Origin of the sequence: Pseudomonas sp. SJZ074 (genome assembly GCF_007828215.1) — a bacterium.
GTDB lineage: Bacteria > Pseudomonadota > Gammaproteobacteria > Pseudomonadales > Pseudomonadaceae > Aquipseudomonas.
Window position 1 is genome coordinate 1 of sequence record NZ_VIUE01000014.1, and the last position, 111,570, is coordinate 111,570.

A 111,570-nucleotide genomic window follows, 5' to 3' on the forward strand; every position below is an offset into this window, starting at 1 on the left:
CCCGTTGAGTATCGTGAGAGCCTGGGCTTCGCGGCATAACCAGTCCAAGTTTTTGTCCGCATCCCCACTGGGTCAGTTTTCGGTCAGCGGCAACAGCACTTGCCCCCCCAACACAAAATGACCAGAATAAAGACCTATATAGGAGTCTGATCTATGCAAAATATTCTGGCCGATGTGGCCGTCAGCGTATCCGAGCTCAAGAAAAATCCCTCCTCCGTCTTAAACGGTGCCAACGGCTTGCCCGTGGCCGTACTGAACCACAACCGAGTTATGGGCTACATGGTCCCGGCCGCTGTCTACGAGGCGATGGTCGAGCGCCTGGACGAATTGGAACTCGTACATTTGGTCAAGGCACGGATCGACGCCAACGAAACACCTGTTCGCGTATCTCTCGACGATCTCATTGGCGAGGCCGAGGCAGATATCGCCAATGGCCGTTGAGTACGGAGTCGAGTGGGATCCGAAAGCCCTGAAAGAACTGCGAAAGCTCGACGGCACCATTCGCCTTCAGTTCTTGCGAAAGCTCCAGGAACGGCAGGCGGGGCCGCGAGTGCCAGGTGATGCACTTCACGGCATGAAAGATTGCTACAAGATCAAATTACGCGGCGCGGGTTACCGGCTTGTATACCGCGTTGAGGATAAAAGGATTGTTATCCTGGTGCTGGCAGTCGGCAAACGGGAACGAAGCAGCGTGTACGACTCGGCCAAGAATCGGTAGACCGATACAGGAAGCCCGACGCTGGGCCGGGCTTTGACGGGGGGATTAAGTTTCTCCCTGTGGCTTGAGAAGCTCGGGAGGACCTCATCGCTCAACACTAGTTACAACCGCGTTCTAATGACATCGTCGAGTACCTTGGCATTGATATTCAGGTAGACGGTCATCCTTTCCCATTCAGCGTACTGCAGAACTTATTTCTTTTCGGCATCATCATGTCCCGGCTGGAGAGCGCCCTATTTTTCATGGGACCCGCGCTTTGGACGCCTGGCTCTATGAGCAGCAGAATTTTCCGCTGGAATACATCCAGGCCTCGATGGGTCACGCAAACGAGAAGATGACGAAGCACTGCCAGGACGGACACGGCGACAAGACGATCGACTATGTTGAGGTGAGCGCCGAATTGGCGTTCTGAGGTGGGGGTTTTGCAAAAGTTTTGCAAATCGCAGAAAGCAAAAAGGGGTTACCGTTTCCGGTAACCCCTCTAGACCGCCCAGCAGAGCGGATTTTGTTTGGTAGGCGCGATTGGACTCGAACCAACGACCCCCACCATGTCAAGGTGGTGCTCTAACCAACTGAGCTACGTGCCTGCTGTGAGGCGGCATTCTACGGAATTCCGAAGGGGTGTCAACACCTTTTTTTCACCTAACCCTATGAATATGCAAAATATTTAATTTCCCCCAAGGGATGGAGATTTTGGGGGTGGCTGGCGGCCGATTTTTATCTCGGGTAGGATCTGCGCACTCGTAAAAAATATAAAACAGAGGTTGCAGAATGGCGAACACACCTTATCCAGCGTCCTATTACGCCGCGTCGGCCAACCCGGTGCCGCCCCGCCCGGCCCTGCAGGATGACATCGAGACTGATGTGTGCGTGATCGGCGCAGGCTATACCGGCCTGTCCTCTGCCCTGTTTTTGCTGGAGAACGGTTTCAAGGTCACGATTCTCGAGGCCGCCAAGGTGGGGTTTGGCGCTTCGGGCCGCAATGGCGGGCAGATCGTCAACAGCTATAGCCGCGACATTGATGTGATCGAGCGCAGTGTCGGCCCGCAGCAGGCACAGTTGCTGGGTAATATGGCGTTCGAGGGTGGGCGGATCATTCGCGAGCGGGTGGCGAAGTATCAGATTCAGTGCGACCTGAAGGACGGCGGTGTATTCGCGGCTCTTACAGCTAAACAGATGGGCCATCTGGAGTCGCAGAAGCGTTTATGGGAGCGCTTCGGCCATACCCAGCTGGAGCTGTTGGATCAGCGGCGTATCCGCGAGGTGGTGGCGTGCGATCAATATGTCGGCGGCATGCTGGACATGAGCGGCGGGCACATCCATCCGCTCAATTTGGCACTGGGTGAGGCGGCGGCCGTGGAGTCCCTGGGTGGGGTGATTTATGAACAGTCGCCGGCGGTGCGCATCGAGCGCGGTGCCAGCCCGGTGGTGCATACGCCGCAGGGCAAGGTCAGGGCCAAGTTCATTATCGTGGCCGGTAATGCCTATCTGGGCAACCTGGTGCCGGAGCTGGCGGCCAAGTCCATGCCTTGCGGCACGCAGGTGATCACGACCGAGCCGTTGGGTGACGATTTGGCTCATAGCCTCCTGCCCCAGGATTATTGTGTCGAGGATTGCAACTACCTGCTCGACTACTACCGGCTGACGGGCGACAAACGCCTGATCTTCGGCGGTGGCGTGGTGTATGGCGCGAGGGATCCGGCGAACATCGAAGCGATCATCCAGCCGAAGATGCTCAAGGCGTTCCCGCAACTCAAGAATGTGAAGATCGATTACGCCTGGACCGGAAACTTCCTGCTGACCTTGTCGCGTCTTCCGCAGGTCGGGCGCCTGGGGGACAACATCTACTATTCCCAGGGCTGCAGCGGCCATGGCGTGACTTATACGCATCTGGCGGGCAAGGTGCTGGCCGAGGCACTGCGCGGCCAGGCCGAGCGTTTCGATGCGTTTGCCGACCTGCCCCACTACCCTTTCCCTGGTGGCCAGTTATTGCGCACGCCCTTCGCTGCGTTGGGCGCATGGTATTACGGATTGCGGGACAAGCTTGGGGTGTGAAACCCGCACTCGGCGGCCCCACGTGATGGATGGGGCCGCTCAATCAAGGGGCTGATGTTCAAAAAGCCCCTGTAACCTCCCCTCAACCTGAGTGCGCGTTTCACCGCCAATCCAGACCTGGCCGGCGTCATCGCGACGCACATGGATGCGCCCTTTGCGACCGAGACGGGTGCCTTGAGCTGCAACATAGGCCTGCTCAACCAGGCCGGTCTCGAACAGCCACTGGGCCAGCGAGGCATTCAGGCTGCCCGTGACCGGGTCTTCAACGATGGCGCCCAGGTGGTTGCTGAAAAAGGCCCGGACCTCGAAAGCCGTATCACCACTGGAATGCGGCCCGATCACGCCAACGTCGATTCTGCGCGGCCAGTTCTGTGCTGCTTGCAGGGCCAGGACTTGCTCGGCCGAGGCCAGTCGGATGCCCAGCCATCCGGGACCATTATCGACCCAGGCCGCATCGACAACGTCGCACGGTTCTATCCGCAGCAGTTGTAATGCCTCGCTCAACTCTTCCCCTGACGGAGTTCCGGAGCGAATCAACGCAGGAGCGGCAAAGCGAAGCCGGCCTTGATCACGACGAATGACCACGAGCCCAGCGCCGCACTCCTGGACAATGTGCACCTCATTCATGGGTTTGCTGCCAGTCGAAAGCCAGGCATGGCAACTTCCCAATGTCGGGTGCCCGGCAAACGGCAACTCCCGCTCCAACGAAAAGATCCTGACCCGGTAATCCGCGTCCGGGTGCGTCGGCGATAACACGAAGGCCGTTTCCGACAGGTTGAACCAGCGGGCCAGCCGTTGCATGCCAGCAGTCTCCAGCGCGTCGGCCCCCATCACCACGGCCAGTGGGTTGCCGGAGAACGGCTCGGCGCCAAACACGTCGATGATTTGAATCACAGGTTCCAAGGCATCCTCCCTTCGTTTTCCTGGGCTTCAAAATGCAGAAATCAATGGGAGGACAGGAGAAGCTTCAATCCCGCGACCGCGAACAATGCAGAGAAAAGCCCTTGAATCCAACGCCGCAGCCGGGTGTAGCCGGCGATCATCCTGGCCGTCGAAAACACGATGGCGTAGCCGCCGAAGATGATGATGCCGAGCAAGGCACAACCGCCGATGATCGCAGGTAAGGTGCCGGCTGGTGCATCTTCACGGAGCCCGAGCGACATGATCGCCATCCAGGACATGATGGCCTTGGGGTTGCCGATGTGCATGAGCACGCCCTGGCGGTACAGAGGCAGATAACGCCGAGCCTCCCGCCCGGCAACCGCACCGGCGCTGTCGTGTGTCGATGCCATGGCAGCCTTGCCCGCGCGCATCGCCAGGTAGAGCAAATAGGCCCCGCCCACCGCCTTGATGATGAAAAGCGCCTGGGCATAAGCGGCCAACAATGCGCAGATGCCCGTCGCCGCCAGGAATGCCCATAAGAGTGAACCGGTCATGACGCCGGATGCCAGGACCAAGGCGTGGGAGCGCCCGTCGCGCATCGCCACGCCCATGATCGCCATATTGCTCGGGCCCGGGCTGGCGGCGGCAAGGATGTAGCTGCCAAAGGCGAGCATGACCGAATGATCGAGCATTGGAATGTCCTCAAGAGGCGTCCGGGACGCGCGGCGTTTCCGTCGTTCCGAACAACTGAACCGTTGTTCCGCAAGCACCATAATGCGCGTGACACTTCATGACTATTGAAATAGTGTCACGCGACACTATTCGTTCAACGGGTACCACAATGCACCTTCAATCGCCCTGGACACCTCGCCTTGCGGACATCGACGCGAGCGCATCTGAACGCCTGGTGTGCGCCCTGGCCGACGACATCGTTGAAGGCCGATTGCAAAGTGGCGACCGTCTCCCCGCCCATCGGCAGCTCGCCTGGCAACTGGGGATCGGGCTGGGTACGGTGACCAAAGCCTATGCTGCCCTGGAACGGCGGGGGCTGGTGCGCAGCGTCAAGGGTCGGGCAACGTTCGTGGCCATCCTGCAGGCACACGAGCAGCGGCTGATCGATCTTTCATCCAACGTGCCGCCCGCCATGTTGACGAGCCGCCTCCTGGCGCGGACCTTGACGGGGATCGCGCGCAAGATCGACGCCGACCATCTCAATCTGTACTCACCTCCCGCCGGTCATCTGGAACATCGTCGCCTGTTGGCCCGTTGGCTGGAAACCCTCGGCATCGTGGTCGAACCGTCCCATCTGGTGCTGACGGGCAATGCCCGCCAGGCCATTTCGCTGGCTTTCGATCTCGCCTGCGGCCCCCACGGAGTGATCCTGACCGAACGCCTCACCTATCCCGGCGCGATTGCCCTGGCCCGGCGCAAAGGCCATCAGATGCAGGGGGTCGAGATCGATGCGCAAGGCATGCTGCCGGAGGCTCTCGTGCACGCCCTCGACCGTCTCGCAACGACTGCCAGCAAAGTGGTCTATCTCACCCCTACGCTTCACAACCCCACCACGGCGACGATGAGTGCGGCGCGACGGCAGGCTATTGTCGAGGTCTGTCGACAAGCGGGTGCGTGGATCATCGAAGATGGTGTCTATGCGCTGGGATCTGCGCCATTACCTGCCCTTGCGACGCTGGCGCCCGAGAGGGTGTTGCACGTCAACGGTCTGTCCAAATCCCTCGGCCCCGGGTTGAGGATCGGCATGCTCACCCTGCCCGCCGAATTGCACGGTGCCGCGCAGGAAGCCTTGCAGGATATTCCCCTGGGCCCGTCGCCATTGTCCTGCGCCGTGGTAGAGGACTGGTTGTCCAACGGCGTGATCGCTTCAATCCAGCAGGACTTGCGTCACGAAGCGCGACGCAGGACAAGCCTCGCCACCGCATTGCTCGACGAGGCCGCACTCGTTTCGCATCCGGACGCTTATCACATCTGGCTACCGATGCCCCGCGACGCCGCTGATTCCTTCACCAAGGCGGCGGCACAGGCGGGCATCAGGGTGACGGCACCAGAATCGCTGATGGTGGATCGCGATGAGCCGATGACTGGCATTCGCCTGTGTCTTGGGGGGCCATCTTTCGAGGAGTTGACCCAGGGGCTGACCCGCCTGTCGAACTTGCTGAAGGCACCCGATTGAGCGAACACCTCCAACCGCCTCAAACGTCCAGTATCAACGTCTCACTCCCCTGCGCCGGCACTGCGCAACAGATCAACACCTCATCAGCCTCCAATCGTTGCGCCGGCGTGTTCAGGTAATGCACTTGGCCACTGCTCAGCCGGGTCTTGCAGGTGCCGCAGGAACCTCCGCGGCAACTGAACTCCGGATTCAGGCCCCGTGCTTCCGCCAGTTCGAGCAACGTCCCGGCACCGGGTTCCCAGCGCGCTTCCTTGCCCGAGGTGGCGAACAGGACTTTCACCGCTTCATCGGCCATGGGCACCTGTTCGGCCGCTGGCACGCTGACTTCAATGTCACGAACCAGCGTAGACGGGCCGAAGGTTTCCGCGTGGATGCGATCATCCGGAATGCGCAATGCGCGCAGCCCATCGTACAGCGCCTGGGTAAAGCTCCCCGGCCCGCACAGGTAGTAGTCGTAGTCATTCAGCGGGAGCAAGGTCTTGAGCAGTTCGACATCGATGCGGCCGGCCCTGTCGTAGCGGTCGGCCGAACCGTCGATGGGTGGCTGACTGATCACACGCAGGACCTTGATCTTGTCCCCCGCCCGGGCCACCAGCTCGTCGATCTCATCGCGAAAGGCCAGGTCGGCGACTGAACGGCTGCTTTGTATCAGCCACGTCGGCCGCATGCGATTGATGCGTTTCCCTTGATAGACCACTTCGCGCAGCATCGACAGCAACGGTGTAATGCCAACCCCCGCGGCCAGCAATACCAATGGACGCCGTTCGGAGGCCTGGACGGTGAAATCCCCTTGGGGCGCCCGGGCTTCGATCTGGTCCCCGACTTGAATCCGATCATGCAGATGCGAAGACACCGAGCCGTCGCGTTTGACACTGATGCGCAAGAATTCGTCCGACGGTGAACTGGACACACTGTAGGTGCGGATGGCCGGCGCCTGCAGCCCTTCCAACCGAACCCGCACAGGCAGGTGCTGCCCCGGTTCAAATCCGGGCAAGCCAGCGCCATCACTGGCCTGTAGATAGAACGAGCGAATACCGCGACTCTCATCCACGATGCGCTCCACCCGCATCGAGCGCCAGTGGCTGCGCAAGGCTTCGGCCTGCAAACGCTCCGCCGCCTGCTCCCAACTGCCCGTCATCATCGAGTTGGGTGAGGCTCCCTCGGCCCTGTCCGTCCAACGCAACGGGATTGCGGCCTGACGGTAGACAACACGCTGTGGCTTGAAGCGCCATAGCCGCTCGGCGCCCTGGAACGCGGCAATTTCGGGGCTGTCCAGCAGCACCTCGGCTGAACCGCTCATTTGCAACAGGTCACCGCTCTGGAAGTCGATGAATACCAGACCGGCCCGGGGGTTCAGCAGGATGTTGCCCAGGGTGTTGAAAAACAGGTTCCCGGAGAAGTCCGGAATGGTCAGCGTCCCGTCTGCTTCCATTCGCACAAAACCGGGCTTGCCGCCGCGATGCGAGGCATCGACCTGGTTCTGGCCGTCGCGCACGACGTAGGTCGCGACGTAGAACGAGTCGGCAGCGGTGACCATGCGACGCACCTGCGGGTCCGCGCAGGTCAACTCAAGCACGGCGCCCGCCGCCTCATCGACGAAGGCGTACTGGCGCAGATTGATGTAGCGCGGGCAATTGCCGTAGGCCTGGGTCACGGCGATTTCAATACCCTCATCCGACTGGCGCAGTACGTTGCCATTCATGCGGTTACGTCGACGGGTATGCAGCTCGATGCCGAGCATGCCGATGGCATCGCCCTGCTGCATGCCTTCCTGGGCCGGGTCGTCGGGCTGCGGCGGGAGGCTGATATGCAGGCGTTCCGGCGTGGGGGAATTCATGAAGCCCGGTTGTCCCGTGCGAATCGTCGCCCATACATCGCCTTGCCGATCGACAGTTCCCAGTACTACGAAGGGCAACTGGGCATAGAACTCACGATGTTGGTCCGGCATCCACGAGCGGGCCAGTTGTCGTTGGCCGACACCCACCATCATGTCGACCGCACCGACTGCGCGTTGCAAAGTCAATTCACCCTCATGCCAAGGGGAAGGTTGCGAAGTCGAGACTTTATCCATTCGAGGTCACCTCGCGCACGCGACGACAATTCGCGCCAGCGGCTACGGTCAGGGTTCTTTCACCCCCTGCGGAGGTGAGCGTGAGCGCTCATAATCCCTCCGATGCTCCTGCGACGGAATCCGCACAAATTACAATCCACTTTTTCAGAAACTGGAATGATCGCAGGCGTGCTCTGAATTGCAGAAACAAAAAACCCCGGTCTTTCGACCAGGGTCTTTGCTATCGATCAGAAGAGGCGTTTCGGCTTTCTTCCTGGCTTCAAGGCGTTCAGTGGGCCTCGAAGCAGATATGGCGCAGCGGACGGGACTCGAACCCGCGACCCCCGGCGTGACAGGCCGGTATTCTAACCGACTGAACTACCGCTGCGTATCGCTGTGGACTTGCGTCCATTTGACTCGTCTGATCAACCCCTTGGGCTTGATCTCGAACCAGGCGGACCTGACTCGGAAAATATGGCGCAGCGGACGGGACTCGAACCCGCGACCCCCGGCGTGACAGGCCGGTATTCTAACCGACTGAACTACCGCTGCGCGTCGGTGGAGGCTTTTGACAGCTTCCGTCCTGCTTTCGCAAGACTCTCATGGAACGTGGTGGGTGATGACGGGATCGAACCGCCGACATTCTGCTTGTAAGGCAGACGCTCTCCCGGCTGAGCTAATCACCCTTTGCTTCGCTGAGGCCGCGAAATTTACGCAGGTGCCGAAGCTAAGTCAATAGCAGGATTGGTTTTTTTTCAAAAACAGCGTCGAGCGGCAAGCTTCAAGTTGCAAGTCAAAAGCCTACCTCCCCGCTCTTACTTGCAGCTCGCAGCTTGCGGCTTGAAGCTGCTTTCATTCATAGATCATTTTCTTGGTCATGCCGCCGTCCACCACGAACTCCTGGCCCGTGACGAAACCGGCGTTGCGCGACAACAGCCACGCCACCATCGCCGCCACATCCTCTACTGTGCCCACCCTACCCGCCGGATGCTGGGCATGGTCGGCGTCGGTCAACGGCTCTGCTCGGCGCTGGGACGGGTCCCGTGCGTCGATCCAGCCAGGGCTGACGGCGTTGACCCGGATTTCCGGCCCGAGGCTGATCGCCAAGGCATGGGTCAGCGCCAGCAGCCCACCTTTGCTCGCGGCATAGGCTTCGGTATCGGGCTCCGACTGCGCGGCACGGGTCGAGGCCAGGTTGACGATGGCGCCGTTGTGGGCACGCAGGTAAGGCGCACAATGCTTGGCCAGCAGCATCGGCCCGCCGAGGTTCACCGCCAGGACCCGATTCCAGTGGGCCAGGTCAAGGCTTTCGAGGGTAATGTTGTGCGGGTCGGCAATGGCCGCGTTGCACACCAGCGCATCGAGCCGGCCGAACTGACCCAGCACCTCGGCAATTCCGGTGGCGACCTGGGCTTCGTCCGCTACGTCCATGGCGATGAACCAGGCGTTATCACCCAACGTCCTGGCCACCTTGGAGCCGCGCTCGCGATCCAGGTCGGTCAGGACCACTTGCCAGCCTTCACAGATCAGCCAGGCGGCGATGCCCAGGCCAATGCCCCGGGCAGCGCCCGTCACCAGTGCAACCCGGCCATGGGTGCCGCTGGGCGGCGTTGCCAGCTCGATCACAAGGCCGCCAAGCCACGCGCCAGGTCGGCTTGCAGGTCGGCCACGTCTTCCAGGCCCACCGCAACGCGGATCAGGCTGTCGCGGATCCCCGCCGCTTCACGTTCCTGCGGCGACAGACGGCCGTGGGAGGTGGTGCTCGGGTGGGTGATGGTGGTCTTGCTGTCGCCCAGGTTGGCGGTGATGGACACCAGCCGGGTAGCATCGATGAAGCGCCAGGCGCCCTCCTTGCCTCCCTTGACCTCGAAGCTCACCACGGCGCCGAAACCGCGCTGCTGGCGCAGGGCCAGGTCGTGCTGCGGGTGGCTCTTGAGTCCGGCGTAATGGACTTTCTCGATGCCGTCCTGCTGCTCCAGCCACTCGGCCAGAGCCTGGGCATTGGCACAGTGGGCTTTCATGCGCAGGCCCAGGGTTTCCAGGCCCTTGAGGAAAACCCAGGCGTTGAATGGGCTGAGGGTCGGTCCGGCGGTGCGTAGGAAGCCCACCACCTCTTTCATCTGCTCGCTACGACCGGCCACCACGCCGCCCATGCAACGGCCCTGGCCGTCGATGAACTTGGTGGCTGAATGCACCACCACGTCCGCGCCCAGTTTCAGTGGTTGTTGCAGCGCCGGGGTGCAGAAACAGTTGTCGACCACCAGCATGGCGCCCTTGGCGTGGGCAATTTCCGCCAACGCGGCAATGTCCACCAGTTCGGCCAAGGGGTTGGACGGCGATTCGACGAACAGCAATTTGGTGTTGGCCTTGATCGCCGCATCCCAACCGGACAGATCCGCCAGGGCCACGTAATCGACTTCCACGCCGAAGCGCTTGAAGTACTTTTCGAACAGGCTGATGGTCGAGCCGAAGACACTGCGCGATACCAGCACATGATCACCGGCGCTGCACAGGCTCATCACCACGGCCATGATCGCCGCCATGCCAGTGGCAGTAGCAACTGCCTGCTCAGCCCCTTCCAGCGCGGCGATACGCTCTTCGAAAGCGCGCACGGTGGGGTTGGTGTAGCGCGAGTAGACATTGCCCGGTACTTCACCGGCGAACCGCGCCGCCGCGTCGGCCGCGGTACGGAACACGTAGCTGGAGGTGAAGAACATCGGATCGCCGTGTTCGGCTTCCGGCGTGCGGTGCTGCCCGGCGCGAACCGCCAGGGTGTCGAACGCTACGCCTTCAAGGTCGCTGTCCAGCCGACCGGCATCCCAATCCTGACTCATGCTGTCACTCCTGCAATCGGTCAAACGCAAACCGGCCCCTCAGGGCCGGTTCGTCACTTTAGTTGTTGTACAGATCGATGATCGCGCTGACCGCCTGGGTCTTGGCCTTGGACGCATCGTTGCGGGCGCTTTCGATCTTGTTCAGGTAGGCCTCGTCGATATCGCCGGTGACGTACTTGCCGTCGAACACCGCACAGTCGAACTGTTCGATCTTGATCTTGCCGCCACCCACGGCCTCGATCAAGTCCGGCAGGTCCTGGTAGATCAGCCAGTCGGCACCGATCAGGTCGGCGACTTCCTGGGTGGTGCGGTTATGAGCGATCAACTCATGGGCACTCGGCATGTCGATGCCGTAGACATTCGGGTAGCGCACGGCCGGGGCCGCGGAGCAGAAGTACACGTTCTTGGCGCCGGCTTCGCGGGCCATCTGGATGATCTGCTTGCAGGTGGTGCCACGCACGATGGAGTCATCCACCAGCATCACGTTCTTGCCGCGGAATTCCAGCTCGATGGCGTTGAGTTTCTGGCGCACGGATTTTTTCCGTGCAGCCTGGCCCGGCATGATGAAGGTGCGGCCGATGTAGCGGTTCTTCACGAAGCCTTCGCGGAACTTGACGCCCAGGTGGTTCGCCAGTTCCAGGGCCGCGGTGCGGCTGGTGTCCGGAATCGGGATGACCACGTCGATGTCATGATCCGGACGCTCGCGCAGGATCTTCTCGGCCAGTTTCTCACCCATACGCAGGCGCGCCTTGTAGACCGAGATACCGTCGATGATCGAGTCGGGGCGCGCCAGGTAGACGTGTTCGAAGATGCACGGCGTGAGGCTCGGATTGGTCGCGCACTGGCGGGTGAACAACTTGCCGTCTTCAGTGATGTAGACCGCTTCGCCCGGGGCCAGGTCGCGAATCAGGGTGAAGCCCAGCACGTCCAGGGACACGCTTTCGGAGGCGATCATGTACTCGACGCCTTCGTCGGTGTGACGCTGGCCGAAGACGATAGGACGAATGCCGTGGGGGTCGCGGAAACCGACGATACCGTAGCCGGTGACCATCGCCACCACCGAGTAGCCACCAACACAGCGGTTATGCACGTCGGTCACGGCGGCGAACACATCCTCTTCGGTCGGCTGCAGCTTGCCACGCTGGGCCAGCTCGTGGGCGAACACGTTGAGCATCACTTCCGAGTCGGAACTGGTGTTGACGTGGCGCAGGTCGGATTCGTAGATTTCCTTGGCCAACTGCTCGACGTTGGTCAGGTTGCCGTTGTGCGCCAGGGTGATGCCATACGGCGAGTTGACGTAGAACGGCTGGGCTTCGGCCGAGGTCGAACTGCCCGCCGTCGGGTAGCGCACATGGCCGATGCCCATGTGGCCGACCAGGCGCTGCATGTGACGCTGGTGGAACACGTCACGTACCAGACCGTTGTCCTTGCGCAGGAATAACCGGCCGTCATGGCTGGTCACGATACCGGCAGCGTCCTGGCCGCGGTGCTGGAGCACGGTTAGCGCGTCATACAGCGCCTGATTGACGTTCGACTTACCGACGATACCGACGATGCCACACATGCGACGCAACCCCTACTTAATGGATCTGAACTGAACAACACTCACTGCGGCGTTTTGGCCGGCGGCAAGAGGTGTTCCTTGAACGGTATTTCAGCGGGTACGCTGATACCGCTGGCAAGCCACTGACTGCTCCAACCCAGGATCAGGTTTTTTGACCAGTCTGCGACCAATAGAAATTGTGGCACGAGCCGGGACTCCTGCCACCACGAATCCTGTTGTACCGGCCCCAGGCTCAGCAGCCCGACGGCCACGACCACCAGCAACGCGCCACGCGCGGCGCCAAAGGCCATGCCCAGGAACCGGTCCGTCCCGGAAAGCCCGGTGACGCGAATCAGTTCGCCGATCAGATAGTTGATCATTGCGCCGACCAGCAAGGTGGCGATAAACAAGATGGCACAGCCCGCGATCACGCGAGCCGACGGCGTTTCGATGTATCCGGCGAGGTACTGGGACAGCGAGCCACCAAACATCCAGGCAACGATTCCCGCGATGATCCAGGTCAGCAGCGAGAGGGCTTCCTTGACGAAGCCTCGGCTCAGACTGATCAATGCGGAAATGGCGATGATCGCTACGATCGCCCAGTCAACCCAGGTAAATGGCACGGTGCAGCCTACAGACGGATAAGGCGGCGCATTTTAGCAGAGCCCAGGGCAGTCGGTAAGCTGCGATTATCAGTGTAAGTAAAATCAGGCGCTTAGCCGCGCTCCGGCTGGAAACGCACCACAAAACCCTTGAGATTCTGCTGGCGGCCAAGCAGGTCGCGCAGGCGGTCGGCTTCGGCACGCTCGATCAACGGACCGACAAACACCCGGTTCTTGCCATCGGCGGAACGGATGTAGGCGTTGTAGCCCTGGCTGCGCAGGGATTTCTGCAGGCTTTCCGCACTTTCGCGACTGGTCAGGCTGGCCAGTTGCACGGACCAACTGACCGACAGGCCATTGGCGTCCACACGACTCTGGCTGGTGTCCGGCTTGGTCGGTGCCGCAGTGATCGGTTGCGTCGGCGCGGGCTTGACCGCCGGGGTCGCCGGCACAGGAGCTGGCGCTGGCGCGACAGCGGGCTTGGTCGAGACAGCCGGTGCCGCGGGGATCGGCGCAGAAGGCGTGGCCGGTTGCTCAGCCAGTTCTTCGTCGCTCGGGACCGGCTCCTGGGGCAGCGCCTGCGGCTCGGGCACCGTCACTGGCTCGACCTGCACAGGCGGAACCGATGGTGCCTGGGGCGCGGCAGGTGCATCGACCGTGACCTGGCGTTGCTCGTCCTGACGGGAAAACAGCATCGGCAGGAAAATCACCGCCAGGGCCACCAATACCAGGGCCCCCACCATGCGCTGCTTGTATGCCTTATCCAGCAATGCCATCTGCAGCTTCCTCCGTGGAGCGCCGGGCCAGCCATTGCAGGGCCTCGGCGACACAAAAAAATGATCCGAACAACAGGATTTCGTCATCGGCCGTTGCCACGGCGCACTGCCCTTCCAGCGCGGCAGCGACACTGCCGTAAGCATCCACCGAAGCGCCACGGCGTTGCAAGGCCGCCTGCAGTTCAACTGCAGGACGTGAGCGCGGCGAATTCAGGGGCGTTACCGCCCAGTGCTGGACACTAGCATCCAGCGCCTCGACCACACCATCCAGATCCTTGTCGGACAGCAGTCCGAACACCGCCAGGCGCCGCCCTGCCACCGGCCGCCGCGCCAGGCGCTCGGCCAGGTACTGAGCCGCATGGGGGTTGTGACCGACATCCAGCAACAGGTTCAGGCGCTTGCCCTGCCATTGGAACTGGCGCCGATCGAGACGACCGACGACGCGAGTCGCCTGCAATGCTTCGACGATTTGCCCGGCGTCCCACGGCAATCCCATCAGCAGGTAAGCCTGGAGCGCCAGCGCGGCGTTCTCCATTGGCAGATCCAGCTGCGGCAGGTCGTGCAACTCCACCGGACGCCCCTGCAGGTCGCTACCGCGCCATTGCCAATGCAGCTCGGTCATTGCCAGGTCGAAATCCCGTCCCCGCAGGAAAAACGGACAGGCCAGCTCCCGGACTTTGTCCAGCAGCGGTTGCGGAGGATTGAGGTCACCACAGAGCGCAGGCGCGCCCTGACGAAAGATACCGGCCTTCTCGAAAGCCACGGATTCGCGGGTATCGCCCAGGTAATCGGCATGGTCCACGCCGATGCTGGTGACCAATGCGATGTCCGCGTCCACCAGGTTGACCGTGTCCAGCCGTCCACCCAGGCCGACTTCCAGCACAACGGCATCGAGGCCGGCACGGGCGAACAACCAGAAGGCCGCCAGGGTGCCCATCTCGAAATACGTGAGGGAGATCTCGCCCCGCCCGGCGTCCACCGCGGCGATCGCCTCGCACAGCTCGGCATCGGCGGCTTCGATGCCGTTGACCTGCACCCGCTCGTTATAACGCAGCAGGTGTGGCGAACTGTAGACCCCGACGCTCAGCCCCTGGGCCCGCAGCAGCGAGGCCACGAAGGCACAGGTCGAGCCTTTGCCGTTGGTGCCGGTGACGGTGATGACCCGGGGCGCCGGCTTGCCCAGCCCCATGCGGGACATGACCGCTTGCGAGCGCTCCAGCCCCATATCGATGGCAGATGGATGCAATTGTTCGAGATAGGCCAGCCAATCGTCCAGGGTGCGTTCGGTCATAGCCCGGCAGGCACCGGCGGAACCACCATCGGCTCGATGGGTGCGGCGACGTACTGAGGCGTCGGCAGGCCCATCAGTTGCGCCAGCAGGTTACCCAGACGCGGACGCAGTTCCTGGCGATGGATGATCATGTCGATGGCACCGTGCTCCAGCAGGAACTCACTGCGCTGGAAGCCTTCCGGCAGTTTTTCGCGCACGGTCTGCTCGATGACGCGTGGACCGGCAAAGCCGATCAGGGCTTTCGGCTCGCCGACGATCACGTCGCCCAGCATTGCCAGGCTGGCGGAGACACCGCCGTAGACCGGATCGGTCAGCACCGAGATGAACGGCAGGCCTTCTTCGCGCAGACGCGCCAGGACAGCGGAGGTCTTGGCCATCTGCATCAGCGAGATCAGCGCTTCCTGCATCCGCGCACCGCCGGAAGCGGCGAAGCAGATCATCGGGCAACGGTTTTCCAGGGCATAGTTGGCGGCGCGCACGAAGCGCTCGCCGACGATGGCGCCCATGGAACCGCCCATGAAGGAGAACTCGAAGGCCGAGACCACCACCGGCATACCCAGCAGGGTGCCGCTCATGGACACCAGGGCGTCTTTTTCGCCGGTCTGCTTCTGGGCGGCGGTCAGGCGATCCTTGTACTTCTTGCCGTCGCGGAATTTCAGACGATCCACGGGCTCAAGGTCCGCACCCAGCTCAACACGGCCTTCGGCGTCCAGGAAAATATCGATACGGGCACGCGCGCCAATGCGCATGTGGTGATTGCACTTGGGGCAAACGTCCAGGGTCTTTTCCAGCTCGGGACGGTACAGCACCGCTTCGCAGGATGGACATTTGTGCCACAGACCTTCAGGCACCGAGCTTTTCTTCACCTCGGAACGCATGATCGAAGGGATCAGTTTGTCTACCAACCAGTTGCTCATGCTTTCTTTCTCCAGTACCGGCGGCCCGAACGCTCTGGTTCGCGGCCCCGCGTATGCCCTTGAGCTAAATTCATTGTGCGGCGAGGGCCGAAAAGCCACCACGGTCAGCGCCAGACATGACCTGCGTGCAGCCCAACCTTCCTCAACCATTCCAGCAACCGCTGCACCGCGGTTGCCACTACGCTATCGGCCCGCCCGGAGGCGGCGCCTGCCTGCTGTGTACAGTGCAGGTATGGACGGCGGCAGTCTGCCAGCCGTCACATTGGCGGCTGGCTGCTGCGCACAGCGGCCATGAACGCCCGGATCCTGGCCGGATCCTTGATGCCCTTGCCCTGCTCCACCCCGCCGCTCACGTCCACCGCGTAAGGACGGACCTGGCGAATCGCTTCGGCCACGTTGTCGGCCGTCAGGCCACCGGCGAGTATGATCGGCTTGCTCAGCCCGCGGGGCACCAGTGACCAGTCGAACGCTTCACCGGTCCCACCTGGAACGCCCTCCACATAAGTGTCCAGCAAAATGCCGCTGGCGCTGGCGAACGTCCCGCATGCAGCCGCGATATCATCCCCCGCCTTGACCCGCAGCGCCTTGATATAGGGACGGTGCCAGCCTTCGCAATCGGCTGGCTTCTCGTCGCCATGGAACTGCAACAGGCCCAGCGGCACTGCATCGAGTATCTCGCCCAGCTCGCAACGGCTGGCGTTGACGAACAGGCCGACCGGAGTCACGAACGGCGGCAAGGCCTGGATGATCGCCCTCGCCTGCTGCACGGTCACCGCCCGCGGGCTCTTGGCATAGAACACCAGCCCGATGGCATCGGCACCGGCCTCGACAGCCGCCAGCGCGTCCTCGACGCGGGTGATCCCGCAAATCTTGCTGCGAACGACCGACATGTTGTCAAAACCCCAGCTGAATCCGTGAAAGTTCCGGATGGTAGCAAATGCAGCGGGGGCCGTCAGCCGTCGAGTTCCGCGAAGCCGGTGAGGAAATGTGGCCCGATGTAACGCTCTGGCAGTTCGAACTCGTCGCGGTATTCAACCTGCACCAGGTACAAGCCAAACGGATGCGCCGTCACGCCTCCGGAGCGGCGGATGCGGCTGTCGAGCACTTCCTTGACCCACTCCACCGGTCGCTCACCGGCACCGATGGTCATCAGCACGCCGGCGATGTTGCGCACCATGTGGTGCAGGAATGCACTGGCGCGGACGTCGAGCACAATCATTTTGCCGTGACGGGTCACACGCAGGTGATGCAGCTCCTTGATCGGCGACTTGGCCTGGCACTGGCCGGCGCGAAAGGCGCTGAAATCATGAACCCCGACCAGGTACTGCGCAGCTTCGGCCATACGCTCGACATCCAGCGGACGGTGGTTCCAGGTGACCTCTTCGTTCAAGTGCGCCGGACGGATCTGGTCGTTGTAGATCACATAGCGATAACGCCGGGCGATGGCCTTGAAGCGTGCATGGAAATGCGCCGGCATCACTTTGGCCCAGCTGACGCTGACGTCATGGGGCAGATTGATGTTGGCCCCCATGACCCAGGCCTTCATCGAACGTTCGACCTGGGTGTCGAAATGCACTACCTGGCCGCAGGCATGCACACCGGCATCGGTGCGCCCGGCACAGTGCAGCGACACGGGTGAATCGGCGACTTTGGACAGCGCGTTTTCAAGGGTTTCCTGCACGGTCGCGACACCGGAGGCCTGGCGCTGCCAGCCGCGATAGCGCGAGCCTTTGTATTCAACGCCCAAGGCGATCCGGAAAAAGCCGTCAGCCGCCATTTCGGCGGCCGGGTTGTCTATGTTTGCCAAGGAATTACAGCCTGCTGAGGTACGCAAAGGCGGGCATTATAAGGCGGGTTGGAGGGGATGCCAGTGCAACCGTCGATCCGGTGCTGGCCTCATCGCGAGCAGGCTCGCTCCCACAGGGGATTTGCGACGCTCACAAGGCCCTGTGGGAGCGGGCTTGCACGCGAAACGGTGGCACAGCCAGCATTGATGCAGCCTGATACACCGCCTTCGCGAGCAAGCCCGCTCCCACAGGATTGCGTCTGAACCCAAGTTTTACACCAGACGCGCGAGCATCTCCTGCGCTTCGCTCTTCTGGGTGGCATCGCCTTCGCTGAGGACTTCACCGAGGATATCCCGGGCACCGTCGTGGTCGCCCATGTCGATGTAGGCCTGGGCCAGATCCAGCTTGGTCGCCACTTCATTGGTGCCGCTGAGGAAGTCGAAGTCCGGCTCGTCTTCGACACTGGCCAGGGCGTCTTCCGCCGTGAAGGATGGCTGACCCAGGCTGTCGGACAGGCGATCCAGCTCGGCGTTGACATCGTCCAGCTCGGATTCGAAGGGATCCTTCGGCGCGTCCATTTCGTCGGCCAGGGACAGATCGAAATCCGCCGGCAGCTCGAGATCGTCGGCTGGAGTGTCGAGCAAGGCCGAGGTGTCGGCTGCAGGCTCGTCCAGGCCCTTGAGATCGTCGCCCAGGTCCAGCAGGAAATCCTCGTCGTCCAGGGCCGGTGCCGGAGCATCGGCACCCAGGTCCAGGTCGAACTCCGACAGATCGTCCAGGCTTTCGTTGGCTTCGGTCTGCTGCTTGAGCACCGATTCGAAGCTCAGATCGTCGTCCATCGGGAACGCATCCAACTCCGGTACCGGCTCAGGTGCCGGCGCCGTCGGCGTGTTCTCCAGGTCATCCAGGCTCAGGTCGAAGGCGCTGTCCAGTTCCTCATTGGTGGCCGGCGTTTCTTCCAGCAACTCCTTGACGTACTGGGCGTCCAGCTCGGCAGCCACCGCCGCCGCGGCCAGGGTGGCGCTGGTGGCAACCACCATGGCCGGGAAGCGGCTCTTGAGCTGCTCGACCTGGGCGAAGTTTTCACCATTGGCCACCAATTGACGTTCCTGGGCGATAAATGCGTCGCGGTCGCCTTGCAGGCCGTAGACCTCCATCAACTTCAGGCGCAGGTCGCTGCGCTGTGGCTCGGCCTTGATGCCCTGTTCGAGCTGATCGGCGGCCTGGTTCAAGCGACCGCGATCGATGTGGGCCTGGGCCTGGCCCAGCACGTCGTCGAAGCGATCGGCGGCCGGGGCGACCAATGGCGCGGCAATAGGCGGCGAGACCATTACCGGCGCGACCACAGGGGCCGGCCGGGGAACGGGCTTGGGGGCCGGCGCAGGGGCTGGCTTAGGATCGAGCTTTACACTTGGCGCCGGTACTTCAATGCCCTCGAAGCTGCTCGGGGGCAGATCGAGCTCCGGGGAGAAGTCGGCCTCCTCCTCAAGGGCTCGGGCCATGCGCAGGTGTTTCTCGGCTTCTTGCTGGGCCTTGCGGCGGCGGGCGAGCAGCAACAGCAGCAACAGCAGGACCAACACACCTCCGCCAATCAAGCCGAGCAGGATCGGGTTGGTCAACAAGTCGTTGTACTTCTGCTCGTTGGATACCGCCGGGGCCTCGGCCGGAGCAGCCGCAGGTGCCGCCTCGGGGGTCGTCGCTTCAGGCGCCACTGGCGGCGCAGGCGCTGGGACCTGTGCCGATGGTGCGGGCGTCAACTGCGCCGACATTGCCGGCGGCGTCTCGCTGGCCGGTGGAACCGCGGCACCTTCGGCCTGCATCTTCGCCAGTTGATTATTCTTCAGCTCGATCAGGCGCTGCAGCTTGTCCAACTGACTCTGCAGGTCCGCCATGCGGCTTTTCAGTTCTTCGTTGTCGCGACGAGCCGAGTCGAGGCTTTCCTGGGTAACCGCGAGCTTGTTGCTCAGGGCCTGGGCATCGCCGGCAGCCCCTTTGCCCTTGCCTGCCTTCGCAGACTCCGCCGTCACCAGACTAAGGTTATCGCGGCCAGCGGTCTGTGCCGGTACGGCCTCACCCTGGCCGCGCTTGGTCGCGTCCAGTTGCTGGCGACCCGGTGCCGCAGTCGCACGGCCCTGGCGTCCCTGACGCCAGGCGGCGTTCTGCGCAGCCACTTCGGCGATGGCCTGGGGTTGCGGCAACGCGGTGCTCTGCACCGGGTCTGGCAGGCGCAGGACCTGGCCGGTTTTGAGCAGGTTGATATTGCCGTCGATGAAAGCGTGTGGGTTCAGCGCCTGGATCGCCAGCATGGTCTGCTGGACCGACCCGCCGTTGCGGGCCTTGGCGGCGATTTCCCAGAGGGTATCGCGCGGAGTGGTGGTGTACTGGGACGACTTGGTGGCGCCAGTGACCGGCGTCGACACCACCTGGGGCGGTTTCGGTCGGGCGGCCTCGGCAGCCTGGGGCGAGAACTTGGACGGGTCGACCAGTACGCTGTAGTCACGCAGCAGGCGACCGTTGGGCCACATCACTTGCACAAGGAACTTGACCAGCGGCTCGGACAGCGGCCGGCTGGAAGTCACCCGCAGAACGCTCTTGCCATTGGCATTGATCACCGGGGTGAAAGCCAGGTCATTGAGAAACGCCTGGCGGGGTACGCCGGCCTTGGCGAAATCCTCGGGCGAGGCCAGGCTCGGCACGACTTCGGCAGCGGTCAATTGCTGGACATCGAGCAGCTCGATCTCCGCGACCAGGGGCTGGTTCGGCGTCGACTTCAGGGTCAATTCCCCGAGCCCGAGCGCTTGCGCCATACCGGAGGACAGCGCCGAGGCGGCCGCTATTGCTAACACCAGTTTGCGAACTTGAACCATAGCCTCTTCCTTTGTTTGAACATTCCTCGGCCAGCGAGAAGGTATTGATGTCGCTGCCGCTAGGCATTTCACGCATCCCCGCAGGACGGGGCACACGATCGTTTCTACTCAGGCCCGGGAACGTCCCTAGCGGGAGCTTTTCGCCTTCAGCGTCCAGGCCAAGCATAGCGCCCGGCTAGAATCATTCGACAAATTGTTGCCAAGTATCTTTTACAGCAGGTCTTTTATCAACAACTCCGCCACCTGCACTGCGTTGAGTGCCGCGCCCTTGCGTACGTTATCCGTCGTCAGCCACATATTCAGTTCCGCCGGGTCATCGACACCACCGCGCACACGCCCCACATAAACCACGTCCTGGCCCACCGCATCGCCGACTGGCGTCGGGTAGTCGCCCGCCTCCACCAGCTCGATGCCGGCGGCCGCTTCCAGGGTTGCGTTGACTTTCTTCAGGTCGACAGCGTTCGCAGACTGCACGGTCACGCTAAAGCTATCGCCGAAAAACACCGGGGCTTGAATGCAAGTTACGGAAATCTTTAACAAAGGTTGATCCAGCACTTGGCGCAACTCACGCACCAGGCGCTTTTCCAGCTGCGTATGGCCCTGCTCATCCGGGGCGCCGACCTGGGCCAGCAGGTTGAATGCTATCTGCCGGTCGAAGAAGGTCGGCTCCAACGGACGGGCGTTGAGCAATTCGGTGGTCTGGCGCGCCAACTCGGTTACGGCGACACGGCCCTGGGCGGACACGGCGAGGCTGGCGGTCAGGCTGATGCGTTGCATATCCAGGCACTCACGCAACGGAGCCAGCGCCACAGCCAGTGCGATGGCCGATGCACTCGGGCTACTGACCTGGAACGGTTTGCCAAGGCCCGCCAGCGCCTGGGCGTTGGCTTCCGGCACGATCTGCGGGGCCTGTTCCGGCGGCAGGGCACCGGACAGATCGATGAGGGCGCAACCGGCGGCGGTGGCACGCGGCGCGAAACTCAGAGTGACCGCCGGGCCGGCAGCGAAGAACACCAGTTGCACTTTGCTGAAATCGAACGCGTCGACTTCTCGTACCCGCACGTTTTTGTTGCGGAACATCACCGAACTGCCCGCCGACTCACTACTGGCCAGCAGGTGCAGGTTGCCGACGGGAAAATCCCGCTCTTCGAGAATCTGGACGAGGGTTTCGCCGACCGTACCGGTGGCGCCGATCACGGCAATGTCAAAGGACTGGCTCATGGGGTCTACCTCGGGTAATGCGTGGGGAGCGGCACTTTACCGGGTGGTTGGCGGCCACGCAATTGACGGAGGATTTGTGGTGGATGGACTGGCGCCATCGCGAGCAGGCTATCTGCGGTAAGCACACAACCTGTGGGAGCGGGCTTGCTCGCGAAAGCGGCATGTCAGTTTGTATGGGCTTTGAATGTGCCTCCATCTTCGCGAGCAAGCCCGCTCCCACAAGGACGCGTATGTCTACGGTCATAAAAAAACCCGCACCTCTCACAAGGCACGGGTTCTTTCACAACAGCAATCGATCAACGCTCGAGCAAGATCCGCAGCATGCGACGCAGCGGTTCGGCCGCGCCCCACAGCAGTTGGTCGCCGACGGTGAAGGCACCGACGAACTGCGACCCCATGTTCAGCTTGCGCAGGCGTCCCACCGGCACGTTCAGGGTACCGGTGACCTTGGTCGGGCTCAGCTCCTGCATGCTGGTTTCGCGGTTGTTCGGCACCAGCTTGACCCAAGGGTTGTGCTGGCTGATCAGCCCTTCGATGTCGGCGATCGGCACGTCCTTGTTCAGCTTGATGGTCAGCGCCTGGCTGTGGCAGCGCATGGCGCCGATGCGCACGCAAATGCCATCCACCGGGATCGGGCTCTTGAAGCGACCGAGGATCTTGTTGGTTTCGGCCTGGGCCTTCCACTCTTCGCGGCTCTGGCCGTTCGGCAGCTCCTTGTCGATCCATGGGATCAGGCTGCCGGCCAGCGGCACACCGAAGTTTTCGGTCGGGTAGGCATCGCTGCGCATCGCCTCAGCAACCTTGCGATCGATGTCCAGGATGGCGCTGGCCGGGTTGGCCAGGTCATCGGCGACGGCCGCGTGGGTCGCGCCCATCTGCTTGATCAGCTCGCGCATGTTCTGCGCGCCGGCACCGGAAGCCGCCTGGTAGGTCATGGCGCTCATCCATTCCACCAGACCGGCTTCGAACAGGCCGCCCAGGCCCATCAGCATCAGGCTGACGGTGCAGTTGCCACCGATGTAGTTCTTGGTGCCGGCATCCAGTTGCTGGTCGATGACCTTGCGGTTGACCGGGTCGAGGATGATCACCGCGTCGTCCTGCATGCGCAGGCTGGAAGCGGCGTCGATCCAGTAGCCCTGCCAGCCGGCCTCGCGCAGCTTCGGGAAGACTTCGCTGGTGTAGTCGCCGCCCTGGCACGTCAGGATCACATCGAGGGTCTTGAGCTCTTCAATGCTGTAGGCATCCTTGAGTGCACCGGTATCCTTGCCCACGGACGGACCCTGGCCACCGACATTGGAAGTGGTGAAGAACACCGGCTCGATGAGATCGAAATCCTGCTCTTCCAGCATTCGCTGCATGAGCACGGAACCGACCATGCCCCGCCAACCGATCAGACCTACACGTTTCATCGCAACTGCACCTATACAAAAGTGGGCCACCGTCGAAGCGGTGGACCGGAGAGATTACAGATTCCGCAGCGCGGCGACTACCGCGTCGCCCATTTGCTGCGTACCGACTTTGGTACAACCGGCCGACCAGATGTCGCCGGTGCGCAAACCCTGGTCCAACACCACGCTGACGGCCTTTTCAATGGCGTCGGCGGCGTCGGTGAGGTTGAAGCTGTAGCGCAGCATCATCGACACCGACAGGATGGTCGCCAACGGGTTGGCAATGCCCTGCCCGGCGATGTCCGGTGCCGAACCGTGGCACGGCTCGTACATGCCTTTGTTGTTGGCATCCAGGGAGGCCGACGGCAGCATGCCGATGGAGCCGGTGAGCATCGACGCTTCGTCGGACAGGATGTCGCCGAACATGTTGTCAGTGACGATCACGTCGAACTGCTTCGGTGCGCGTACCAGTTGCATGGCGGCGTTGTCGACGTACATGTGACTCAATTCGACATCCGGGTAATCCTTGGCCACCTGCTCGACCACTTCACGCCACAGTTGGCTGGACGCCAGCACGTTGGCCTTGTCCACCGAACACAGCTTCTTGCCGCGCACGCGGGCCATGTCGAAGCCGACCCGGGCGATACGGCGGATTTCGCTCTCGCTGTACGGCAAGGTGTCGTAGGCCTGGCGTTCGCCATTATCCAGCTCGCGGGTACCGCGCGGGGTACCGAAATAGATACCCCCGGTCAGTTCACGGACGATGAGGATGTCCAGGCCCGAAACGATTTCCGGCTTCAGGCTCGACGCGTCGGCCAGTTGCGGATAGAGGATCGCCGGACGCAGGTTGCCGAACAGGCCCAATTGGGCGCGAATCTTCAGCAGGCCGCGCTCGGGGCGAATGTCGCGCTCGATCTTGTCCCATTTCGGGCCACCCACGGCTCCCAGCAGCACGGCATCGGCAGCACGGGCACGGTCCAGGGTCTCATCGGCCAGGGGCACGCCGTGCTTGTCGATGGCCGCGCCGCCGATCACGTCGTGGCTGAGTTCGAAGCCCAGGCCGTACTTGTCGTTCGCCAGCTCCAGGACCTTGACCGCTTCGGCCATGATTTCCGGACCAATGCCGTCGCCGGGGAGAATCAGAATCTGCTTGCTCATGCTTTCCTCGTTTGTTGTACCGGCGCGCCAGGTTTTCTACTGCCTGACAGGCCGGGAAAAAGGCTATCGCTCGGCCCACAGCACCAGTACATCCGTACTGAAAGAACCATCGGCCTCAATCTCGAAATATTCACGCACTTCATCGCCCATCGAGCGCTGCAGCGCGAGTATCGCCCCGCGCATCACCTCGGGCGTACGCATGCGCTCGACCCAGGAGCGGTATTCCAGGCGCAGGCGCTGGCGAGAGGTGCTGGTCACCTGCAACCCCGCCTCGCTGACCTGGCGCAGCCACTGCGCAGCCGAATAATCGCGCACATGACTGGTGTCGCGCAGCACCTCGACGCTTTGCAGGTAGGTGTCCAGCAACGGCATGCCCGGCGACAGTACATCAATGAATGCCGCCACGCCGCCCGGCTTGAGCACCCGACGCACTTCCCGCAACGCCACACCCAGGTCGCCCCAATGATGCGCCGAATAGCGGCTGAACACGAAGTCGAACTCGGCGTCGGCGAACGGCAGGCGCTCGGCGGCACCACAGACCGTGGTGATATTGCCCAGGCCACGCTCCGCTGCGGCTGCCGCCACGACATCGAGCATCTGCCGGGACAGGTCATAGGCCACCACGTCACCGGCCAGCGGCGCCACGTGAAAACTCACGTGGCCGGCGCCGCAACCCAGGTCCAGCACCCGGGCATCGCCACGACCGGTCAAGGCAGCCTGTAGCAGCGCGAACTCGGCGCCCTGGGCGTGCACGGCACTGCTCAGATAGGCCGAAGCCTGTTCACCGAATTGCTTTTGTACAACCTGACTGTGGGCGGTGCTGGTCATAGGATGTCCTTTTGGGGTATGGCCTTGTTGTGTCAGTACTGCCGCCTTCGCGAGCAAGCCCGCTCCCACATTGGATCAGCGGTGCTCACAAACCCTGTGGGAGCGGGCTTGCTCGCGAAGAGGCCGGCACTACTCACATCGATCTCAAGTCAATCAAGCATCGCGAAACAACCAGGGCTGGCTCGCCCGATGCTTCGCTTCGAACGCCGCAATCGCGTCGCCGTCCTGCAACGTCAGGCCGATGTCGTCCAGGCCGTTGAGCAGGCAATGTTTGCGAAACGCATCGATCTCGAAGCTCAGCACCTTACCGTCGGGACGGGTCACGGTCTGGGCTGCCAGGTCGATCTGCAGCTGATAACCCGGGTTGATCTCGACCTGCTGGAACAGCTCGTCCACTTCTGCGTCGCTGAGGATGATCGGCAGCAAACCGTTCTTGAAGCTGTTGTTGAAGAAGATGTCGGCGTAGCTCGGCGCGATGATGCTGCGAAAGCCGTATTCTTCAAGCGCCCATGGCGCGTGTTCGCGGCTCGAACCGCAACCGAAGTTCTCCCGGGCCAGCAGCACGCTGGCGCCCTGGTAGCGCTCGGCGTTGAGCACGAAGTCCTTGTTCAGCGGCCGCTTCGAGTTGTCCTGGTAGGGTTGGCCCACATCCAGGTAACGCCATTCGTCGAACAGGTTCGGACCGAAGCCGGTGCGCTTGATGGACTTCAGAAATTGCTTGGGAATGATCTGGTCGGTGTCGACGTTGGCACGATCCAGAGGCGCGACAAGACCAGTGTGCTGGGTAAAAGCTTTCATGCTGCGCTCTCCTTCAAATCAATTCACGAACGTCGACGAAACGGCCATTGACGGCAGCCGCCGCGGCCATGGCCGGGCTGACCAGGTGGGTACGGCCACCGGCGCCCTGACGGCCTTCGAAGTTACGGTTGGAAGTGGAAGCGCAATGCTCGCCCGACTCCAGGCGATCCGGGTTCATCGCCAGGCACATCGAGCACCCTGGCTCACGCCACTCGAAACCGGCCTCGAGGAACACCTTGTCCAGCCCTTCCGCTTCGGCCTGGGCCTTCACCAGGCCGGAACCCGGGACCACGATGGCCTGCTTGATGGTCGAGGCGACCTTGCGGCCCTTGGCAATCACCGCCGCGGCGCGCAGGTCTTCGATCCGCGAGTTGGTGCAGGAACCGATGAACACGCGGTCAAGCTGAATGTCGGTGATCGCCTGGTTCGCCTTCAAGCCCATGTATTTCAAGGCGCGGACGATAGAGTCGCGCTTGACCAGATCCATCTCCTTAGCCGGATCCGGTACGTTCTGATCCACGGCCAGGACCATCTCAGGGGACGTCCCCCAACTGACCTGCGGCTTGATCTGGGTGGCATCGAGTTCGACCACCGTATCGAACCTGGCATCGGCGTCGGACACCAGGTCTTTCCAAGCCTCGACCGCCAGGTCCCATTCAGCGCCTTTGGGGGCGAACGGACGACCCTTGACGTATTCGACGGTCTTTTCATCGGCGGCCACCAGGCCTACACGGGCACCGGCCTCGATGGACATGTTGCAGATGGTCATGCGGCCTTCGATGGACAGGTCGCGGATCGCACTGCCGGCGAACTCGATGGCATGGCCGTTACCGCCAGCGGTGCCGATCTTGCCGATCACGGCCAGGACGATGTCCTTGGCGGTCACGCCGAAGGGCAGCTTGCCCTCGACGCGCACCAGCATGTTTTTCATTTTCTTGGCCACCAGGCACTGGGTGGCGAGCACATGCTCGACCTCGGAGGTGCCGATGCCGTGGGCCAGGGCACCGAAGGCACCGTGGGTGGAGGTGTGGGAGTCGCCGCAGACCACGGTCATGCCGGGCAAGGTCGCGCCCTGCTCCGGGCCGATGACATGGACGATGCCCTGGCGCACGTCGTTCATCTTGAATTCAACGATGCCGTATTCGTCGCAGTTATCGTCGAGGGTCTGGACCTGCAACCGCGAAACCTGATCGACAATGGCGTCGATACCGCCCTTGCGCTCCGGGGTGGTCGGCACGTTGTGGTCCGGGGTCGCGATGTTGGCATCGATCCGCCATGGCTTGCGCCCGGCCAAGCGCAGACCTTCGAAGGCTTGCGGCGAGGTCACCTCGTGGATGATGTGACGGTCGATATAGATCAGCGCCGAGCCATCGTCGCGCTGCTTGACCAAATGCGAATCCCAGAGCTTGTCGTAGAGCGTTTTGCCGGCCATCAGACGGTTCCTCATCAGCTTGTTTCTATGCCCCGGCTCTTGAATGACTCAATAACCCTTTGGCTTGTGAGGCTGATGTTATGAGGCTACATTAAATAACTCAAATTCATATTTTTCATACTTTGCATAACCAACAGGAATTCACCGAAACCGCCATGGACCTCGCCAACCTCAACGCCTTTATCGCCATTGCCGAGACGGGCAGTTTCTCCGGCGCCGGTGAACGCCTGCACCTGACACAGCCAGCCGTCAGCAAGCGCATCGCCGGGCTGGAACAGCAGCTCAACGTCCGCCTGTTCGACCGGTTGGGCCGCGAGATCGGCCTGACCGAGGCGGGCCGGGCCCTGTTGCCCCGGGCCTATCAGATCCTCAACGTACTGGACGACACCCGTCGCGCCTTGACCAACCTGACCGGTGAAGTCACCGGACGACTGACACTCGCCACCAGCCACCACATCGGTCTGCACCGCTTGCCGCCTCTATTGAGAGAGTTCACCCGATGCTACCCACAGGTAGCCCTGGATATTCAGTTCCTGGATTCGGAAGTGGCTTACGAGGAAATTCTCCACGGCCGGGCGGAACTGGCGGTCATCACCCTCGCCCCCGAGCCGCATGCGTTGATGCGCGCCATGCCGGTGTGGGACGACCCCCTGGATTTCGTGGTGGCGCCGGAACACGCGCTGCTGGACAATCCCGCGGTCAGCCTGGCGGACATCGCCCTGCACCCCGCGGTTTTTCCGGGAGGCAACACGTTTACCCATCACATTGTCCGGCGTCTGTTCGAGGCCCAGGGCCTGACACCGAACATCGCCATGAGCACGAACTATCTGGAAACCATAAAGATGATGGTCTCCATCGGCCTGGCCTGGAGCGTCCTGCCGCGCACCATGCTCGATGATCAGGTGGCGCGCATCCCTTTGCCGGGCATACAGCTCAGTCGCCAGCTAGGCTATATCTTGCACACTGAACGGACGCTGTCGAATGCTGCGCGCGCTTTCATGTCCTTATTGGACGCACAAATCGATCTGCCAGGGACAAGGGCATAGGTTGTGCTACTCCTATAGAGCCGAAATGCCTGCGCTTAACGCCCAACTGCCCAAGGCTCGCTAGATAATGCCCAAACCCGCTGACCATCTTCCGCCCCTGCCGCGCATCCAGGCGCTTGACCCGAAACGGTCCGAGCAAAGCTGGGACAGTGCGCCGCAGTTACTGGCTGCGCTGAACGGTGCGCGGCTGGGTGCCTGGTCGTGGGACATCGACACCGGACGGATCAGTTGGTCCAGGGGTACCCAGGCGCTATTCGGCTTCGACCCGCGCCAGCCGCTTCCGGCAGACGTGGATTACCTGGACCTGCTCTTGCCCGAAGACCGGACCAAAGCCGTCCGCGCCTTTCATGCGGCAGTGGCCGGCGCGCCGCTGGAGCAGGCGATGCACCATCGCATTGTCTGGCCCGACGGCAGCCTGCACTGGCTGGAAATCAGCGGCAGCGTATCGCCCGACAAGCACGGTCGCCCGCGCATGATCGGGGTCATTCGCGAAATTACCCACCAGCGCGAGCGCGAACAGGCGTTGCGCAGTTCGGAAAAGCGCTTCGCCACGCTCTTTCATCTCTGTCCGAACATGGTCTTGCTGACCCGCCAGGAAGACGGGCTGATCAGCGAAGCCAACCAGTATTTCGAGAGCCTGTTCGGCTGGCCGGTACACGATGTCATCGGCCGTACCACCCTGGAGCTGGGCTTGTGGGTCGACCCCAGCCAGCGGGCCAAGCTGGTGGAGGCCACCAAGGCCAAGGGTGAACTGGTGAGCATGGAAGTGGAGTTCCGCGCCAGCAACGGCCAGATCCACAACGGCATCCTCAGCGCGCAGAAGGTCGAACTTGAAGGCCAGCCCTATCTGCTGAGCACGTTTCTCGACACCACAGAACGCAAATTGGCCGAACAGGCCCTCAAGGACAGCCAGGAACGTCTCGACCTGGCCCTCGACTCGGCGCAATTGGGCACCTGGGATTGGCACATACCCAGCGGCATGCTCTACGGCTCGGCCCGCGCCGCACAACTCCACGGCCTGGAACCCAAGCCGTTCCACGAATCATTCGACGCGTTTTTCGAAGGGGTACCCGACGAGGAGCGCAATAACATGCGCAATGCGTATCGCAGCCTGCGCGAAGGCCCGGCGGGTAATTATCAACTGACCTACCGCGTGCAATTGCCGGATGGCAGTTCCCGTTACCTGGAGAGCCGAGCCCGCCTCTATCGCAACGACGACGGCAGCCCCCAGCGCATGGCTGGCACTTTGCTGGACATCACCGATCAGGTGGAGCGCGAGCAAAGCCTGGCGGCGTCCGAGGAAAAATTCGCCACGTTGTTCCAGGTCAGCCCCGACCCGATCTGCGTCACCCACCAGGAAAGCAGCCGCTTCCTCGAGATCAACTCCAGCTTCACCCAGACCTTCGGCTGGTCCGCCAGTGACGTGATCGGCCGCAGCGCCGACGAAATCGGGCTCTGGGACGCTTCGGGCAACAGTCTGCAACGCATCGAACGGGTGATTCGCGAGCAATCGCTGAACAACGTTGCCATTGTCGTCCATCACAAGGACGGGCAGCCGCTGACCTGCGTGATCTCCAGCCGGCAGATCAACGTCAGCAACCAGCCCTGCATCGTCACCACCCTGCGGGACATCACCCAGCAACAACGCTCCGAAGCGGCCCTCAAGGCCAGCGAGGAAAAATTCGCCAAGGCGTTTCACTCCAGCCCGGACGCCATCACCATCACCGAACGCGAAAGCGGCCGTTACCTCGAAGTCAACGACGGCTTTTGCCGCCTGACCGGCTACCGCGCCGACGAAGTGATCGGGCACACGGTGTACGAGGTGGGCATCTGGGCCGAGGAAAAACAGCGCGCAGCCCTGTTGGCCGAACTGCAACTCAAGGGCCGCGTGCATCACCAGGAAATGCTCGGGCGCAACAAGCGCGGGGAATTGCTCACGGTCGAGGTGTCGGTCGAGCCTATTACGCTCAATGAGACGGACTGCCTACTGCTGACCGCGCGGGACGTGAGCCTGCTGCGCAACGCCGAGGCCCAGATCCGTCACCTGGCCTATCACGATCCGCTGACCAACCTGCCCAACCGGGCCCTGCTGATGGACCGACTGAGCCAGCAGATCGCTTTGCTCAAGCGCCATAATCTACGCGGTGCGCTGCTGTTCCTCGATCTTGACCACTTCAAGCACATCAACGATTCCCTGGGCCATCCGGTGGGCGACACGGTGCTGAAAATCATCACCGCGCGCCTGGAAGCCAGCGTGCGCCTGGAGGACACCGTCGCGCGGTTGGGCGGTGATGAGTTCGTGGTACTGCTCAGCGGCCTGGAAGGCACCCGCAACGAAGTCAGCGAGCAGGTGCAGAAACTGGCCGACACCCTGCGCGAACTGCTTTCGGAGCCGATGTTCCTCGACGGCCAGCGATTGCAGGTCACATCCAGCATCGGCATGGCTTTGATTCCCGACCATGGCTCCACCCCGACCGATCTGCTCAAGCGCGCCGACATTGCCCTCTATCGCGCCAAGGATTCGGGGCGCAATACCTCGCAGATGTTCCACACCACCATGCAAAAGGCAGCCAGTGAACGGCTGCGCATGGAAACCGACCTGCGCCAGGCCTTGGCCCGGGATGAGTTCAGCCTGCATTTCCAACCCCAGGTCGACGCCCGGGACAACCGTATCGTCGGTGCCGAAGCGCTGGTGCGCTGGCATCACCCCGAACTGGGTGCCCAGTCGCCCAATGAGTTCATCAAGGTTCTGGAAGACAGCGGGCTGATCCTCGAAGTGGGCACCTGGATCCTCGACGAAGCCTGCGATGGCTTCAAGCAGTTGATTGCCAAGGGCAAGATAGATCCGCAGCGGTTCAGCCTGTGCGTGAACATCAGCCCGCGACAGTTCCGTCAGAGCGATTTCGTCGAACGCATCGAGAACAGCCTCGCGATGCACGGCCTGCCTTGCACCATGTTGAAACTGGAAATCACCGAAGGCATCGTGATCCAGAACCTGGACGACACCATCGGCAAGATGCGCCGCCTCAAGAAACTGGGAGTGAGCTTCGCCATGGACGACTTCGGCACCGGTTATTCGTCGCTGACCTACCTCAAGCGCCTGCCGGTGGACACCTTGAAAATCGACCAGTCATTCGTGCGCGACGCCACCAGCGACCCCAACGACGCCGAGATCATCCGCGCCATCGTCGCCATGGCCCGCAGCCTCAACCTGGAAATGATTGCCGAAGGCGTGGAGACCCTGGAACAGTTGCACTTCCTGCAGGGGCTCGACTGCCATTTGTACCAGGGCTACCTGCACAGCCGGCCGTTGCCGCTGGATGCGTTCGAGCGGTTGTTGCCCTGATACAGGGCCAACAACAAGACAATTGTGGCGAGGGGATTTATCCCCTCGCCACAATGGAATTTCAAAAAGTTTTCGATATGAAAAAGGGCGCCCTTTCGGCGCCCTTTTTCAGTGGCGATGCATCAGTTCTGCAGCGCGGGTTGCTGCTGCGCACCGTTGATCGGAATGCGCTTGGCTTTCGCCTCTTCCGGAACCACCCGCAACAGGTCGATGCTCAACAGACCGTTGCTCAGGCCGGCGGATTTGATCTCGATATGATCCGCCAATCGGAAGGACAGCTTGAATGCACGCTGGGCGATGCCCTGATGCAGGTAGGTCACGCTGTCGTTGCTGGCCTCGCGCTTACCGCCGCTGATGGTCAGCACACCTTTTTCCACCTGCAGGTCCAGGTCTTCTTCCCGGAAGCCAGCGGCGGCGACTACGATACGGTATTCATCATCACCGTATTTTTCCACGTTGTAGGGTGGATAGCTGCTGCCCGGTTCGTTGCGCAGGGCGGTTTCGAACAGGTCGTTGAAACGGTCGAAGCCCACCGAGGAACGGAACAGAGGGGCCAGCGAAAATGCAGTACTCATGATTCAAATCTCCTGAAAAGTTCAGCAAGGTTTTTTGTCTCCGCGACCCGAATTCGGCATCGCGTACCCCTTATCTAGGGGTCGCCAAATACTTTTCAAGAGCTTTTTTCGAAATTTTTTTCAGGCAGCTTCAGGGCGCTGCACACCCAGCAAACGGCCTACGGCGTCGAGCTCGGTTTCCCGACGTAGCGCGGTGAACAGCTCGACCGCTTCGGGATAATTACGGGTCAACATCGCCAGCCACTGCTTCAACCGGCCGGGTGCCTGACGCGGTGTCAGTTGGTCGACCACTTGTACCCAGAAATCCTGGAGCATCGGTTGCAGCTCGGCCCAGGACATCTGCACCACCTCTTCACCGGCGCGGGCGGCGGCGATCTGCCGGGCCAGGTCCGGGCGGGAAACCAGGCCGCGACCAAGCATGATGTCCTCTACGCCGCTGATTTCACGGCAACGACGCCAATCTTCGACGCTCCAGATATCCCCATTGGCGAACACCGGCACCTTGACCACGTCCTGGACCCGGGGAATCCACTCCCAATGGGCCGGCGGCTTGTAGCCGTCAGTCTTGGTCCGCGCGTGCACCACGATGTGCGCCGCCCCGCCTTCGGCCAGTGCCGTGGCGCAGACCAGCGCACCGTCCGGACTGTCGAAGCCCAGGCGCATCTTGGCGGTGACCGGAATGTGCTTCGGCACGGCACGACGGACGTGTTCGACGATCTGGTTGAGCAGTTCCGGTTCCTTGAGCAACACCGCGCCGCCGCGGGACTTGTTCACCGTCTTGGCCGGGCAGCCGAAATTCAGATCGACCACCTCCGAGCCCAATTCACAGGCCAACGCCGCGTTTTCCGCCAGGCACACCGGGTCGGAACCCAGCAATTGCACCCGCAGCGGCACGCCGGCAGCGGTCCGCGCGCCGGTCAGCAGCTCTGGAGCAAGCTTGTGGAAATAGGCCGGTGTAAGCAGGCGATCATTGACGCGGATGAACTCGGTCACGCACCAGTCGATACCACCGACGCGTGTCAGGACGTCCCGCAGGATGTTGTCGACCAACCCCTCCATGGGCGCCAGGGCAATTTGCATGGGAAAACGCACTCAACGAAAAAACGTGCGGCAGTTTACCGGATTCTGTGGGAGCGAGCCTGCTCGCGATGGCGATGGGTCAGTTTGCAAGGATGCCGGCTGTGCCGCAGGCCTCCAGCGCCGGGCCATAGCCTTCGATGAACTCCGGCGGCATGCGCTTGGGCTTGCCGGTGGAGAGCTCAATGCAGACAAATGTGGTCTGCGCCCGCAGCACGGTGGTGTTGTCACTGGGGCGGATCAGCTGGAAATGCCGGGTCATCTTCAGTCGCTGGTCCCAATCGACGATCCAGGTGGCCAGTTGCAACTCGTCGCCTTCGTAGGCGGCCGCCAGGTAATCGACTTCATGGCGCACCACCGCCATTGCCCGATCCAGCCGGCGGTACTCCGCCAGATCCAGCCCCAGGCGCTGGGAATGACGCCAGGCACAACGTTCGAGCCAGGTGACGTAGACCGCGTTGTTGGCGTGGCCCAGCCCGTCGATGTCTTCGGCGGCTACTTGAAGATCAATGATGAACGGTGTTGCCCGATCCCAGCCCATGCCCCTCTCCCGGTCGAATGTGGATCGGGGCAGTGTACCGGATGCTCAAGCCGATTGCCGTGCCTGCAGATTGCGTCCTGCCAGCAGTGATAACACGCCATCGATGACACGAGGGTCGGCCAACACCCGCTGGTGCCCACCCTGGGGCAAGCGCAGCAGGCGGCTGTCAAACCAGGCCTCGTGAATCAACTGCGACTCGTTGACCGAGACGGACGTGTCGTCCTCGGCGTGGACGATCAACCCCGGCACATCCAGCTGATAATGCGCGACGTCCAGCTTCGAGGCGCGCATGCCCACGTCCTTTTCCACCTGACGAATGAAGGCCGAACGCGCCTGGGGCGGCAGGCCTACCAGCCGGGCGAAGCCGCGCAGCACACCCAGGATGCGTGCAGGAGCGGCGATGCTGACCAGCGTCTCGGTACGCAGCCCCAACTGAACCGCGAGCATGGCACTGGCCCCGCCCATGGAATGCCCGATCACCGCTTGCAACGGTGGCAATTCCGCTGCGGCTTCGAGCATCGCCCTGGCGAACGACAGGACGTTCGCCTCCCGGCCAGGCGAGCGGCCATGGGCCGGACCGTCCAGCGCCACCACCGTATAACCGGCATCCACCAACGCCGTGATCAGCGCGGCGAATTGCGTAGGCCGCCCTTCCCAGCCATGCATCAGCAGGACAGTCGGGCCTTTGCCCCAACACAGGGCAGAAAGACCGAAGCGCAAGGTGATGCGCTCGGAGCTTGCCAGCAATGGCAATTCCCAGTCCCGTGGCGGCATATTTCGGGGATGCATGAACAGCGCGCGCATTTTCCTAGCCACCAAACGCGGGGCCACCCGCCCCAGCGTTCCATTGACGCCACGAATCCAGCTCAATCTGTCCATCGCTCTTCTCCCACGGCTTGCGTCTTAACTCACCGCACCGCGGATTTGGCGGCGCGCAGCACACGATCCGATAACTCTCCCGGCCCCAGCGCCCGGGCCAGGGCCAGGCCGCCGACCATCAAGGCAATATCGGCAAGGGCTTTGTCGGCGTCTTCCGGGCTGGCCGCCAATTGCGCGGCCATTAACTCGATGTGTTCGTTGAGCACTTCACGAAACGGATCCGGCAGCCGTCCCAGCTCACCGATCGACGCCGGGATCGGGCAGGCGTTTTCGGTGGAGTCTCGATGCTTGCGCGACAGGTAGAACGCCGCCACCAGGGCACGCCGCTCTTCGCCGGTCAGTTCGGCATCCATGTCGGCGATCAGGCCGCGGCGCCGACTGAGCAGTTGCTTGAAAGCCTCCAGCATCAATGCATCCTTGCTTTCGAAATGGGCATAGAACCCGCCCACTGTCAGCCCGGCCGCAGCCATTACCTCGCCCACGCTCGGCTCGGCCGGACCACGCTGGATCAGCGCGTCGCTGGCAGCCTTGATAATGCGCTCACGGGTCTGTGCTTTTTTATCGCTCATCGTTCGCCTCCAAATATTACAATCACAATATTATTCACATAATAATTTTCCGCAAGCAGAATCTCGTTTCCGCTGGTCGGCCGTCTATTTTTCGAGGATGGGAGAATTGGCTGAACGCCAGACAAACAAAAGGGCCATTCAAGAATTGAATGACCCTTATAAAATCCCGCAGAGCGGGTAATCGTGGCGTCCCCTAGGGGACTCGAACCCCTGTTACCGCCGTGAAAGGGCGGTGTCCTAGGCCACTAGACGAAGGGGACACAAACCTTCTTGCTTGATCAGCGCTGAGAACTGATCGATTCAAGGCCGGTGTGGCCAGACCTTGAACCTGACGATTGGTGGAGCTAGACGGGATCGAACCGTCGACCTCTTGCATGCCATGCAAGCGCTCTCCCAGCTGAGCTATAGCCCCGGATTTTTCGCCTCGCGGCGGAGCGACATCTTGTAACATCGCTTCTGTAAAACTGGCGTCCCCTAGGGGACTCGAACCCCTGTTACCGCCGTGAAAGGGCGGTGTCCTAGGCCACTAGACGAAGGGGACGCAAACCCTTCTAACTGCTGATCAACACTGCGTGTCGATCGCTTCAAGGCCGGTGTGGCCAAGCCTTGAAGTGTAAATTGGTGGAGCTAGACGGGATCGAACCGTCGACCTCTTGCATGCCATGCAAGCGCTCTCCCAGCTGAGCTATAGCCCCTCATCGCTGAGGACGGGGCGAATCTTAAGGGCGTATCGGAGGGCTGTCAAATTTATTTTCAACAAATTTGAAAATTTTTTGCCGGGATAACAATCACTTACCGACAAACCCCGGAAAACCGGGGCATGCCCTGCCCTGACGACCGCTTAGGCAATCGCGCCCAGCAGTTTTTCCCACTCTTTGTTTTCCTTTTTCGACACGCCACCGAGCAGATCGATGGCTTGGCGCAGGCGGAAACGGGTCAGGTCCGGCCCGAGGATTTCCATCGCATCGAGCACCGACACCGAGCTGGCCTGGCCGGTAATGGCGGCGAACATCAGCGGCATTGCGTCACGCAATTTCAGCTCCAGGGACTCGACCACGGCCTGGATGGTCGCGGTGATGCTGTCCTTCTCCCACTGGCGCAGGCTTTCGAGCTTCCACAGGATCAGCTGCATCAGCTGGCGCACCTGGTCGCCCGAGAGCTTCTTGGATTCGAACAGCTTCGCATCCGGCGTCACGCCACCGGCAAAGAAGAAGCCGGCCAACGGCGCGATCTGGCTGAACGTCTCCACCCTGCCCTGCACGTGGGGAGCGATCTTCATCATGTACTCGGGGTTCAATGCCCACTTCTGTACCCGTGCGGCGAACTCTTCCACCGGCAGGTCGCGCAGCCATTGACCGTTGAGCCAGGACAGTTTCTCGATGTCGAAGATCGGACCGCCCAGGGACACCCGCGACAGGTCGAAATGCTCGACCATTTCCTGCAGCGAAAACTTCTCGCGCTCGTCCGGCATCGACCAGCCCATGCGCCCCAGGTAGTTGAGCATCGCCTCGGGCATGAAGCCCATGCGCTCATAGAACGTCACCGAGGTCGGATTCTTGCGCTTGGACAGTTTGCTCTTGTCCGGGTTACGCAGCAGCGGCATGTAGCACAGCTGTGGTTGCTCCCAGCCGAAATACTCGTAGAGCAGGATCAGTTTTGGCGCCGATGGCAGCCACTCCTCACCGCGCAGGACATGGGTGATGCCCATCAGGTGGTCGTCGACCACGTTGGCCAGGAAGTACGTCGGCAAGCCGTCGGTCTTCATCAGCACTTGCATGTCCATGCGATCCCATGGGATCTCGACATCGCCACGCAGCATGTCCGGCACCACGCAAACGCCTTCGCTCGGCACCTTCATGCGGATCACATGGGGCTCGCCGGCGGCCAGGCGCCGGGCGACTTCCTCCTTGGACAGCAGCAGCGCGCGACCGTCGTAGCGTGGGGTTTCACCGCGGGCCATCTGCTCGGCGCGCATCTGGTCCAGCTCTTCGGCGGTGCAGAAGCAGGGGAACGCGTGCCCCATGTCCACCAACTGCTGACAATACTGCTTGTAGATGTCGCCACGCTCGCTCTGCCGGTATGGACCGTGCGGGCCGCCAACGTCCGGACCTTCGCTCCAGTCAATGCCGAGCCAGCGCAGGGCGTCGAAAATCTGCTGTTCGGACTCGCGCGTCGAACGCAACTGGTCGGTGTCCTCGATCCGCAGGATGAACTCACCGCCGTGCTGCTTGGCAAAGCAATAGTTGAACAAAGCGATGTAGGCGGTGCCGACATGAGGATCGCCAGTGGGCGAAGGCGCGATGCGGGTACGGACGGTGGTCATGGCATGTCTCGGAAAGAATAGAAAAGCGAAGATGAAACAGGGGGCGAATGGTAACAGGCGTTGGTGGGCGGGCTCCAGTCAGAGGGGATAACCTTCAGACCGAGTTGCCCCATTCGCGGGCAAGCCCGCTTCCACAGGATCGCTTTACAGTCTGGACGACGCGGCCAACTGTGGGAGCGGGCTTGCTCGCGAAGAGGTCAGCAAAGCCCGCGCAAGACTCAGACAGTCAGCAACCGCTCCCGCAACTTGCCAATCTCGTCCCGCAACTGCGCCGCCGCCTCGAACTCCAGGTCCCGGGCCAGTTGGTACATCTTCTCTTCCAACTGCCGGATGCGCTTGGTGATTTCGCTTGGCGAGCGCAGTTCCGCTTCGTAGCGGGCGCTCTCTTCGGCGGCCTTGGCCATGCCCTTGCGCTTCTTGCTGCGCGAACCGGGCACGGTGGCACCTTCCATGATGTCGGCCACGTCCTTGAACACCCCCTTGGGCGTGATGCCGTTGGCCAGGTTGAAGGCGATCTGCTTGTCGCGACGGCGCTCGGTCTCGCCGATGGCCCGCTCCATGGAACCGGTGATGCGGTCGGCATACAGGATCGCCCGACCGTTGAGGTTACGCGCCGCCCGGCCGATGGTCTGGATCAGCGAGCGCTCGGAACGCAGGAAGCCTTCCTTGTCGGCGTCGAGGATCGCCACCAGCGACACTTCCGGCATGTCCAGGCCTTCGCGCAGCAGGTTGATGCCCACCACCACGTCGAAGGTGCCCAGGCGTAAGTCGCGGATGATCTCGACCCGCTCCACCGTATCGATGTCCGAATGCAGGTACCGCACCCGCACGCCATGGTCGGCCAGGTAATCGGTGAGGTCTTCGGCCATGCGCTTGGTCAGGGTGGTCACCAGGACCCGCTCATCGATGGCCACGCGTTTGTTGATTTCCGACAACAGGTCGTCGACCTGGGTCAGTGCCGGGCGCACTTCGACTTGTGGGTCCACCAGGCCGGTCGGCCGTACCACCTGCTCGACCACGCGGCCAGCATGCTCGGCCTCGTAGTTGCCGGGGGTGGCCGAGACAAAAATGGTCTGCGGGCTCACGCTTTCCCATTCATCGAAGCGCATCGGCCGGTTGTCCAGTGCCGAAGGCAGGCGGAAGCCGTATTCCACCAGAGTCTCCTTGCGGGACCGGTCGCCTTTGTACATCGCGCCGACCTGGGGCACGCTGACGTGGGATTCGTCGATCACCAGCAGGGCATCGGCCGGCAGGTAGTCATACAAGGTCGGAGGCGGCGCACCCGCCGGGCGGCCCGACAGATAGCGGGAGTAGTTTTCGATGCCGTTGCAGTAGCCCAGCTCAAGGATCATCTCCAGGTCGAACCGGGTCCGCTGCTCCAGGCGCTGGGCTTCCACCAGCTTGTTGTTCGAGCGCAGGTACTCCAGGCGCTCCTGGAGCTCGGCCTTGATCCCGTCAATGGCGTCCAGCAGGGTTTCCCGTGGCGTGACGTAATGGCTCTTGGGGTAGAAGGTGAAGCGTGGCAGCTTGCGGATCACCTCGCCGGTCAGCGGGTCGAACGCCGAAATGCTCTCCACTTCGTCATCGAACAGCTCGATGCGGATCGCCTCCAGATCGGATTCCGCCGGGTAGATGTCGATCACATCGCCGCGCACCCGGAACGTCGCCCGGGCGAAGTCCATGTCGTTGCGGGTGTATTGCAGGTCCGCGAGACGGCGCAGCAAGGCACGCTGATCTAGCTTGTCGCCGCGATCCACGTGCAGCACCATCTTCAGGTACGTCTCCGGACTGCCCAGGCCATAGATACACGACACCGTGGTGACGATGATCGCATCCTTGCGCTCGAGCAATGCCTTGGTCGCCGACAGACGCATCTGTTCGATGTGGTCGTTGATCGAGGCATCCTTCTCGATAAAGGTATCCGACGACGGCACGTAGGCTTCCGGCTGGTAGTAGTCGTAGTAAGAAACGAAGTACTCCACCGCGTTATTGGGGAAAAACGCCTTGAACTCGCCATACAGCTGCGCCGCCAGGGTCTTGTTCGGCGCCAGCACCAGGGTCGGGCGCTGCACCTGGGCGATCACGTTGGCGATGCTGAAGGTCTTGCCCGAACCGGTCACACCGAGCAATGTCTGGTGGGCCAGCCCCGCCTCGATGCCTTCGACCATCAGGCGAATGGCTTCCGGCTGGTCGCCAGCGGGCTTGAATCGGGTGACTAGCTGGAATTCAGACATAACATAACCCCTGGGTTCACGCCTGTCGGCCAGGCGACGGGAATGAGGAAGACCGAAACGACTGATGTCGCCCGAGGAAAAAATTGGAATACCGACAATGTGGAGGTGAATGCCTTCGCTTTCAAGACGAACGTCCTACACGCCTTTGAGTCTTTGACGCGGCGAAGGGACTAACGGTCGAAAAAAATCGAAAATACTTACCGTAAAAACCGAATCGCCTGTCGCCCTGCCCGGTGATGGCCTCTATACTAGCTCCCCGTTTGTGCACCGCTCTAGTGCATCCGGCTGGAGCGCCACACGTCCCCCCACACTCCATTCAGAGCCGCGCACTAATGAGCCTGTTTTCCGCTGTCGAATTGGCACCCCGCGACCCAATCCTGGGCCTCAACGAAGCATTCAACGCCGACACCCGTACCGATAAGGTCAACCTGGGCGTGGGCGTTTACTGCAATGAAGAGGGGCGCATCCCGCTTCTGCGCGCCGTTGTCGAAGCCGAGACGATTCGCGTGGCTCAGCACGTTTCCCGTGGCTACCTGCCGATCGACGGCATCGCGGCCTATGACCAGGCGGTCCAGACCCTGCTGTTCGGCAAGGACTCGCCACTGATCGCCTCCGGCCGCGTCATCACCACCCAGGCGGTAGGCGGCACCGGCGCACTGAAGATCGGCGCCGACTTCCTCAAGCAGCTGCTGCCTGACGCCGTCGTGGCCATCAGTGACCCGAGCTGGGAAAACCACCGCGCCCTGTTCGAAACCGCCGGTTTCCCGGTGCAGAACTACCGCTATTACGACGCCGCCACCCACGACGTGAACCGTACCGGCCTGCTGGAAGACCTCAACGCCCTGCCCGACCGCTCGATCGTCGTGCTGCACGCCTGCTGCCACAACCCGACCGGCGTGGACCTGAGCCCCGAGGACTGGAAAAACGTACTGGCCGTGGTCAAGGCCAAGCAGCATGTGCCGTTCCTGGACATGGCCTACCAGGGCTTTGGCGACGGCATCGACGAAGACGCCGCGGCCGTGCGCCTGTTCGCCGAATCGGGGCTGACCTTCTTTGCCTCCAGCTCGTTCTCCAAGTCGTTCTCGCTGTACGGCGAGCGCGTTGGCGCCCTGTCGATCGTCAGCGAATCGAAGGAAGAAAGTGCTCGCGTGCTGTCCCAGGTCAAGCGCGTGATCCGCACCAACTACTCCAACCCGCCGACCCACGGCGCCAGCATCGTTGCCGCCGTGCTCAACAGCCCCGAACTGCGGGCCCAGTGGGAAGCCGAACTGGCAGAAATGCGCCTGCGGATCCGCGGCATGCGCAACCAGATGGTAGACATGCTGGCCAAAGCCGCGCCGCACCGGGACTTCAGCTTCGTCGCACGCCAGCGCGGTATGTTCTCCTACTCCGGCCTGAGCGTTGAACAAGTGACGCGCCTGCGCAACGAGTTCGGTATCTATGCCCTGGACACTGGCCGCATCTGCGTGGCCGCGCTGAACCAGAAAAACATTGAGGCGGTGACCAAGGCGATTGTTCAGGTGATCTGATGTCTGGCGCAGACTCTGTGGGAGCGGGCTTGCTCGCGAAAGCGGTGTGTCAATGATGCATATATGATTGACACACCGCTTTCGCGAGCAAGCCCGCTCCCACAAGGGTTCTGTGGCTTGAGCAGTATCTGTGTGAAGCGGTAACAAGTGTTTGAAAAGGCCCCCACGGCCAATCAAACCCACCGCCCACCACCCAAAGCTTGACTTCTCTTTTCCAATCAGTAACATACGCGTCATTCCGCGATAGCTCAGTTGGTAGAGCAAGTGACTGTTAATCACTGGGTCCCTGGTTCGAGTCCAGGTCGTGGAGCCAGACAGCAACATCAAAAGCCCCTGAATCGAAAGATCCAGGGGCTTTTTTGTGGGCGAAAAACCTGCTGGAGGCCGTATAAGGCCCGCCAGAGGTCGCTACCGGAACAATATTCCGGCGCCAAGAAGGCATCATGGTCTGAATCCTGCTTTGTTTTCCGCCAATTCGAGCTGTCATGTGAACGTCATGGCAGTGCCGCAAGCTGGCTCTGTCCGTCAACAACAGCTTCATAACAACAAGGACGAAGGTATGCCCACGCAAAATCCCCACCGCATCGTCGGCCTGTGCACCTCCGGCAAGGTGTACAACGTGCTGACCGAGCTCAAGCACCTGGAAGGTCACCGCACCGCCAAGTTCCTTTCGTTGTTGACGGAGAACCTGGTGCGCAAGGGCGTGCTCAATGAACGGGAAGTGGTGCATATGCTCGATCTGGTGGTCGATTGAGCGGCATCGATTCCCACTATTGAAGCAGTTGATTTTTCCCTTTGCCGGCTGAGTCGTAAGGTAACCCCATCGATAGATGGAGGTTCCCATGCTCAACATTCAAATCATGTCTGTCATCGGCAGCGCCGTCCCCGCCGCACTCCGTGAACGTGGCCTGTTGGCCTGCTGGTATCTGGTCCAGGATGGGGTCACCATCAGCGGCCCACTGACTTCATTGCCCGCCGCCCAGGCCTTGTCGCAGCGCATCGGCACCTACATGTTGAGCGCGTGACAGTCACGGCTAGGGCAATTTCACCCGAGGCGTGCTTTCGACAAACAAGGCCCAGCAGGAAATGAACAAGGCAGCGATGAGCGGCCCGATCACGAAGCCGTTCAGCCCGAACACCGCCAGGCCGCCCAGTGTCGAGACCAGTACCATGTAGTCAGGCATCTTGGTGTCCTTGCCTACCAGGATCGGGCGCAGGAGGTTATCCACCAGGCCGATCACGAACACGCCGAACAGCGTCAGCACAACGCCTTGCCAGATCGCACCGGAGAGCAGGAAATACACCGCCACCGGCGCCCAGACGATGCCCGCCCCCACCGCCGGCAATAGCGACAGGAAGGCCATCAGCACGGCCCAGGGCAACACCGTTGAAATACCCAGGACCCAGAAGATCAGCCCACCCAGCGCCCCCTGGGTGATCGCGACCAGCAGGTTACCCTTGACTGTCGCCCGCACCACCCGATTGAACTTCAACTGCAGGCGCCGTTTCTGGTACTCGGCCAGGGGGATGGCCGCGCGTACCTTGCGCACCAGTTCCGCGCCGTCGCGCAAGAAGAAGAAAAGCAGGTAGAGCATCACAAAGAAGCTGACCAGGAACTGAAACGTCCCCTGGCCGAAGCTGAAGGCCTGGGTGGCAAAGAACTCGCTGCCCTGCATGGCGCTCTTGACGATCTTGTCCCGCAACCCGCTCAGGTTACCCAGGCCGAAGCGGTCCAGCAGATGCTGGAAATATGGCGGCAAGGCGTCCTTGAACCGCGCCAGGTAGTCGGCAATGTCCAGCTCCCCGCTTTCCAGGCTCTTGTACAGCGCCGTGCCTTCCTGGACCAGCAGCGTGCTGATGACGATCACCGGCAGGATCGCGATGAGCACACAGATGCCCAGGGTGAACAGTGAAGTGACATTGCGCGGCCAACCGAACTTCAGTTGCAGGCGATGCTGCATCGGCGCGAAAACGATGCCGAGAATGACCGCCCAGAATACCGCGCCATAGAACGGCAACAGGATCCAGATGAAGGCAATGCTGACCAGGATCAGCAGCAGCATCTGGGATTTATATTGCAGGCTCTTTCGGTTCATTGGCTTTCCATGTCACAGGCTCGATAAGTGTTAGTCCGTCGGGATTCGCCGGAGTGCCGTTGCGTTCACCGTCCTCATTGATCCAGATCAATAACGCCAGGCCGGCCGTGGCGTACCGTCGGCGCTTTTTTGCGATCAGACGCCACCATGCCCCTCGTAGCCCCTGAACTGCTTGCCCCGGCCGGCACCCTGAAGAACATGCGCTATGCCTTCGCCTACGGCGCCGACGCGGTCTACGCCGGCCAGCCGCGCTACAGCCTGCGGGTGCGCAACAATGAATTCGATCATTCCAATCTGGCCTTGGGCATTCGTGAAGCCCAAGCTTTGGGCAAGCGCTTCTACGTAGTGGTGAACATTGCGCCGCACAACGCCAAGCTGCGCACCTTTCTCAAGGACCTCGAGCCGGTGATTGCCATGGCGCCCGATGCGCTGATCATGTCCGACCCGGGGCTGATCATGCTGGTGCGACGGCATTTCCCACAGATGCCGATCCACCTTTCAGTGCAGGCCAACACGGTGAACTGGGCGAGTGTCGAGTTCTGGCAACAACAGGGCCTGAGCCGGATCATTCTTTCCCGGGAACTGTCCCTGGAGGAGATCGCCGAAATCCGCCAGCAAGTGCCGGCCATGGAACTGGAAGTGTTCGTCCACGGGGCGCTTTGCATGGCCTATTCCGGGCGCTGCCTGTTGTCGGGCTACCTGAACCGACGCGACGCCAACCAGGGCAGCTGCACCAACGCCTGTCGCTGGAAATACTCAGCCCAGCCAGCGGTGGAAAACGCCGTGGGCGACATCGTGCACAGCTATCAACCCGAACCCACCCTGGGCCTCGGCGCGCCCACCGACCAGGTATTCCTGCTGCGAGAGGCCAACCGTCCGGACGAATCCATGCCGGCGTTCGAGGACGAGCACGGCACCTATATCATGAATGCCAAGGACTTGCGGGCGGTGCAGCATGTGGAGCGTTTGACCCATATGGGCGTGCATTCCCTGAAGATCGAAGGCCGGACCAAGTCGCACTTCTACTGCGCGCGCACCACCCAGGTGTATCGCCGTGCGATCGATGACGCCATGGCCGGCCGCAAATTCGACCTGGGCCTGATGACAGACCTGGAATCACTGGCCCAGCGCGGCTACACCGAGGGCTTCCTGCGCCGGCATGTGCATGATGAATACCAGAACTACCAGAACGGCAGTTCAGTGTCGGAGCGCCAGCAGTTCGTCGGCGAACTCACCGGCGAGCGGCGCGAACGCCTGGCCGAAGTGCGGGTCAAGAACCGCTTCGAGCTGGGCGACCACATGGAATTGATGACGCCAAAGGGTAATTTCCACTTCGACCTGCATCAACTGCAGAACGTGAAAGGCCAGAGCATCGACGTCGCGCCTGGGGACGGGCACTTGGTGTACGTGCCGATACCGGATGCGGTGGATCTGCGGTTCGGGCTGTTGATGCGGGATGTGCGCAAGCCATAGGACGCTGAACACACCACAAACTACTGTGGGAGCGGGCTTGCTCGCGAATGCGGTGTGTCAGGCAATACAGTCACTTCTGACACACCGCTTTCGCGAGCAAGCCCGCTCCCACAAGGGGACATGTATTGGTTTCTGGATCACGGCAAAAACTGCCGAAGGCTGCGGTCCTCCTCTCCCGATAAGGCCCGGTTGCCCAGGCGGAACATCTGGATCGAGAGCGAAAGACCGCAGCCTTCGGCAGCTCCTGCCGCGCCGCCTGGGTCAGATACGGAACTGTCCGACCAGTTTGCCCAGGCGCTGGCCCAGCTCGTTCAGGCTGCGGGAGGTCTGGGCACCGAGTTGGGTTTCGTCGGCCACGCTGTCCACCGCCACAGCGATCTGATGCACGCTGCGGTTGATTTCCTCGGCCACCGCGGTCTGCTCTTCCGCGGCGCTGGCGATCTGGGCGTTCATCGAGTTGATGGTGCCGATCAACTGCGCCATGGTGTCCAGGGACGCTCCCGCCTCGTTGGCCCGCACCGACGTGCCATCACCCGCCTCACTGGAGCGACGCATCGCCTCCACGGCCGCATGGGTACCCGATTGCAGGCGTTCGATCATGCCCTGGATTTCCTGGGTGCTCTGCTGGGTCCGGCTGGCCAGGGCCCGCACTTCATCGGCCACCACCGCGAAACCACGCCCCGCTTCCCCGGCACGCGCCGCCTCGATGGCTGCGTTGAGGGCCAACAGGTTGGTCTGCTCGGCAATCGAACGGATCACCCCGAGCACGCTGACAATCGAGGCCACGTCCTGTTGCAGGCTGTCCAGGGACACGCCACTGTTGCGGATATCGTTCACCAGCGCATGAATCTGCTGGATGCTGCCGGCCACCACCCGCTTGGCGGACTGACCTTCTTCGTCGGTCTGCTGGGCGGCCACGGCGGCGCCCTGGGCGCTGCGGGCCACTTCCTGGGCGGCGGACGACATCTCGTTGATCGCCGTGGCGACCTGGTCGGTTTCGTGGCGCTGGCGCTCCATGGCCTGCTCGGAACGTTGGGCCTGCTCGGAGACCTGAGTCACCAGCCCGGTCAGTTGCGAAGTCATGTCGGTGATCTGCCGCACCAGGCCGTGGATCTTGTCGACGAAGCGATTGAACGAGCCGGCCAGTTGGCCGAGTTCATCCTGGCTGGTGATTGCCAGACGCCGAGTCAGGTCACCCTCGCCCGCCGCGATGTCGTCGAGGTTGTCTTTCATCAGGTGCAAAGGTCGCAGGATGGTGTTGGCCAGCAGCACGCCCACCACCGCAATCACCAGCAGCACCACGGCGGCGATGCCGATGATGCTCAATATCACGCCTTGCACACGCTCATGGACCTTGGCTTCCACCAACGCCACCTGGGCTTCGATGCCGTCCAGGTTGACCGAACTGCCGACCGCCATGTCCCACTTGGACAGGTATTCGGTGTAACCGAGCTTGGGCACCAGGTCCTTGCTGCCGGGCAGTGGCGAGCTGTATTCGAGGTAGTGGGTCCCGTCCTTGGCGACTTTCACCAGGTCACGGTTGACGTAGACACCGTTCGGGTCGCGGTTGTCCTTGAAACTCTTGCCCACGCCGTCGGGGCTGTTGGCCTTGAACAGGCGCACGGTTTCGGAGTCGTAGCCGAAGAAGTAGCCGTCCTTGCCGTAACTGATGTTCGACAGCAGCTTGATAGCCTCGGCCCGCGCCGCGTTATCGCCGGGAGCGGCCGCATCGTACAGCGGCTTGATGGCGGTCAGGCCCACCGCTACGTAGCTCTGCAGCGTCGCCTTGGCGTCGGCGAGCAGCCGCTCGCGGGTCTGCTTGACCTCATTGCTGGCCTGCTCCTTCAAGATGAAAGCCGTGGTCAGACTGATGATCACCGCGGACAACAGTACCGGCAATATTGCCAGGGACAGGACTTTAGCCTTCAGGCTCAGGCGCATGCTGTTCACTCTTGTTGGTGTTATTGGCGTGGTTAGCTGTATTAACGGCAAGCTTGGGGAAAACTGTAGGGCAATCTCAAAAGCAATCGCGAGCAGGCTCGCTCCCACAGGGAAATGCATTCCAATGTGGGAGCGAGCCTGCTCGCGATGGAGGCGACTCGGTCTTCGAACTACAACACCATCGCCGCCACCCAACCAAATGCCAGCAGCGGCAAGTTGTAATGGATGAAGGTGGGAACCACGGTGTCCCAGATATGGTGGTGCTGGCCGTCGACGTTCAGGCCGGAGGTCGGGCCGAGGGTCGAGTCCGAGGCAGGCGAGCCCGCATCGCCCAGGGCGCCGGCGGTGCCGACGATGCAGACGATCGCCAACGGGCTGAAGCCCAGTTGCAGGCACAGCGGCACGAAAATCGTCGCCAGGATCGGTACGGTGGAGAACGACGAGCCGATGCCCATGGTCACCAGCAGGCCCACCAGCAACATCATCAGCACGCCAATGCCCTTGCTGTGGCCGATCCAGGCCGCCGAGGTTTCCACCAGGCTCTGCACTTCACCGGTGGCCTTCATCACCTCGGCGAACCCCGAGGCGGCGATCATAATGAAGCCGATCATCGCCATCATCTTCATGCCTTCGGTGAACAGGTCGTCGGTCTCGCGCCAGCGCACCACCCCCGACAGCGAGAAAATCAGGAATCCGGCCAGGGCCCCGATGATCATCGAATCCACCAGCAACTGGATCGCGAACGCTGCCACCACGGCGAGCCCCGCCACCATCAGGCTCATCGGGTTGTAACGCACCGCCACCTGCTCGACCCGGGCGATCTTCTTCAGGTCGTAGACACGCTTCCTGCGGTAGCTGAACACCGACAGCAGCAAGCCGAAGACCATGCCCAACGCTGGAATGCCCATGGCATGGGTGACGTTGATGCCACTGACGTCCACGCCGCTGCGGGCGATATTGGCGAGCAGGATTTCATTAAGGAAGATATTGCCGAACCCCACGGGCAGGAACATGTAGGGGGTGATCAGGCCGAAGGTCATGACGCAGGCGATCAGCCGGCGATCCAGTTGCAGCTTGGTCAGCACGTAGAGCAACGGCGGCACCAACAGCGGAATGAAGGCGATGTGGATCGGCAGGACGTTCTGCGAGGCGACGGCCACCGTCCCCAGCAAGCCGATCAGCACCCATTTGACGCCAGAGCCACCGGCGGCGTCCTGGCGATCCACCAGGGCCAGCGCCTTGTCGGCCAGGGCATGGGCCATGCCGGACTTGGCAATCGCTACCGCGAAAGCGCCGAGCAGAGCATAGGACAATGCCACCGTCGCACCGCCACCAAGACCCGAGTTGAACGCCTTGAGCGTCGCCTCGATGCCCAGGCCACCCGTCAGGCCACCCACCAACGCGCCGATAATCAGCGCGATCACCACATGCACGCGGGACAGGCTGAGCACCAGCATGACGCCAACCGCGGCAATTACTGCATTTATCATCGTTACCTCAAGGCACAGCGGTGGAAAGCCACCGGAAAAAAGGCGGGGACTTTGCAGCAAGCGGCGCCAAGCTGCAAGGGCCGTGCGGCGGGTTTCGAGGTGTTCTCAGAATTCATCCTGTGGGAGCGGGCTTGCTCGCGAAGGCGGTGTGTCAGTCATTAATACATAACGGACACACCGCCTTCGCGAGCAAGCCCGCTCCCACAAGGGACATGGGGTGTGAGCGAAAATCTTGTCAACGCCGCGGCAGTTCGATCAGGACTTTCAGGCCGCCCCACTCGCTGTCGTGCAGGGTCAGCGTCCCGCCCCAGGTATCGACGATGTCCCGCACGATACCGAGCCCCAGGCCGTGGCCGTCGGTCTGCTCGTCCAGGCGCGTGCCCCGGCTGAAGACCTGCTCGCGCCGCTCCTCGGGAATGCCCGGGCCGTCGTCTTCCACCGCCAGGATGAATGTCCCGGTCGTCTCGGTCACGGTCAGGCGCACTTCGGCATCCGCCCACTTGCAGGCGTTATCCAGCAGGTTGCCCAGCAGTTCCAGCAGGTCTTCGCGGTCCCAGGGCAGGTGCTGCCCTGGCGCGGCTACGTAACTCAGGTGCAGATGCTCGCCATGGATCATGTTCAGCGTCGCCAACAGCCCTGGCAGTTCCGCATCGCAGTCCAGCTGCGCACCGGGCAAGGCATCGCCGGCCAATCGGGCGCGGTTGAGCTCACGATTCAGGCGTTGGCGCACCTGCTCCAATTGTTCGAGCAGCAAGCTGCGCAATTCGGGGTACGGGTCGAGCTTTTCGTTCGAGGCCAGGCTCTGCAACACCGCCAGCGGGGTTTTCAGGGCATGGCCCAGGTTGCCCAGGGCATTGCGCGAGCGCTTGAGACTGTCTTCGGTGTGGGCCAGCAAATGATTGATCTGCGCCACCAGCGGTTCCAGCTCAAGGGGCACCTGTTCGTCGAGTTGCGAGCGTTGTCCACGCTGCAACTGGGCGATCTGTTCCCGCGCTCTCTCCAGCGGACGCAGGGCGCGGCGCACCGTGAACCGTTGCAACAACAGGATCAGCAACAGCCCCGCCAGGCCGAGGCCAAGGCCGATCTGCTGCATGCGCAGGAAACTGTCGCGCACAGGCGTGTAGTCCTGGGCCACGCTGATGGAAATCGCCTGGCCCAGGCGCCGGTAGTCCGTGCGCAATACCAGCAGTTTCTGGCCTTCAGGCCCCAGTTGCAGGTTGGCGTGCAGGCCCGGATGGTCGAGCCGGGGCAGTTCCTGGTCCCAGAGGGAACGGGAACGCCAGTGCACATCGGCGAAATCGATGCGGAAATAATGTCCGGAGAACGGTCGCAGATAGGCTGGCGACAAACGCCGCTCATCCAGTTGCAACCCCTGGGGACCACGCACCAGGGCCACCAGCAGGCTTTCGCTGTCGTTGCGCAGCCCGGCTTCCAGATAGCGCTGCAGTCCCAGCTCGAACAGCCACAGACTGGTCTGCGCCAAGACCAGGCCGACCACCACCATTACACCGATCAGGCCCAGGCTCAGCCGTCGCTGGATGGACCTCACTGCGTTGATCTCACTGCGCCTGCCCGCCGAACAGGTAACCCTGGCCGCGACGGGTTTCGATCACGCTGCGTCCCAGCTTGCGTCGCAGGTGATTGACGTGGACTTCCAGCACATTGGAGTCACGCTCGGTTTCGCCGTCATACAGATGTTCGGCGAGATGGCTCTTGGAGAGGATCTGCTCGGGGTGAAGCATGAAATAGCGCAGCAAGCGAAATTCAGCGGCGGTCAGTTGAATGTCCGCGCCGTCGCGGACCACGCATTGGCGCCCCTCATCCAGATGCAGCCCGGCGGCCTGGAGCGTCGGCTGGTTGGCCTGGCCATGGGAGCGGCGCAGCAATGCCTGGACCCGCAGGTGCAGTTCCTCGGGATGAAAAGGCTTGGTCAGGTAATCGTCGGCACCGGCCTTGAGGCCTTCGATGCGTTCGGCCCAGGAACCGCGGGCGGTGAGGATCAGCACCGGAGTACTCATCCCGCCGGCACGCCATTGGGCCAGTACCTCAAGCCCCGGCACACCCGGCAGGCCAAGGTCGAGGATGATCAGGTCATAGGGTTCGCTGCTGCCCTGATACACCGCGTCGCGACCGTCGGCGAGCCAGTCGACGGCATAGCCCTGCCGTGTCAGCCCGGCCATCACCTCGTCGGCCAGGGGAACGTGATCTTCCACCAGAAGCAGGCGCATCAATCTTCCTTATCTTTGAGTAAGCGGCCGGATGCGGCCTCCAGGTCCAATTCGCGCACAACGCCGTCGGTATCCAGCAGCTCGACCTCATAAATATAGACACCGTGTTTCTCTTCCAGCTCAGCCTCCAGCAACTTGGCGCCGGGGTGCAGGTCCAGAGCCTGTTGCAGCAGTTGTTCCAGCGGCAGTATCACCCCCCGCTGGCGCAGTTGCAGCGCCTCGTCCTGGTCCAGGTCCCGCGCCATGACCACCGAACAAAACGCCAGCAGCGCCAGCGGCCATCGACTGCGGGCGCAGAGATTAAGCTTCATTAAGTATCCTGATGATTCTTGAGCACCTTGCCGGTAACAGCGTCCAATTCCATATCCCATTCAATGCCCTGGGTGTCGCGCAACTCCACTTGATAGATGAACTTGCCGTACTTTTTTTCCAGCTCGGTATCGGTCAAGGTGGCGCCAGGGTGTCTGGCCAAGGCAGCGGCATTGAGTTTTTCAAAGGATTGAATGGTACCAGCGTCTCGCAGTTTTCGGGATTCCGCGGGGCCGAGGTCCCGTGCGTAGGCAAGGCTGGCGCCCAAAGCCATGAGCGTTGCGATGAAAAAGGCAGTCAGGCGGTTCAAGGGTTATCTCCTTTTTATAATCGTCACGGGGCGACTGTAGCCGGGTGAACTTAACTGAAACTGAATTGCCATCATGGAACACAGATCAACGGGTGGGAGCGGGCTTGCTCGCGAAAGCGGCGTGTCAGTTATGAATACGCTGACTGACACACCGCTTTCGCGAGCAAGCCCGCTCCCACAGGATTTGTGTCGCTATAATCCGTTGCCTGCCCAAGCCAAGAGACCGGTATGACCGCCATTCACATCAAGTTTCCCGCCCTCACCCTCAAGGCCGGCCCCCGGGCCCTGGCGCGGATTCGCGAAGCCGGTCTCAAGGCGGCCGACGTCGGCATCTTGCCGGGTGCCGCCGGCGGTCCCAAAGCCCTGGGCATTCAGGGGCTGGACCTGGCGCTGTTTGGCGAATGGCTGCCCGCCGCCCCCCGTGAACGTTCGTTGATTGGGGCTTCAGTGGGCTCCTGGCGCTTCGCCAGCGCCTGCTTGCCGGATGCCGCCGAAGGCATCCGACGCCTGGGCAGCTTGTACAACGGGCAAAGTTTCGCCAAGGGTGTGACCATGGCCGGGGTCAGCCAGAGTTCGCAACGCATGCTCGACGACCTGCTCGAAGGCCGCGACGCGACGATCCTCGCCAACCCCCATTACCGACTCAACATCATGGTGGTCAAAAGCCACGGCTTGCTCGCGCAGGATCACCGCGGGCGGCTGGGCCTGGGCCTGTCGTCGGTGATCGCCGACAACCTGCGAGGCCGGGCGCGGCTGTCGCGGCATTTCGAACGGCTGATTATCCACGACCCGCGCCTGGCACCGCCGCTGCATCCCTTGAACGATTTTCCCTCACGTTTCGTGCCGCTTGCGGCCGGCAATCTGCGCCAGGCGCTGCTGGCCTCGGGCTCGATCCCGATGGTAATGGAGGGCGTGCGCGACCTGCCGGGCGCCGGTGCCGGCACCTACCGCGACGGCGGCTTGCTGGACTATCACCTCGACCTGCCCTACAGCGGCGAAGACATCGTGCTGTATCCCCATTTCACCGACCGGGTCATTCCCGGCTGGTTCGACAAAAGCCTGCCGTGGCGACGGGGCAATATCGAACGCCTGCAAGATGTCCTGTTGCTGGCGCCATCCCGTGAGTACCTGGCTCGCCTGCCCTACGGCAAGCTGCCGGACCGGAACGACTTCAAGCGTTTCATGGGCGATGACACGAGCCGCCGTACCTACTGGCAGACGGCGATGGACGAGAGTCGGCGTCTGGGCGACGAGTTCCTCGAGTTGGCGGCCAATGGTGGACTGGGCGAGCGTTTGCTGACCCTTTAGTCAGCATGAGCGCGCAACGCCGGAGCCAAACTGATAAACTCCGCCGCCTGCCTCGCGACCGCTACCATAAAGAGCCTGAACCTGTGGAAATCTTCAAAGAATTCACCTTCGAATCCGCCCACCGCCTTCCCCACGTCCCGGACGGCCACAAGTGCGGCCGCCTGCATGGCCATTCGTTCAAGGTGGCGATTCACCTGAGCGGCGACATCGATCCGCACACCGGCTGGATTCGTGACTTCTCGGACATCAAGGCGATCTTCAAGCCGCTCTACGAGCGCCTGGACCACAACTACCTCAACGACATCCCTGGCCTGGAAAACCCCACCAGCGAAGTCCTCGCCAAGTGGATCTGGAACGAGCTCAAGCCGTTGCTGCCGGAACTCAGCGCCATTCGCATCCATGAGACGTGCACCAGCGGCTGCATCTATCGCGGCGAGTAACCCGCGGGCCCAATCTTGAACAGAGCTTTTGTGGCGAGGGGATAAATCCCCTCGCCACAAATAGCCCCCTCTCCACAGATAAATCCCCTCGCCACAGGTGTGTTTTCCCCAGGAAAGCTGCACTGGCCTATGCTCTATCCCCTGACCCCTCTTCAGTGGAGCATCGACCATGACCAATTGGCCGCTGGATCAGGTATACACCTTCAACGGACACGCCATTCGCTACGCTATCCATGGTGACGGGCCGCCGCTGGTATTCGTCCATGGCACGCCCTTTTCGTCCTATGTGTGGCATCGCATCGCTCCGCTCTTCAGCGCCACCCACCGGGTGCATTACTTTGACCTGTTGGGTTATGGCCAATCCGGGCAACCCGATGCCGATGTCTCCCTCGGCGTACAGAACCACCTGTTCGCACAATTGCTGGAACACTGGGGCCTGGACTGCCCCGATGTGGTGGCCCACGACTTTGGCGGCGCCACCGCCCTGCGCACGCACCTGCTCAACGGCAAGAACTACCGCAGCCTGACGCTGATCGACCCGGTGGCGCTGTCGCCTTGGGGCTCCCCCTTCGTCCAGCATGTGCGCCGCCATGAAACGGCCTTCAGCGGCCTGCCCGATTATATTCAGCGCGCCATTGTGCCGACGTATATCCGCGGCGCGATCAAGCGGGACATCCCGGACGCAGAACTGGCGCCCTACGTGCAGCCGTGGCTCGGCGAGACCGGCCAGGCCGCGTTCTATCGGCAGATTGCGCAAATGGACGAGCGCTACACCCGCGAGGCAGAGGGCCTGTATCCGAACGTGCGCTGTCCGACGCAGATACTGTGGGGGGAGGATGACCAATGGATTCCCATCGAGCGCGGCCAGGCGCTGCACAAACTGATCCCGGACGCGCAATTCCACCCAGTGCCGAACGCCGGGCATCTGGTCCAGGAAGATGCGCCGGAAGCCATTGTGGCGGCAGTCTTGCGTTTCTTGTCGTTGCCCCAGCCGACCTGACGCGTACTGTTCCTGTGGGAGCGGGCTTGCTCGCGAAGGCGGTCTGTCGGTTACATATACATCACTGATACACCGCCTTCGCGAGCAAGCCCGCTCCCACAAAGAATATGCAGGGGTAATGAGAACCGCGTTCCAACTTGAACCATCACTGCTGTTCAGGGTTGAGATAAATCCTACCGCAAAAGCGAGATAAATCCGGTCCATTCCGGGCCAAGCTGGCACAAATCGGGACAGCCCATGCAATACCGTCACCACCGGTGCAACAGAAAACGCCCCGCTCAGTCATCGACCGGCGGGGCGAACATATCGGCTTGGCGGCGGGCGATTTCATCCTTTCGCACCGTCTTAACGATCTTATAGATCCACTGGAGCGACACCCCCCACTTACGGGCTAGGTCGCTTTGATTCGTGCCGTTGAATTCCTCGTAGATCTGCCGATCTCGCTGACTCAGCTTGCCCGCCAGCCCCATTGGGAAATAGACATTCTGCCCACCCCAATGCGCCGCCATACGATCGGTGACCGCATTTGCCACATGGCGGGCCGCCTCATCATCCATCGACACCAACTCACGCAGCGCGCCCGCCACGTGCTCAGTCAGATCCACCAGCAGTTCCGGCCCCTTGCTTCGGAAGTCACTCATACGGCCTTCACCGCAGCACCAAGGGCCAGATTCATTGATCCTGTTCCTTCGCCGACGTAAACCAAGCCACATCGACACCCCGAACCGTCACCGTGTTACACGTCATCGGCCCCTCAGGCGAATAGCGAACCCCCTGCAACTGAGCCCCAAACCACCGCATGAACAACTCAACGCCGTCCAACTCGATAAAGATCTTATTATCCAAAAACACCAAAAGCCTGATCGCGATCCCGGCATCACGAATCTCACGAGTCAACGCATTGAACGCCGACAACTGCGCCAGAAACGCCTCAGTCAAAATACTCAAGGGCGGAACCGGCGACGCAGCCTCCATCAAGCTCAGAGCACCCATCTCAAACCCCCTTAACGACATCGGCAGTCACCTTCGGCACACCCAACTGAGCAGCCAGATTCATCGCCGCAATCATCAGATTGCCAATCGCCAAGGGATAAAGCAGCGAAACAGTCCCATCCCGCCCGCCATGGCGAGTCGGCTGAGACAATCGCACCGCAATCGCCTCAATAGCGCCCTGATCGATGACGTCCCCAAGCACCTTGCCCACCCGATCAAAGCGAAACGTCAAAAACTCCTCCAGACGTGAATGCTCAACCGGCGTCAACGTGACCCGCTCACAACGCTGTACCACCTCACGCACATCCGCATTACGCTCGCTCAGCTTCACCCCCAGCTCCGGCTGACCGATCATGATGACACTCACCAACTTGGTAAACCCAACCTCCAGCTCCAGAATCCGCTTGAGATGCTTCAACGTCGGCACCGGCAAACTGTGGGCCTCCTCAATCACCAGACAATGGCAATACCCCGCGGCATGCGACTCCTTCAACGCCTTATGCAACTGAGCGAAGCGTGCTTCAGGACTGCTCTTAAGCCTAGCCAATGGCGCCACAGCCGCCATCATCGCCTCGGCAATGTGCGTACTCTTCAGCGACTTGCCCTTAACGTCGTTATCCTCGGACGCCAGCACATACGGTTCAATGATCATCACCGGGTCATTATTCTCGGCAATACGATTCACCAGATCGCGGCGAAGCGTACTTTTCCCGGCCCCCGATTCCCCCTCAACGGCCAGAAACCCACCGTGCCGCGCCGTCTGATACATCGCCTCACGCACATAGCGAATATCCGGGCTGACCCACATATCCTGGGCACACTGCAACTCATCAAACGGATCACGAAATAAACCAAACGCCTTCCGAGTCGCTGGCTGTAGCGTTTGTTTAGGCAGTAACATCAGTTCGTCCTCCCCGGACGGCTCTTTCACTAGGGCCGGACCTGCCGTGTTGGCGCACGGCGGGTCCACTTCATCAAAAGCATCAGCAATAGCGGCGTCATTAGCACCAGACTCCGTCAAGAACCCGCGAATGCGCCCGCGCAAGACATCCCCATCCAGACTGCGCGGCCAAAGACCGTGATTCAGCAACTGCGCAACCGTTGCGCTGCTCAAACTCAGCGACTGAGCCAACGCCGCCTGGGGCCGTCCCATCTCCTGCAAAATCCTTTTCAGCTTTAACATCACTCACCTCCAATCGTATGGCGCATGACCTCGACAGGCCGTTTCAACTCAGCCTCAACCGATTCAATTTGCTCTTGGGGAACCCCGTCTGGAAAACTCCGCTGCAACCAGCCAAACGTCTCAGGCGACCAAAGATTGCCCAGTCGCGGACGCAGCAACTTCGCCGCCTCGACATGACTCAGCGGGGCAACCTCAACAGAGGGACCATTAACATTCAGGCTCGTACCGCGGCGCGGCAGATAAGCCGGCAGCACCGTCTCATTTACATGCTTATGCGGATCAATCAGCCCACCGAACGGCACGGCCTTCGCCTTACGGGCCGCCTGCGCGTCGGCCTGATTACTCGTGCCGGTCGCGATCTGCTCCAACACCTTGCGCGACACCTGGGCGGGCGTTTCAGCGTGGCGCTTATACGCATCACCGATAATCGCCGCGGTCTCACTAAACCCAAACGCATTCACTCCAACGCGCTCAATCACGTGATATCGCTCACGCCCGTCGTCGCCCATCCGCACCGCAATCGCCGAATCCTTGTCCCGCCAACAATTGCGCGTGATCAGCAACTGCTCACCCACCATCACATCCGGCACCGAACTCACATCAAACTGCGAGCCCCGGAACGAAACCCGCAGCAAATTACTCACCTTGCGGTTTTCCGGCGTACTCACCGCCAACTCACGACACACCGCAACGCTGGGCGCCAGCCGCAACTGCTCCTGCTTAATCAACTGCCAAACGCCATACCGGGTACGCCGCGTCCGGGTATGAATCGACGTCGCATTGAAATACCGCATCCACTGTTCGGCCCAGGCATTGATCTGCTCCAGACTGCTGGCCGCCTGAAACTTCAGCGCACTTTCAAACTCACGCTCGACAATGTTGTGCGCCTGCTCAACCTGACCCTTGGCCCGCGCATTCCCGACCCGATTAACAACCAGATCAATCGACAGCACACGGCAAAGATTGCGAAAAATGCCACTGGTCATCGCCGCCCCAGGGTCCGTCATCAGCACCCAAGGCACCCCATGAAAAGGGTCCGACTCACTGCGCTTCTGCATGGCATTAATCAGCACCGCGCACAGATTCTCCGCAGACTCGGCGCCCAGCACATACTCCACATACAGCGTGCCGCTCGCATGATCGGTAATTACATACCGCCACAGTCGCTGGCGCTCAATCTTCTTCAGATTCGCCGGCTTGCCGTCATAAAACTCGGCCTTGGTCATCACCCGAGCCCCGTCATCGGCCAGATAAAACTGCGTCGAAATCGAGGCATCAATCTGCCAAACATGATTGGGATGCCGACTCGCCAACGACACCGCTGGGGCATCTTGCAACAGCTGCTCGGGGTGCAACTTATAAGCGCGCAATGCCCTGCTGATCGCACTGCGGCTCAAAGGGCGAAACTCGCCCGTTTCCTCATCCACCCGACCTGCCACCACCAGGTTATTACTGCGCAACCGCTCGACGGCCCGCTCAAGCGTCGACAACTGCTTGTTGTTAGCCCGGATCGACTCCAACAACACCGCCGAAATCAACCGCGCTTCCTCAAGCGGCAAAGCACTGCAACCCGCATCACTACGCCGCTTACGCGGCTTAGCCAAGCGCACCGACTTCAACTGGCGTTGCAGCGTAGAAGCAGACACCCCCAGCGCCCGCGCCCCAGCCTGGTAAATCGTCGTTCGCTCACCATGCACCGCCGCATCCGCGCGCCGTGCTATCTCCATCAACTGCTCAATGTGTACTGGGTTCATATCAAGCCTCCGCAGGCGTCATCCAAACCACGGCATCCGCCTGGTCAGGCAAGTTGAACTCACTGCGAACCGCACCCAGCGTAATCTCCAACTGCCGAATCAACCCGGCCTTGAAAGCACGGTGATCCTCGCCACCGACCGCCAACGCCTTAAGCTTCGCAAACCCCTCGCGCAGCGGCCCCAGTACATTGGCCTCCGTCTCATAAGCGATCGCCGCCACTTCCCCGCGCAAAGCCTTCGCCGCCTCATCGGCAGGCATCACCTGAATCCGCTTGCGTGATACTTCTAACTCCCGCCGAGCCTTATCCAACTCAACGGTCTTCTTCGCCATCACCTCACTTTGCGCGGTGTAATCGGCCCTCGACTCATCAAGGCGACGGCCTAACGCCTCCTTCTCCTGGGTGTGCTGAGCAATCAACTCCTCAGCCAAGTCGACAAACGCCTCCTTATCACCGGCTTTAGCCACCTCAATCAGCGCCGCCTGTTGGTCCTGCGGCAAACGCCGATACTGGCGCAGCTCGCGATACCCAATCCCCATACGCGACATCGAATCCAGCGCCTCCTCACCGAAGGCCCGCAGGTTGGCGATGTCCCGATCCACCTGATCAACTGAACGCCCCAGCAACCCACAAAATTCATCCCACGTACCGCTCAACACCGCCGCACCGTGCGGACTCTTACGCCCGGCCAACCCTCGATAGAGCTTGTTTTCCTTCACAAACGCCAACTTCGATGTCCGCACCGTGCGGGAAAACGCCTCAAACACACCGGCCATCTGCGCTTGCCCCAACAACTGATTCACCGCATCACGCTCTTCACCATGCGAAGCATGAAGCGCAGCCATCGCATTCTGATCAGCCGTCAACCTCACCCCATCCAAAACAGGCAACGCCAGTGGCTCCATGGGTATGCTCTTGCTCCGTGCCATAACCCCCTCCTTAAACGATCGACCCAGCGGCAATCCGCTGATTGATTTCCTGCATACGTCCCGTCAAACGCGCCATGTGCTCGGCATGTGCCTGCGCGATCTGCAACACCCCCACCGAATGAGCAAAGCGGCCGTTGTCCAATTTCACCGCCAAGCCTTCATCAATCAGCGTTTGCATGGCCCGCGTGATATTGCTGGGGCTGTCTTGCGTCAGCTGTGCCAACTCCGCATTACTCAGCCCCGTGACCGTGTGCCCCTTTAATGCCTTCAGCGCCCGTAAAACCCGAGCAGCAGCCGAGACCGAGCCCTTCATAACCTCGCCTCCGGTTCAAACATTTCAGGTAAATTGGCGCCCTCAATACCTGTGGCATTGAGTGGTGATAGGCTCAGGCAAAAACTGGAAACAACTAAAAAGGTGTGGATTCGTGGGTTTTCTGTAGGAAATATCTTTTTTTGCTCTGCGCCCCCACGCGGCGCAGGTTTTAAAGCGGTAGATTCCAAATAGCCGATATGATTTTTCATCACGAGCCTCACGCCACAAAACAGTTGAGCTCAAGGGCCGTCGCAGGATCCGTACAAATCTCTCCGGCCTTAAGACCTAGCTTGACCGCAATCGCGTGGGCCTGACCCCTTACACATTTTTTGCGTCCACCCAACACCTCGAACACCAGGTTGGGTGAAAAACGATTGGCGATTGCCCATTGGGTAATCGAAACACCTTTGGCCTTGAGCTCAGCTCGGGCCTGCTCTGCAGTACGTAGCTCCATAGGTTCACTCCGGGGGGCTGCTGGCGCCGCTGGGGTGCCGATTAAGTTGCCGTTCGTGGTCGAACGGTGTGAATTGATAATGGAACCAATCGGTTCCCTTTTAAAGAGATTTTGGCAACCGAATGGTTTCTTTTTGTGAGCGACTGCGCGCAGAGCGGACGCGACTTGGCCTCAACCAGACCGACTTCGCGGCACTGGCCGGTGTGACAAAAAAAACGCAGGTGCTCTACGAAGCAGGCGAACGTGTGCCCGACGCCAACTACTTGGCCGCCATCACCGCAGCCGGTGCCGACCTGGGTTTCATCATCGGGCAGAAAATCGCCGACACGCCGACCGCCCCCGCATGGGCACCTATCGACAGCGAGAAGCTCGTCCGAATCATCGAAATGCTAGAAGCGGCCGCCAAACAAGCCGGTCGGCGCTGGCCGGCAAAGAAACTGGCCGAAGTGGCCACAGAGGTCTACAACGCGCTGGGTGATGATCAAGGATTTGATCAACCACGCGTTGAGCGAATATTGAAGTTGGTAGTAAATCGCTGAAATAGCAAAGGAGCTGTATGCGAAGCGAGGACGAAGCCCTGGTAAAAAATCTGTCAGCCAGGCTTTCTGAGGAAATTGAAAACCTCCCCAGGGATGGAAAAGATCACGAACTCACCATCAAAATCAAAGGCAACCGAGGGCACATCAACCTCGGCCACCAGACCTTTGACATAAAGACTGCCAAAGAGCCCCCGCCAGCGGGCAGTGACCGCGCCCGAGAATGCCCGCAATGTCACCGCTGCACCTGGCGCTACACGCAACTGTGCATGCACTGTGACTACAACCTGCATCACCACGACGAAGTCACGGCGCAGGAAAAAGAACGGGCACGCCAAGAGCGAAACAACCTACAAATGCTAAAAGTCTTTGGCGGCTGCGTGGGCATCGCTGTGCTGAGTTTTCTTGTCAGGGACTTTCTGCCTGAGACGTTAAAACCTTGGGCGTTAGGCACCACAGGTGTTTTCGGTTTCTTTGCATTCGCCATCATGGCATCACACAAATAAGACCGGCAGACCGCGCTGTATCTGCCAGCTTTAACGGTCAGGGACGACCAAAGACACGTTAAAAGGAGGTTTTAATGACCGAGAAAAAATACACCACACCTTGGAAGGATCGGCCCCGCGCCGAAAAAATCGCATTGTTCGTCGGCTGGTTCATCATCGCAAGCCTTATGGCATACGCATTCCTGCCGAACAAACCCGAACCAAGCGCCCCCTTACCAAGCGTCGCATCTGAAACACAATCGCCCACAGCACGATATAACGGCCCCAGTGCACAGGCACTGAGCAGTGCAACCCAATATCTGTTGCAACTGGACAGTGCGATGGCCGAGGGTACGCAGGTACTCAAGGCCGGCCAACTCCGTGAGCTGAACGCTCACAGCAAACTATTCAAATCACTGCTTGAAAGTGGCTACACGCAATTCGGTCGCTCCGTGTTTCAACCGCTGGGCAAATGCACCTCGGCGGCTATCTTTGCTAATAGCTGGTGGCAGGCCCAAGTAACTGCCATTCGCCAAGGAGGTATTGAGCCAATTCCCGGCGCGATCCAAAGCCACTTGGATGAGTACAAATTCAACCGAGCTGACTGCCTGCAAAGTGCGAATCCCTAGGTCGAAAGCGCTGCGCCAACAAGGATCTGAGTTTCGGTAGGAAATTGCCTTGCCCGGCTGATAACCGTCAGCGCGTCCGTACGGATTGGGCCTTAATTTCTTTCGAAAACTCATCACAAGCGTTGCCAAGTTCATATGAATTTAAGGAGTTTGCCTTCGACTCTATCTCGGCGAACACGCGAGCGTAGGACTCCGAAGCCCGCAGTTTTTTGAGGAAATCTGCATCCGAATCTGGTAGGAAATGGGCGGCCACCGCAGAGTACCGCTCCCGCATACCAGGATTCACCGAAGAGCACTTGGCTTTCATAAAATCAAATGGTGCAACAAAGGACGCCGATGCTTCGTCGATGCACCCGTCACCTGTACACGGTGAAGTTGCACTGGCTAATGTGGCCCAAAGCATCGGTAAGCAGGCCAAAGTTTTCAAAGTGTTTGGCATCGGTTTATCTTGATTAGGTTGAAGAGGTGCGATTATGCCTCAATCGGTGGCCGTTCGACCTACCAAGTTTCGTGGTTGCCTTGGTCAACACAATAGCTGTAACTTCGCTCTTTAGTTAGCGAGGAAATCTAATTGAACGACTCTGAACATCTGGAACAACTGTGTGCCCGTTTCAACTCTGGAGAACAGCTGAGCTTTACGTTTTTCTGGGGGCACCAGCGTAGTAAAACTGTCGTCACAGCTTCGTGCTTCAGCCAATGGTTCGAGGCCGGGTTCACTGTCAAGGGACAACATTACCCGACAGCCGAACACTTCATGATGGCCGAGAAAGCGGCCTTGTTCGACGATCAAGAAATTCGTGCGCAGGTGCTCCACGCACCTACTCCTAATGCCGCCAAAGCACTTGGCCGCAACGTGCACGGATTCGATGATAAGGTTTGGCTGCAACACCGATACGACATCGTCGTTCGAGCGAACCAGGCCAAGTTCTCTCAGAATCCGCAGTTGAACCAATATCTTCTACAAACCGGTTCTCGGGTTATTGTCGAAGCCAGCCCGGTTGATAACATCTGGGGTATAGGGCTCGCACAGGACAACGCGGATGCGAACAACCCGAATTTGTGGAAAGGCTTGAATCTGCTGGGGTTTGCGCTGATGCAGGTACGGGACGGGATAAGCATGCCAGTCCCAAGGTAGGGTCCTGACCTGATTCACGGAAAACGCAAAAGCCTTGGCGAACGCCAGGGCTTATGGGGCTTGAAGTTGGGCATCAAACGCCCCGTCAGCCACATCAGCCCAACATTACGCTGAGCTTCTCGCTCCAGCTCTTTTTCAAAGGGCTAGGGAAGTAGCATTGCAGCCTTCCCCAAGAACTCAAATATTAGACTACTACGATGGGACTCGCTCGCAGTTTGACCATCTGAATAACGCACGTCTGCTCGTGCGCCTTCGGAGCTACCATAAATAACCAGCTCTGACGAAGCGACTCGATTAGTCTGGTCTTCAACACTAGCAACAAACCGAATGGGAGTTGTACCAACGGCTGGAAAAAAACGAGTCCTAAGTAAGGTCTTGTGAAAAAAAACGTTTGAAACTGGAGCGTCCGATTCGCGTTCGGCTACTTGTTCAACTAGCGCCTGCTGTGTTTGACCGCGACTATGCGTTTCGTTGAACCATTCTCGGAAAAGCGCAGACTGTGGCAAGCTGCTATGCAGCTTATCTATGCCTAAGACGAAATCGGCATAGATGGCACACACGAACTGCGCTGCGAACGCACGCCGCTGCTGGTACTCAATTTCTCGCAGTGCCTCTTTACGCAGCATGGCTGAGGCTAATTCATCATCGCCCAACGTAGGCGCTCCTGCTGTTGGCAACATTAGATGTCGAAGATTCGACGCAAACTGTGCAAGTGTCGGTCTTTTCTCGGGGCGGATGTTGCAGGCTTGAGCAATCAAGACCATCGCGTGGTGAATCTTGGGCACTGTCGGAAACTGGCGAGCAAGGTCGAATCCTCTTGGAACCATACGGGTCCTGGAAAAACCACATGACGCTGCCCATTCACCATCGCCCAGAATACCTTTCCGAGGCTGAATACGTCGCCTTTCTCATCAACAGTTGCCACCCGCCCAATAGAGTACTCAGGAGGCCGGTAGGCCCATGCACCGATAGCGCGATGGGTTGGAGTTAGGCGCTCATCTTCAGCAAGGTAAGCACAGCCGAAGTCGCTGAGTGCAAGCTCGATCTTATCATCACGTCGCCGATACAGCAGATTCTCTGGCTTGATATCGCGATGGTGAACTGGTTGTGGTCTGACTGCCAACTGGGCAAGTGTTTCGACAATTGGAAGCAGCGCGTTTGCGGCTTTTTCGGGCTGGCCTGCGAAGTTTTCAATAACGGCTGCGAGGTTGCCTTCAAGCAGCTCCATGACGATTTCGATTTCTCCCGCTCGTTTCCGCACCTCTACGATAGGGACAATCGCAAGTTCGGGTTCCCCGAACATTTCAGCTAGGATCTGCGCCTCACGGGCGAAACGAGCCACCGGCTCCTGCGAAGCGTTGGGTCTCAATCGCTTGATTGCGTGAACCCCGTCCGTCCAAACATGAGCGTTCCCACCGTCGCCCTTGTGCTTCCATGTAGGGGGGATTCCATCGTGCTTAGGATTCCACGGTGGTCCCTCGGCATCAACTTCCTTGATTTTCATAAGTCATTTCCACGGAAAGGAAAGGAAACAAGCGATGTGTACGTTACGAATTTATTAGCCGTATATCTATAACTAGATTCTGGCCATTTTAGCCGTTGATGAAGCCGCTATGAGCCGACCTCTGCCGAATGCAGCTCCAACAAACACAAATCGACGACAACAGCCCGGGCGTCCGCATTGCCCGGCCAACCCTCTCCCTAAACCCAATTAAAAGCCCCTCCAGCCCAAGCCCCCCACCATAGCGGCCTGAGCACATCCAGCGCCCCCAAACCCCAGGGGCGCCACGACTGGAGGCATCCCCCATGCGACCCGAACACCCCCGCGGCATCCGCAACTACAACCCCGGCAACATCCGCCACGCCCATCGCATCCGCTGGCAAGGCATGGCCACCGCCCAGACCGACAACCAATACGTCCAATACATCAACCCACGCTGGGGCATCCGCGCCATCGCCCGCGTCCTCATCACCTACCAAGACAAACGCCGCGCCGCCGACGGCAGCCCCATCGACACCGTCCGCGAAATCATCGAACGCTGGGCGCCGCCCTCAGAAAACAACACCGACGCCTACATCATCAGCGTCGCGCGCGCCCTGGGCCTCGACCCCGATGTGGCCAGCGTCGACGTCTACGACTTCGACATCATGCGCGCCCTGGTCACCGTCATCATCCGCCACGAAAACGGCCCAGGCCCCTTGCCGGGCGGCCGCTGGTACGGCGACACCATCATTGCCGACGGCCTATCACTGGCCGGCATCGAACGCGGCATTGTCCACGGCCAATTCAAGGGGGCGCCCGCATGAGGCTCATCAGCGATTGGCGCCACGGCTACAAGCTCTACAGCCTCCAGATCGGATTGGTCATTGTCCTGGCAGGGTTCGCCCAACTGGAACTATTGCCCCTCTGGCAGCCCCAGCTAACCTCCAAGGCCTACGCCACCCTCAACAGCGCACTGGCCATCCTCCTGTTCGTCGCACGCCTGATCAAACAAGGGCCAGACCGACCACCACAGCACTAAGCCTGCGGAGCGTTGAATGAACCTTAATGAACTCAACTTCGGCTTCCAGACCGTGCAGTGGCTGGTCCTCACCATACTGGCCCTCTACACCTGGATCACCAACCGCCACACCGCCAGCACTCGAGAACTGCTTGAACTGCGCACCCGCATCGTCGCCCTCGAGGAACACGTCCGGCACCTGCCAGACCCATCAGCGGTCACCGACCTACTGGGCGACATGAAAGCCATCCGCGCCGAACTCACCGGCGTCAAAGACGCCCTCAGCCCCTTGGCCCGGTCGCTCGACCGCATCAACGACTACCTGCTGCGAGAAAAAACATGACCCCCTATGCCGACTACCTGCGCCACGACATGCGCCTGGTCATCTTGCGGCTGCTGGTTGAAATGCCCGGCTACCGCGCCAACAGCTCCGTCCTCAACACCGCCCTCGACAACTTCGGCCACACCGCCAGCCGCGATCAGGTCAAAACCGAACTGCACTGGCTCGCCGAACAGGGCGCGGTAACCCTCGCCGACATCGGCCCGGTGCTGGTCGCCACCCTCACCGAACGCGGCCAAGACATCGCCGCCGGCCGCGCCCGCGTGCCCGGCATCAAACGCCCGGGGGCCTGACCATGGCCGGCAAATCCTCCATCAATCGCCTACCACCGCAGGTCAAGGCCTACATACAAAAGCTTCTGCGTGAAGATCGCTTGACCCTCGACGACATGCTCGCCGACATCCAAAAACGCTTCCCCGACGAAAAAGCCCCCAGCCGCAGTGCCCTGGGCCGCTTTAAACTGGGCTTCGACGAACTCATCGACAAAGCCCGCCAACAGCGCGAAATGGCCGAAGCCTTCGTCGGTGCCTTCGGTGAAGACGCCACCGACAAAACCGGCGCCTTACTCGTCGAAGCCATCTCAACCCTGACCTACCAGGCCGCCATGGGCGCCCACGAAAAAGACGACGTCACCGTCGCTGAAGTCTCCGCGCTGGCCCGCGCCGCCAAAGCCACCATGGAAGCCCGGACCCTCAGCGTCAAAGAACGCCAGGCCATCGAAAAAGCCACCCGCGAACGCCTGCTCCAAGAGCAAGCCGCCGAACTCGACAACGCCGTCAAAGCCCAAGGCATGACCGAAGACCAGGCCCAGTTCTGGCGGCAGAAATTCCTCGGCGTCAAACCATGAAAGCCGCCGCCAGCACACTGCGCGTCATCGAATGGGATGAACTGCCGCCCAGCGTCCGCCAGATCCCCGAGGGCTACGACCCGCTGGGCGAAGGCATCCTAATGGCCCACCAATCGCAATGGCTGGCCATCGACGCCCACATCAAACTCTGTGAAAAAGGCCGACGCACCGGCATCACCTTCGCCGAAGCCCTGGACTCAGTCATCACCGCCGCCTCACAAAAGATCGCGGGCGGCATGGACTGCTTCTACATCGGCGACACCAAAGAAAAGGGCCTGGAATTCATCGGCTACTGCGCCAAATTCAGCCGCGTCATCGCCGAAGCCCAAGCGTCGGGCGTCAGCCAAATCGAAGAATTCCTCTTCCAGGACCAAGACGACGCCGGCAACACCCGCCACATCAACGCCTACCGTATCCGCTACGCCTCGGGCTTCAAAATCGTCGCGCTCTCCAGCAACCCAGCCGGCGTGCGCGGCCTACAAGGCAAAGTCATCATCGATGAAGCCGCGTTTCACCGCGACGTCGCGGCCGTGCTCGACGCCGCCACCGCGCTGCTGATCTGGGGCGGTCGCATCGTCATCATCAGCACCCACAACGGCAAAGCCAACGCCTTCAACCAAATGGTCAGCGACATCCGCGACCAGCGCTACGGCAGCAGCGCCCAGGTCTTCCGCGCCACCTTCGACGACGCCGTCGCCAACGGCCTGTTTGAACGGGTGTGCTTCATGGCCGGCAAGCCCGCCACGGCCCAAGATAAAGAGGCCTGGTACAAACAAATCCGCAACGCCTACGGCCCGCGCAAAGCGCAAATGCGCGAAGAACTCGACGCCATCCCCCGCGATGGCAACGGCGTTTGCATCCCCGGCATCTGGATCGAAGACGCCATGCGCCCCGGTCGTACCGTTCTGCGCCTGGCCCTGGACGACGACTTCACCCAACGGCCGGTCTACCGGCGCGAGGCCTACGTCGACAACTGGATCGAGCGCTACCTGGCGCCCTTGCTACAGCCGCTCCCACCCGAGCGACGCCACTTCCTCGGCATGGACTACGCCCGCCACCGCGACTTCTCCATCATCTGCCCGATGTCCGTGGACCAGGCACGGCATCGCGACGTGCCGTTCGTGGTCGAAATGCACAAAGTGCCCACCCGGCAACAGCAGCAGATCCTGTTCTACATCTTGCGCCGGCTGCCGCGTTTCGTCGGCGCGGCCCTGGACGCCACCGGCAGCGGCGAAACCCTCGCCGAAGACACTGCCGACGCGTTCGGCCACAACCGCATCCAACAAGTGAAAATCACCCGGACCTGGTACGGCGCCTGGATGCCAAAATTCGTGCAACTGTTCGAAGACGCGACAATCACGCTGCCCAAAGACGACTCGCTGCACCAAGACATCCGCGCCATCGAAACCGTCGACGGCATCCCCATGATCGTCAAAGCCCGCAAACAAGACCTCAAAGACCCCGACCTCTACCGCCACGGCGACTTCGCCGGTGCCGGTGCGCTCGCCAACTTCGCCACGCTGGAAGTCGCCAGCGGCCCGGTCACCGTCAAATCACGCCGCCCACGCCAAGGCCAACACCTCACCCAGGGGTACGCATGAACAACACAGGCCTGTGGGTCAGCCCCACTGAATTCGTCCACTTTGCCGAGCCCCAACGCAGCCCCCCCCTCAACCGCCACATCGCCACCCGAGGCCGCGCCCAGGCCAGCGACTTCGGCAGCCATTTGCCTAACCCAGACCCGATTCTCAAAGCCCAAGGCAAAGACATTGCGGTGTACCGCAACCTGCGCAGCTCAGCCCTCGTCGGCGGCAACATCCGCCGCCGCAAAGCCGCCGTGCTGTCGCTGGAACGAGGCCTGCAACGTCAAGACACCGCCAACAAAGTGGAACGCTTTATCACCGACTGGCTCACCGACCTCGACCTGGACCGCATCATCCGCGAACTGCTCGACGCACCGTTATTCGGCTACCAACCCATCGAACTCCTATGGCGCCCCGTGGGCAGGCATTGGGTGCCACAAGACCTGCTCGGCAAACCGGCGGAATGGTTCTTCTACGACAAAAACAACGCGCTGCACTTTCGCGCCAAAGACGCCGGCCCAGACGGCGAGCCCTGCGACCCGCAACGCTTTGTCGTCGCCCGGCAAGACGCCACCTACGCCAACCCCTACGGTTTCCCAGACCTGAGCATGTGCTTCTGGCCGGCCACCTTCATGAAAGGCGGGCTCAAGTTCTGGGTACAGTTCACTGAAAAATACGGCAGCCCCTGGGTCATCGGCCAACACCCACGCGGCGCCACCGACGGCGAAACCGAACTGCTGCTCGACAGCCTTGAAGCCATGGTCCAAGACGCCGTCGCCGCCATCCCAGACGACGCCAGCGTGCAAATCATCGAAGCCGCCGGCAAAGCCGGCAGCGCCGACGTCTACCGCCAACTGCTCGAATACTGCCGCAGCGAAATCAACGTCGCCATGCTCGGGCAAAACCAGACCACCGAAAAAGACACCAACCACGCCAGCGCCACCGCCGGCGCCGAAGTCACCCAAGACATCCGCGACGGCGACGCCGCCATCGTCGCCAGCGCGCTCAACGCCTGCATCCGCCACGTCGTCGACCTCAACTTCGGCCCTGACGTCGTCGCGCCGCGCTATGCGCTGTGGCAACAAGAAGAAATCGACAAGTCCCTGGCCCAGCGCGACAAGGCCCTGACCGAGTCCGGCGTAAGGTTCACCAACGCCTACTGGCAGCGCACCTACAACCTGCAGGACGGCGACCTACAACAAGCACCGACCCGGGGCGACAAACCGTCATTTGCCGAAACCACCCAACACCGGGCGCCAGATCAAGCCGCCCTCGACCAAGCCATCAATAGCCTGCCAGCCGAGCCCTTAGACCAACTGACTGAAAACCTCGCCAACCTGATGTTCATGGCCGACACCTGGGGCCGCCTAAGCACCACCGCCGACCGGGAAGACTGACATGGCCAGCCCCGCAAAGCAGCTCAACCCCGCGGACCTCAAGGTCATCTTCGGCCTCGAACCCGCCAACGCCGTCGCCTACCTGAAGGCCAAGGGCTACACCATCACCTGGCATTGGCAAGACATCCTCGACCAGGCCCACGACCACGCATTCACCGTCGCCAAAGCCATGCGCCTGGACCTACTCAGCGACATTCGCGCCGCCCTGGAAACCGCCCTCCAACAGGGCCAAACCCTCCAGCAATTCACCGCCCATTTGAAACCCGTCCTACAAGCCCAAGGCTGGTGGGGCCAGCAAGTCATCGTCGACAGCCAAGGCCGCGCCGAAACCGTCCAGCTCGGTAGCCCACGTCGCCTAAAAACCATCTACCAAACCAACCTGCAAAGCGCCTACATGGCCGGCCGCAAAACCGCCATGGAACAGACCACCGAGACCCACCCGTACTGGATGTACATCGCCGTCCTCGACGGTAAAACCCGCAGCAGCCACCGCGCCATGCACGGCCAGGTCTTCCGTCACGACGACCCCATCTGGCAAACCATCTTCCCGCCTAACGGCTTCAACTGCCGCTGCCGCGTCGTCGCCCTGAGCGAAGCCGCCGTCAAGCGCCGTGGGCTTACCGTTATATCCAGCCAAGGGAAAACCTTTACCGAAACGGTCGAGACCGGGACCGACAAACGTACCGGGGAAATCAGAACAGCAACCGTGGGAGGCATTCGAATTACCAATGCCCCAGGCCATACCGTCACATTCCGCACCGACCCAGGCTTCAATCACGCCCCGGGCACCGCCTGGCAGAAGGCCTGAAACGCAATTAACCACACCCACCCGTGGCGAGGGAGCTTGCTCCCGCTGGGCTGCGCAGCAGCCCCAAACTCAGCCACCTAGCACCGCAAACCTAAAATGGAAGGCATCCCATGTTCACCATCGAACTAGAGCACCAACATCTGCAACAAATCCTAAGCCGAGTGGAGCGGACTGTCGGTGACCTAGCGCCACTCATGCACAGTCTGGCCGCTGAGCTCGCCAGCCAGACCGAAGAAAACTTCGAACAGCAAGGCCGTCCCCAGTGGCCTGAGCTTTCCGACGTCACCACAGGACGCAGAGCCGAAACCGGCCACTGGCCCGGCAAGATGTTGCAAGTCAGCGCTGCGGGGCTGGCTGCCTCGATCTCCACCCAAGCGACAGACAGCACGGCGGTGGTGGGTAGCAACAAGCCCTATGCGGCGATGATGCAGTTCGGTGGGGATCAAGCTGATTTTCCGCAGCTGTGGGGTGATATTCCGGGCAGGCCATACTTGCCCATGGATGCCGAAGGCAACCTGCAACCCGAAACGGAACAAGCCCTACTGAAACTAGCGCTCTCTCATCTTGAACAGGTTGCAGGCGTCTAACGTCATAAAAGGCAGACAGTGCCCGTGACACTGCGGTTAGACGGAAACGGCGCTAGAGGGACGAGACCCGCTTCAGGGCAAGGGCCTATTAAGCCGCCCATCAAGCGCAAAAGGCTCTTGCAGCACCAGCTCGTACAACCCATCGGCCAGATGCGGGTTCATCAACAAATTCCAGCTATGTGGCGAGACACTAGAAGGGACCAGCACGAAAGGGTGCTTGCTCAACAGATCTGCACCAAACTTTTGCTGACTACGGCTTGGCGTACCCGGTACTAACCAGTTGGGATTGGCAATGCTATCTGGCTGAACGACATGAATGCCGGACCGGTCAAGTACGCGGGCTTGTGTCAGGCAATGAGGTTTACTGTCCAGCGCATCGAAATCCTTATGCACTGCAACTTCAAGGATGGCCGTAGAGGCATCCAGGGCCGCGTAAACCGTGCCCATTCCCTTGGGGTTCCAGCGCCCACCCACTTTTTCAGCCCCCACGCCCGAATTCCAAGTGGCGGCATACTCTGCGGGATCAAGGCGCCAGAAATGAATCTCACTGCTCAAAGGGTCTTTAGCCATCAATAGACCCCATACTCAATGCGCGTCAGAAAGTCAGTCACCAACTCATACCCGACTGAATTTGAAATCAGGTCAATCGGTGTCTCACCGTCCAGACCCCGTGCAGGTTTGGCCATCCATTGCTCGGCAAGCTCACGAGAACCCAGGACCGCCGTTGCCTTTTCCAAGACCTCGGCATAATTGAGAGCCCGCGTACTCTGCTCTGGGGTTAAGACTTCATTGGGCGTTTTTAACCGCCGCGCCAGCGTGCGCTCAGACGTGCCAACGATTTTCGACAGCACACCGCGCCGCTTATACACCTCACTGTTCTCGACCATATCAAGCACAGATTGCAGCGAAAAACCTTTACGAACGGCCCGGTATATCTCCATACGATCATCGCCATCTTTTCCAGAAAGCAACACCGCGACCATGGACGGACCGTGACTGGAACCAGGCATCATTACCTTTACCGTGCGCTCGCCACTACTCACAACGGCTACGAACGCACCCGATGCGCGTGGTTTGACGTTTCTTTTGCGGATGCCATCTTTAGCAGCCTCAACGACTGCAACATCTTTTTTTTTGGCGCTCATGGATACCTCCAGCACTCTGTCATCTGGCATCAACTATAGTGCCAAATGGCAGAAACTGCTAATCCCACACATTCGTCTACGACGCTGCGTAGCAGCAAGGTTCGCTTTCGAGGTCAGGCCGCCTTCAAGGCCTAAACAACGTGGGATAGGCCGTCAGCGGCATCCTTCACTCGAGCACAGCCTGGCTACCGGGCTCGCAAGCCATATCGCCGCCTCTTGCATTCCAGACATGCCGAGTCCTTGCTCATTTCGCACAGCCAGAATCCTTATAACCGAGAACTCCAACTTGCGTATCGAACCAAACTACCCTCAGGTAAATACGCGTGCTGTTCAAAAAGGCCGTTCAATCAGTCTCCTTCATAAGCTGGAAAAGGAGATGTGCAGGAAATTTGTCGCGACAGTCAAGATGTGATACTAATTCGCCACCTATAACGGTACTAGGTTACAAAATTTTCCTGTTCAGTAGCTAGAGGGCTGCTTATGTCACGGATGAAAAGTATTTTCGGGTCTTTTGACATGTCTCCCACCATCAACAAATCGTTCGCTACGGACAGCGGGAACGTACAGAGACGCATATACGAATCGATTTCTACGGAATCCGTTGATGGAAATGAGAATTTTCAAGATTCACATGATTACCAAATTCAAGAAAACCTCCGAAAGCTTTATGGCAAGCCCGGAGTCAAGAAAGCGATTATTGGCGGACATCCTGACTTTAATCATCTGGTTGATAGCGGCGAAAAGGAAAACGGATTTGTAACTTCCCTGTTTGTGGATATTCAAGGGTCTACCCGTCTAGGTGTATTTTACACCCCGGACTTGGTTTTTTATTTTAAAAATCAGATAATAAAATGTGCAATTGAATGTGTATTGGCTTTTGATGGGCATGTACATCGCATCATGGGCGATGCCATATTGGCGTTCTTCAGAGGTAATGGTAACGAGCGAAATAGCGCTATCGATGCGATCAACTGTGGTGCTGTGCTCGTTCAGTTTATACGTGAAGAAGTGGTGCCGCAGTTGAGAGAGCGCGGACTGGCTGAAGATGTAGGAATTCGAGTGGGCGTGGATTACGGCTCTCACTCCCATGTTCTCTGGGGAATGTACGGCTACTCAGGAGTTTCTGAGGTCACAGCCACTTCATTTCACGTTGATATTGCAGCCAAACTCCAGCAAAGCGCTCCGCGGAATCGTGTAATGCTCGGGCAATCAGTCGTGGACCTTCTCGGATTGCATGATGAAGTAATTGAAGTGCGTAGATATACAAAAGACGACGAGAAAATACCGCAACCCTACGTCACGCCCAACTACACAGACGCCCAAAAAAAACCGATGAATTATCGGCAGTATGTACTCTCTCAGAATAACTACAGCGGACTACTTCCTTACCAAGAAGACCTTAATCAAGAAATTAAAATATTCAGTACCTTGAAGCGTCGTAAAGATGAGATATCGGAAGACCATTACTTCAAATGCTCTCGCGCTGTGCCGATATCCCACGGCATAGAATTCAAGGCTCTTGTTCGACCGCGTACAAATACCACCGACATTAAGGTTATATTCAGAGTCGAGAATAACGGACCTCAGGCGTCTGAAGTTCAGGGTAAAGGGAATCATCAGACCCCAGTCCCTGCAAGACGACGCGACAATGGTGAATATTTTGCAAAACATTGGGAGGGCACATCATACGTGGGCCTACATTATATGTATGTTTCTGTGCTTGAAGATAATACCCCTACTATCCCCGAGCAAGTTTTCAGTGTTTATATTGGGTGATCCACTCCATCAAGGGCAACTAAAATAAATAATAAATGATCGCGCCAGCTAGAACGGTGGCCATGCAGCCAAAGTGCACCATTAAAATTATCGTAACGAGTTTTATGCGGGAGAATTTACTCGTAGCAATGGATGCAAGCGTGTAAATTTGGCCGTTCAGATCCTCTAAGAATTCGGCATCGGAGGCTTTCTGGATATATTCCGAATACTTAGCGCTTCCACCACAAGAAGCAATATCCCCGAAAAATATCAATGACTCCCCCCGCGGGGAGTCCGGTTTGCTGAACGTCACTGGAAAAATGGTAAGCGTAGCTAACACCATGCACCAGAGCGCTAGCACCAAAGCCAAGACCGAAAAAATTCCGATTCCGACAGTTAGTTGCATGCTCGCACTAGCCGAGTCAAACTTTGTCAGCAGCGTAAATATAAACGCAATGGCTGCTGCGCAATAAGACATGATAATGGTGCATTTTGTATTTGTCGTGCCGATATAAGTATCAATTCGCTTAAGGACCTCAAATTGATTTTTTATTTTCCTTTCACATTCCTGCGCATTCAACATATTTTCCCCCACGTCATGCCATGATGGTAAAGAAACTGCAGCGCGGAGTCGATACGTTCTGTGGACTTATCAATAGCTACCTTGGTTTGCTCCTCCAAAAAGCTGTTTTGGCCGATTAAAGGGCTCACTGCCGATAGCCATCTGGCAGAAACCATGACTCATGGACGTCCGCCATAAGCCGATCCTGACGCTGATGGCGACCTTCAGTTAGCGGGAACACACAAGGAAACCGTCACCAGCGGGCTCGGTGATTTTCACTCGACGCGGTTGTTTCCTAGACGCCATATCATGATGCGGATTTTGGAATATGTTCTACTCTCACCGAATGGAATCAAAAAGCCATCAAGGAGAAGCCCATGAGAGTTCCATTGCTTGCCGTTGCGGTCCTTACTGCCTCAGGTTGCGTTACCGACCGCATGACCGATCCAGCAATCGTCACAGTCATAGACCACAAAGCCAAATTCACTACCGTCACGACCACAGCCGATCGCCGAATATTTGTCCTCAACGGCTCCACCAATCGCACCTGTGGAGAACCACCTGCAGGTGTTGCAGAGAATGTGGGCGCGTCGCTGAGTAACAGCCTTACAGCTGCGGTGAAAGCAGGCGGGGCCCAGCCAGGGATGAGTAATAACTTTGCGGAGAGCGCAGCAAAAACAGTCGTGAATGTCGCGCAGAAAACGCAGGGAATGATGCTATATGAGGCAATGGCGTCAGGCTTATGCATGGCCTATGCAAATGATATGTCAATCTCATCGACCGAATATACAAGAATGATCAACAAGTCTGCCGAGATGGCGGCGGTGCTCATTGCGCAAGAGTTGAATTTAACAAAAGGCGTCGTTGGACCCAACGAAAAACCTCTGAGTCAAGTGGAGACAGGAAGCAGCACCGGGGCCAATAACACTGGTACAAGCACTAGTACTAACGTGACGGATACCACTACAGCGACCGCTGTAGCATCCGGCGCAGCGGCAACATCAGTTGCAACCAACGGCAACCAAACGGCAGTTAAGGCAACGGCGGACGCGATTGCCGCAGCCACGCCTGCGAATGCATCTATTGAGCAGCGAAAAGAGATTGTCAACGCCGCCACGGCGGCGTCGGTCTCTCAGGCTACTGGTGATTCAGGCAAAGGCCAGCGGGCGGCGGACAAGGCCACAACGGTTTTCGAGGCGAGCGTGGGTTCGCCTTCGGCTGAAGTAGATGTCGGGAAGGTCGTAAAGGACATTAAGGCAATCATGGGGGGCTCTTAGCAAACGAACGAGGCTTGACGCCCAGTCAGGATGAATTTTGAGGTAATGTCTATGTTGGCTTTCCATGTCACTAGATCAAAACAAAAGCCAAGCACTTAACTCGCAGCAGTATTTGTAGAAAATGTCGATCAAGGAGCAATTGTGAACCGGCTAGAAGAAAGAATCAGGGATTTTTTGGCGATTAATTTAAGCATAATCGAGTCGGACCTAACCATTGTTCGCAAGGAATATAAACTACCTAACAGCTTTGGCTCGAGTGGGAGCATAGACATCCTTGCAAAGGACAGCCTCGGTCACTATGTAATTATTGAAATTAAAAGAAGTGACCAAGCAGCTAGAGCTGCTTTGCATGAGCTTACAAAATATGTAGCGCTGCTACGGTCATCTTTAGGGGTTCCCGCTGAAAAGATACGAACCCTGTTGGTATCAACTGACTGGAAGGAGCTGGCGGTTCCATTCTCCGACTATCTAAAAACGTCCGAAGTCCCCACGGCTGGGTATATAATTACGACAACTGGTGCAGGCGAGATAGTAAATTGTAGTAAATTTTCTCCAATTGCTATGGATGCAGGGCTCTCGATTAGTAGGCAGCAAAGCCTTATTTTGTACACGGATGCAACAAAAAGAAACAGAGGAATCGATACCATTATAAAGGCTGCTACCCGCTCCCAGTTATCAGATTTTGTGACGCTGACTGCTGATTACAACGGAGGGAACAGCCAGGTTATCTATCCGTACGGCATATATTTTGGCTTCTCCTCACCGATTTCAAACCCTGAAAGCGAAGAGTCAAAGCGAATAATGCAAGCGTTAGACTGGGATGAAGATCTAGATGACCTTGAAGAAAATTTCCTCTGCGCATTGATGGATAATATTAGCGGTCATGACACAGTTGAAATAGGTTATCCTGAGAAACTAAAGCTAATGGAGGAATCAGAATGGTCAATCGCAGTAGTTGCACGAAACGGTCGTTACCAAAAAAATATCGATCTAATGCCTGATGATCAGCTTATATCTGAATTTACGAAAACGGAGGGAGGCGCTACTTACTATCTTTACGAAACTTCCTCTCCTAAGTACCTGCCCAGCTGGGATAAATTTAAGAACGATCTTTTTCTGGTGCTAATGGGAAGTGATGCATGGGTCGCTTTCTTCAAGGCGCTGATAAACGAATTGGAAGCCGATTCATCCACCCCGACAATATCTATCCAGCTCTATAATCCAGCAAATATATTGCTCGGACTTTCAAAAATTTTTGGCGAAAATGACTTTAGATACCTTCCCAGTTTTCAGCTTGTCGTTTCCGGAGAAAAACAGACAACTATATATCTTGGCGAGTTAGCTTGGGATGGTGTCGGAACGCACGTAAATTTTGATGAATGGATTAAAAACTCCTACGACTCGACGGAGCATTATTTTATTATGCATGCCTTCGGCGAACAGTACCTTCAAGAGGATTTAGCATGTGCTGGCCTTGGGCTTCAGCACGTTGTTTATAAGATTATTAGTCCAGGCAAAGCTAATGAAAGTGTATTTTTAAGCTCACCCAAAGACGGTGCAGTTATTTCAAGGCAGTTTCATGAGAGTGATTTATTCACAATGCAGGATTTTTGCAAATCGCACGCAGCGTTTGGCAGAAGTCTGGTCAATGCCGTAAAGAGCCTCTCTATGGGATTTATTAAATAGAGATTTTTCATACGACAAAGCCAGCTCGTGGAAGACTAAGTTTTCTACATTTATTGGGAGCCATCATTTCTGCGTTTGCGAAATGGGCTTTGCCAGGCCGGCTTGACGTGGTTCTCTAATCTACTATAGGTATCGAGTCCTACAGCCCACACACCCCGTAACACCGAACCCTAGTCCCGAAGCTACGTCGCCTTGCGCCTTTGCCTACAACTAAGCCAGAATCCGCCCGCTTGTGTGTCCTGGTCCGTAACGGTAGTTTTGTTTCCGTCACTGCTCATCAGTGATCGGGTATAGCGACCCGAATCGGTACGGTTGCATCAGCGCTCCTGATCTCATTGCAGATATCCCTATCTGCGACTGCTGTAATGGTGGCTGTGCGCGGGAGACCTTCGGGTCTGCCGGGCTCCTGTACCCCCGGTTCGCTAACCTGCGTACAGCCGCCACCCTAACTTGCTTAGCGACAAGTCATGGTGGCTCAACTAGGTACAGGAGTTCCATCATGTTCAAGGTCACACCCAATCCTCCGGATTCGGACCCCAGCTCCGCCGGCCTCGATCCAAAGAAAGTCCAAGAGGCCACCGATCGGGCGCTGGATTTCTATCTGAAACCGAAAGAAACCGACGCCAAAACCGACCCATCACCGGGTCAACTCTTCACCGTCATCGACGGCATCGACACTGAAAGTCTGCTCGCCAACCTCAGCGAAAGCCTGGCCTCGGCCAACGCGATGATCAACATCCTGGCATTCGACCTTGAGGGATCGCCGCGACATGTTGCATTTGGTATTCAACAGGTCATCGAGTTGAGCGAACTGTTGGTCAATCGAGCGTTGGACAACGTCGATCCACGCTAGCACCCAGCCTGTAACGTACTGCCTACCGGGCCGCCGACCAACCGGCACGCAAGGCAGCCTGTGCAGTGTCCTTTTACACACTGCACAGGTCACCCTCGACGGGCTATCTTCACGGCATGCCGCTCATCGAACTCAACGACGGCACCCGCGGAATAAGCTCATCCATTTTGCCCGACGGGTGTTGAACGCCACTAAGCTCTACAAGCTCATCTGACCCGCGTGCATTAGCCCAACTCACGTTGGCCGGCAGTAACGTCAGATCCCCGACATAAATACTTTATAAAACGCGTCAGAGGCCTTGCGCCTCAGTAGATGGCCTCATCATCCCAGGCTCTCCCAGTACTTGCCCAAAACACTGACGATCTGGACTGATCTCAGCCCTACAATCCTCGGAAGACCACCTCCTTAATCCTGATTAAAAGCCAACCCCGCCCGAAGATCCCAAGCTGTGCGCACCATCTCCACCAAAGCGCACCCCCATGACCCAACTCCACATCTTCAAACCCGGCACCCACACCGCCCAATGCGGCACCACCTACAACTTCACCGAAGCCGACCTGGCCGCCACCGTCGCCGCCTACAACCCAACCCTCCACGAAGCACCATTGGTCATCGGCCACCCGCAACACGATGCCCCAGCCGCCGGCTGGGTCAAATCCCTGTCCGCCACCGCCCACGGCCTCATCGCCGAACCCCAACAAATCGACGCCTCCTTCGCCGAGCAAATCGCCAAGGGCAGCTACAAAAAAATCTCAGCGTCCTTCTACCACCCAACCGCCGCCAACAACCCCGTGCCCGGCGTCTATTACCTGCGCCACGTCGGCTTCCTCGGCGCACAGCCGCCAGCGGTCAAAGGCCTGCGCCCCATCGAACTGGCCGAAGGCGAACCCGGCGTCATCGAGTTCAGCGAAAGCGAACCGAACACCGCTGCACTAGAAGCAGAAAACCACCGCCTCAAAGCCGAACTCGCCCAACGCGACAACGCAGCCCGTCTCGCCGCACAACAAACCACTCACGCAGCCAGCGTCGCCTACGCCGAACAACTGGTCGCCGCCGGCATGAAGCCGTTGCACGCCCCAGTCGTCATCGCCGCCCTCGACGCCGCGCAGTCCGGCACCAGCCCCTTGTCGTTCGGCGAAGGCGACCAACGCCAGCCCCTAAGCGTCGGCCTCAAAACCCTCTTTAACGACCTGACCAACCCCGTCAGCTTCACCGAAGTCGCCACCAAGGCCCGCACCGGCCTAATCGAGGCCGCACCCACCAACCCCTTACTCGCCGACGCCGCCGCCCGCGCCCAACGCTAGGAATCCCCCATGGCCACCTTCAACCAACCCAAAGACCTGGGCGACTTACTGCTGCTCCAAGTCTGCCCCGGCTGGACCAAAAGCAACGTCACGTTGCTCGCCGGCACCGACTACCCACTCGGTCAGGTGCTCGCCAAAGTCGCCGGCAAATACCAACGCCTTGATCCCGCCGGCAGCGGTGCCACCAAAAAAGCCGCTGCCGTCCTGGCCGAACGCGTAAACGCCACGACCGGCGATCAACCCGGCGTGGTCATCGCCCGCGGCGCCGTCCTGGCCCTGGGGCAGTTGGTCTGGCCCGCCGGCATCACCGAAGCCCAGCAAGCCGTCGCGCTCGACGAACTCAACGCCCTGGGCATCGTCGCCCGCGCAACCCTCTAACCTGGAGCCACCCATGAACCTGCCAGACCTGTTCAGCGTCGCCAACCTCACCGCCGCCATCAACAAACTCCCGGCCATTCCCGGCAAGGTCGGCGCCATGGGCCTGTTCGACGAAAAAGGCGTCACCAGCACCAGCGTCATCATCGACGAGCGCGAAGGCCGGTTAGTGCTAGTGCCCAACACCTCACGCAACGACGACCCCGCGCCGCTCGAAGGTCGCAAACGCAAACGCCGCACCTTCGAAACCCTGCACCTGCCGGTCAGCAGCTCAATCCTGCCCAGCCAGTTGCAAGGCATCGCCGCCTTCGGCCAGGAAAACGCCACCGCGCCCGTCGTTACCGTCGTCAACGACCACCTGCAGGAACTCAAAAACAGCATCGAGGCCACCCGCGAATTCCAGCGCGTCGGCGCACTGCGCGGCCAATTGCTGGACGCCGATGGCTCGGTATTGTTCGACCTGTTTGATGAATTCGACGTCAAACAGAAGAAGGTCACCGTGCCCCTCAGCAAGCCCGAGACCAACGTGCGCAAAGCCTGCCTCGACGCCAAGCGCCACGCCGAATCCAAACTCGGTGGCGTGATGGTCACCGGCTTTCGCGCCTTGTGTGGGCCAGACTGGTTCGACGCGTTCACCGACCACGCCAAGGTCAAAGAAGCCTTCGCCCACTACCAGGCCGCGCAAGACCGCCTCGGCGGTGACATGCGCTCGGGCTTCACCTTCGGCGGCATCGAGTACATCGAATACGACGTCACCGTCAGCGGCCAGCGCTTCATCCCGGCTGACATCGCCCAGGTCTTTCCCGTCGCCCGGGGCGTGTTCCGTCTGTTCAACGCCCCGGCCAACTACAACGAAACCGTCAACACCCTGGGCCAGGCGTTTTACAGCAAAGCCGAGCCGCGCAAGATGGGCAAAGGCTGGGACCTGGAAGCCCAGGCCAACCCCTTGGCCATGTGCCTGTTCCCCGAAGCCCTCGTTGAACTGAAGGCGGGTTGAGCCATGCGCTACTGCACCCGTGCCGACCTCGGCAACGCCATTCCATTGATGACACTCACCCAGCTGTCCAGCGACGACCCGGCCGCCGCGCAGCCCAACGAAAGCGTCATCGATGACAGCCTCAGGCAAGCGCAAGAGCTGGTCGACGGCTACCTGCGTGGCCGCTACCGCCTGCCACTCGACCAAGTGCCCACCGTACTGCGCGACGCCGTGGTCTACCTGGCCCGGCACTGGCTGTACCAACGTCGCCCCGAAGGCGCCTTGCCCGAGGCGGTCATCAGCAGCCGCAAAGACACCCTCAAACTGCTGGAGAGCATTCGCGACGGCGTCGTCACCCTCGGCCTGCCCACCGGTCACGCCGTGCCAGAGCCCGGCGAGGTCCGCGTGCGCGTACGCCCTCAACAATTCGATGCACAGACCTGGGAGCGCTACTGATGACCGACCCTATGCCCACCACCCAAACTGAACAACTGCTGGAGGCGATCCTCGCTCGGCTGCAAAACGAGTTCGGCCAGCAACTGAGCATCGAGTTGTTCCCCGAGAACCCGGTTCAGTACCGCCTCAACCATCCCCACGGCGCGGTTCTGCTGGCCTACGTCAAATCGACATTTGGCCCGACGCAAAGCACTGACATGACGTTCCAGGCCCGCAGTTTGGTACTGCGCCTTACCCTGATTTTTCGGCAGCTCAACGGTAAAGACGGCGTCGTCAGCCACCTCGACCGTCTGCGCGACTGCCTCTGTGGCTGGTATCCACCCAATGCCGATCAGGCCTGCCATCCCATCGCTGAGCAATACATTGGCTACGTGAACGGCGTCTGGCAGTACGCCCAGGACTACGCCACCCGCGCCACCCAAGTGCAATCCGCCCCCGCGTTGCTCACCCGCGCAAACCTCAAGGTGCCTATATGAACCTGACCCGCTACCGCTACAGCGGCCCGCCCAGTGGTGCTTCCCTCTGGGTCGGCAAAAAACGCGAGGCGTTGGACGTGCTCTTGCATCCGGATAAGCCCGTCGAGTTACCCGCTGACCACGAATACACCCTCGTGCTGCTGGCGCTCAAACACCTGCAACGGCTGCCCACCGACATGAAATCCGCCGCCAAAACGCCCGCGTCTCTACTCTCCGCAAAGGAATAACGCGCCATGCCCGCCAACTATCTACACGGCATCGAAACCACCGAAATCGAGCGTGGCCCTCGGCCCATTCGGGTCGTCAAGTCGGCCGTCATCGCCTTGGTCGGCACCGCACCTACCGGCTCGATCAATGAGCTGACCCTGTGCCTGAACGACACTGACGCCGCCCAGTTCGGCCCACACACCACCGGCTACAGCATCCCTGAAGCCCTGGACGGCATCCACGACTTCGGCGCCGGCACGGTGCTGGTCGTCAACGTCTTGGACCCGGCCATCCACAGCACTCATGTGGCGGACCAAGTCGACCAGTTCGCCGAGAACGATAACTTGCAGCTACAGCACGGCGCACTGCAAACGCTGCAAATAAAGTCCGCCGATGGGGCCGTCACCTTCGTACAAGACCAGGACTACACCGCTGATTTACTCACCGGCCACGTCCGGCGCGTGGCGACCGGCAAGATTGCCGTCAACGCCCCGATCAAAGTGGACTACAGCTACGCCGACCCCAGCAAAGTTGCCGCCGCAGACATCATCGGCGGCATCACCGTTGCCGGGCGGCGCACCGGCTTAAAAGCCTTCCAAGACAGCTACAACCAACTGGGTTTCTTCCCCAAGATTTTCATCGCCCCAGGCTTCAGCACCTTGAAAGCCGTGAGCGTTGAACTCAGCACCTCGGCCGGCCAAGTGGGCGGCGTGACCTACATCGATGCCCCCATCGGCATGACCGTGCAACAAGTACTCGCCGGGCGGGGGCCCACCGGCAGCATCAACTTCGATACCAGCAGCGACCGTGTGCGGTTGTGCTACCCCCACGTCAAAGTCCACGACGCCGCCAACGGAGAACGCCTGCAACCGCTGTCCATCCGCGCCGCCGGCCTGCGCGCAAAAGTCGATAACGACCACGGTTACTGGTGGAGCAGTTCCAACCAGGCACTGATCGGCGTCATTGGGCTGGAGCGGCCATTAACGGCGCGGATCGATGACCCCAACAGCGAAGTCAACGTGCTCAATGAAAACGGCATCACCACCGTCTTCAATTCCTTCGGCACCGGCCTGCGTCTATGGGGTAACCGCACGGCGGCGTGGCCCACCGTCACCCACATGCGCAACTTCGAAAACGTGCGACGCACCAAAGACGTCGTCGATGAATCCATCCGCTATAGCTCGCTGCAATTCGTCGACCAACCCATTACCACCTCGCTCATCACCAGCATCACCGAAAGCGTCAACTTGTTCCTGCGCAAACTCATCGGCGACGGCGCCTTACTCGGCGGCGAGTGCTGGTACGACCCGGCGCGTAACCCGCAAACCGAACTGGAACAAGGCCACGCACTGTTCAACTACAAACTCACTGTGCCACCGCCTTTTGAGCGTGGCACCTTCGAAACCGAAATCACCGGGCAATACCTGGTCAACCTGGGGGCCGCATAAATGGCAGGCTTTAGCGCACACCGTATTTCAAACGCCAATATCTACCTGGACGGCGCCAGCTTCTTTGGCAAGTGTGAAGAGATCGACCTGGGCACCCTCAAAACCATGATGAATGACTTTCAGGGGCTGGGCATGGTCGGGTTGATTGAGCTGCCGGATGGCATCGACAAGCTGGAAGGGAAAATCACTTGGAACAGCTTGTACTTCGAAGCGGCGAAGAAGCTGGTCACGCCGTTCAAGAGCGTGCAACTGCAATGCCGCTCCAACGTGCAGGTGTTCAATAACGGCGGGCTGGTCAATGAGGTTCCGCTGGTCACGACCATGACCATCACCGGGAAGGAGTACCAGTTGGGTACGCATAAGCCGCGGGACTCGACCAAGTATGAGACGCCGTTTTCGGCGACCTATGTGCGGCAGATGATCAATGGGGATGAGGTGGTGTTGCTGGATTATTTGGCGAATATTTTTCGGGTGGGTGGGGTGGATCAGTTGAGTAGGTACCGGAAGAACATTGGTCAGGCATAGCGGGTAATGGCGGGCAGCGATTCATGAAGCCTGAGCGCCGGCCGATACTGTCCCCTGGACTCATAACTGGATGACAATTAATGGCTGATTCATCGTGGTGGCAGACCCTTGGGGCTTCGCTGCTGACGGCGGCTTTCACTCTTGCAGGTACAAACTTGCAGCAGGCTCACCAAGACGAACGGGCTGACAAGTCAAAGTTTTTGGACGGTGCCCAAGCAACCGCGCAAGAAACCAGCCGTCTGTTGTACGACGGCTACAATGCGCTGGATAAGTTACTAAAAGAAATAAATGAAAAGGGTTGGAATGAATTTTCTCACGGGCCATGGGACGAGTATATGCAATTCCAACGAAACTGGCGCCAACAACTGATAGCGGAACATTTTAGGCTGTCGCGTTACTTTGGCAAAAATATGGCAAATGAGCTGGTTCATATCGATGAAATTGACATTCACCCTATAACTAATCACTCATCCCCAAACCCTTGCTCGCCGCCTGGGGACGAAAAGGATTATGATGTTGAAAAACTCTCCGACCAAATCGAATGCTACGCTCGACTTGCGACATTAGAGCAAGATATTATCAATGAAAACCTTAAGGACCAAAAAGCCAAAGGGCTATACGATGCGTTGGGTTCTAAGCGTAACACCGAAGAAAGCGCCTGGAATCTATTGCAGCACTACGATAAATTTACGGTTAACTATCTAAGAAGGCTGGATGCAACGTTAACGGAGTTAGGAGCTTCGAAAGTAACCGTTATACTAAACAAATCATAACGTGTTGGCTGGGGCACGTATTATGCGGATGAATCTGATTCTTGGAATAACTTGATAGCACCACAGAAAGTACGTTGCGAACGCCGTTATAGAACGGTAGACCACAGGCCGACAGAGACGACCGTTTGCAAGCTATAATGCATCACTATGGACGTGCGCTCTGACTATTTTCTGCCTAATAAACAGAGAAAATAGCTTGGTAGGAGGCGTGCGAAACGCTTATCTAACGTGTGAGGGCAGGTATGCAAGGAACGCTGGAACATTATAGATCAACGCTGGGAGGAGTCGGATGGTTCATCCCGCCCTATCTCACAATGGGCTTCTTGGATGCTGTATGCGCAGAGATTCATAGAAAAGGTAATTTGTTCACTCAGGATGATCTGGAAGAGGTATTAGCTTCTGCATACTCCCCGGTGAATTTAGCGGCGATGGTCACTGAGAGATACCCCGTCACGCCATTCATTCAGGATTATAAAGTAATCATTTCCGAGGCAGTACAAGCCCACTTTATGGGCCTTGATCACATTGCAGTAGGTGGGCTGATGCCAGTAATCGAAGGGGCAGCCAAAAGGATTGCAGCTGACCGAGGGATAGCCTTCGGTGATATCCGGCCCGGATTCAAGGCTTTGGCTGATGATTGCAAGCACGACGCTATAACCAAAAGCATGGGAGACGTGGGCGAGCTGGTCTCGATGCTGGATTCCTTCTCCGATTTTACCGACCGAAATCTGTATATCGGATCAGAAAAATATCCACATCCAGACATGACGAATAGACATGGAATCCTTCATGGGGCATACGACGATGAAGCTTATGGCAAGCCAATTAATTTTTACAAATCCATCGCCGCAATTGACTTTTTGTGTCTGATTTCAGCGTTTAAAGCCCATGTATCTTGGATGTCTCCCAGGTCTACTACCGCGTCGAATAGCCTCGCGCTTTTCTACCTGGCGTGCCTGAAACTGTCTAAGCTAAACCCATTGAAATAAATCTAGTGTAATCGGCCGCGACTCCTACACTCGACTGAGTACCGGCCTAGCTAGTTCAATCCCGTTATTTGCTTTTTTGGCCAATCCAAATCGAATATCTTGATGATCTCCTTGCGCACGGCATCAGAGAAATTCAAAGCGATTTTATTGCGAGTTCGAGCTATCGCTGCTTGCAGCTTATCACTATGCTTAATAACTCCTGGCGCAAGTTTTTCCATTGTCTTTGAAAACTCTTCTGCCTCTTGCTCCAGTGGCCCCATTGGAACCAAGATAGACGGATCTTTCGCTGCCCGCTCTGGAACTGAGTCTACATCTAGCATTGCTTGTTTTTGCAAGAGAGACAGGGTGTGTGAAATGTCATCTGCAACATGCTTAATATATGTATAGTCCTCAGGCTTTAGTATCTTCTCAGCATCACTTTTTTCAAACTCAGCAAGAAAACATTGTGCTGTATCGACCTTCAATATATTTTCTCCTAGATAAGCTTCTGGAGGTGTCATGAGGCCTGAACAGTATGGGGCAGCAAAAACTATCCGTTTCTGCAGATCCCGTCTGTCGCGTTCATATGCTTCAAGCTTAACTTTCTCAAGGGCTGCGGTGGCGACTTCAAGCTTTTCGGTCGTAGCGGTAAGCTCGAACTCGCGACGAGCAATGCTTTCTTCCAATGCTGCCGTTTTGTATAAGGGAATGACTGTAAAATACAAAGCGCCTATGGTAAGGGCAAAAAGACCAAACTGAGACAAATGGCTCAGTCGAGAAAGCCAAACATCCAATTTTTGTGAATTCTGATTTTGCTGTGATAAGAGGGGCGGATGATATTGCGCTCTTTCGTTATAATGTTTTTTTCTTGGACGCCGCATGTGAAAACCATTTTATAATCGGAGATGTTTGAGTGAATTTTGACACTTCGAGAGGTCAAAAACCACATAATTAGAACGTTAGCTGGTTACTTAACCAATCGCTATCGGCTTCAAAGTATTCCTGAGATTTACGGCTGGTCGCGTGAACATGTCATCACGTCGCTCTGGCAAACGGCATGCAATGCCTTTTACGAAGCCGTACATCATCTGGCGCCATTGCCTACAGCCCCGACAGAATTCCCCGGCTGCGCGCCTGTGCGCTCAGCGATATCTTATCCCCGTCACCGCTCGCAGTGACCGGGCGGAGCAGCCTGCAGTGGTATTTAGGTGCCTCTCGTGAAGGAACAGGCCGCTCCGCCCGATGTTTAATGGCGCTGCACGCCGGGCCCCTAGGCTTTCTGGCGATGCCCGATTCTCCGGTCTACTCCGGCGTTCAGTGACCAATTTTTTAGCAGTCCGGCCACTTGTGGCGGCTATACGAGGATTCAACCGTTAGCATTGATTGGCCTCTCTGCAAGGACCTCGTACAGCTGCCTCCCTCTGTCTACCCGTTAGGGGGCTTCATTCAGAGCGCCATAAGTGATCTCAGGGCGACAGCCAGCCGCCCAAAAGAAGTCCAATTTAGATCCTTCCCAGCCTGTACTTGATGGTGGCTGTGCACAGGGCGCTCTCGGGCGCGCCGGTCTTGCCAATTCCTCCGGTCGACTAACCTGCGTACAGCCGCCACCCTTCCAAAAAAACAATAATGCCCTCAATGTTTAGCGCGCATAAACATGCTTTGAAGTGCACGTTTAATGACATCCGACGTAACGTCCTAAAGGCTACGAAACCTTGCGCTCATACTTACGCGTACGTCAGAATCCGCCGGCTTGTGCGCTTTAGCCCCGGCCTTTATCGTTGACCTGCCACTGCCCCATCAGTGGTCGGGTTTAGTCGCTCGGTCGGTTTTAGTAAGGTGCATAAGTACCATTCAGTCAGGTCGTTCTCAACCTGTACTTGATGGTGGTTGTGCGTAGGGCGCCCTTGGGCGCGCCGGGTTTGCTAATTCCACCGGTCGACTAACCTGCGCACAGCCGCCACCCTCTTTTAGTCGAGAGCGGTTGCGGCCCCAACACTGGAATTAGTTCATATGTTCAAAGTAACTCCCAACCCCCCGGGCATCGATCCGGTCCTCTCTGGTGTCACCTCTCTCGATCCTAAGAAGCTACAAGAGGCGGCAGACCGCGCGCTCAACTTTTACCTTTATCCTGAGGGGCGTAAAACGCAGATACCGCCCCGCAGACCCAGCACGATCTTCACCATCGAAGCAGCGGTGGATGACGAAACGTTGCTTGTCGAGGCCTGCGAATCCCTGGCATCTGCCAGCGTGATGGTCAGCGAACTCGTCAATTTAACGGACGACCCACGACGCCAAACGATGTTGGTGCTGCAACGGGTCATCATGTTGGGGGAGTTAGCGGTCAATCGAGTACTGGATAACTACCAGTTGCCTGGGTAGTCGCCAGGCAATGTTGTGGGGGCGCTTGCGCCCTCACAACAAAACGCACCATCAAAAGCCATTACCGCGCTTCTTATTTCCTCTGCCTAGCAACACTGCCAGCATAGGCCCGCAAGTGAGCCTTTGCGGCACTGACAGGGTTAAGCCCACGAAGCTCAGTGGAGCGTTGGCTTCCATCAGGCAGTGACACCGTCAAGGTGTCATCGAAGACGCTATACAAAGCGGTGTGCTGCACGCCGTCAATTTCAATTGTGATTTCGTCTTCCATCCGGTCTCCGGTCGTAGCAAGGGTTAATCATTCCCATAGCTATGGGAACGGTCTCCAGCCATCAACGCATGTTAAGGCAGGCGGGCAGGCTATCGAACACTTCCAGGCCATGGCCCGTCACCACGTATTCGTCCCCTCCACGGATAAGCTCTTCCTCTTTGAGCCACCGAACGCAGGCATTCAAAAATGATTCCTCAGATGTTTCAACGTAATACCCATCGTGAGGATCCAGACGGCCTGCTGGAAAGCCGAAATCCTCCGCACTCAAGCCAATAGGCGTTGGACAAGCATCGATCAGTTTGCTCATTATCTGAGTAATCAAATCATTAAATTTTTCTTTGTTCGACTCACTCATAGTTCCATCTCTCCTTGTGCATCGGGTCTGGTGCCGTCTTCCAAAGCAGCCTGAATCCTCTCTTTAAATCCGATTAAAAGCCAGTATCCAAGCGCACCGTCACCATCAGGCTCAACGAAGAGCAATCGATCTCACTGATCGACCTGGAGCATAATGATGGCCGACACACTCAACTTCATTCTCAAATTCCCCTTCAACAGCGCCAGCGGCGAACTGATCTCGACGCTGTCCATCAAGCGCCTCAAACGCAAAGACATCACCGCCGCCCAAGCGGTGACTAAAGATGAAGGCGCCATGGAAGATCTGCTGGTCGCCAAGATGCTGGGCATCACCCTCGAAGACCTCGGCGAGTTCGACATTGCCGACTCCCGGCTCGCCACCGAGGTGTTGCGGGAAATGGCAGCCGCAGGTGACCTTGTTGCAGTCCTGGGACGAGGCGCTGTTGCTGGTGCTCCGGATGCAGCCGTCTGAGATCGCCGGGCTCGACATGGTCGAGTACTGGCGCTGGGTGGCGGTGTGTGAGCGTGAGATCAATCGTCGGCTTGAACTGGCCGAAAGAACCAGTGGCTGATCAGCGTCACAAGGCCCACAACCAAGCCTGCCAGCAACGCGCCGCCCGCCGCCAAAGGGGTGGCCGCCAAGGCCAGCAAAGGTAGCCCAAAACAGAACGCCAACACCGCCGCCCACAACGGCAAGTGCACCAGGCACAGCCAGGCAAGCCCGATCACACCGGTGCCGAGGGCCAATGCATAAACAAGGTGGGCGGTGCGTAGCGCGGCTTTTTCAAACATGCCCAAAGCGTAGCTAGATCTAATGGCGAATGAAGTCCTGTTGGGGTTAAAAATTGGCGGGGTTGTTTCAGGCAGTTTCAATGCGGCCTTCGGCTCAGCCAAATCCACGGTGCAGCAGCTCAGCCGGGCCACCGATGGCCTTACGGCCAAGCAACAAGCCATTGGTAACGCGCTGTCGGCGGCCTTGGCCCGTGGCGGTACCGGCCTTGTCCAACTGCGTCAGCAGTACACGTCGGTGGGCATCGCCATCGACCAGCTCAAAGCCAAGCAAGACAGCCTCACCGCCAGCATCGAGCGCGGTGATGCCCTGCGGACGAAACGTCGGGAGCTGCGCGGCCAGGCCATGGAGGTCATCGGCACCGGCGTGGCGCTGGGCGCGCCAGTGGTTCGGTCATTCAATACGGCCGTCGATTTCCAGGACCAGACCCGCGACATCGCCATCACCGGCGGTTTCAACCCGGCGCAGGAACAACGCTTGAGCTTAGCCATGCGTGGCGCGGCGCTCAGGTGGAATCAGACCCAAACCGACGTCGCCAACGGCACCGCCATCCTCATTGCTGGTGGCATCGACAATCTCAAGGAGCTCACCGAGTACGCGCCGGTCATGGCGAAAACCGCGACCGCTACCCGCGCCAGCATGAACGATCTCGGGTCGGTCGCTATCGCCCTCAGCGAAAACCTGGGCATTGGTGCGGCAGGCTTGGAGCGTTCCATGAACATGCTGGCGTTTGCCGGTAAGAGCGGTCAGTTCGAGCTGGCCGACATGGCCAAATGGCTGCCGCAGCTCACCCCCCAGTTCGCCGCCCTGGGCATGACCGGCGAGCGCGCCGTGGCCGAGATCGGCGCCTCGCTGCAGATCGCCCGCCGCGGTGCCGGCAGTAACGATGAAGCTGCCAACAACTACAAAAACTTCCTCTCAAAACTCACCGCGCCAGAGACGTTAAAAGCCTTTGAAAAGGCCGGTATCGATCTGAAGCGCAGTATGAAAAACCTGGTCAGCGAGGGTTTGTCCCCCGCACAGGCCATGCTCAATATCCTCACGGCCCACCTTGGCAGAAAGGCCCCGGCCGCGGCCGCCGAGTACGGCAAGGCACTGAACATCAAGGACGAGCAAGAACGGCAGACGGCACTGGCCCGGCTCGATGAGGCCTATAAGCTCGGCGCCTTATTCGCCGACCAGCAAGTCCTGTCTTTTGTCCGGCCCGCGTTGGCGAATCAACAGGATCTGGCCAGTATCGAACAAGGCAGCAAAAGCGCCGCCGACCAAGGCCTGCTCGATCAGGACTGGGCCAAGCGCATGGGCAGTTCTAAAGAGCAATTGAAAGAGCTGCGCAACAACCTGACCGACATCGGCCTCTCAGTCGGCAGTGCGCTGTTGCCCGCCATCGTCGACGTCAGCCGCGCCGTAGTGCCGCTCATGCGCTCGTTTTCGGCCTGGTCAGAACAGCACCCAGACCTTATTCGCGGCCTGGTCGGCTTGGTTGGGGGCCTGCTACTCGGCAAACTGGCCTTCATCGGCGTGGCCTACGGCGCCCAACTGGTCATGGCACCGTTCGTGGCCATGACCACCACCGTCACCGCACTGTCTGCCAAGTGGGCGTTGCTCCGTGGCCTGTGGCAGACGGGAACATTTGCGCCGCTCATCACACGGCTAAGCCGTATTGGCGGCGGGTTGCTCAAGGTCGCCCGCGGCGCGCTGTTCCTGGGCAAGATGCTTGGCGGTACGTTGTTGGTCGGCTTGAAACTCGCCGGGCAAGCCGTCCTGTGGCTTGGCCGAGCGCTGATGCTCAATCCCATTGGGTTGTTGATCACCGGTATAGCGCTGGCGGCGTATTTGATTTACCGGCACTGGGCGCCGATCAAAGCGTTCTTCACCGGTCTGTGGGGCGAGGTCACCACTGGCTTTAGCGGTGGTCTGTCCGGCATCGTCGGCTTACTGGTCAATTTCTCTCCGGTCGGGTGGTTCTACCGCGCCTTTGCCGGTGTCATGAGTTACTTCGGCATCGAGCTGCCGGGCACGTTCACCGAGTTCGGCGGCCTGCTGGTCACGGGGCTGGTCAACGGCATCAGCAACAGGGCCGGCGCCCTCAAAGACAGTGTCGTGGGCATCGGGTCGTCCGTTAAGGGCTGGTTTACCGAAACCTTGGGCATTGAGTCCCCTAGCCGGGTTTTCATCGGTTACGGCGCTAACATCAGCGAAGGCGCAGCCCTCGGTATCCACGCCCAGGCGGGCTTGGTTCGTCAGGCCGCGCTCGGCATGGCCGCCCAAAGCGCGGTGGATATGGCGCCGCCCAATCCCGCGCAGGTGACCCAGGCCAGCATGATGAGCGGCACTGGCCGAAGGTCAGCCGTCGCGGGTTCTGAATTCGCGGGCCCAATGACCTTCCATTTCTCGCCTCAGATCAACCTGCCCAGCGGTGCCGGAATGGACCAGATCAACCAAGGCTTACACGCCAGTTATGCCGAATGGGTGCGGTTGATGGAACGCTACCTGCACGACAAACGCCGCCGCAGTTACGGCCCCGCCGACGAGGTCACCGCCTAATGTTTGCCATCTTGGGCGATATCGAATTCACCGTCGCAGGCGGTATCAGCGGCATGGAACACAACGGCTCATCCGATTGGGCCGAGCATGCGCGCATCCAGGGCAAGCCGCTGTTGGAGTGGATAGGCGAAGGCTTGGATGAATGCAACCTGACCATTGAGTTACACCCCGTGCTGGGCGATCCCCAAGCGCGTCTACAGGCGTTGCACCAAGCCAAAAGCCAACACCAGCCGTTGGCCTTCGTCATGGGCAGTGGTGAATATCTAGGGGTGTATGTCATCCGGTACATCAGCAACACCTGGCGGCGCGCCACGGCCGCCGGGCAGATCAAAGCCGCCACCGTGCAGCTCAACCTGGCGGAGTACACCGGCCCCTTCAGCCGTAACGTCGCGCGCCCCGGCCTATTCGACGCGACCCTGCGCGGAACTTCAGCCGCCACCATCGGTTCTCCCGGTTTGATCACGCGGCCGATACCTTCGCCCAGCGTCACACAGCAGGTGGTCGCTCAGGCAACGGCGGCGGCCAATCTGCTCAGGGCCGGGCAGAACCTTTACCGTGCGGTCAAGAGCCGTGACGCCCCCCTGGTTCTGGGCCAGGTGCCGCAGCTACTCGGCATCACGGCGCGGACCATCGAGCCGTTGCAGGCGTTGGCCCACGTCGCGGGGGCGCTCGACAGCACCGTCGATTTATCACACCTGGGCGAGCAAGTACTGGGGCATGTCACAAGCGCACGCAACAGTTTGAACCCTGTGGACCTGGGCAACATCCTCGATCGCTTTGCTGCCTCCGGCGCTGCCCTCGATCAGGCGCTCAGCACCATGGACGCTGCCAACGCCCGATGGGCGGGTTTGGCCGCACACGTCTTGACCCGGAGAGCCTGATGTTCATCGCGCATATCACGACAGAGGGCGAACGCTGGGACCAGTTGGCCTGGCGGTATTACGGCGACGCCCACCGCTATCTGCCGATCGTTCAGGCCAACCCCCATGTGCCTATCAGCGCCGTATTGCCCGCGGGGCTTAGGCTCGCCATTCCCATGCTGCAACCGCTCCCCACCACAGAAGACCTCCCGCCATGGATGCGATGATTCCTCACCAGGTGCCCAACGCACGCTTCGTACTGACCTACCAGCAGCACAACATCACCCGTAACGTCAGCCAGCACCTGCTGTCCCTGTCTTACACCGACTACCTCACCGGTCAGGCAGACAGCCTGGCGGTCGAGCTGGAAGACACCCAAGGCAAGTGGCGCGATCAATGGTACCCAGGCCACGGCGACAGCGTGTCTCTGTCTATCGGCTGGGAAGGCCAGCCGTTGCGCGACCTCGGCCGCTTCGAAATCGACGAAGTCGAACTCAACTGCCCACCCTCAACCGTCACCCTCCATGGCCTGGCCACCGGTATCAAAACGGCACTGCGCACCACGCACCACCACGCATACGAAAACACCACGCTGGCCGCCATCGCCCGGCAGATCGCCACCCGCCAGGGCCTGCAACTGATCGGCAACATCCAAGCGATCCCACTCGACCGTCTCACCCAGCAACAGGCCGACCTGACGTTCTTGCGCGACCTGGCCGCCGAATTCGACTACGCCTTCAAAATCACCGGCCAGCGCTTGGTCTTCCACGCCATCAGTGAATTGTCCAACGCCGCGCCAGTGGCAACGTTGGTGCTCCAAGACCTAAGCCATGTGAACCTGCGCGACCAAATCAAAACCGTCCCCCAAGCCGTCGAGCTCAAACATAAAGACCCCGCCAACAAACAACTAATCACCTACACCCTCGAAAACGGCGAAACCGTCGCCGCGCCCAGCAGCGCCAGCAAAACCACCACCAGCGGCGACACACAAAAAAGCCGCAAACGCAGCACCTCCATTGAAGCATCCAAAGCCAGAGCCGCTGCCGAGCTGACTAAAGCCAACCGCGAACGCACCACCGGCAGTTGGACGACCATGGGCAAGCCCAACCTGGTCAGCGGCAACGTCGTCACCCTGGCCGCGGCCGGGCAACTTGGCGGGCGCTACCTCATCACATCATCCCACCACCGCATCACCCGTACCGGCGGCTACACGGTTCACAAACACCTGTGCCGCGTCCGCACCACCCACCAAGAGGAAACATCATGAGCATCGACCTGGCCTACGGCGAAGTCAGCGCCATCGACTACCCAAGCTGCCGCATTCGTGTTCGCCTCGACGACCGCGACGGCCTGCAGACCTATTGGCTCAATATTCCCCTGCGCAACACCCAGGGCACACAGCGTCGACCGCTCATGCCGGAAATGGGCGAGCAGGTTGCGGTGCTGCTCGATGCGGATGGGGTCGGTGGCGTGTACCTGGGCGGGATCTATTCAACAGCAGAGCCGCCACCGGTTATAGAGGCAGATACGGATTACGTGCGGTTCAGTGATGGGACGGTTTCGGCTTATGACCGTGCGGCTGGGGTGATGACGTTGGATTGCGTAGGGGCGTTGGTTTTGAAGTGCGGGAGGAACATCACGATTGAGGCAGGTGGGCCCGTGGTGGTGAAAGCGTCTTCGGCGACGTTGGATATCGCGCAGGTCACCTTGAACGGGGACCTGCAGGTGAAGGGCGATATCAGTGCAGCCGGCAGCGTTATGGATGCCGAAGGCAACTCAAATCACCACAGTCATTAGGTCGCTAGCTCGACATTTTTCGGCTGCTCGTCACCGACACTAACGTGTGGTTTATTCCAGCTTATCGTTCCTTCTGTGTACCCAGGGAACTCGGGGTGAATTTCTTCATGTATGACGCCTGAAAGACCCCTGATACGCGAGGCAACACGCATGGCACCATTGACTCTGGCAAATCGAGTTTCTTGTTCAAACTTTCCATTTCGCGAATGCGTGACGATTTTGAAGCTGAACCGATCTCGATCGCCAACCTCGTTGTCAGCGAATTTTTGGGTCATACCACAATGGACATCACCTAATTGGTGTTTGGAAGTGAAGTCCAACAGACCCTGCGCCTTGAAACTACCTTTTAGCTTTTCCACATCGGTAATGGTGACGTTCACTTGTTGCAATGAATACTGTCCCTTGTGGATAGCGACCCACAGTATTTTTGAGCCTACAAAAATGACCGGGAAGTAATGCATATAGCTGTCGCCGCCAGTGATATGGCTGATCATGTTCTGAGTTTTGCTTTCCAGCTCGTCAACTAAGTGATTGAGGCGCTGTTCGACACTCCCAAAGCTTTCCTCCACACCGGCCTGCTTTCGTACCCTGAACAATTGGCCTGTCAGCCAACTGGCCAGAAAGAACGATGATCCGAAATTCGAAATGACATCCTTGACTGTGACAGCCGGTCCCCAAACGGCATAAACAGTCCATAAGGAAGAAACAAGGAAAGGGACCCAGAACTCTTTGACTAACTGGCGCACCGTTTTTTTCGAGATACCAAACACTGACGCGACTCCCTTCGATATTTTCTAGACACTCCCTCATCGGCGGCGCGAACAACATCTTTAAAGCTGATTAAAAGCAGTAAGTGCCAGGCTTGCGCACCATGGGCGCCATGACCAAGCCCATCCCGTACTCCCACATCACCGCCGCCCATTGGCAGCCCACCCTCGGTACCTCCGGCGAGGTCGTCGAGGGCTTGCGCGACATCGACCAATCCATTCGCATCATCCTGACCACCCCCAAAGGCAGCGATCCCCATCGGCCGGAATTCGGCAGCGACTTGCACCTGTACCTTGACTGGCCCACCAACCGCGTGACCCCACACCTGGTTCGCGAAGCGGTCGATGCCATTCGACGCTGGGAACCACGCATCTCGGTAGTCCAGGTCCACATCCTGATCGATGCGCAACAGATCATCGTGCAGGTGCGGTGGGGCATCGCCGGCCAGACCCTCCAATTGACCGAGGTGCCTTATGCGCGACCTGCCTAAACCCGAATTCATCAAAATCGACCCGGCAGAGCTCGAGGCGAACCTGATCGCCCGCTATGAACAGAAGTCCGGCAAAACCTTGTACCCCGCCCAAATCGAAAGGCTGTACATCGACCAGATTGCCTACGCCGTGTCTCAGCTACAGATGAGCATCCAGCACGCCGGTGAACAGCTGCTGGTGCGCTTCGCCCGTGGTCCGATCCTCGACTACCTCGGCGAACTGGTCGCCACGCCCCGACTGCTGGCAAAACCGGCCCGTTGCACCTTGCGCTTCAGCCTGCCCACGGCACCAACACAACCGCTACTGATCCCAATGGGCACGCGGGTCAGCACCCAAGACGCCAAGCTGACCTTTATCACCGACCAAGACGTGACCCTGAGCCCCGGCACCACCCAAGTGACCGTCACCGCCACCTGCCTGACCGTCGGCGAACACGGTAACGGCTGGACCACCGGCCAGATCAGCGCCCTCGGTCATTCGCCGGCAGCAGGCCTGACCGCCAGCAACACAACAGTCACCGCCCACGGCGCCCAAGATGAAGACGACGACCGCTACCGCGAGCGCATCATCCTGGCCCCCGAAGCCTTCAGTAACGCGGGAAGCCGCGCCGCATATCGCTACCACACGTTGGCTGTGCACCAGTCCATCATCGACGTCGCCGTGCAGGGCCCAGACGAGGGCCAGCCAGACGGCCATGTCGCGCTATTTCCGCTGACCACCGCCGGTCTACCAACGGAGGAACTACTCCAACGCGTTGGAACTCAGGTCAGCGGCGAAAAACTCCGCCCCCTGTGCGACACGGTTAACGTCCTATCACCCGTCGAGATCGTCTATCAGATCAAGGCAAACATTACCTTCTACGCCAACGCAGACCGCCGTGCCTCCATGGCAGCCGCGAGAGCCGCCGCACAGACCTATGCCGCCGAATGCCGCGCCAGTCTCGGCCGCGATCTGGTCCCGGAACAACTCACCGCATTGCTTCAAGTGACCGGGGTGTACCGCGCCCAGCTATTGCTGCCGGCAAGCCTGCACGAGTTGCAGGGCCATGAGTGGGCAAACTGTTCCGCCATTCAGCTAATTGACGCCGGGGTGGTCCATGACTGATCAGCCGCTACCACCGGCGTTGGCCGGTGATGAGCGCTTCGCGCTGTTATGCGAGCTACTAAACCAAGCGCTGGCCGAGCTGGATCTCAATGTAATGCTGGTTTACCTGATCGACTTGGTGAAACCCGCGTTGCTACCGGTCTTGGCCGACCAGTTCTCACTCTTGGACGAAGCCGCTTGGCAACTGGCCGAATCCGAAGAAGCCAAACGCAACTTGATCAAAGGCGCAGGCGAGCTGCACCGCTTCAAAGGCACACCCTGGGCGATCCGCGAGGTCATTCGCTTGTTGGGGTTTGGTGACGTCATCTTGCAAGAAGGCTTACACGCACAACCGAGCACCGAGTCTTCCGCCTGGCCGTTGTACCGGGTTGTGCTCAAGCGCGTCATCACCAACGACCAGGCGGTACTCCTGCGCCGGCTGCTTCTATCCGTCGCCCCGGCGCGCTGTCGCCTGGTATCGCTCGACTATCAATCCGTCGCCATCCGTTACAACGCCGTCGCGTGCTACGACGGCAAATACAACCATGGGAGCAGCTAATGGCTAACTTACCCGAATCACCAGAGTGGGCGTCTGGTATCTACCAGCTCGAAACTTCCGATCCCGTCGTGGGCGGCCCCGACGGTGTTTCCAATCAACAGGGCAAACAACTGGCGAACCGAACGAGCTGGCTGAAGCAAAAAATCGACTCATTTCTGGATGGCTCCGGTATCGACTTTGCCAGCCAGCGTGAAGCAGAGAAAGGCGCCGATACCGGCAAACCGATGAATGCACTCAGAGTCTTCCAGGCGATCGGCGCCAAGGTCGTTCAAGCGACCGCAAGCAGGGCTGGAATAGCGCAGATTGCCACATCTAGCGAGGTTCGATCAGGGACCGACAACCGCACCATAGTGACGCCACGGACGCTGGCCGAGCTGTTCCCATTCCGTGGTAGAGCGGTCTATAGCAAACCGGGGATATACACCTGGGACGTGCCCTCAGGAGTGACCAAGGTCTGGGTGGAAGTCATTGGCGGCGGTGGCGGCGGCGCTCGATCTGCAACACTTCCAGGTCCTTCCGGCGGCTCAGGCGGTGGGATAGCTAGAAAACTCCATGACCTCAGCGGCAAAGCCTCGGTAACCGTCACGGTGGGCGCAGGCGGCATTGGCGCCTTGGTAGACGGAGGGACCGGCACCGGGGGCGGCACTTCGTCATTTGGCACAGCCGTCGCCGCCTCGGGTGGCGGTGGCGGCCTGATCAATGGAAAAGCACCCCATGGAGGGCAGGGCTGGGGTGGTGACGAAAATCACTCCATCGGAGCGGCCTGTCACGCTATTGGTAATTCGAACCATACGAGTTTCCACGGGGGCGCAGGCGGCGGTGGAGAATCAAATTTTTCTTGGGACGACAGCCGTAAGCCATTAACCCCGGGACACGGGGGGGCAGGACGCGGAGGCAGCGCTGCCCCTGATGGCGCAGATGGTCAGGTCACAATTCAATGGTGATGAGCATGTGGGCACGAATAGAAAACGCAACAGTGGCTGAAGTGACGGACATCGACCCGCAAGACAGATTTCCCCCGTCACTCATTTGGACTACGTGCCCTGGCGATACGCTGCCAGGCATGCAGTACGTGGAGGGGAGATTCACGATCAACCCTACAGCACCAATCGACCACGCCGTAAAAATCGCCGCCGTGCGCTACCAGCACGAAATCGCCGGCATAACCGTCAATGGCATCAGGATCGATACCCATCGTGACAGCCAAGCCTTGATCACCGCAGCGGCACTGTCAGCCGTCCTCGACCCGACTTACGCATGCGTTTGGAAAGCGCTAAGCGGCCCGGTCAAGCTCACGGCAGCCCAACTGATCGACATCGCCACTGCGGTACGCACGCATGTCCAAGCAAGCTTCGACCGCGAGTGTCAATTGCTGACAGCGCTGGCAGAAGGAACCTACACGGTCGACATGCTTGAACACGGGTGGCCGTCAGCACAAGGGGCATAACCATGCAGGACATACGCTGTGGCGAATGCCACCGCAAACTCGCCACCGTCCGCAGCTTCACCGAATTACAAATCAAGTGCCCGCGCTGCCGGACACTCAATCACCTGAAGGCCCCGAGCCTCCTATCCGAATGCCCTGAGCATCTGCCCATACAAGAGCAGACATGCCCCAGCCCATCATTGGAAGCCTGTTCGCAGGCATAGGAGGTTTTGATGTCGGATTCGAAAACGCAGGCTACCGCACCGCCTGGCAGGTGGAACTCAACCCCACCAACCGGGCTGTCCTTGCCGATCGATTTCCACACGCCGTCCAGTTCGAAGACGTCCGCCACTGCGGCGCCCACAACCTCAGCTCCGTCGACGTCCTCACCGCCGGATTCCCCTGCCAAGACATCAGCATTGCCGGCTCAAGACCCGACAACAAAGCCACCCGAGGCCTGCGCGGGCAACGAAGCGGCCTGTTCTGGGAAGTCATACGCATCCTCAAAGAGACACAACCTAGCTGGGTGGTGCTTGAGAATGTCGTTAACCTGCTCGCTATCAACGATAGCCAAGACTTTGAAACAGTCATCCGGGCCCTTGCGCAATGCGGGTATGTGGGATGCTGGCGAGTGCTTAATGCTCAATATTTCGGAGTCCCCCAGCAACGTCGTCGAATATTCCTGGTCGCAGGTCATCGACAAATGCCCCCCATCGAGCTGCTGGCTGACGCCGCGCCAGTGGAAGCAATACCTCCAGCGTCTAGCAAGATCCAATGGCCACGGCCCGCGGATGCATGGGCTGCCAATACTCTATTGGCAAACAAAGCCGGCTCCCAGATCGCTATGGGCTGTACAACTTTCATCGCTGAACCGAACGGATGGCATCAGATGGCTGAGCGGCAGCGAGCGTCTGAAAATGATGGGCTTTGCCTCGGACTGGATGCGGCCAACCTTGCAGAAGCTTTCGCTGCCGGAAACGCCGTCGTTACGCAAATCGCGCAATGGATTGCCGAAAAGCTAATCAAAGCAGGCTAACAACAAGGCAGCGAGGACATCGCCTCGCTGCCTACTCACCTCAATTCTGAAATTCCCTTGCATCAGCCGCAAAAAACCTAAACCCTATTTACCTCGCGCCAGAGCCCGAGTTTTTCGCGCTCGGCATCACACTGCACCACTTTCACGCCCTGCCCCCCTCCATCTCCCGGATTGTCTATAAATAACCTCGCGATCATGCGCTTGGCACGACCGCTGCACGCTTGCGATATTTCCCCTCCTGCGCAAGGACCGCCACATGACTCAGAACGATCCAGGCAACGACTACCCGTTGAGCGAAGTGCCGATGCATGCCCGCAAGGGCCTGGCCTCCACCGCCATGGTGCTGCTGGGCTTCACCTTTTTCACCGCCACGATGTTTGCCGGCGGCAAGCTGGGAGTCGCGTTCAGCTTTGCCGAGATGCTCACCGTGATCGTGATCGGCAACCTGCTACTGGGGCTCTACGCCGCGGGGTTGGGTTACATCGCGTTCAAGAGCGGGCTCAATTCGGTACTGATGGGCCGCTTCTGTTTTGGCGAGGTCGGCAGCAAGCTCAGCGACCTGATCCTGGGGTTTACCCAGATCGGTTGGTACGCCTGGGGCACGGCGACCGCCGCGGTGGTGCTGGGTAAATATTTCGGCTTGGGCGAAGGCACCGTGCTGGGACTGATGGTGCTGTTCGGCCTGGGGTTCTGCGCCACGGCCTACATCGGCTATCGCGGGTTGGAGATCCTCTCGTACATCGCCGTGCCGGCCATGATGTTGTTGTTGATGCTGTCGATGTGGGTCGCGACGGTAAAGGTCGGGGGTCTGGAGGGCTTGCTGGCGGTGGTGCCCACGGCAAGCCTCGACGGGTCCACTGCCATCACGCTGGTGTTCGGCACCTTCGTCAGCGGCGCCACCCAGGCGACCAACTGGACCCGGTTTTCCCGCTCGGCGAAAGTCGCGGTGCTGGCGAGCCTGATCGGTTTCTTCCTCGGCAATGGCCTGATGGTGTTGATCGGCGCCTACGGGGCCATCGTCTACCAGCAGCCGGACGTGGTCGAAGTACTGCTGTTGCAGGGCTTCGCCATGGCGGCGATGGCGATGCTGCTGCTCAACATCTGGAGCACCCAGGACAACACCATCTACAACTTCGCCGTGGCCGGTTGCAACCTGCTACGCACCCGTCGACGCAAGACCGTCACCCTGGGCGGCGCCGTGATCGGTACCCTGCTGGCGTTGCTGGGCATGTACGACATGCTGGTGCCGTATCTGATCCTGCTGGGTACGGTGATCCCGCCCATTGGTGGCGTGATCATGGCCGACTTCTTCTTCCGCTGGCGCGGGCGTTATCCACGCCTGGCCGATGCACGGCTGCCCGCCTTCAACTGGCCGGGGTTGCTGGCCTATGGACTCGGCACGGTCGCGGCGTTCAATTCACCCTGGGTGGCACCGCTGGTAGGAATCGCCACTGGCGCGCTAACGTATGTGCTATTGATCGGCGTAATGGGTACCCGGATCACTGACGCGCCACTCCAAGACCTATAAAAAGGACTCGCCCGATGCACATCATCAACGCCCGCCTGCGCAACCGTGAAGGCTTGCATGAACTGCACCTGGAAAACGGCCTGATCGCCAGCATCGCCCGCCAGACCGAAGCCCCCAGCCTCGGCCCGGAGGACCTCGACGCCGGCGGCAACCTGGTGGTACCGCCCTTCGTCGAGCCGCACATTCACCTGGACGCCACCCTCACCGCCGGCGAGCCGCGCTGGAACATGAGCGGCACCTTGTTCGAAGGCATCGAGTGCTGGGGGGAACGCAAGGCCACCATCACCGAAGAAGACACCCGGACCCGCGCGACAAAAACCATCCAGACCCTTGCCGCCCATGGCATCCAGCATGTGCGCACCCACGTCGACGTCACCGACCCGGCACTCACCGCCCTCAAGGCCATGCTGGAAGTGCGCGAGCAAAATCGTCATCTGATCGACATGCAGATCGTCGCGTTTCCCCAGGAAGGCATCGAGTCCTACCGCAACGGCCGCGAGCTGATGGAAGAAGCGATCCGCATGGGTGCCGATGTGGTGGGCGGTATTCCGCACTTCGAATACACCCGCGACCAGGGTGTCAGCTCGGTGAAATTCCTGATGGGCCTGGCCGAACGCACCGGCTGCCTGGTGGACGTGCATTGCGACGAAACCGACGACCCGCACTCGCGATTCCTCGAAGTGCTGGCCGAAGAAGCCCGCAGCCGCGACATGGGAGCCCGGGTCACCGCCAGCCACACCACGGCCATGGGCTCCTATGACAACGCCTACTGCGCCAAGCTGTTTCGCCTGCTCGGGCACTCGGGCATCAGCTTCGTCTCCTGCCCCACCGAAAGCATCCACTTGCAGGGACGCTTCGACACCTTCCCGAAACGCCGCGGCGTCACTCGGGTCAATGAACTGCTGGAGGCCGGGATGAACGTGTGTTTCGGCCAGGACTCCATCGTCGACCCGTGGTATCCCCTGGGCAATGGAAATATCCTGCGGGTACTCGAAGCCGGCCTGCACATCTGCCATATGCTCGGCTACCGCAACCTGCAAAGCGCCCTGGACCTGGTCACCGACAACAGTGCCAAGGCCATGGCCTTGGGCGAACGCTACGGGTTAGAACCCGGACGCCCGGCGAACCTGCTGATCCTGTCGGCCGACAGCGACTACGAAATGATCCGCAGCCAGGGGCTGCCGCTCTACTCGATTCGCAACGGTGAGGTTTTGATGAAACGGCAGATGCCGGTGGTGGAGTTTGGGCCGCAGTTGGGCTGAGATCACATGGAAGCCTGATTGCGATGGCGTTGGTCCGGATGCATTGATGTTCGGCATGCCGGCCTCTTCGCGAGCAAGCCCGCTCCCACACTCGATCTTCAGTGGGCATGAACTTTACGTTCGACTCAGAACTTATGTGGGAGCGGGCTTGCTCGCGAAGGGGCCGGCAGCCTTACCCCATCATTCAAGTATTCTGGCAGCCCCAAACAAACCGACCCGCACCAACTCCCCGCCCGCCTCTGTCAGCAGGATCGGTGCCGTCCCCCCCGGCATCACCACACTCACCGGCCCGGCTTTCACCCACCCCACTCGCCACGCGGCGCTGGCCACGGCACTGGCGCTGGTGCCCGAAGAAGCGGTCGGCCCTTCGCCCCGCTCAAACACCCGGGCAGCGATTCGCCCTTCTGCCTCAAGCCAGGCCCATTGCAGGTTCACACCCGCCGGGCATGGAATGCCAGCACCACCGGGCAAGGCATAAGCGATGCGAGTCAAGCTTTGGGAAAGTGCCGGGGCGCGCATCTGCGCGTTGCTCGGCAACGCTTCGGCGCTGTCCACCAAGGTCACGCAATGAGGATTGCCCATGCTCACAAATTGGCTGTTGCCCCACGCCGGGTTCAACGCTTGCAGCACCGCCACTCGACTGACTTCGCGCTGATTGAAGCGCACGCTTTCCGTCGTTTGCGCGGCGACGGCCCGAGGCCCGAACAGCGGTTGCCCAAGGTCCAGCCAGAAGCCTGGGGCGCCTTCGAATTCGGCGGCACGAACCGACGTCTGCAGCGGTGACGAACCTGCGGGTTTGTCGTGATGAACCCGCAACACACAATCGCTCTCTCCCGGCATCAGGCCTTGCGCCTGCAGGGCATGGGCGAAAATGGTCAGGCCGTTGCCACTGCGCTCGGCCAGGGTGCCGTCGGTGTTGACGATCAACAGATCAAAGGGCGGTTCATCCTGGAACGGCCCGATCAACAGTCCGTCGCTGCGATGCGCCTTGGCGCCCGGTGGCTGCTCACCCGGCGCCCAGGCGCAAAACGCCTGCACCGCAGCCGCTGCCCAGGATTCACGGGCTTGTGCCGCCAGGGCCGCCGATGGCGGCAGGTCTACCCCTTGGTCAAGGACTTGTTGCGGTGAGACGACACCATAGATATTGCCGCGTGCATCATAGAACTGCGTCATGGGCCCGATCCGCATTCAACCAGCAGGGCCGCCACTGTATGCTGTCCAGGCCCGTGGGAGCAAAGCCTGCTCGCGATGCAGCGCTCTCGGTCGGCACCTTGAGGTCGCCGTGAGGTCAGTGGATATGCCAGCATAGGGGTCCCACCCGCACCACAGCTTCGCAAAGCCAAGGACGATTCATGACTGCCATCATTCCTCCACCCACGTTTGTTCCCGGACGCCTGGAACAGATGTCCACCCGCATCGCCTACCTCATCGCCGGCGTCGGCATCGCCGCCTGGGCGCCGCTGGTGCCTTACGCCAAGGTGCGGGCGAACCTGGATGAAGGCACCCTCGGCCTGCTGTTGTTGTGTCTGGGGGTCGGCTCGATCCTGGCGATGCCGATTTCCGGCGCATTGGCGGCGCGGTTCGGCTGTCGGCGGGTGCTGAGCGGTGGCACGATCCTGATCTGCCTGGCGCTGCCTTTGCTGGCGACGATGAGCACGTTTTCCTGGTTGGTGGCCGCGCTGTTCCTGTTCGGCGCCGGGCTCGGCACAGTGGACTCGACCGTGAACCTGCAAGCGGTGATCGTCGAACGGGCCAGCGGCAAGACCATGATGTCGGGCTTCCACGGCATGTTCAGTCTCGGCGGAATCATCGGCGCGGCTGGCGTCAGTGCGTTGCTCGGCCTCGGACTGTCGCCGCTGGGCGCGACGCTGGTGGTCAATGGATTGCTGCTGGTGGCGCTGTTCAAGGCGGCGCCGCATTTGTTGCCCTATGGCAGTGAAAGCTCGGGCCCGGCGTTCGCCATTCCCCACGGCATCGTGTTGTTCATCGGCATCCTGTGTTTCATCGTGTTCCTCGCCGAAGGCGCGGTGCTGGATTGGAGCGCGGTGTTCCTGGCCACCGAGCGCGGAGTCGAGACCGCCTACGCCGGGCTGGGTTATGCCGCGTTCGCGCTGACCATGACCGTCGGCCGCCTGACCGGCGATGCGCTGGTGCATCGCCTGGGCGCCCGGCGGGTGATCATCTATGGCGGCACCACAGCCGCGGTCGGCTTCCTGCTGGCCACCCTGGCGCCGATGTGGCAGGCGGCACTGTTGGGCTACGCGTTGGTGGGTGCCGGCTGTTCGAATATCGTGCCGGTGCTCTACACCGCCGTCGGCAAACAGACGCTAATGCCCGAAGCGATTGCCGTGCCGGCCATCACCACCATCGGCTACGCCGGCATCCTCGCCGGCCCGGCGCTGATCGGCTTCGTCGCCCATGGCAGCAGCCTGAGCCTGGCCTTCGGGCTGTTGGCGTTGTCGCTAGTGGTGGTGGCGGCCAGCGGGAAGATCCTGAGAGTCTGAATATTCCCGGCCCCCTTGTGGCGAGGGGATTTATCCTCTCGCCACAGAGGCAGTAAGAAGCTTCAGAACCCAACACTGGCCTGCACGAAGAACGTCCGCGGCGCGCCAGCGTAGATCCCCGAGTTGTTGTCGCTGGAGCGGGTGTAGTACTGATGATCGAACAGGTTTTTCACCCCGGCGCCGAGTTTCAGGTTCGACAATTGTTCACCGAAGTCATAACCCGCGCGCACGTTCCACAGCACGTAGCCCGGCATGTCGCCGAATTGCCCGTCGGCACTGCCGTCGGTGTGGTAGTTGTCGCTGAAGCTGCCATCGGCATTGACGCTATTGCCCGGTGAGCGTTGTTTGGACTGGGCAAAGGCATCGAGGTTGTAGGTCCAGCGATTGACCTCGTAGCGCAACCCCACGTTCGCTACCTGGCGGGAGTAGAACGGCAGGTCACGCCCCTTGAAGCTCGAGATCTCACCTTCATAGGTCGCCCGGGTGTAGGTGAAACCAGCATTGGCACTCAAGCCTTCGAGGCGCGGGTCCAGCGCGGCCAGGTCGTAATGCAGCGAGGCCTCCAGGCCCTGGTGCTTGGTGGCGCCCATATTGGTCCAGCCCACGTCGTTACTGATGTACTGCAATTCGTCGTCGAAGTCGATGTAGAACAGCGTCACTTCCCCGCCCCACACGTCATCGTTGTAGCGCGTGCCGATTTCGTAGGTCTTGGCCTTTTCCGGGCTCAAGCCGTTGGCGGTGTTGTTGCCATCGCCGCCCTGGCCCAGTTGGAAATATTGCAGGCTGCCGAACGAGGTCTCGTAGTTGGCGAACAGCTTCCAGGCATCGGTCAGGTGGTACATCACGCTCAGGGCCGGCAACGGCTCGTTGCTGTCGATGCTGCGACGTTTCTCCTGCACCGGACGGCCGGCCGTGTCGAGCACCGGGCGGTCGTGCCATTGCGTGCTGATGCTTTCGAAGCGAATACCCGGGGTGAGGGTCCATTTGCCGACGTCGATCTTGTCGTCGATATAGACCGCATGGGCCTCGGTGCCGCCGGTACGGTCCTGATAGACATGGCCGTCGGAGCCCGGACGCACCACCGGCTGGTTATCACGCAACGCCAGGCGACTGGCCTCTTCGTGCATGCCTTCCTTGAGGTAACGATAACCGACACTGGCCTCCTGGGTGGTGGCGCCGAGGTCGAATACATGGGACACCCGTGGCTCGATGCCGAAGGTGTAGTAAGTACGCGGGTAGGACACCAACGTACGCTGGTCCCGGGCGGCAATGGTGCTGCCACGGTAGCTGTCGGAGTAATAAGTCAGCACCTCGGCCTGGGTGCGGTCGCTGATTTCCCGGATCCACTTGAACGAAACGTCCTTGCGCCGTCCGCTGAAGTTGTCCCAGTCGCGATCGGACTGGTACGGGTCGGCGTCGTACTGTGCCTGGGTCAGCCCGCCCGGCATGTCGGCCCGGGCGTCGTAGTAATGCAGGTTCAGCGAGAAATCGTCCACCTCGGTGGGCGCCCAATGGGTTTTGAGGATGACGTCGTCGATGTCGTTGCCATTGTTGCTCTGGCGATAACCGTTGCCGTTCACACCTGAATACAGCAGCGCAACGCCCAAACCGTTATCCGCAGTGCCACCGAGGAACGCCGTGTCGATGTGCTTCCAGCCACCGCGCTGGGAAGTTTCCAGGGTCGTGCCGATTTCGCCAGTGGCTTTTTCCGGGATGGCGCGGGTCACGAAGTTGATCACCCCGCCTACGTTCTGCGGCCCATAACGCACAGACCCGGCGCCGCGTACCACGTCGATGCTGTCCAGGTTGCCCGAAGAGATCGGCGCCATGGACAATTGCGGCTGGCCGTAGGGCGCGAACGCCGCCGGCACGCCGTCGATCAGCACGGTGGAACGTGGCGACAGCCGTGACGTGAGGCCGCGCACGCCGACATTCAGGGCAATGTCGCTGCCACCGGTGCCGTTGGCGTCCTGCACCTGCACGCCCGGCACGCGCCGCAACACATCGCCGACATTCATGGCGCCTTGCTCCACCATCGCTTCGCGACGGATCACCGTCCGCGCGCCGGGATGGTTCTGCACCACTTCAGCGTTGGCGTCGCCGAGCCAGTCGCCCACCACCTGGATCTCGGTAGCCCCCAGTTCCATCGGGCCAGCGGTGGAAGCCGATGGCACCGGCAACACGGTTACCGAACCTTCATCGAGTTGGTAGCGCAGCCCGCTGCCCTGCAGCAGTTGGCGCAAGGCCGCTTCCGGCAACAGATTGCCGTCCACGGCTGGGGCCTGTTTGCCGGCCACCACCTCCGGACTGAAAAACACCTGCAACGAGGTCTGCTGCCCGAGCTGGCTCAAGGCCTGGCCCAGCGGCTGCGCCTGGATATGAATGGCGGTGGCGACCTGCTCGGCGAAAGCCTGGGGCAGCGCGGCGCTGACGGCCAGGGTCAAGGCCAGCGGCAGCCAGCGTGCAGAAGTGCGGTTGTTGTTTTTGGCGGGGGTTTTCACGTCGAACCTTGTCCTGTCGAATCGCAAGAATACACGTCTGTTAATGCAAACCAGTTGCAGTTGGACAAGAAGACGAAGAACTCGAAAAAAACCTGAATCTATCGCGCAATAATTTCCTGACTGCCGTCGTCCAGGGTACGAACGGCCACCGGCAGGATATTCGGCAAGGCCTTGATCAGCGCTTCAGGGTCGTCGGCGCGAAACACGCTGGTCAGGAGCAGGTTGCCCACCGCTGCACTGCCGACCCGCAGGGGTTTGCCGCGATAACGGGAGACTTCTTCCGCCACCTCCCTCAGCGGCGCGTTGTTGAATACCAGCTTGCCGTTGCGCCAGGCAGTGAGTTCATCGGCGTTGATCGCATAAGGCGCAGCGACCTTGCCTTGGGCATCGATCCGGGTACCAAGCCCCGCCGTAAGACTGACGAACTGAGCCTGCGGCGCATTGCGCCCCTGGACCTTGACGCTGCCCTGCCCAACCGCCACCTGGGTGTGGTCGGCATCGCGGCGCACGTCGAAACGCGTTCCGGTCACCGTCACCTGGCCGTTGCCCGCCTCCACGGTGAATGGCCGACCGGCGTCATGTTCGACGCTGAACAAAGCCTCGCCTTCGGCCAGTTCCACTCGCCGTTGGTGATGAGCAAATTGAATCCGCACCCGGCTGCGGCTGTTGAGGTCGATCACCGAGCCGTCCGGCAAGGCGATGTGTCGGCGCTCACCCAGGGCCGTGGCAAATTCCGCGTTGTAATCGGTGGGAGAACCCAGGCCGCTGAACAAGCCCAATCCAACCGCCACCGCGAGCAGGCCGGCGGCCACTGCATAACGCAACAGGGGTCGACGCTTGGGCCGTGCGGCGGGACGTTCGGACAACGTTTGCAGGCGTTCCCTGGGCACCAGGTCCGTGGCACTCCAGATACCTTGCAGCGTTTGGATTTCGTCGCGATGGACGGGATGCTCCTCCAGCCAGGCGTGAAAATGCTGGCGCTCCTCGACGCTCATGGCCGGGGTTTGCAAGCGCACGAACCATCGCGCCGCATCGTCGCGAAGCCTGTCCCGCCCGCACGGGCATTCACGGCTATCGGTCATGGAAGGTCCTATGGTTCAAAGTAGCCGGATTCAGGGTCGCCAGGCTCAAGCGGCCTGATTCGGGTGGGAGCGCGCGAGGAGTCATAAAGCACCGTCCAGGCGATCACGCAGATGCCGCAGGGTGCGGATCATATACTTTTCCACCATATTTTTTGACAGACCCAGGCGCTCGGCGATTTCCGCCTGGGTCAGGCCTTCGATCTTCTGCCAGACAAACACGGTGCGGCAGTTGGCCGGCAGCTCGGCAAGCGCCCGCTCGATGGAGTCCGCCAGCTGGATCGCGTGCATGAAATGCTCCGGGTCGCTGGAAAACGACTGACTATGATCGACCGCCTCCTCCATGGCGCCCCGTCGATCTTCGCGCCGATAGCCATCGACTGCAATGTTGCGTGCCGTCTGGTGCAGATAGGCCCGTGGCTGCTCGACGCCGGCCGAATTGGCCTCAAGCACCCGCACGAAAGTGTCGTGAGCCAGGTCCTCGGCCTGTTCGCGATTGCGCAGGCGCCGGGTCCAGGTCCCGATCAACTCTTCGTAATGCTCGAAAAAGCCGGGTTTGCGGGGCAACTTGAGGGTCATTACGGCGCGCTGCGGGGACGGGATCTGAATAGTAATGGTTACCATTAATGTGAAGCAACGGATTCAGACCCGCAACTGGCGGACGGTCAAGCACACCGCCAGCGCGCCACATAGAACCAAGGTCCAGCCCAACGCCTGGCCCCACCCGGCGAGCATCAGCGCGCCACTGATCAACAAGTAATAGAACAAGCCGAACAGTGCCCCGGCGGTACCCAGGCACTCGCGATAATGGGCAAGCGCGGTGCCGAGCACATTGGGTATGGCCACGCCGAACGCTAATACGATCAACAGCATTGCGCCGACAAAAGCCGGGCTGCCGAGCAGACCCTGCACGCTCACCCCGCCGATCAGCAGCATCAGTGCAGCGATAGCCGACAACCGATTGCCTTTGAACCCTCGTGCCAGCAGCCGCTTGTTCAGCCAGGCGCCCAAACCCGAGCCCAGCGCCAGGATGACGCCACTGTAACCGAACAACCTGGGGCTCAACCCAAGCCGCTCGAACTGAAATGGCCCAAGGTTGTAGTAACTGAACAGCGCGACATTGAAAGTCGCCACCAATAATGTCGACCGCCAGATGGCCGGGTCCTTGAGCATCCGCCAAAGCGTCTTCAGCAACGGTTGCGACACCAGGTTGGCCGGCAGTGTCTCAGGCAGGGAACGTGCGCTCCAGAACAGGAGGATCAGCGACAGCGCCAATAAGGCGCCGAGTACCCCCTGGTAGCCAAAGAACGCCACCAGGCCTGCACCACAGAACAGGCCAATCGCCGGACTGGCCGCCAGGGCGATGCCAATCATCGAGAAGACCTGACCCAATTCAGCGCCCTGAAAACGGTCGCGCAGGATCGTCTGGGTCACTACCGAACCAACTGCCGCACCAAACGCAGCCAACGCCTGAAGCGCCAGCAAGGCATTGAAGGTACCGACACCCAGCGCCAGTACCGTTGCCAATGCATACAACGCCATCCCGCCGAGCATGGCGGGCCGACGACCGATGCGGTCACACAGACGCCCCCATACCATCACACCCAGGGCGAAACCGAGGAAAAATACGGACAATGTCTGCGCTGCCATTTGCGCGCTGACAGCAAATTCCAGACTGATATCTCCCAGTGCAGGGCTATAGAGCGTCTGGGCGATCTGGGGAAACATCACCAGGGCGATGGCCAGGTTGAGTAAATATCTTGAAGTCATGACAGCAAGCTCGTCGGATTGAAGACGAGCCATTTTAGAGATTCGGTTTTGTCGTATTATCCAAAGCCAGACAAGTAATCGCTGAAATCGGACAGCTTATGGCCTGGCTCGACTCTCATGCCCATTTCAACCCCGACCACCACTGCGCAGCGGTGATCGGCCTGGCGTCGACGCTGGGCCAGCACGACTCCGGCCTGCACACGCATCAGCGTGGCCAGCTGTTGTTCACGCGGCGAGGTTGTGCCCGCATCACCCTGGCGCAGCAGCTCTGCCTGCTGCCGCCGTCACGAGCCGCCTGGATTCCGCCGCTGATACCTCATCGGGCGGTGATGCAGCAGAGCGTGGACTACCGATCGATTTACCTGGCAGCGTCGCTGTGCAAAGACTTGCCACCCCAGGTGTGCATCATTGATGTCTCGCCGCTACTGCGAGCGGTCCTCGAACCGATCACCGATGCAGCGTTCGACAGCGATTGGACGCAGGGGCGTAACTTGCATCTGCTGGGGTTGTGCCTGGATGAGATTCGCATGGCAACGCAACAACCGATGCTATTGCCGATGCCCGAAGACAAGCGCCTGGCCCCCCTGCTCGCCAACGCGGATCGCCTGCCGCCGACATTGGCGGTGCTGGAACAACACATCGGCGCCAGCGGCAGGACCATCGGACGGATCTTTCAGCGAGAAACCGGCATGGGTTATCAGCAGTGGCGACAGCAATGGCGCTTGATGCGCGCCATTGAACTGTTAGCCACCGGCCACAGCCTGAGCTACAGCGCCTTTGAACTGGGCTTCGCCAGTGACAGCGCGTTCATTGCATTCTTCAAGCATATGACCGGCCGCACTCCGAGAGCCTATCTGGACTGATCACGAAGCAGGCTTCACGCCTCAGGCATCTTGCGGAAACCCACCGCCAGGCGGTTCCAGCCATTGATGGTGTTGATGGCAACGGTCAGGTCGACCATTTCCTTGGGAGTGAAATGCTGGTTCAGCAATTCGTAGTCGGCGTCCGGCGCATGAGTCTCGCTCAACCGGGTCAGGGCTTCGGTCCAGGCCAGCGCGGCGCGCTCGCGAGGGGTGAAGAACGGCGCTTCGCGCCAGGCGGTCACGGCGTACAGGCGACGTTCTGTCTCGCCATCCTTGCGGGCATCGGCGGTGTGCATGTCGATGCAGAAGGCACAGCCGTTGATTTGTGAGGAACGCAGCTTGACCAGTTCGAGCAGGGACTTCTCCAGGCCCAGTTTCATGACAGCGTTTTCCAGGG

At 59.9% G+C, this 111,570-nt stretch carries 116 protein-coding genes, 9 tRNA genes and 2 pseudogenes (1 of these 127 only partly in view); 60 read left to right on the plus strand and 67 right to left on the minus strand.

Annotated elements, in window-relative coordinates; translation table 11 throughout:
- Nucleotides 1-153: 153 nt before the first annotated feature.
- From FBX99_RS15665 to FBX99_RS15675, 3 genes are all read left to right on the plus strand, one after another.
- Complete coding sequence (locus FBX99_RS15665; RefSeq protein WP_145131955.1) at nucleotides 154-441, plus strand: type II toxin-antitoxin system Phd/YefM family antitoxin; 288 nt, start codon at nucleotides 154-156, stop codon at nucleotides 439-441.
- Nucleotides 431-718 (plus strand): type II toxin-antitoxin system RelE/ParE family toxin, encoded by a 288-nt coding sequence (locus tag FBX99_RS15670; protein ID WP_145131957.1) that lies wholly within the window; start codon nucleotides 431-433, stop codon nucleotides 716-718. Before FBX99_RS15665 ends, FBX99_RS15670 begins: the two co-directional genes overlap by 11 nt.
- Nucleotides 719-974: 256 nt before the next feature.
- Nucleotides 975-1,130, plus strand: coding sequence for a hypothetical protein (locus tag FBX99_RS15675; RefSeq protein ID WP_256664066.1), 156 nt, complete (start codon nucleotides 975-977; stop codon nucleotides 1,128-1,130).
- Between the two features lie 98 nt (nucleotides 1,131-1,228).
- Here the strand turns inward: FBX99_RS15675 and FBX99_RS15680 are convergent.
- A tRNA-Val gene (locus tag FBX99_RS15680) sits at nucleotides 1,229-1,305 on the minus strand.
- Nucleotides 1,306-1,489: 184 nt separating this feature from the next.
- Here FBX99_RS15680 and FBX99_RS15685 point away from each other — a divergent pair.
- Entirely contained in the window at nucleotides 1,490-2,773 is a 1,284-nt protein-coding gene (locus FBX99_RS15685; protein ID WP_145131959.1) for an FAD-binding oxidoreductase, read from the plus strand.
- Nucleotides 2,774-2,812: 39 nt separating this feature from the next.
- Here the strand turns inward: FBX99_RS15685 and FBX99_RS15690 are convergent, their stop codons facing one another.
- Together FBX99_RS15690 and FBX99_RS15695 are read right to left on the minus strand one after the other, a co-directional pair.
- Nucleotides 2,813-3,676, minus strand: coding sequence for a PhzF family phenazine biosynthesis protein (locus FBX99_RS15690; RefSeq protein ID WP_145131961.1), 864 nt, complete (start codon nucleotides 3,674-3,676; stop codon nucleotides 2,813-2,815).
- Between the two features lie 41 nt (nucleotides 3,677-3,717).
- Nucleotides 3,718-4,347, minus strand: coding sequence for a LysE family translocator (locus FBX99_RS15695; RefSeq protein WP_145131963.1), 630 nt, complete (start codon nucleotides 4,345-4,347; stop codon nucleotides 3,718-3,720).
- 149 nt (nucleotides 4,348-4,496) lie between these two features.
- Here FBX99_RS15695 and FBX99_RS15700 point away from each other — a divergent pair, with 149 nt between their 5' ends.
- The gene (locus FBX99_RS15700) at nucleotides 4,497-5,843 is read left to right on the plus strand and encodes a PLP-dependent aminotransferase family protein (RefSeq protein WP_145131965.1); all 1,347 of its coding nucleotides are present in this window, start codon (nucleotides 4,497-4,499) and stop codon (nucleotides 5,841-5,843) included.
- A gap of 19 nt (nucleotides 5,844-5,862) precedes the next feature.
- Here the strand turns inward: FBX99_RS15700 and FBX99_RS15705 are convergent, their stop codons facing one another.
- The 20 genes from FBX99_RS15705 to leuC form a co-directional block, all read right to left on the minus strand.
- Complete coding sequence (locus FBX99_RS15705; protein WP_145131967.1) at nucleotides 5,863-7,914, minus strand: pyridoxamine 5'-phosphate oxidase family protein; 2,052 nt, start codon at nucleotides 7,912-7,914, stop codon at nucleotides 5,863-5,865.
- 290 nt (nucleotides 7,915-8,204) lie between these two features.
- A tRNA-Asp gene (locus FBX99_RS15710) sits at nucleotides 8,205-8,281 on the minus strand.
- A gap of 87 nt (nucleotides 8,282-8,368) precedes the next feature.
- Nucleotides 8,369-8,445, minus strand: a tRNA-Asp gene (locus FBX99_RS15715).
- A gap of 58 nt (nucleotides 8,446-8,503) precedes the next feature.
- Nucleotides 8,504-8,579, minus strand: a tRNA-Val gene (locus FBX99_RS15720).
- 166 nt (nucleotides 8,580-8,745) lie between these two features.
- Nucleotides 8,746-9,519 carry an SDR family oxidoreductase gene (locus tag FBX99_RS15725; RefSeq protein WP_047700584.1) on the minus strand — a complete coding sequence of 258 codons (774 nt, stop codon included), beginning with the start codon at nucleotides 9,517-9,519 and terminating at the stop codon, nucleotides 8,746-8,748.
- Nucleotides 9,516-10,727, minus strand: coding sequence for an O-succinylhomoserine sulfhydrylase (locus FBX99_RS15730; RefSeq protein ID WP_145131969.1), 1,212 nt, complete (start codon nucleotides 10,725-10,727; stop codon nucleotides 9,516-9,518). Before FBX99_RS15730 ends, FBX99_RS15725 begins: the two co-directional genes overlap by 4 nt.
- 58 nt (nucleotides 10,728-10,785) lie before the next feature.
- The gene (purF, locus tag FBX99_RS15735; RefSeq protein WP_144930189.1) at nucleotides 10,786-12,291 is read right to left on the minus strand and encodes an amidophosphoribosyltransferase; all 1,506 of its coding nucleotides are present in this window, start codon (nucleotides 12,289-12,291) and stop codon (nucleotides 10,786-10,788) included.
- A 41-nt stretch (nucleotides 12,292-12,332) separates the two neighbouring features.
- Nucleotides 12,333-12,893, minus strand: a complete 561-nt coding sequence (locus FBX99_RS15740) for a CvpA family protein (protein ID WP_144930188.1) — start codon at nucleotides 12,891-12,893, stop codon at nucleotides 12,333-12,335.
- Between the two features lie 92 nt (nucleotides 12,894-12,985).
- A complete protein-coding gene (locus tag FBX99_RS15745) occupies nucleotides 12,986-13,648 on the minus strand; it encodes an SPOR domain-containing protein (RefSeq protein WP_047700580.1) in 663 nt (220 codons plus the stop codon).
- Nucleotides 13,632-14,939 carry a bifunctional tetrahydrofolate synthase/dihydrofolate synthase gene (gene folC / locus FBX99_RS15750; RefSeq protein ID WP_144930187.1) on the minus strand — a complete coding sequence of 436 codons (1,308 nt, stop codon included), beginning with the start codon at nucleotides 14,937-14,939 and terminating at the stop codon, nucleotides 13,632-13,634. Before folC ends, FBX99_RS15745 begins: the two co-directional genes overlap by 17 nt.
- Nucleotides 14,936-15,856, minus strand: a complete 921-nt coding sequence (accD, locus tag FBX99_RS15755; protein WP_024779156.1) for an acetyl-CoA carboxylase, carboxyltransferase subunit beta — start codon at nucleotides 15,854-15,856, stop codon at nucleotides 14,936-14,938. Before accD ends, folC begins: the two co-directional genes overlap by 4 nt.
- Nucleotides 15,857-16,113: 257 nt before the next feature.
- On the minus strand, nucleotides 16,114-16,746 hold the full coding sequence (locus FBX99_RS15760; protein WP_144930186.1) for a phosphoribosylanthranilate isomerase: 633 nt from the start codon (nucleotides 16,744-16,746) through the stop codon (nucleotides 16,114-16,116).
- A gap of 62 nt (nucleotides 16,747-16,808) precedes the next feature.
- Nucleotides 16,809-17,633 (minus strand): tRNA pseudouridine(38-40) synthase TruA, encoded by an 825-nt coding sequence (gene truA, locus FBX99_RS15765; protein WP_144930197.1) that lies wholly within the window; start codon nucleotides 17,631-17,633, stop codon nucleotides 16,809-16,811.
- A gap of 282 nt (nucleotides 17,634-17,915) precedes the next feature.
- Nucleotides 17,916-20,510, minus strand: coding sequence for a FimV/HubP family polar landmark protein (locus FBX99_RS15770; RefSeq protein WP_145131971.1), 2,595 nt, complete (start codon nucleotides 20,508-20,510; stop codon nucleotides 17,916-17,918).
- Nucleotides 20,511-20,720: 210 nt separating this feature from the next.
- Complete coding sequence (locus FBX99_RS15775) at nucleotides 20,721-21,731, minus strand: aspartate-semialdehyde dehydrogenase (RefSeq protein WP_144930184.1); 1,011 nt, start codon at nucleotides 21,729-21,731, stop codon at nucleotides 20,721-20,723.
- 296 nt (nucleotides 21,732-22,027) lie between these two features.
- On the minus strand, nucleotides 22,028-23,140 hold the full coding sequence (gene asd, locus FBX99_RS15780) for an aspartate-semialdehyde dehydrogenase (RefSeq protein WP_024779161.1): 1,113 nt from the start codon (nucleotides 23,138-23,140) through the stop codon (nucleotides 22,028-22,030).
- Nucleotides 23,141-23,194: 54 nt separating this feature from the next.
- Nucleotides 23,195-24,277, minus strand: a complete 1,083-nt coding sequence (gene leuB / locus FBX99_RS15785; protein ID WP_144930183.1) for a 3-isopropylmalate dehydrogenase — start codon at nucleotides 24,275-24,277, stop codon at nucleotides 23,195-23,197.
- Between the two features lie 63 nt (nucleotides 24,278-24,340).
- Entirely contained in the window at nucleotides 24,341-25,105 is a 765-nt protein-coding gene (locus FBX99_RS15790; protein ID WP_144930182.1) for a class I SAM-dependent methyltransferase, read from the minus strand.
- Nucleotides 25,106-25,258: 153 nt separating this feature from the next.
- Nucleotides 25,259-25,903: a 3-isopropylmalate dehydratase small subunit gene (gene leuD, locus FBX99_RS15795; protein ID WP_144930181.1), complete on the minus strand. Its 645-nt coding sequence runs from the start codon at nucleotides 25,901-25,903 to the stop codon at nucleotides 25,259-25,261.
- A 13-nt stretch (nucleotides 25,904-25,916) separates the two neighbouring features.
- A complete protein-coding gene (gene leuC, locus FBX99_RS15800; RefSeq protein WP_144930180.1) occupies nucleotides 25,917-27,335 on the minus strand; it encodes a 3-isopropylmalate dehydratase large subunit in 1,419 nt (472 codons plus the stop codon).
- A gap of 155 nt (nucleotides 27,336-27,490) precedes the next feature.
- Here leuC and FBX99_RS15805 point away from each other — a divergent pair, with 155 nt between their 5' ends.
- Both FBX99_RS15805 and FBX99_RS15810 read left to right on the plus strand, forming a co-directional pair.
- Nucleotides 27,491-28,381, plus strand: a complete 891-nt coding sequence (locus FBX99_RS15805; protein ID WP_144930179.1) for a LysR family transcriptional regulator — start codon at nucleotides 27,491-27,493, stop codon at nucleotides 28,379-28,381.
- A 67-nt stretch (nucleotides 28,382-28,448) separates the two neighbouring features.
- Nucleotides 28,449-31,727, plus strand: a complete 3,279-nt coding sequence (locus tag FBX99_RS15810; RefSeq protein ID WP_144930178.1) for an EAL domain-containing protein — start codon at nucleotides 28,449-28,451, stop codon at nucleotides 31,725-31,727.
- 122 nt (nucleotides 31,728-31,849) lie between these two features.
- On the opposite strand, the gene FBX99_RS15815 is transcribed toward FBX99_RS15810, so the two are convergent.
- From FBX99_RS15815 to uvrB, 11 genes are all read right to left on the minus strand, one after another.
- Nucleotides 31,850-32,302, minus strand: a complete 453-nt coding sequence (locus FBX99_RS15815) for an Hsp20 family protein (protein WP_041023758.1) — start codon at nucleotides 32,300-32,302, stop codon at nucleotides 31,850-31,852.
- A 120-nt stretch (nucleotides 32,303-32,422) separates the two neighbouring features.
- Nucleotides 32,423-33,382 (minus strand): tRNA-dihydrouridine synthase, encoded by a 960-nt coding sequence (locus FBX99_RS15820; protein WP_144930177.1) that lies wholly within the window; start codon nucleotides 33,380-33,382, stop codon nucleotides 32,423-32,425.
- A 79-nt stretch (nucleotides 33,383-33,461) separates the two neighbouring features.
- Nucleotides 33,462-33,920 carry a thioesterase family protein gene (locus tag FBX99_RS15825; RefSeq protein WP_144930176.1) on the minus strand — a complete coding sequence of 153 codons (459 nt, stop codon included), beginning with the start codon at nucleotides 33,918-33,920 and terminating at the stop codon, nucleotides 33,462-33,464.
- A 45-nt stretch (nucleotides 33,921-33,965) separates the two neighbouring features.
- On the minus strand, nucleotides 33,966-34,799 hold the full coding sequence (locus tag FBX99_RS15830) for an alpha/beta fold hydrolase (RefSeq protein ID WP_144930175.1): 834 nt from the start codon (nucleotides 34,797-34,799) through the stop codon (nucleotides 33,966-33,968).
- Nucleotides 34,800-34,828: 29 nt separating this feature from the next.
- Nucleotides 34,829-35,368 carry a TetR/AcrR family transcriptional regulator gene (locus FBX99_RS15835; RefSeq protein WP_144930174.1) on the minus strand — a complete coding sequence of 180 codons (540 nt, stop codon included), beginning with the start codon at nucleotides 35,366-35,368 and terminating at the stop codon, nucleotides 34,829-34,831.
- A 184-nt stretch (nucleotides 35,369-35,552) separates the two neighbouring features.
- Nucleotides 35,553-35,628, minus strand: a tRNA-Glu gene (locus FBX99_RS15840).
- Nucleotides 35,629-35,704: 76 nt separating this feature from the next.
- Nucleotides 35,705-35,780 (minus strand) — tRNA-Ala (locus FBX99_RS15845).
- Nucleotides 35,781-35,833: 53 nt separating this feature from the next.
- Nucleotides 35,834-35,909: transfer RNA gene (locus FBX99_RS15850), tRNA-Glu, on the minus strand.
- 78 nt (nucleotides 35,910-35,987) lie between these two features.
- A tRNA-Ala gene (locus tag FBX99_RS15855) sits at nucleotides 35,988-36,063 on the minus strand.
- Between the two features lie 146 nt (nucleotides 36,064-36,209).
- Nucleotides 36,210-37,691: a glutamate--tRNA ligase gene (gltX, locus tag FBX99_RS15860; protein ID WP_041023763.1), complete on the minus strand. Its 1,482-nt coding sequence runs from the start codon at nucleotides 37,689-37,691 to the stop codon at nucleotides 36,210-36,212.
- 218 nt (nucleotides 37,692-37,909) lie between these two features.
- Nucleotides 37,910-39,925 (minus strand): excinuclease ABC subunit UvrB, encoded by a 2,016-nt coding sequence (uvrB, locus tag FBX99_RS15865; RefSeq protein ID WP_041023764.1) that lies wholly within the window; start codon nucleotides 39,923-39,925, stop codon nucleotides 37,910-37,912.
- Nucleotides 39,926-40,257: 332 nt separating this feature from the next.
- Between uvrB and FBX99_RS15870 the strand changes: the two genes are divergently transcribed.
- From FBX99_RS15870 to FBX99_RS15885, 4 genes are all read left to right on the plus strand, one after another.
- The gene (locus tag FBX99_RS15870) at nucleotides 40,258-41,454 is read left to right on the plus strand and encodes an amino acid aminotransferase (protein WP_144930173.1); all 1,197 of its coding nucleotides are present in this window, start codon (nucleotides 40,258-40,260) and stop codon (nucleotides 41,452-41,454) included.
- Nucleotides 41,455-41,691: 237 nt separating this feature from the next.
- Nucleotides 41,692-41,767: transfer RNA gene (locus tag FBX99_RS15875), tRNA-Asn, on the plus strand.
- Nucleotides 41,768-42,013: 246 nt separating this feature from the next.
- Entirely contained in the window at nucleotides 42,014-42,208 is a 195-nt protein-coding gene (locus FBX99_RS15880) for a hypothetical protein (protein ID WP_024776483.1), read from the plus strand.
- Nucleotides 42,209-42,296: 88 nt separating this feature from the next.
- Nucleotides 42,297-42,479: a hypothetical protein gene (locus tag FBX99_RS15885; RefSeq protein ID WP_024776482.1), complete on the plus strand. Its 183-nt coding sequence runs from the start codon at nucleotides 42,297-42,299 to the stop codon at nucleotides 42,477-42,479.
- Nucleotides 42,480-42,488: 9 nt separating this feature from the next.
- Here FBX99_RS15885 and FBX99_RS15890 read toward each other — a convergent pair whose 3' ends face one another.
- Nucleotides 42,489-43,550 (minus strand): AI-2E family transporter, encoded by a 1,062-nt coding sequence (locus FBX99_RS15890; protein WP_144930172.1) that lies wholly within the window; start codon nucleotides 43,548-43,550, stop codon nucleotides 42,489-42,491.
- A gap of 147 nt (nucleotides 43,551-43,697) precedes the next feature.
- Between FBX99_RS15890 and yegQ the strand changes: the two genes are divergently transcribed.
- Nucleotides 43,698-45,023 carry a tRNA 5-hydroxyuridine modification protein YegQ gene (gene yegQ / locus FBX99_RS15895; protein ID WP_144930171.1) on the plus strand — a complete coding sequence of 442 codons (1,326 nt, stop codon included), beginning with the start codon at nucleotides 43,698-43,700 and terminating at the stop codon, nucleotides 45,021-45,023.
- A 261-nt stretch (nucleotides 45,024-45,284) separates the two neighbouring features.
- On the opposite strand, the gene FBX99_RS29590 is transcribed toward yegQ, so the two are convergent.
- The 7 genes and pseudogenes from FBX99_RS29590 to FBX99_RS15925 form a co-directional block, all read right to left on the minus strand.
- Nucleotides 45,285-46,106: a methyl-accepting chemotaxis protein gene (locus FBX99_RS29590; RefSeq protein WP_371923860.1), complete on the minus strand. Its 822-nt coding sequence runs from the start codon at nucleotides 46,104-46,106 to the stop codon at nucleotides 45,285-45,287.
- Between the two features lie 84 nt (nucleotides 46,107-46,190).
- Nucleotides 46,191-47,084, minus strand: a pseudogene (locus FBX99_RS29595) (cache domain-containing protein); the annotation flags it as partial.
- Between the two features lie 50 nt (nucleotides 47,085-47,134).
- Entirely contained in the window at nucleotides 47,135-48,451 is a 1,317-nt protein-coding gene (locus tag FBX99_RS15905; RefSeq protein ID WP_178111954.1) for a Na+/H+ antiporter family protein, read from the minus strand.
- Nucleotides 48,452-48,689: 238 nt separating this feature from the next.
- Nucleotides 48,690-50,003: a sensor histidine kinase gene (locus FBX99_RS15910; protein WP_144930168.1), complete on the minus strand. Its 1,314-nt coding sequence runs from the start codon at nucleotides 50,001-50,003 to the stop codon at nucleotides 48,690-48,692.
- Between the two features lie 10 nt (nucleotides 50,004-50,013).
- Nucleotides 50,014-50,682, minus strand: coding sequence for a response regulator transcription factor (locus FBX99_RS15915; RefSeq protein WP_144930167.1), 669 nt, complete (start codon nucleotides 50,680-50,682; stop codon nucleotides 50,014-50,016).
- On the minus strand, nucleotides 50,682-50,993 hold the full coding sequence (locus FBX99_RS15920) for a PepSY domain-containing protein (protein WP_144930166.1): 312 nt from the start codon (nucleotides 50,991-50,993) through the stop codon (nucleotides 50,682-50,684). The genes FBX99_RS15915 and FBX99_RS15920 overlap by 1 nt, the downstream gene beginning before the upstream one ends.
- Nucleotides 50,993-51,301: a PepSY domain-containing protein gene (locus tag FBX99_RS15925; RefSeq protein ID WP_145131973.1), complete on the minus strand. Its 309-nt coding sequence runs from the start codon at nucleotides 51,299-51,301 to the stop codon at nucleotides 50,993-50,995. Before FBX99_RS15925 ends, FBX99_RS15920 begins: the two co-directional genes overlap by 1 nt.
- A gap of 228 nt (nucleotides 51,302-51,529) precedes the next feature.
- Between FBX99_RS15925 and FBX99_RS15930 the strand changes: the two genes are divergently transcribed.
- The 3 genes from FBX99_RS15930 to FBX99_RS15940 all read left to right on the plus strand — a co-directional run bounded on the left by FBX99_RS15930 (nucleotide 51,530) and on the right by FBX99_RS15940 (nucleotide 54,049).
- Nucleotides 51,530-52,609 (plus strand): patatin-like phospholipase family protein, encoded by a 1,080-nt coding sequence (locus FBX99_RS15930; RefSeq protein ID WP_144930164.1) that lies wholly within the window; start codon nucleotides 51,530-51,532, stop codon nucleotides 52,607-52,609.
- Nucleotides 52,610-52,692: 83 nt separating this feature from the next.
- Nucleotides 52,693-53,049 carry a 6-carboxytetrahydropterin synthase QueD gene (queD, locus tag FBX99_RS15935; protein ID WP_144930163.1) on the plus strand — a complete coding sequence of 119 codons (357 nt, stop codon included), beginning with the start codon at nucleotides 52,693-52,695 and terminating at the stop codon, nucleotides 53,047-53,049.
- 169 nt (nucleotides 53,050-53,218) lie between these two features.
- Nucleotides 53,219-54,049, plus strand: coding sequence for an alpha/beta fold hydrolase (locus FBX99_RS15940; RefSeq protein WP_145131975.1), 831 nt, complete (start codon nucleotides 53,219-53,221; stop codon nucleotides 54,047-54,049).
- A gap of 278 nt (nucleotides 54,050-54,327) precedes the next feature.
- Here FBX99_RS15940 and FBX99_RS15945 read toward each other — a convergent pair whose 3' ends face one another.
- From FBX99_RS15945 to FBX99_RS15980, 8 genes are read right to left on the minus strand one after another with little or no spacing between them, the layout of a single operon-like run.
- Nucleotides 54,328-54,690, minus strand: coding sequence for a Mor transcription activator family protein (locus tag FBX99_RS15945; RefSeq protein ID WP_145131978.1), 363 nt, complete (start codon nucleotides 54,688-54,690; stop codon nucleotides 54,328-54,330).
- 31 nt (nucleotides 54,691-54,721) lie between these two features.
- Nucleotides 54,722-55,042 carry a hypothetical protein gene (locus FBX99_RS15950; protein ID WP_256664067.1) on the minus strand — a complete coding sequence of 107 codons (321 nt, stop codon included), beginning with the start codon at nucleotides 55,040-55,042 and terminating at the stop codon, nucleotides 54,722-54,724.
- Between the two features lies 1 nt (nucleotide 55,043).
- A complete protein-coding gene (locus FBX99_RS15955; RefSeq protein WP_145131980.1) occupies nucleotides 55,044-56,225 on the minus strand; it encodes an ExeA family protein in 1,182 nt (393 codons plus the stop codon).
- Complete coding sequence (locus FBX99_RS15960; RefSeq protein ID WP_145131982.1) at nucleotides 56,225-57,979, minus strand: DDE-type integrase/transposase/recombinase; 1,755 nt, start codon at nucleotides 57,977-57,979, stop codon at nucleotides 56,225-56,227. Before FBX99_RS15960 ends, FBX99_RS15955 begins: the two co-directional genes overlap by 1 nt.
- Nucleotide 57,980: 1 nt before the next feature.
- The gene (locus FBX99_RS15965) at nucleotides 57,981-58,907 is read right to left on the minus strand and encodes a hypothetical protein (RefSeq protein ID WP_145131984.1); all 927 of its coding nucleotides are present in this window, start codon (nucleotides 58,905-58,907) and stop codon (nucleotides 57,981-57,983) included.
- A 10-nt stretch (nucleotides 58,908-58,917) separates the two neighbouring features.
- Nucleotides 58,918-59,220, minus strand: a complete 303-nt coding sequence (locus FBX99_RS15970) for a helix-turn-helix domain-containing protein (protein ID WP_145131986.1) — start codon at nucleotides 59,218-59,220, stop codon at nucleotides 58,918-58,920.
- A complete protein-coding gene (locus tag FBX99_RS15975) occupies nucleotides 59,217-59,429 on the minus strand; it encodes a hypothetical protein (protein WP_145131988.1) in 213 nt (70 codons plus the stop codon). Before FBX99_RS15975 ends, FBX99_RS15970 begins: the two co-directional genes overlap by 4 nt.
- Nucleotides 59,430-59,437: 8 nt before the next feature.
- On the minus strand, nucleotides 59,438-59,674 hold the full coding sequence (locus FBX99_RS15980; protein WP_145131990.1) for a DNA-binding protein: 237 nt from the start codon (nucleotides 59,672-59,674) through the stop codon (nucleotides 59,438-59,440).
- Nucleotides 59,675-59,796: 122 nt separating this feature from the next.
- Between FBX99_RS15980 and FBX99_RS15985 the strand changes: the two genes are divergently transcribed.
- The 4 genes from FBX99_RS15985 (at nucleotide 59,797) to FBX99_RS16000 (ending at nucleotide 62,459) form a co-directional block, all read left to right on the plus strand.
- Nucleotides 59,797-60,213: a helix-turn-helix domain-containing protein gene (locus FBX99_RS15985; RefSeq protein WP_145131992.1), complete on the plus strand. Its 417-nt coding sequence runs from the start codon at nucleotides 59,797-59,799 to the stop codon at nucleotides 60,211-60,213.
- Between the two features lie 17 nt (nucleotides 60,214-60,230).
- A complete protein-coding gene (locus tag FBX99_RS15990) occupies nucleotides 60,231-60,716 on the plus strand; it encodes a hypothetical protein (RefSeq protein ID WP_145131994.1) in 486 nt (161 codons plus the stop codon).
- A 74-nt stretch (nucleotides 60,717-60,790) separates the two neighbouring features.
- The gene (locus tag FBX99_RS15995) at nucleotides 60,791-61,324 is read left to right on the plus strand and encodes a hypothetical protein (protein WP_145131996.1); all 534 of its coding nucleotides are present in this window, start codon (nucleotides 60,791-60,793) and stop codon (nucleotides 61,322-61,324) included.
- 571 nt (nucleotides 61,325-61,895) lie between these two features.
- On the plus strand, nucleotides 61,896-62,459 hold the full coding sequence (locus FBX99_RS16000; protein ID WP_145131999.1) for an NADAR family protein: 564 nt from the start codon (nucleotides 61,896-61,898) through the stop codon (nucleotides 62,457-62,459).
- A 59-nt stretch (nucleotides 62,460-62,518) separates the two neighbouring features.
- Here the strand turns inward: FBX99_RS16000 and FBX99_RS29185 are convergent.
- From FBX99_RS29185 to FBX99_RS16010, 3 genes and pseudogenes are all read right to left on the minus strand, one after another.
- Nucleotides 62,519-62,593, minus strand: a pseudogene (locus tag FBX99_RS29185) (hypothetical protein); the annotation flags it as partial.
- 9 nt (nucleotides 62,594-62,602) lie between these two features.
- Entirely contained in the window at nucleotides 62,603-63,112 is a 510-nt protein-coding gene (locus FBX99_RS16005; RefSeq protein ID WP_145132001.1) for a hypothetical protein, read from the minus strand.
- 101 nt (nucleotides 63,113-63,213) lie between these two features.
- Nucleotides 63,214-63,963: a protein kinase gene (locus tag FBX99_RS16010; RefSeq protein WP_145132004.1), complete on the minus strand. Its 750-nt coding sequence runs from the start codon at nucleotides 63,961-63,963 to the stop codon at nucleotides 63,214-63,216.
- Between the two features lie 302 nt (nucleotides 63,964-64,265).
- Between FBX99_RS16010 and FBX99_RS16015 the strand changes: the two genes are divergently transcribed.
- The 9 genes from FBX99_RS16015 to FBX99_RS16055 all read left to right on the plus strand — a co-directional run bounded on the left by FBX99_RS16015 (nucleotide 64,266) and on the right by FBX99_RS16055 (nucleotide 70,522).
- Nucleotides 64,266-64,766, plus strand: a complete 501-nt coding sequence (locus tag FBX99_RS16015) for a structural protein (protein WP_145132006.1) — start codon at nucleotides 64,266-64,268, stop codon at nucleotides 64,764-64,766.
- Complete coding sequence (locus FBX99_RS16020) at nucleotides 64,763-64,981, plus strand: hypothetical protein (RefSeq protein ID WP_145132008.1); 219 nt, start codon at nucleotides 64,763-64,765, stop codon at nucleotides 64,979-64,981. Before FBX99_RS16015 ends, FBX99_RS16020 begins: the two co-directional genes overlap by 4 nt.
- 16 nt (nucleotides 64,982-64,997) lie before the next feature.
- On the plus strand, nucleotides 64,998-65,303 hold the full coding sequence (locus FBX99_RS16025; RefSeq protein WP_145132011.1) for a DUF2730 domain-containing protein: 306 nt from the start codon (nucleotides 64,998-65,000) through the stop codon (nucleotides 65,301-65,303).
- Entirely contained in the window at nucleotides 65,300-65,593 is a 294-nt protein-coding gene (locus tag FBX99_RS16030) for an ArsR family transcriptional regulator (RefSeq protein ID WP_145132013.1), read from the plus strand. The genes FBX99_RS16025 and FBX99_RS16030 overlap by 4 nt, the downstream gene beginning before the upstream one ends.
- Nucleotides 65,594-65,595: 2 nt before the next feature.
- Complete coding sequence (locus FBX99_RS16035) at nucleotides 65,596-66,147, plus strand: phage protein Gp27 family protein (RefSeq protein WP_145132015.1); 552 nt, start codon at nucleotides 65,596-65,598, stop codon at nucleotides 66,145-66,147.
- Complete coding sequence (locus FBX99_RS16040) at nucleotides 66,144-67,748, plus strand: terminase large subunit domain-containing protein (protein WP_145132017.1); 1,605 nt, start codon at nucleotides 66,144-66,146, stop codon at nucleotides 67,746-67,748. Before FBX99_RS16035 ends, FBX99_RS16040 begins: the two co-directional genes overlap by 4 nt.
- Complete coding sequence (locus FBX99_RS16045) at nucleotides 67,745-69,127, plus strand: DUF935 domain-containing protein (protein WP_145132019.1); 1,383 nt, start codon at nucleotides 67,745-67,747, stop codon at nucleotides 69,125-69,127. Before FBX99_RS16040 ends, FBX99_RS16045 begins: the two co-directional genes overlap by 4 nt.
- Nucleotide 69,128: 1 nt before the next feature.
- Nucleotides 69,129-69,935 carry a phage minor head protein gene (locus FBX99_RS16050; RefSeq protein WP_145132021.1) on the plus strand — a complete coding sequence of 269 codons (807 nt, stop codon included), beginning with the start codon at nucleotides 69,129-69,131 and terminating at the stop codon, nucleotides 69,933-69,935.
- 110 nt (nucleotides 69,936-70,045) lie between these two features.
- A complete protein-coding gene (locus FBX99_RS16055) occupies nucleotides 70,046-70,522 on the plus strand; it encodes a phage virion morphogenesis protein (protein WP_145132023.1) in 477 nt (158 codons plus the stop codon).
- Between the two features lie 72 nt (nucleotides 70,523-70,594).
- Here the strand turns inward: FBX99_RS16055 and FBX99_RS16060 are convergent, their stop codons facing one another.
- On the minus strand, nucleotides 70,595-71,092 hold the full coding sequence (locus FBX99_RS16060; RefSeq protein WP_145132025.1) for an RES family NAD+ phosphorylase: 498 nt from the start codon (nucleotides 71,090-71,092) through the stop codon (nucleotides 70,595-70,597).
- On the minus strand, nucleotides 71,092-71,667 hold the full coding sequence (locus FBX99_RS16065; protein ID WP_145132027.1) for an antitoxin Xre/MbcA/ParS toxin-binding domain-containing protein: 576 nt from the start codon (nucleotides 71,665-71,667) through the stop codon (nucleotides 71,092-71,094). The genes FBX99_RS16060 and FBX99_RS16065 overlap by 1 nt, the downstream gene beginning before the upstream one ends.
- A 516-nt stretch (nucleotides 71,668-72,183) precedes the next feature.
- On the opposite strand from FBX99_RS16065, the gene FBX99_RS16070 reads away from it, so the two are divergent.
- Entirely contained in the window at nucleotides 72,184-73,443 is a 1,260-nt protein-coding gene (locus FBX99_RS16070; protein ID WP_256664069.1) for an adenylate/guanylate cyclase domain-containing protein, read from the plus strand.
- Between the two features lie 19 nt (nucleotides 73,444-73,462).
- Here FBX99_RS16070 and FBX99_RS16075 read toward each other — a convergent pair whose 3' ends face one another.
- Nucleotides 73,463-74,005 carry a Pycsar system effector family protein gene (locus FBX99_RS16075; RefSeq protein ID WP_145132029.1) on the minus strand — a complete coding sequence of 181 codons (543 nt, stop codon included), beginning with the start codon at nucleotides 74,003-74,005 and terminating at the stop codon, nucleotides 73,463-73,465.
- 356 nt (nucleotides 74,006-74,361) lie between these two features.
- Between FBX99_RS16075 and FBX99_RS16080 the strand changes: the two genes are divergently transcribed.
- From FBX99_RS16080 to FBX99_RS16140, 13 genes are all read left to right on the plus strand, one after another.
- On the plus strand, nucleotides 74,362-75,261 hold the full coding sequence (locus FBX99_RS16080) for a hypothetical protein (protein ID WP_145132031.1): 900 nt from the start codon (nucleotides 74,362-74,364) through the stop codon (nucleotides 75,259-75,261).
- Nucleotides 75,262-75,402: 141 nt separating this feature from the next.
- Nucleotides 75,403-76,947: an endonuclease NucS domain-containing protein gene (locus FBX99_RS16085; RefSeq protein WP_371923858.1), complete on the plus strand. Its 1,545-nt coding sequence runs from the start codon at nucleotides 75,403-75,405 to the stop codon at nucleotides 76,945-76,947.
- A 499-nt stretch (nucleotides 76,948-77,446) separates the two neighbouring features.
- Nucleotides 77,447-77,800, plus strand: a complete 354-nt coding sequence (locus FBX99_RS16090) for a DUF6124 family protein (RefSeq protein WP_145132035.1) — start codon at nucleotides 77,447-77,449, stop codon at nucleotides 77,798-77,800.
- Nucleotides 77,801-78,279: 479 nt separating this feature from the next.
- A complete protein-coding gene (locus FBX99_RS16095) occupies nucleotides 78,280-79,104 on the plus strand; it encodes a phage protease (RefSeq protein ID WP_145132037.1) in 825 nt (274 codons plus the stop codon).
- Nucleotides 79,105-79,113: 9 nt separating this feature from the next.
- Nucleotides 79,114-79,482, plus strand: coding sequence for a head decoration protein (locus FBX99_RS16100; protein WP_145132039.1), 369 nt, complete (start codon nucleotides 79,114-79,116; stop codon nucleotides 79,480-79,482).
- Between the two features lie 13 nt (nucleotides 79,483-79,495).
- Nucleotides 79,496-80,476 carry a major capsid protein gene (locus FBX99_RS16105; RefSeq protein ID WP_145132041.1) on the plus strand — a complete coding sequence of 327 codons (981 nt, stop codon included), beginning with the start codon at nucleotides 79,496-79,498 and terminating at the stop codon, nucleotides 80,474-80,476.
- 3 nt (nucleotides 80,477-80,479) lie between these two features.
- Nucleotides 80,480-80,911, plus strand: a complete 432-nt coding sequence (locus tag FBX99_RS16110) for a gp436 family protein (RefSeq protein ID WP_145132043.1) — start codon at nucleotides 80,480-80,482, stop codon at nucleotides 80,909-80,911.
- Nucleotides 80,911-81,387: a Gp37 family protein gene (locus FBX99_RS16115; RefSeq protein WP_145132045.1), complete on the plus strand. Its 477-nt coding sequence runs from the start codon at nucleotides 80,911-80,913 to the stop codon at nucleotides 81,385-81,387. The genes FBX99_RS16110 and FBX99_RS16115 overlap by 1 nt, the downstream gene beginning before the upstream one ends.
- Nucleotides 81,384-81,614, plus strand: coding sequence for a hypothetical protein (locus FBX99_RS16120; RefSeq protein ID WP_145132047.1), 231 nt, complete (start codon nucleotides 81,384-81,386; stop codon nucleotides 81,612-81,614). Before FBX99_RS16115 ends, FBX99_RS16120 begins: the two co-directional genes overlap by 4 nt.
- A 6-nt stretch (nucleotides 81,615-81,620) precedes the next feature.
- Complete coding sequence (locus FBX99_RS16125; RefSeq protein ID WP_145132049.1) at nucleotides 81,621-83,042, plus strand: phage tail sheath subtilisin-like domain-containing protein; 1,422 nt, start codon at nucleotides 81,621-81,623, stop codon at nucleotides 83,040-83,042.
- Complete coding sequence (locus FBX99_RS16130) at nucleotides 83,043-83,567, plus strand: phage major tail tube protein (RefSeq protein ID WP_145132051.1); 525 nt, start codon at nucleotides 83,043-83,045, stop codon at nucleotides 83,565-83,567.
- An 80-nt stretch (nucleotides 83,568-83,647) separates the two neighbouring features.
- The gene (locus FBX99_RS16135) at nucleotides 83,648-84,340 is read left to right on the plus strand and encodes a hypothetical protein (protein ID WP_145132053.1); all 693 of its coding nucleotides are present in this window, start codon (nucleotides 83,648-83,650) and stop codon (nucleotides 84,338-84,340) included.
- Between the two features lie 242 nt (nucleotides 84,341-84,582).
- Complete coding sequence (locus FBX99_RS16140; RefSeq protein ID WP_145132055.1) at nucleotides 84,583-85,329, plus strand: hypothetical protein; 747 nt, start codon at nucleotides 84,583-84,585, stop codon at nucleotides 85,327-85,329.
- Between the two features lie 50 nt (nucleotides 85,330-85,379).
- On the opposite strand, the gene FBX99_RS16145 is transcribed toward FBX99_RS16140, so the two are convergent.
- Nucleotides 85,380-86,189 (minus strand): hypothetical protein, encoded by an 810-nt coding sequence (locus FBX99_RS16145; RefSeq protein WP_145132057.1) that lies wholly within the window; start codon nucleotides 86,187-86,189, stop codon nucleotides 85,380-85,382.
- Between the two features lie 1,129 nt (nucleotides 86,190-87,318).
- Between FBX99_RS16145 and FBX99_RS16150 the strand changes: the two genes are divergently transcribed.
- Nucleotides 87,319-87,687: a DUF6124 family protein gene (locus FBX99_RS16150; protein WP_145132059.1), complete on the plus strand. Its 369-nt coding sequence runs from the start codon at nucleotides 87,319-87,321 to the stop codon at nucleotides 87,685-87,687.
- Nucleotides 87,688-87,760: 73 nt separating this feature from the next.
- On the opposite strand, the gene FBX99_RS16155 is transcribed toward FBX99_RS16150, so the two are convergent.
- Both FBX99_RS16155 and FBX99_RS16160 read right to left on the minus strand, forming a co-directional pair.
- Complete coding sequence (locus tag FBX99_RS16155) at nucleotides 87,761-87,955, minus strand: hypothetical protein (RefSeq protein ID WP_145132061.1); 195 nt, start codon at nucleotides 87,953-87,955, stop codon at nucleotides 87,761-87,763.
- Between the two features lie 61 nt (nucleotides 87,956-88,016).
- Nucleotides 88,017-88,310 carry a hypothetical protein gene (locus tag FBX99_RS16160; RefSeq protein ID WP_145132063.1) on the minus strand — a complete coding sequence of 98 codons (294 nt, stop codon included), beginning with the start codon at nucleotides 88,308-88,310 and terminating at the stop codon, nucleotides 88,017-88,019.
- 156 nt (nucleotides 88,311-88,466) lie between these two features.
- Here FBX99_RS16160 and FBX99_RS16165 point away from each other — a divergent pair, with 156 nt between their 5' ends.
- Complete coding sequence (locus FBX99_RS16165) at nucleotides 88,467-88,781, plus strand: phage tail assembly protein (RefSeq protein ID WP_145132064.1); 315 nt, start codon at nucleotides 88,467-88,469, stop codon at nucleotides 88,779-88,781.
- Between the two features lie 59 nt (nucleotides 88,782-88,840).
- On the opposite strand, the gene FBX99_RS16170 is transcribed toward FBX99_RS16165, so the two are convergent.
- Entirely contained in the window at nucleotides 88,841-89,101 is a 261-nt protein-coding gene (locus FBX99_RS16170; protein WP_145132066.1) for a hypothetical protein, read from the minus strand.
- A 40-nt stretch (nucleotides 89,102-89,141) separates the two neighbouring features.
- Between FBX99_RS16170 and FBX99_RS16175 the strand changes: the two genes are divergently transcribed.
- Genes FBX99_RS16175 through FBX99_RS16195 form a run of 5 tightly spaced genes read left to right on the plus strand, consistent with a single transcriptional unit; the run spans nucleotide 89,142 to nucleotide 94,303 of the window.
- Nucleotides 89,142-91,646: a phage tail tape measure protein gene (locus tag FBX99_RS16175; protein WP_256664073.1), complete on the plus strand. Its 2,505-nt coding sequence runs from the start codon at nucleotides 89,142-89,144 to the stop codon at nucleotides 91,644-91,646.
- The gene (locus FBX99_RS16180) at nucleotides 91,646-92,527 is read left to right on the plus strand and encodes a phage tail protein (protein WP_145132070.1); all 882 of its coding nucleotides are present in this window, start codon (nucleotides 91,646-91,648) and stop codon (nucleotides 92,525-92,527) included. The genes FBX99_RS16175 and FBX99_RS16180 overlap by 1 nt, the downstream gene beginning before the upstream one ends.
- Complete coding sequence (locus tag FBX99_RS16185; RefSeq protein ID WP_145132072.1) at nucleotides 92,527-92,733, plus strand: tail protein X; 207 nt, start codon at nucleotides 92,527-92,529, stop codon at nucleotides 92,731-92,733. Before FBX99_RS16180 ends, FBX99_RS16185 begins: the two co-directional genes overlap by 1 nt.
- On the plus strand, nucleotides 92,721-93,773 hold the full coding sequence (locus tag FBX99_RS16190) for a phage late control D family protein (protein WP_145132073.1): 1,053 nt from the start codon (nucleotides 92,721-92,723) through the stop codon (nucleotides 93,771-93,773). The genes FBX99_RS16185 and FBX99_RS16190 overlap by 13 nt, the downstream gene beginning before the upstream one ends.
- Nucleotides 93,770-94,303 carry a phage baseplate assembly protein V gene (locus tag FBX99_RS16195; RefSeq protein WP_145132075.1) on the plus strand — a complete coding sequence of 178 codons (534 nt, stop codon included), beginning with the start codon at nucleotides 93,770-93,772 and terminating at the stop codon, nucleotides 94,301-94,303. Before FBX99_RS16190 ends, FBX99_RS16195 begins: the two co-directional genes overlap by 4 nt.
- On the opposite strand, the gene FBX99_RS16200 is transcribed toward FBX99_RS16195, so the two are convergent.
- Nucleotides 94,300-95,073: a hypothetical protein gene (locus FBX99_RS16200; protein WP_145132077.1), complete on the minus strand. Its 774-nt coding sequence runs from the start codon at nucleotides 95,071-95,073 to the stop codon at nucleotides 94,300-94,302. The two genes, FBX99_RS16195 and FBX99_RS16200, sit on opposite strands and share 4 nt — an antisense overlap.
- 101 nt (nucleotides 95,074-95,174) lie before the next feature.
- Here FBX99_RS16200 and FBX99_RS16205 point away from each other — a divergent pair, with 101 nt between their 5' ends.
- The 9 genes from FBX99_RS16205 to codA all read left to right on the plus strand — a co-directional run bounded on the left by FBX99_RS16205 (nucleotide 95,175) and on the right by codA (nucleotide 102,456).
- Entirely contained in the window at nucleotides 95,175-95,561 is a 387-nt protein-coding gene (locus FBX99_RS16205; protein ID WP_256664074.1) for a GPW/gp25 family protein, read from the plus strand.
- Complete coding sequence (locus FBX99_RS16210; RefSeq protein WP_145132079.1) at nucleotides 95,545-96,666, plus strand: baseplate J/gp47 family protein; 1,122 nt, start codon at nucleotides 95,545-95,547, stop codon at nucleotides 96,664-96,666. Before FBX99_RS16205 ends, FBX99_RS16210 begins: the two co-directional genes overlap by 17 nt.
- Nucleotides 96,659-97,204 carry a phage tail protein I gene (locus FBX99_RS16215; RefSeq protein WP_145132080.1) on the plus strand — a complete coding sequence of 182 codons (546 nt, stop codon included), beginning with the start codon at nucleotides 96,659-96,661 and terminating at the stop codon, nucleotides 97,202-97,204. The genes FBX99_RS16210 and FBX99_RS16215 overlap by 8 nt, the downstream gene beginning before the upstream one ends.
- Complete coding sequence (locus tag FBX99_RS29020) at nucleotides 97,204-98,148, plus strand: glycine-rich domain-containing protein (protein ID WP_218570868.1); 945 nt, start codon at nucleotides 97,204-97,206, stop codon at nucleotides 98,146-98,148. Before FBX99_RS16215 ends, FBX99_RS29020 begins: the two co-directional genes overlap by 1 nt.
- Nucleotides 98,142-98,651, plus strand: coding sequence for a DUF4376 domain-containing protein (locus FBX99_RS16225; protein WP_145132081.1), 510 nt, complete (start codon nucleotides 98,142-98,144; stop codon nucleotides 98,649-98,651). The genes FBX99_RS29020 and FBX99_RS16225 overlap by 7 nt, the downstream gene beginning before the upstream one ends.
- A 2-nt stretch (nucleotides 98,652-98,653) precedes the next feature.
- Nucleotides 98,654-98,854, plus strand: a complete 201-nt coding sequence (locus FBX99_RS16230) for a Com family DNA-binding transcriptional regulator (RefSeq protein ID WP_145132082.1) — start codon at nucleotides 98,654-98,656, stop codon at nucleotides 98,852-98,854.
- Nucleotides 98,815-99,666 (plus strand): DNA cytosine methyltransferase, encoded by an 852-nt coding sequence (locus FBX99_RS16235; protein WP_145132083.1) that lies wholly within the window; start codon nucleotides 98,815-98,817, stop codon nucleotides 99,664-99,666. Before FBX99_RS16230 ends, FBX99_RS16235 begins: the two co-directional genes overlap by 40 nt.
- Nucleotides 99,667-99,922: 256 nt before the next feature.
- On the plus strand, nucleotides 99,923-101,194 hold the full coding sequence (codB, locus tag FBX99_RS16240) for a cytosine permease (RefSeq protein ID WP_144930161.1): 1,272 nt from the start codon (nucleotides 99,923-99,925) through the stop codon (nucleotides 101,192-101,194).
- A 14-nt stretch (nucleotides 101,195-101,208) separates the two neighbouring features.
- A complete protein-coding gene (codA, locus tag FBX99_RS16245; RefSeq protein ID WP_144930160.1) occupies nucleotides 101,209-102,456 on the plus strand; it encodes a cytosine deaminase in 1,248 nt (415 codons plus the stop codon).
- Between the two features lie 180 nt (nucleotides 102,457-102,636).
- Here the strand turns inward: codA and FBX99_RS16250 are convergent, their stop codons facing one another.
- Nucleotides 102,637-103,629 (minus strand): diaminopimelate epimerase, encoded by a 993-nt coding sequence (locus FBX99_RS16250; RefSeq protein ID WP_145132084.1) that lies wholly within the window; start codon nucleotides 103,627-103,629, stop codon nucleotides 102,637-102,639.
- A 179-nt stretch (nucleotides 103,630-103,808) separates the two neighbouring features.
- Between FBX99_RS16250 and FBX99_RS16255 the strand changes: the two genes are divergently transcribed.
- Nucleotides 103,809-104,960, plus strand: a complete 1,152-nt coding sequence (locus FBX99_RS16255; RefSeq protein ID WP_144930158.1) for an MFS transporter — start codon at nucleotides 103,809-103,811, stop codon at nucleotides 104,958-104,960.
- 62 nt (nucleotides 104,961-105,022) lie between these two features.
- Here the strand turns inward: FBX99_RS16255 and FBX99_RS16260 are convergent, their stop codons facing one another.
- The 4 genes from FBX99_RS16260 to FBX99_RS16275 all read right to left on the minus strand — a co-directional run bounded on the left by FBX99_RS16260 (nucleotide 105,023) and on the right by FBX99_RS16275 (nucleotide 110,310).
- Nucleotides 105,023-107,461: a TonB-dependent receptor gene (locus FBX99_RS16260; RefSeq protein WP_145132085.1), complete on the minus strand. Its 2,439-nt coding sequence runs from the start codon at nucleotides 107,459-107,461 to the stop codon at nucleotides 105,023-105,025.
- A 98-nt stretch (nucleotides 107,462-107,559) separates the two neighbouring features.
- On the minus strand, nucleotides 107,560-108,543 hold the full coding sequence (locus tag FBX99_RS16265) for a FecR family protein (RefSeq protein ID WP_145132086.1): 984 nt from the start codon (nucleotides 108,541-108,543) through the stop codon (nucleotides 107,560-107,562).
- A gap of 81 nt (nucleotides 108,544-108,624) precedes the next feature.
- Nucleotides 108,625-109,119, minus strand: a complete 495-nt coding sequence (locus tag FBX99_RS16270; RefSeq protein WP_144930155.1) for a sigma-70 family RNA polymerase sigma factor — start codon at nucleotides 109,117-109,119, stop codon at nucleotides 108,625-108,627.
- A gap of 63 nt (nucleotides 109,120-109,182) precedes the next feature.
- Nucleotides 109,183-110,310: an MFS transporter gene (locus tag FBX99_RS16275; RefSeq protein WP_145132087.1), complete on the minus strand. Its 1,128-nt coding sequence runs from the start codon at nucleotides 110,308-110,310 to the stop codon at nucleotides 109,183-109,185.
- A gap of 98 nt (nucleotides 110,311-110,408) precedes the next feature.
- On the opposite strand from FBX99_RS16275, the gene FBX99_RS16280 reads away from it, so the two are divergent.
- On the plus strand, nucleotides 110,409-111,173 hold the full coding sequence (locus FBX99_RS16280; protein ID WP_144930153.1) for a helix-turn-helix transcriptional regulator: 765 nt from the start codon (nucleotides 110,409-110,411) through the stop codon (nucleotides 111,171-111,173).
- A gap of 14 nt (nucleotides 111,174-111,187) precedes the next feature.
- Here the strand turns inward: FBX99_RS16280 and FBX99_RS16285 are convergent, their stop codons facing one another.
- Nucleotides 111,188-111,570 carry the 3' portion of a carboxymuconolactone decarboxylase family protein gene (locus tag FBX99_RS16285; RefSeq protein ID WP_047698486.1) on the minus strand. It continues 58 nt past the right edge of the window, so only the last 383 of its 441 coding nucleotides appear in the window; its start codon lies beyond the right edge, outside the window; the stop codon is at nucleotides 111,188-111,190.

Coding starts and splice junctions, on each gene's coding strand:
- FBX99_RS15665 (WP_145131955.1), top strand. CDS start 154: ATGCAAAATATTCTGGCCGATGTGGCCGTCAGCGTATCCGAGCTCAAG.
- FBX99_RS15670 (WP_145131957.1), top strand. CDS start 431: ATGGCCGTTGAGTACGGAGTCGAGTGGGATCCGAAAGCCCTGAAAGAA.
- FBX99_RS15685 (WP_145131959.1), top strand. CDS start 1,490: ATGGCGAACACACCTTATCCAGCGTCCTATTACGCCGCGTCGGCCAAC.
- FBX99_RS15695 (WP_145131963.1), bottom strand. CDS start 4,347: ATGCTCGATCATTCGGTCATGCTCGCCTTTGGCAGCTACATCCTTGCC.
- FBX99_RS15700 (WP_145131965.1), top strand. CDS start 4,497: ATGCACCTTCAATCGCCCTGGACACCTCGCCTTGCGGACATCGACGCG.
- FBX99_RS15705 (WP_145131967.1), bottom strand. CDS start 7,914: ATGGATAAAGTCTCGACTTCGCAACCTTCCCCTTGGCATGAGGGTGAA.
- FBX99_RS15730 (WP_145131969.1), bottom strand. CDS start 10,727: ATGAGTCAGGATTGGGATGCCGGTCGGCTGGACAGCGACCTTGAAGGC.
- purF (WP_144930189.1), bottom strand. CDS start 12,291: ATGTGTGGCATCGTCGGTATCGTCGGTAAGTCGAACGTCAATCAGGCG.
- FBX99_RS15745 (WP_047700580.1), bottom strand. CDS start 13,648: ATGGCATTGCTGGATAAGGCATACAAGCAGCGCATGGTGGGGGCCCTG.
- folC (WP_144930187.1), bottom strand. CDS start 14,939: ATGACCGAACGCACCCTGGACGATTGGCTGGCCTATCTCGAACAATTG.
- accD (WP_024779156.1), bottom strand. CDS start 15,856: ATGAGCAACTGGTTGGTAGACAAACTGATCCCTTCGATCATGCGTTCC.
- FBX99_RS15760 (WP_144930186.1), bottom strand. CDS start 16,746: ATGTCGGTCGTTCGCAGCAAGATTTGCGGGATCACCCGCGTCGAGGAC.
- truA (WP_144930197.1), bottom strand. CDS start 17,633: ATGGCGGCTGACGGCTTTTTCCGGATCGCCTTGGGCGTTGAATACAAA.
- FBX99_RS15770 (WP_145131971.1), bottom strand. CDS start 20,510: ATGGTTCAAGTTCGCAAACTGGTGTTAGCAATAGCGGCCGCCTCGGCG.
- FBX99_RS15775 (WP_144930184.1), bottom strand. CDS start 21,731: ATGAGCCAGTCCTTTGACATTGCCGTGATCGGCGCCACCGGTACGGTC.
- asd (WP_024779161.1), bottom strand. CDS start 23,140: ATGAAACGTGTAGGTCTGATCGGTTGGCGGGGCATGGTCGGTTCCGTG.
- leuB (WP_144930183.1), bottom strand. CDS start 24,277: ATGAGCAAGCAGATTCTGATTCTCCCCGGCGACGGCATTGGTCCGGAA.
- FBX99_RS15790 (WP_144930182.1), bottom strand. CDS start 25,105: ATGACCAGCACCGCCCACAGTCAGGTTGTACAAAAGCAATTCGGTGAA.
- leuD (WP_144930181.1), bottom strand. CDS start 25,903: ATGAAAGCTTTTACCCAGCACACTGGTCTTGTCGCGCCTCTGGATCGT.
- leuC (WP_144930180.1), bottom strand. CDS start 27,335: ATGGCCGGCAAAACGCTCTACGACAAGCTCTGGGATTCGCATTTGGTC.
- FBX99_RS15805 (WP_144930179.1), top strand. CDS start 27,491: ATGGACCTCGCCAACCTCAACGCCTTTATCGCCATTGCCGAGACGGGC.
- FBX99_RS15810 (WP_144930178.1), top strand. CDS start 28,449: ATGCCCAAACCCGCTGACCATCTTCCGCCCCTGCCGCGCATCCAGGCG.
- FBX99_RS15815 (WP_041023758.1), bottom strand. CDS start 32,302: ATGAGTACTGCATTTTCGCTGGCCCCTCTGTTCCGTTCCTCGGTGGGC.
- FBX99_RS15820 (WP_144930177.1), bottom strand. CDS start 33,382: ATGCAAATTGCCCTGGCGCCCATGGAGGGGTTGGTCGACAACATCCTG.
- FBX99_RS15825 (WP_144930176.1), bottom strand. CDS start 33,920: ATGGGCTGGGATCGGGCAACACCGTTCATCATTGATCTTCAAGTAGCC.
- FBX99_RS15830 (WP_144930175.1), bottom strand. CDS start 34,799: ATGGACAGATTGAGCTGGATTCGTGGCGTCAATGGAACGCTGGGGCGG.
- FBX99_RS15835 (WP_144930174.1), bottom strand. CDS start 35,368: ATGAGCGATAAAAAAGCACAGACCCGTGAGCGCATTATCAAGGCTGCC.
- gltX (WP_041023763.1), bottom strand. CDS start 37,691: ATGACCACCGTCCGTACCCGCATCGCGCCTTCGCCCACTGGCGATCCT.
- uvrB (WP_041023764.1), bottom strand. CDS start 39,925: ATGTCTGAATTCCAGCTAGTCACCCGATTCAAGCCCGCTGGCGACCAG.
- FBX99_RS15870 (WP_144930173.1), top strand. CDS start 40,258: ATGAGCCTGTTTTCCGCTGTCGAATTGGCACCCCGCGACCCAATCCTG.
- FBX99_RS15880 (WP_024776483.1), top strand. CDS start 42,014: ATGCCCACGCAAAATCCCCACCGCATCGTCGGCCTGTGCACCTCCGGC.
- FBX99_RS15885 (WP_024776482.1), top strand. CDS start 42,297: ATGCTCAACATTCAAATCATGTCTGTCATCGGCAGCGCCGTCCCCGCC.
- FBX99_RS15890 (WP_144930172.1), bottom strand. CDS start 43,550: ATGAACCGAAAGAGCCTGCAATATAAATCCCAGATGCTGCTGCTGATC.
- yegQ (WP_144930171.1), top strand. CDS start 43,698: ATGCCCCTCGTAGCCCCTGAACTGCTTGCCCCGGCCGGCACCCTGAAG.
- FBX99_RS29590 (WP_371923860.1), bottom strand. CDS start 46,106: ATGACTTCGCAACTGACCGGGCTGGTGACTCAGGTCTCCGAGCAGGCC.
- FBX99_RS15915 (WP_144930167.1), bottom strand. CDS start 50,682: ATGCGCCTGCTTCTGGTGGAAGATCACGTTCCCCTGGCCGACGAGGTG.
- FBX99_RS15920 (WP_144930166.1), bottom strand. CDS start 50,993: ATGAAGCTTAATCTCTGCGCCCGCAGTCGATGGCCGCTGGCGCTGCTG.
- FBX99_RS15930 (WP_144930164.1), top strand. CDS start 51,530: ATGACCGCCATTCACATCAAGTTTCCCGCCCTCACCCTCAAGGCCGGC.
- FBX99_RS15940 (WP_145131975.1), top strand. CDS start 53,219: ATGACCAATTGGCCGCTGGATCAGGTATACACCTTCAACGGACACGCC.
- FBX99_RS15945 (WP_145131978.1), bottom strand. CDS start 54,690: ATGAGTGACTTCCGAAGCAAGGGGCCGGAACTGCTGGTGGATCTGACT.
- FBX99_RS15950 (WP_256664067.1), bottom strand. CDS start 55,042: ATGGGTGCTCTGAGCTTGATGGAGGCTGCGTCGCCGGTTCCGCCCTTG.
- FBX99_RS15955 (WP_145131980.1), bottom strand. CDS start 56,225: ATGTTAAAGCTGAAAAGGATTTTGCAGGAGATGGGACGGCCCCAGGCG.
- FBX99_RS15960 (WP_145131982.1), bottom strand. CDS start 57,979: ATGAACCCAGTACACATTGAGCAGTTGATGGAGATAGCACGGCGCGCG.
- FBX99_RS15965 (WP_145131984.1), bottom strand. CDS start 58,907: ATGGCACGGAGCAAGAGCATACCCATGGAGCCACTGGCGTTGCCTGTT.
- FBX99_RS15970 (WP_145131986.1), bottom strand. CDS start 59,220: ATGAAGGGCTCGGTCTCGGCTGCTGCTCGGGTTTTACGGGCGCTGAAG.
- FBX99_RS15975 (WP_145131988.1), bottom strand. CDS start 59,429: ATGAAAAATCATATCGGCTATTTGGAATCTACCGCTTTAAAACCTGCG.
- FBX99_RS15980 (WP_145131990.1), bottom strand. CDS start 59,674: ATGGAGCTACGTACTGCAGAGCAGGCCCGAGCTGAGCTCAAGGCCAAA.
- FBX99_RS15985 (WP_145131992.1), top strand. CDS start 59,797: ATGGTTTCTTTTTGTGAGCGACTGCGCGCAGAGCGGACGCGACTTGGC.
- FBX99_RS15990 (WP_145131994.1), top strand. CDS start 60,231: ATGCGAAGCGAGGACGAAGCCCTGGTAAAAAATCTGTCAGCCAGGCTT.
- FBX99_RS15995 (WP_145131996.1), top strand. CDS start 60,791: ATGACCGAGAAAAAATACACCACACCTTGGAAGGATCGGCCCCGCGCC.
- FBX99_RS16010 (WP_145132004.1), bottom strand. CDS start 63,963: ATGAAAATCAAGGAAGTTGATGCCGAGGGACCACCGTGGAATCCTAAG.
- FBX99_RS16015 (WP_145132006.1), top strand. CDS start 64,266: ATGCGACCCGAACACCCCCGCGGCATCCGCAACTACAACCCCGGCAAC.
- FBX99_RS16020 (WP_145132008.1), top strand. CDS start 64,763: ATGAGGCTCATCAGCGATTGGCGCCACGGCTACAAGCTCTACAGCCTC.
- FBX99_RS16025 (WP_145132011.1), top strand. CDS start 64,998: ATGAACCTTAATGAACTCAACTTCGGCTTCCAGACCGTGCAGTGGCTG.
- FBX99_RS16030 (WP_145132013.1), top strand. CDS start 65,300: ATGACCCCCTATGCCGACTACCTGCGCCACGACATGCGCCTGGTCATC.
- FBX99_RS16035 (WP_145132015.1), top strand. CDS start 65,596: ATGGCCGGCAAATCCTCCATCAATCGCCTACCACCGCAGGTCAAGGCC.
- FBX99_RS16040 (WP_145132017.1), top strand. CDS start 66,144: ATGAAAGCCGCCGCCAGCACACTGCGCGTCATCGAATGGGATGAACTG.
- FBX99_RS16045 (WP_145132019.1), top strand. CDS start 67,745: ATGAACAACACAGGCCTGTGGGTCAGCCCCACTGAATTCGTCCACTTT.
- FBX99_RS16050 (WP_145132021.1), top strand. CDS start 69,129: ATGGCCAGCCCCGCAAAGCAGCTCAACCCCGCGGACCTCAAGGTCATC.
- FBX99_RS16055 (WP_145132023.1), top strand. CDS start 70,046: ATGTTCACCATCGAACTAGAGCACCAACATCTGCAACAAATCCTAAGC.
- FBX99_RS16060 (WP_145132025.1), bottom strand. CDS start 71,092: ATGGCTAAAGACCCTTTGAGCAGTGAGATTCATTTCTGGCGCCTTGAT.
- FBX99_RS16065 (WP_145132027.1), bottom strand. CDS start 71,667: ATGAGCGCCAAAAAAAAAGATGTTGCAGTCGTTGAGGCTGCTAAAGAT.
- FBX99_RS16070 (WP_256664069.1), top strand. CDS start 72,184: ATGTCTCCCACCATCAACAAATCGTTCGCTACGGACAGCGGGAACGTA.
- FBX99_RS16075 (WP_145132029.1), bottom strand. CDS start 74,005: ATGTTGAATGCGCAGGAATGTGAAAGGAAAATAAAAAATCAATTTGAG.
- FBX99_RS16080 (WP_145132031.1), top strand. CDS start 74,362: ATGAGAGTTCCATTGCTTGCCGTTGCGGTCCTTACTGCCTCAGGTTGC.
- FBX99_RS16090 (WP_145132035.1), top strand. CDS start 77,447: ATGTTCAAGGTCACACCCAATCCTCCGGATTCGGACCCCAGCTCCGCC.
- FBX99_RS16095 (WP_145132037.1), top strand. CDS start 78,280: ATGACCCAACTCCACATCTTCAAACCCGGCACCCACACCGCCCAATGC.
- FBX99_RS16100 (WP_145132039.1), top strand. CDS start 79,114: ATGGCCACCTTCAACCAACCCAAAGACCTGGGCGACTTACTGCTGCTC.
- FBX99_RS16105 (WP_145132041.1), top strand. CDS start 79,496: ATGAACCTGCCAGACCTGTTCAGCGTCGCCAACCTCACCGCCGCCATC.
- FBX99_RS16110 (WP_145132043.1), top strand. CDS start 80,480: ATGCGCTACTGCACCCGTGCCGACCTCGGCAACGCCATTCCATTGATG.
- FBX99_RS16115 (WP_145132045.1), top strand. CDS start 80,911: ATGACCGACCCTATGCCCACCACCCAAACTGAACAACTGCTGGAGGCG.
- FBX99_RS16120 (WP_145132047.1), top strand. CDS start 81,384: ATGAACCTGACCCGCTACCGCTACAGCGGCCCGCCCAGTGGTGCTTCC.
- FBX99_RS16125 (WP_145132049.1), top strand. CDS start 81,621: ATGCCCGCCAACTATCTACACGGCATCGAAACCACCGAAATCGAGCGT.
- FBX99_RS16130 (WP_145132051.1), top strand. CDS start 83,043: ATGGCAGGCTTTAGCGCACACCGTATTTCAAACGCCAATATCTACCTG.
- FBX99_RS16135 (WP_145132053.1), top strand. CDS start 83,648: ATGGCTGATTCATCGTGGTGGCAGACCCTTGGGGCTTCGCTGCTGACG.
- FBX99_RS16140 (WP_145132055.1), top strand. CDS start 84,583: ATGCAAGGAACGCTGGAACATTATAGATCAACGCTGGGAGGAGTCGGA.
- FBX99_RS16145 (WP_145132057.1), bottom strand. CDS start 86,189: ATGCGGCGTCCAAGAAAAAAACATTATAACGAAAGAGCGCAATATCAT.
- FBX99_RS16150 (WP_145132059.1), top strand. CDS start 87,319: ATGTTCAAAGTAACTCCCAACCCCCCGGGCATCGATCCGGTCCTCTCT.
- FBX99_RS16155 (WP_145132061.1), bottom strand. CDS start 87,955: ATGGAAGACGAAATCACAATTGAAATTGACGGCGTGCAGCACACCGCT.
- FBX99_RS16160 (WP_145132063.1), bottom strand. CDS start 88,310: ATGAGTGAGTCGAACAAAGAAAAATTTAATGATTTGATTACTCAGATA.
- FBX99_RS16165 (WP_145132064.1), top strand. CDS start 88,467: ATGGCCGACACACTCAACTTCATTCTCAAATTCCCCTTCAACAGCGCC.
- FBX99_RS16170 (WP_145132066.1), bottom strand. CDS start 89,101: ATGTTTGAAAAAGCCGCGCTACGCACCGCCCACCTTGTTTATGCATTG.
- FBX99_RS16180 (WP_145132070.1), top strand. CDS start 91,646: ATGTTTGCCATCTTGGGCGATATCGAATTCACCGTCGCAGGCGGTATC.
- FBX99_RS16185 (WP_145132072.1), top strand. CDS start 92,527: ATGTTCATCGCGCATATCACGACAGAGGGCGAACGCTGGGACCAGTTG.
- FBX99_RS16190 (WP_145132073.1), top strand. CDS start 92,721: ATGGATGCGATGATTCCTCACCAGGTGCCCAACGCACGCTTCGTACTG.
- FBX99_RS16195 (WP_145132075.1), top strand. CDS start 93,770: ATGAGCATCGACCTGGCCTACGGCGAAGTCAGCGCCATCGACTACCCA.
- FBX99_RS16205 (WP_256664074.1), top strand. CDS start 95,175: ATGGGCGCCATGACCAAGCCCATCCCGTACTCCCACATCACCGCCGCC.
- FBX99_RS16210 (WP_145132079.1), top strand. CDS start 95,545: ATGCGCGACCTGCCTAAACCCGAATTCATCAAAATCGACCCGGCAGAG.
- FBX99_RS16215 (WP_145132080.1), top strand. CDS start 96,659: ATGACTGATCAGCCGCTACCACCGGCGTTGGCCGGTGATGAGCGCTTC.
- FBX99_RS29020 (WP_218570868.1), top strand. CDS start 97,204: ATGGCTAACTTACCCGAATCACCAGAGTGGGCGTCTGGTATCTACCAG.
- FBX99_RS16225 (WP_145132081.1), top strand. CDS start 98,142: ATGGTGATGAGCATGTGGGCACGAATAGAAAACGCAACAGTGGCTGAA.
- FBX99_RS16230 (WP_145132082.1), top strand. CDS start 98,654: ATGCAGGACATACGCTGTGGCGAATGCCACCGCAAACTCGCCACCGTC.
- FBX99_RS16235 (WP_145132083.1), top strand. CDS start 98,815: ATGCCCCAGCCCATCATTGGAAGCCTGTTCGCAGGCATAGGAGGTTTT.
- codB (WP_144930161.1), top strand. CDS start 99,923: ATGACTCAGAACGATCCAGGCAACGACTACCCGTTGAGCGAAGTGCCG.
- codA (WP_144930160.1), top strand. CDS start 101,209: ATGCACATCATCAACGCCCGCCTGCGCAACCGTGAAGGCTTGCATGAA.
- FBX99_RS16250 (WP_145132084.1), bottom strand. CDS start 103,629: ATGACGCAGTTCTATGATGCACGCGGCAATATCTATGGTGTCGTCTCA.
- FBX99_RS16255 (WP_144930158.1), top strand. CDS start 103,809: ATGACTGCCATCATTCCTCCACCCACGTTTGTTCCCGGACGCCTGGAA.
- FBX99_RS16265 (WP_145132086.1), bottom strand. CDS start 108,543: ATGACCGATAGCCGTGAATGCCCGTGCGGGCGGGACAGGCTTCGCGAC.
- FBX99_RS16270 (WP_144930155.1), bottom strand. CDS start 109,119: ATGACCCTCAAGTTGCCCCGCAAACCCGGCTTTTTCGAGCATTACGAA.
- FBX99_RS16275 (WP_145132087.1), bottom strand. CDS start 110,310: ATGACTTCAAGATATTTACTCAACCTGGCCATCGCCCTGGTGATGTTT.
- FBX99_RS16280 (WP_144930153.1), top strand. CDS start 110,409: ATGGCCTGGCTCGACTCTCATGCCCATTTCAACCCCGACCACCACTGC.